Annotated in this window: 96 protein-coding genes (2 of these 96 running past the window's edge); 51 read left to right on the top strand and 45 right to left on the bottom strand. The window is 63.7% G+C overall.

Annotation, left to right across the window (positions count from 1 at the left end; genetic code table 11):
- The 3 genes in view from ACK4HL_RS01380 to ACK4HL_RS01370 are tightly spaced (each overlapping or abutting the next) and all read left to right on the top strand, a layout consistent with a single transcriptional unit that may run on beyond the window.
- A protein-coding gene (locus tag ACK4HL_RS01380; protein WP_409755965.1) for an ABC transporter ATP-binding protein crosses the window boundary here: on the top strand, positions 1-1,102 show its 3' portion. 17 nt of this gene lie to the left of the window's left edge; only the last 1,102 of its 1,119 coding nucleotides appear in the window; its start codon lies beyond the left edge, outside the window; the stop codon is at positions 1,100-1,102.
- A complete protein-coding gene (locus ACK4HL_RS01375) occupies positions 1,089-1,970 on the top strand; it encodes an ABC transporter permease (RefSeq protein ID WP_409755962.1) in 882 nt (293 codons plus the stop codon). Before ACK4HL_RS01380 ends, ACK4HL_RS01375 begins: the two co-directional genes overlap by 14 nt.
- Positions 1,963-2,754, top strand: coding sequence for an ABC transporter permease (locus tag ACK4HL_RS01370; RefSeq protein WP_409755959.1), 792 nt, complete (start codon positions 1,963-1,965; stop codon positions 2,752-2,754). The genes ACK4HL_RS01375 and ACK4HL_RS01370 overlap by 8 nt, the downstream gene beginning before the upstream one ends.
- Before the next feature lie 158 nt (positions 2,755-2,912).
- On the opposite strand, the gene ACK4HL_RS01365 is transcribed toward ACK4HL_RS01370, so the two are convergent.
- Entirely contained in the window at positions 2,913-3,587 is a 675-nt protein-coding gene (locus ACK4HL_RS01365) for a transcriptional regulator (protein WP_409755956.1), read from the bottom strand.
- A 158-nt stretch (positions 3,588-3,745) separates the two neighbouring features.
- Here ACK4HL_RS01365 and ACK4HL_RS01360 point away from each other — a divergent pair, with 158 nt between their 5' ends.
- From ACK4HL_RS01360 to ACK4HL_RS01330, 7 genes are all read left to right on the top strand, one after another.
- The gene (locus tag ACK4HL_RS01360) at positions 3,746-5,263 is read left to right on the top strand and encodes an amidase (protein WP_409755953.1); all 1,518 of its coding nucleotides are present in this window, start codon (positions 3,746-3,748) and stop codon (positions 5,261-5,263) included.
- Positions 5,264-5,293: 30 nt separating this feature from the next.
- On the top strand, positions 5,294-6,259 hold the full coding sequence (locus tag ACK4HL_RS01355) for an acetamidase/formamidase family protein (protein WP_409755950.1): 966 nt from the start codon (positions 5,294-5,296) through the stop codon (positions 6,257-6,259).
- Positions 6,260-6,298: 39 nt separating this feature from the next.
- Entirely contained in the window at positions 6,299-7,729 is a 1,431-nt protein-coding gene (locus ACK4HL_RS01350; RefSeq protein WP_409755947.1) for an ABC transporter substrate-binding protein, read from the top strand.
- 178 nt (positions 7,730-7,907) lie between these two features.
- Positions 7,908-8,759: a carbohydrate ABC transporter permease gene (locus ACK4HL_RS01345; RefSeq protein WP_409755944.1), complete on the top strand. Its 852-nt coding sequence runs from the start codon at positions 7,908-7,910 to the stop codon at positions 8,757-8,759.
- The gene (locus ACK4HL_RS01340) at positions 8,756-9,574 is read left to right on the top strand and encodes a carbohydrate ABC transporter permease (RefSeq protein ID WP_409755941.1); all 819 of its coding nucleotides are present in this window, start codon (positions 8,756-8,758) and stop codon (positions 9,572-9,574) included. The genes ACK4HL_RS01345 and ACK4HL_RS01340 overlap by 4 nt, the downstream gene beginning before the upstream one ends.
- 370 nt (positions 9,575-9,944) lie before the next feature.
- A complete protein-coding gene (locus ACK4HL_RS01335) occupies positions 9,945-11,039 on the top strand; it encodes an ABC transporter ATP-binding protein (RefSeq protein WP_409755938.1) in 1,095 nt (364 codons plus the stop codon).
- Between the two features lie 69 nt (positions 11,040-11,108).
- On the top strand, positions 11,109-13,526 hold the full coding sequence (locus ACK4HL_RS01330; protein ID WP_409755935.1) for an FAD-dependent oxidoreductase: 2,418 nt from the start codon (positions 11,109-11,111) through the stop codon (positions 13,524-13,526).
- 480 nt (positions 13,527-14,006) lie between these two features.
- Here ACK4HL_RS01330 and ACK4HL_RS01325 read toward each other — a convergent pair whose 3' ends face one another.
- The 4 genes from ACK4HL_RS01325 to ACK4HL_RS01310 form a co-directional block, all read right to left on the bottom strand.
- A complete protein-coding gene (locus ACK4HL_RS01325; RefSeq protein ID WP_409755932.1) occupies positions 14,007-14,663 on the bottom strand; it encodes a DUF6064 family protein in 657 nt (218 codons plus the stop codon).
- Positions 14,664-14,704: 41 nt separating this feature from the next.
- On the bottom strand, positions 14,705-15,307 hold the full coding sequence (locus ACK4HL_RS01320) for a TetR/AcrR family transcriptional regulator (RefSeq protein ID WP_409755929.1): 603 nt from the start codon (positions 15,305-15,307) through the stop codon (positions 14,705-14,707).
- Between the two features lie 145 nt (positions 15,308-15,452).
- Positions 15,453-17,033 carry an ABC transporter substrate-binding protein gene (locus ACK4HL_RS01315; protein ID WP_409755926.1) on the bottom strand — a complete coding sequence of 527 codons (1,581 nt, stop codon included), beginning with the start codon at positions 17,031-17,033 and terminating at the stop codon, positions 15,453-15,455.
- 22 nt (positions 17,034-17,055) lie between these two features.
- A complete protein-coding gene (locus ACK4HL_RS01310; protein WP_409755923.1) occupies positions 17,056-17,925 on the bottom strand; it encodes a cupin domain-containing protein in 870 nt (289 codons plus the stop codon).
- A gap of 163 nt (positions 17,926-18,088) precedes the next feature.
- On the opposite strand from ACK4HL_RS01310, the gene ACK4HL_RS01305 reads away from it, so the two are divergent.
- The gene (locus tag ACK4HL_RS01305) at positions 18,089-18,940 is read left to right on the top strand and encodes an SAM-dependent methyltransferase (protein WP_409755920.1); all 852 of its coding nucleotides are present in this window, start codon (positions 18,089-18,091) and stop codon (positions 18,938-18,940) included.
- Between the two features lie 471 nt (positions 18,941-19,411).
- Here ACK4HL_RS01305 and ACK4HL_RS01300 read toward each other — a convergent pair whose 3' ends face one another.
- The 3 genes from ACK4HL_RS01300 to ACK4HL_RS01290 all read right to left on the bottom strand — a co-directional run bounded on the left by ACK4HL_RS01300 (position 19,412) and on the right by ACK4HL_RS01290 (position 22,391).
- Positions 19,412-20,359 (bottom strand): 3-hydroxyacyl-CoA dehydrogenase family protein, encoded by a 948-nt coding sequence (locus tag ACK4HL_RS01300; RefSeq protein ID WP_409755917.1) that lies wholly within the window; start codon positions 20,357-20,359, stop codon positions 19,412-19,414.
- A gap of 169 nt (positions 20,360-20,528) precedes the next feature.
- Complete coding sequence (locus ACK4HL_RS01295) at positions 20,529-21,254, bottom strand: J domain-containing protein (RefSeq protein WP_409755914.1); 726 nt, start codon at positions 21,252-21,254, stop codon at positions 20,529-20,531.
- A gap of 492 nt (positions 21,255-21,746) precedes the next feature.
- On the bottom strand, positions 21,747-22,391 hold the full coding sequence (locus ACK4HL_RS01290) for an NUDIX hydrolase (protein WP_409755911.1): 645 nt from the start codon (positions 22,389-22,391) through the stop codon (positions 21,747-21,749).
- 113 nt (positions 22,392-22,504) lie between these two features.
- Between ACK4HL_RS01290 and ACK4HL_RS01285 the strand changes: the two genes are divergently transcribed.
- Positions 22,505-23,437 carry an ADP-ribosylglycohydrolase family protein gene (locus tag ACK4HL_RS01285; protein WP_409755908.1) on the top strand — a complete coding sequence of 311 codons (933 nt, stop codon included), beginning with the start codon at positions 22,505-22,507 and terminating at the stop codon, positions 23,435-23,437.
- Positions 23,434-24,021 carry a cyclin-dependent kinase inhibitor 3 family protein gene (locus tag ACK4HL_RS01280; protein ID WP_409755905.1) on the top strand — a complete coding sequence of 196 codons (588 nt, stop codon included), beginning with the start codon at positions 23,434-23,436 and terminating at the stop codon, positions 24,019-24,021. The genes ACK4HL_RS01285 and ACK4HL_RS01280 overlap by 4 nt, the downstream gene beginning before the upstream one ends.
- Before the next feature lie 52 nt (positions 24,022-24,073).
- Here ACK4HL_RS01280 and ACK4HL_RS01275 read toward each other — a convergent pair whose 3' ends face one another.
- Positions 24,074-25,534 (bottom strand): DNA modification methylase, encoded by a 1,461-nt coding sequence (locus ACK4HL_RS01275; protein WP_409755902.1) that lies wholly within the window; start codon positions 25,532-25,534, stop codon positions 24,074-24,076.
- A 1-nt stretch (position 25,535) separates the two neighbouring features.
- On the bottom strand, positions 25,536-26,000 hold the full coding sequence (locus tag ACK4HL_RS01270; protein WP_409755899.1) for a DUF5681 domain-containing protein: 465 nt from the start codon (positions 25,998-26,000) through the stop codon (positions 25,536-25,538).
- 831 nt (positions 26,001-26,831) lie between these two features.
- Between ACK4HL_RS01270 and ACK4HL_RS01265 the strand changes: the two genes are divergently transcribed.
- Complete coding sequence (locus tag ACK4HL_RS01265; RefSeq protein WP_409755897.1) at positions 26,832-27,722, top strand: DUF2971 domain-containing protein; 891 nt, start codon at positions 26,832-26,834, stop codon at positions 27,720-27,722.
- Positions 27,723-27,734: 12 nt separating this feature from the next.
- On the opposite strand, the gene ACK4HL_RS01260 is transcribed toward ACK4HL_RS01265, so the two are convergent.
- Positions 27,735-28,367, bottom strand: a complete 633-nt coding sequence (locus ACK4HL_RS01260) for a helix-turn-helix domain-containing protein (protein WP_409755894.1) — start codon at positions 28,365-28,367, stop codon at positions 27,735-27,737.
- Between the two features lie 165 nt (positions 28,368-28,532).
- Here ACK4HL_RS01260 and ACK4HL_RS01255 point away from each other — a divergent pair, with 165 nt between their 5' ends.
- From ACK4HL_RS01255 to ACK4HL_RS01240, 4 genes are all read left to right on the top strand, one after another.
- Positions 28,533-30,044, top strand: a complete 1,512-nt coding sequence (locus ACK4HL_RS01255) for an aldehyde dehydrogenase family protein (protein ID WP_409755891.1) — start codon at positions 28,533-28,535, stop codon at positions 30,042-30,044.
- A 21-nt stretch (positions 30,045-30,065) separates the two neighbouring features.
- Positions 30,066-32,522, top strand: coding sequence for an FAD-dependent oxidoreductase (locus tag ACK4HL_RS01250; protein ID WP_409755888.1), 2,457 nt, complete (start codon positions 30,066-30,068; stop codon positions 32,520-32,522).
- Between the two features lie 64 nt (positions 32,523-32,586).
- A complete protein-coding gene (locus tag ACK4HL_RS01245; protein WP_409755885.1) occupies positions 32,587-32,742 on the top strand; it encodes a hypothetical protein in 156 nt (51 codons plus the stop codon).
- The gene (locus ACK4HL_RS01240) at positions 32,739-34,124 is read left to right on the top strand and encodes a cytosine permease (protein WP_409755882.1); all 1,386 of its coding nucleotides are present in this window, start codon (positions 32,739-32,741) and stop codon (positions 34,122-34,124) included. The genes ACK4HL_RS01245 and ACK4HL_RS01240 overlap by 4 nt, the downstream gene beginning before the upstream one ends.
- Positions 34,125-34,279: 155 nt before the next feature.
- Here the strand turns inward: ACK4HL_RS01240 and ACK4HL_RS01235 are convergent, their stop codons facing one another.
- From ACK4HL_RS01235 to ACK4HL_RS01190, 10 genes are all read right to left on the bottom strand, one after another.
- Positions 34,280-35,053 carry a methyltransferase domain-containing protein gene (locus ACK4HL_RS01235; protein WP_409755879.1) on the bottom strand — a complete coding sequence of 258 codons (774 nt, stop codon included), beginning with the start codon at positions 35,051-35,053 and terminating at the stop codon, positions 34,280-34,282.
- Positions 35,046-35,933 (bottom strand): dimethylsulfonioproprionate lyase family protein, encoded by an 888-nt coding sequence (locus tag ACK4HL_RS01230; RefSeq protein ID WP_409755876.1) that lies wholly within the window; start codon positions 35,931-35,933, stop codon positions 35,046-35,048. Before ACK4HL_RS01230 ends, ACK4HL_RS01235 begins: the two co-directional genes overlap by 8 nt.
- 307 nt (positions 35,934-36,240) lie before the next feature.
- Complete coding sequence (locus ACK4HL_RS01225; protein ID WP_409755873.1) at positions 36,241-38,202, bottom strand: vWA domain-containing protein; 1,962 nt, start codon at positions 38,200-38,202, stop codon at positions 36,241-36,243.
- Positions 38,189-38,731 (bottom strand): RNA polymerase sigma factor, encoded by a 543-nt coding sequence (locus ACK4HL_RS01220; protein WP_409755870.1) that lies wholly within the window; start codon positions 38,729-38,731, stop codon positions 38,189-38,191. The genes ACK4HL_RS01225 and ACK4HL_RS01220 overlap by 14 nt, the downstream gene beginning before the upstream one ends.
- 185 nt (positions 38,732-38,916) lie before the next feature.
- The gene (locus ACK4HL_RS01215) at positions 38,917-39,579 is read right to left on the bottom strand and encodes a hypothetical protein (RefSeq protein ID WP_409755867.1); all 663 of its coding nucleotides are present in this window, start codon (positions 39,577-39,579) and stop codon (positions 38,917-38,919) included.
- Between the two features lie 194 nt (positions 39,580-39,773).
- Entirely contained in the window at positions 39,774-40,343 is a 570-nt protein-coding gene (locus ACK4HL_RS01210) for an NAD(P)H oxidoreductase (protein ID WP_409755864.1), read from the bottom strand.
- A 50-nt stretch (positions 40,344-40,393) separates the two neighbouring features.
- Positions 40,394-41,743: a glutamine synthetase family protein gene (locus ACK4HL_RS01205; RefSeq protein WP_409755861.1), complete on the bottom strand. Its 1,350-nt coding sequence runs from the start codon at positions 41,741-41,743 to the stop codon at positions 40,394-40,396.
- Between the two features lie 76 nt (positions 41,744-41,819).
- Positions 41,820-42,449 (bottom strand): GNAT family N-acetyltransferase, encoded by a 630-nt coding sequence (locus tag ACK4HL_RS01200; RefSeq protein WP_409755858.1) that lies wholly within the window; start codon positions 42,447-42,449, stop codon positions 41,820-41,822.
- 192 nt (positions 42,450-42,641) lie between these two features.
- On the bottom strand, positions 42,642-43,472 hold the full coding sequence (locus ACK4HL_RS01195) for a FecR domain-containing protein (RefSeq protein WP_409755855.1): 831 nt from the start codon (positions 43,470-43,472) through the stop codon (positions 42,642-42,644).
- 104 nt (positions 43,473-43,576) lie between these two features.
- Positions 43,577-45,544, bottom strand: a complete 1,968-nt coding sequence (locus ACK4HL_RS01190; protein ID WP_409755852.1) for a CHASE2 domain-containing protein — start codon at positions 45,542-45,544, stop codon at positions 43,577-43,579.
- A gap of 186 nt (positions 45,545-45,730) precedes the next feature.
- Here ACK4HL_RS01190 and ACK4HL_RS01185 point away from each other — a divergent pair, with 186 nt between their 5' ends.
- The 14 genes from ACK4HL_RS01185 (at position 45,731) to ACK4HL_RS01120 (ending at position 61,810) form a co-directional block, all read left to right on the top strand.
- Positions 45,731-48,457: a LuxR C-terminal-related transcriptional regulator gene (locus ACK4HL_RS01185; protein WP_409755849.1), complete on the top strand. Its 2,727-nt coding sequence runs from the start codon at positions 45,731-45,733 to the stop codon at positions 48,455-48,457.
- A gap of 86 nt (positions 48,458-48,543) precedes the next feature.
- Positions 48,544-49,644, top strand: a complete 1,101-nt coding sequence (locus ACK4HL_RS01180) for a class II histone deacetylase (protein WP_409755846.1) — start codon at positions 48,544-48,546, stop codon at positions 49,642-49,644.
- A gap of 53 nt (positions 49,645-49,697) precedes the next feature.
- Positions 49,698-51,023: an ABC transporter substrate-binding protein gene (locus ACK4HL_RS01175; RefSeq protein WP_409755843.1), complete on the top strand. Its 1,326-nt coding sequence runs from the start codon at positions 49,698-49,700 to the stop codon at positions 51,021-51,023.
- 16 nt (positions 51,024-51,039) lie between these two features.
- Positions 51,040-51,831, top strand: coding sequence for an ABC transporter ATP-binding protein (locus ACK4HL_RS01170; protein WP_409755840.1), 792 nt, complete (start codon positions 51,040-51,042; stop codon positions 51,829-51,831).
- Positions 51,828-52,544 (top strand): ABC transporter ATP-binding protein, encoded by a 717-nt coding sequence (locus ACK4HL_RS01165; RefSeq protein WP_409755837.1) that lies wholly within the window; start codon positions 51,828-51,830, stop codon positions 52,542-52,544. Before ACK4HL_RS01170 ends, ACK4HL_RS01165 begins: the two co-directional genes overlap by 4 nt.
- 4 nt (positions 52,545-52,548) lie before the next feature.
- Positions 52,549-53,427 carry a branched-chain amino acid ABC transporter permease gene (locus ACK4HL_RS01160; RefSeq protein ID WP_409755834.1) on the top strand — a complete coding sequence of 293 codons (879 nt, stop codon included), beginning with the start codon at positions 52,549-52,551 and terminating at the stop codon, positions 53,425-53,427.
- Positions 53,424-54,404 carry a branched-chain amino acid ABC transporter permease gene (locus ACK4HL_RS01155; RefSeq protein WP_409755831.1) on the top strand — a complete coding sequence of 327 codons (981 nt, stop codon included), beginning with the start codon at positions 53,424-53,426 and terminating at the stop codon, positions 54,402-54,404. Before ACK4HL_RS01160 ends, ACK4HL_RS01155 begins: the two co-directional genes overlap by 4 nt.
- Positions 54,405-54,488: 84 nt before the next feature.
- Complete coding sequence (locus tag ACK4HL_RS01150) at positions 54,489-55,265, top strand: SDR family NAD(P)-dependent oxidoreductase (protein WP_409755828.1); 777 nt, start codon at positions 54,489-54,491, stop codon at positions 55,263-55,265.
- A gap of 35 nt (positions 55,266-55,300) precedes the next feature.
- Positions 55,301-56,461, top strand: coding sequence for an ABC transporter ATP-binding protein (locus tag ACK4HL_RS01145; RefSeq protein WP_409755825.1), 1,161 nt, complete (start codon positions 55,301-55,303; stop codon positions 56,459-56,461).
- Between the two features lie 22 nt (positions 56,462-56,483).
- Positions 56,484-57,581 (top strand): PotD/PotF family extracellular solute-binding protein, encoded by a 1,098-nt coding sequence (locus ACK4HL_RS01140; RefSeq protein WP_409755822.1) that lies wholly within the window; start codon positions 56,484-56,486, stop codon positions 57,579-57,581.
- Between the two features lie 82 nt (positions 57,582-57,663).
- Positions 57,664-58,617: an ABC transporter permease gene (locus tag ACK4HL_RS01135; protein ID WP_409755819.1), complete on the top strand. Its 954-nt coding sequence runs from the start codon at positions 57,664-57,666 to the stop codon at positions 58,615-58,617.
- On the top strand, positions 58,614-59,411 hold the full coding sequence (locus ACK4HL_RS01130; RefSeq protein ID WP_409755816.1) for an ABC transporter permease: 798 nt from the start codon (positions 58,614-58,616) through the stop codon (positions 59,409-59,411). Before ACK4HL_RS01135 ends, ACK4HL_RS01130 begins: the two co-directional genes overlap by 4 nt.
- 42 nt (positions 59,412-59,453) lie before the next feature.
- Positions 59,454-60,779, top strand: a complete 1,326-nt coding sequence (hisD, locus tag ACK4HL_RS01125; RefSeq protein ID WP_409755813.1) for a histidinol dehydrogenase — start codon at positions 59,454-59,456, stop codon at positions 60,777-60,779.
- Positions 60,780-60,784: 5 nt separating this feature from the next.
- Complete coding sequence (locus ACK4HL_RS01120) at positions 60,785-61,810, top strand: zinc-dependent alcohol dehydrogenase (RefSeq protein WP_409755810.1); 1,026 nt, start codon at positions 60,785-60,787, stop codon at positions 61,808-61,810.
- A gap of 412 nt (positions 61,811-62,222) precedes the next feature.
- Here ACK4HL_RS01120 and ACK4HL_RS01115 read toward each other — a convergent pair whose 3' ends face one another.
- From ACK4HL_RS01115 to ACK4HL_RS01085, 7 genes are all read right to left on the bottom strand, one after another.
- Entirely contained in the window at positions 62,223-64,736 is a 2,514-nt protein-coding gene (locus tag ACK4HL_RS01115) for a cbb3-type cytochrome c oxidase subunit I (RefSeq protein WP_409755807.1), read from the bottom strand.
- Positions 64,733-65,596 carry a c-type cytochrome gene (locus ACK4HL_RS01110; RefSeq protein WP_409755804.1) on the bottom strand — a complete coding sequence of 288 codons (864 nt, stop codon included), beginning with the start codon at positions 65,594-65,596 and terminating at the stop codon, positions 64,733-64,735. Before ACK4HL_RS01110 ends, ACK4HL_RS01115 begins: the two co-directional genes overlap by 4 nt.
- An 85-nt stretch (positions 65,597-65,681) precedes the next feature.
- Positions 65,682-66,056 carry a c-type cytochrome gene (locus ACK4HL_RS01105; protein WP_409755801.1) on the bottom strand — a complete coding sequence of 125 codons (375 nt, stop codon included), beginning with the start codon at positions 66,054-66,056 and terminating at the stop codon, positions 65,682-65,684.
- Positions 66,053-66,817, bottom strand: a complete 765-nt coding sequence (locus tag ACK4HL_RS01100) for a c-type cytochrome (protein ID WP_409755798.1) — start codon at positions 66,815-66,817, stop codon at positions 66,053-66,055. The genes ACK4HL_RS01105 and ACK4HL_RS01100 overlap by 4 nt, the downstream gene beginning before the upstream one ends.
- Entirely contained in the window at positions 66,814-68,583 is a 1,770-nt protein-coding gene (locus tag ACK4HL_RS01095; protein ID WP_409755795.1) for a GMC family oxidoreductase, read from the bottom strand. The genes ACK4HL_RS01100 and ACK4HL_RS01095 overlap by 4 nt, the downstream gene beginning before the upstream one ends.
- Before the next feature lie 9 nt (positions 68,584-68,592).
- The gene (locus ACK4HL_RS01090) at positions 68,593-69,330 is read right to left on the bottom strand and encodes a gluconate 2-dehydrogenase subunit 3 family protein (protein ID WP_409755792.1); all 738 of its coding nucleotides are present in this window, start codon (positions 69,328-69,330) and stop codon (positions 68,593-68,595) included.
- A gap of 325 nt (positions 69,331-69,655) precedes the next feature.
- Entirely contained in the window at positions 69,656-70,330 is a 675-nt protein-coding gene (locus ACK4HL_RS01085; protein WP_409755789.1) for a c-type cytochrome, read from the bottom strand.
- 311 nt (positions 70,331-70,641) lie between these two features.
- Here ACK4HL_RS01085 and ACK4HL_RS01080 point away from each other — a divergent pair, with 311 nt between their 5' ends.
- From ACK4HL_RS01080 to ACK4HL_RS01045, 8 genes are all read left to right on the top strand, one after another.
- Positions 70,642-71,703, top strand: coding sequence for an ABC transporter ATP-binding protein (locus ACK4HL_RS01080; RefSeq protein WP_409755786.1), 1,062 nt, complete (start codon positions 70,642-70,644; stop codon positions 71,701-71,703).
- 78 nt (positions 71,704-71,781) lie between these two features.
- Positions 71,782-73,095, top strand: a complete 1,314-nt coding sequence (locus ACK4HL_RS01075; protein WP_409756122.1) for an ABC transporter substrate-binding protein — start codon at positions 71,782-71,784, stop codon at positions 73,093-73,095.
- A gap of 155 nt (positions 73,096-73,250) precedes the next feature.
- Complete coding sequence (locus ACK4HL_RS01070; RefSeq protein WP_409756120.1) at positions 73,251-74,102, top strand: carbohydrate ABC transporter permease; 852 nt, start codon at positions 73,251-73,253, stop codon at positions 74,100-74,102.
- Positions 74,103-74,136: 34 nt separating this feature from the next.
- The gene (locus ACK4HL_RS01065) at positions 74,137-75,012 is read left to right on the top strand and encodes a carbohydrate ABC transporter permease (RefSeq protein ID WP_409755783.1); all 876 of its coding nucleotides are present in this window, start codon (positions 74,137-74,139) and stop codon (positions 75,010-75,012) included.
- 145 nt (positions 75,013-75,157) lie between these two features.
- Positions 75,158-76,183 (top strand): putative 2-aminoethylphosphonate ABC transporter substrate-binding protein, encoded by a 1,026-nt coding sequence (locus ACK4HL_RS01060; protein WP_409755780.1) that lies wholly within the window; start codon positions 75,158-75,160, stop codon positions 76,181-76,183.
- 62 nt (positions 76,184-76,245) lie between these two features.
- Positions 76,246-77,379 (top strand): putative 2-aminoethylphosphonate ABC transporter ATP-binding protein, encoded by a 1,134-nt coding sequence (locus ACK4HL_RS01055; RefSeq protein WP_409755777.1) that lies wholly within the window; start codon positions 76,246-76,248, stop codon positions 77,377-77,379.
- A gap of 79 nt (positions 77,380-77,458) precedes the next feature.
- The gene (locus ACK4HL_RS01050) at positions 77,459-79,381 is read left to right on the top strand and encodes a putative 2-aminoethylphosphonate ABC transporter permease subunit (protein WP_409756118.1); all 1,923 of its coding nucleotides are present in this window, start codon (positions 77,459-77,461) and stop codon (positions 79,379-79,381) included.
- A gap of 1 nt (position 79,382) precedes the next feature.
- Positions 79,383-80,744: an aspartate aminotransferase family protein gene (locus ACK4HL_RS01045; RefSeq protein ID WP_409755774.1), complete on the top strand. Its 1,362-nt coding sequence runs from the start codon at positions 79,383-79,385 to the stop codon at positions 80,742-80,744.
- A 17-nt stretch (positions 80,745-80,761) separates the two neighbouring features.
- On the opposite strand, the gene ACK4HL_RS01040 is transcribed toward ACK4HL_RS01045, so the two are convergent.
- The 9 genes from ACK4HL_RS01040 to ACK4HL_RS01000 all read right to left on the bottom strand — a co-directional run bounded on the left by ACK4HL_RS01040 (position 80,762) and on the right by ACK4HL_RS01000 (position 93,195).
- Positions 80,762-81,454: an ABC transporter ATP-binding protein gene (locus tag ACK4HL_RS01040; protein WP_409755771.1), complete on the bottom strand. Its 693-nt coding sequence runs from the start codon at positions 81,452-81,454 to the stop codon at positions 80,762-80,764.
- 1 nt (position 81,455) lies between these two features.
- Positions 81,456-82,589: an ABC transporter permease gene (locus ACK4HL_RS01035; protein ID WP_409755768.1), complete on the bottom strand. Its 1,134-nt coding sequence runs from the start codon at positions 82,587-82,589 to the stop codon at positions 81,456-81,458.
- Complete coding sequence (locus ACK4HL_RS01030) at positions 82,586-83,731, bottom strand: efflux RND transporter periplasmic adaptor subunit (RefSeq protein WP_409755765.1); 1,146 nt, start codon at positions 83,729-83,731, stop codon at positions 82,586-82,588. Before ACK4HL_RS01030 ends, ACK4HL_RS01035 begins: the two co-directional genes overlap by 4 nt.
- 186 nt (positions 83,732-83,917) lie before the next feature.
- Positions 83,918-84,673, bottom strand: coding sequence for a hypothetical protein (locus ACK4HL_RS01025; protein ID WP_409755762.1), 756 nt, complete (start codon positions 84,671-84,673; stop codon positions 83,918-83,920).
- Positions 84,670-85,980, bottom strand: coding sequence for an aspartate aminotransferase family protein (locus ACK4HL_RS01020; RefSeq protein WP_409755759.1), 1,311 nt, complete (start codon positions 85,978-85,980; stop codon positions 84,670-84,672). The genes ACK4HL_RS01025 and ACK4HL_RS01020 overlap by 4 nt, the downstream gene beginning before the upstream one ends.
- 16 nt (positions 85,981-85,996) lie before the next feature.
- Positions 85,997-88,402 carry an FAD-dependent oxidoreductase gene (locus ACK4HL_RS01015; RefSeq protein ID WP_409755756.1) on the bottom strand — a complete coding sequence of 802 codons (2,406 nt, stop codon included), beginning with the start codon at positions 88,400-88,402 and terminating at the stop codon, positions 85,997-85,999.
- Positions 88,399-90,795, bottom strand: a complete 2,397-nt coding sequence (locus tag ACK4HL_RS01010; RefSeq protein ID WP_409755753.1) for an FAD-dependent oxidoreductase — start codon at positions 90,793-90,795, stop codon at positions 88,399-88,401. Before ACK4HL_RS01010 ends, ACK4HL_RS01015 begins: the two co-directional genes overlap by 4 nt.
- Positions 90,795-92,330, bottom strand: coding sequence for a trimethylamine methyltransferase family protein (locus tag ACK4HL_RS01005; protein WP_409755750.1), 1,536 nt, complete (start codon positions 92,328-92,330; stop codon positions 90,795-90,797). Before ACK4HL_RS01005 ends, ACK4HL_RS01010 begins: the two co-directional genes overlap by 1 nt.
- 37 nt (positions 92,331-92,367) lie before the next feature.
- Positions 92,368-93,195 (bottom strand): SDR family NAD(P)-dependent oxidoreductase, encoded by an 828-nt coding sequence (locus ACK4HL_RS01000; protein WP_409755747.1) that lies wholly within the window; start codon positions 93,193-93,195, stop codon positions 92,368-92,370.
- A 178-nt stretch (positions 93,196-93,373) separates the two neighbouring features.
- On the opposite strand from ACK4HL_RS01000, the gene ACK4HL_RS00995 reads away from it, so the two are divergent.
- The 7 genes from ACK4HL_RS00995 (at position 93,374) to ACK4HL_RS00965 (ending at position 101,433) form a co-directional block, all read left to right on the top strand.
- Positions 93,374-94,174, top strand: a complete 801-nt coding sequence (locus ACK4HL_RS00995; RefSeq protein WP_409755744.1) for a helix-turn-helix transcriptional regulator — start codon at positions 93,374-93,376, stop codon at positions 94,172-94,174.
- Between the two features lie 134 nt (positions 94,175-94,308).
- The gene (locus ACK4HL_RS00990) at positions 94,309-95,601 is read left to right on the top strand and encodes an amidohydrolase family protein (RefSeq protein ID WP_409755741.1); all 1,293 of its coding nucleotides are present in this window, start codon (positions 94,309-94,311) and stop codon (positions 95,599-95,601) included.
- A gap of 30 nt (positions 95,602-95,631) precedes the next feature.
- Positions 95,632-96,615 carry a BMP family protein gene (locus tag ACK4HL_RS00985; protein ID WP_409755738.1) on the top strand — a complete coding sequence of 328 codons (984 nt, stop codon included), beginning with the start codon at positions 95,632-95,634 and terminating at the stop codon, positions 96,613-96,615.
- Entirely contained in the window at positions 96,575-97,939 is a 1,365-nt protein-coding gene (locus tag ACK4HL_RS00980; RefSeq protein WP_409755735.1) for an amidase family protein, read from the top strand. The genes ACK4HL_RS00985 and ACK4HL_RS00980 overlap by 41 nt, the downstream gene beginning before the upstream one ends.
- Positions 97,936-99,456, top strand: a complete 1,521-nt coding sequence (locus ACK4HL_RS00975; RefSeq protein WP_409755732.1) for an ABC transporter ATP-binding protein — start codon at positions 97,936-97,938, stop codon at positions 99,454-99,456. The genes ACK4HL_RS00980 and ACK4HL_RS00975 overlap by 4 nt, the downstream gene beginning before the upstream one ends.
- Complete coding sequence (locus ACK4HL_RS00970) at positions 99,446-100,495, top strand: ABC transporter permease (RefSeq protein WP_409755729.1); 1,050 nt, start codon at positions 99,446-99,448, stop codon at positions 100,493-100,495. The genes ACK4HL_RS00975 and ACK4HL_RS00970 overlap by 11 nt, the downstream gene beginning before the upstream one ends.
- On the top strand, positions 100,492-101,433 hold the full coding sequence (locus tag ACK4HL_RS00965; protein ID WP_409755726.1) for an ABC transporter permease: 942 nt from the start codon (positions 100,492-100,494) through the stop codon (positions 101,431-101,433). Before ACK4HL_RS00970 ends, ACK4HL_RS00965 begins: the two co-directional genes overlap by 4 nt.
- A 434-nt stretch (positions 101,434-101,867) precedes the next feature.
- Here the strand turns inward: ACK4HL_RS00965 and ACK4HL_RS00960 are convergent, their stop codons facing one another.
- From ACK4HL_RS00960 to ACK4HL_RS00940, 5 genes are all read right to left on the bottom strand, one after another.
- On the bottom strand, positions 101,868-102,218 hold the full coding sequence (locus tag ACK4HL_RS00960; RefSeq protein ID WP_409755723.1) for a MarR family winged helix-turn-helix transcriptional regulator: 351 nt from the start codon (positions 102,216-102,218) through the stop codon (positions 101,868-101,870).
- Between the two features lie 104 nt (positions 102,219-102,322).
- The gene (locus ACK4HL_RS00955) at positions 102,323-103,732 is read right to left on the bottom strand and encodes a malonyl-CoA decarboxylase (protein WP_409755720.1); all 1,410 of its coding nucleotides are present in this window, start codon (positions 103,730-103,732) and stop codon (positions 102,323-102,325) included.
- A 92-nt stretch (positions 103,733-103,824) separates the two neighbouring features.
- Positions 103,825-105,330 (bottom strand): tripartite tricarboxylate transporter permease, encoded by a 1,506-nt coding sequence (locus tag ACK4HL_RS00950; RefSeq protein ID WP_409755718.1) that lies wholly within the window; start codon positions 105,328-105,330, stop codon positions 103,825-103,827.
- Positions 105,330-105,800, bottom strand: a complete 471-nt coding sequence (locus ACK4HL_RS00945) for a tripartite tricarboxylate transporter TctB family protein (RefSeq protein ID WP_409755715.1) — start codon at positions 105,798-105,800, stop codon at positions 105,330-105,332. The genes ACK4HL_RS00950 and ACK4HL_RS00945 overlap by 1 nt, the downstream gene beginning before the upstream one ends.
- 6 nt (positions 105,801-105,806) lie before the next feature.
- The gene (locus ACK4HL_RS00940) at positions 105,807-106,766 is read right to left on the bottom strand and encodes a tripartite tricarboxylate transporter substrate binding protein (protein WP_409755712.1); all 960 of its coding nucleotides are present in this window, start codon (positions 106,764-106,766) and stop codon (positions 105,807-105,809) included.
- A 178-nt stretch (positions 106,767-106,944) separates the two neighbouring features.
- Between ACK4HL_RS00940 and ACK4HL_RS00935 the strand changes: the two genes are divergently transcribed.
- Positions 106,945-107,820 carry a tyrosine-protein phosphatase gene (locus ACK4HL_RS00935; RefSeq protein WP_409755709.1) on the top strand — a complete coding sequence of 292 codons (876 nt, stop codon included), beginning with the start codon at positions 106,945-106,947 and terminating at the stop codon, positions 107,818-107,820.
- A gap of 10 nt (positions 107,821-107,830) precedes the next feature.
- Here ACK4HL_RS00935 and ACK4HL_RS00930 read toward each other — a convergent pair whose 3' ends face one another.
- Positions 107,831-109,492, bottom strand: coding sequence for an alpha/beta hydrolase (locus tag ACK4HL_RS00930; RefSeq protein WP_409755706.1), 1,662 nt, complete (start codon positions 109,490-109,492; stop codon positions 107,831-107,833).
- 124 nt (positions 109,493-109,616) lie between these two features.
- Between ACK4HL_RS00930 and ACK4HL_RS00925 the strand changes: the two genes are divergently transcribed.
- From ACK4HL_RS00925 to ACK4HL_RS00915, 3 genes are all read left to right on the top strand, one after another.
- Positions 109,617-110,432, top strand: coding sequence for a cyclase family protein (locus ACK4HL_RS00925; protein WP_409755703.1), 816 nt, complete (start codon positions 109,617-109,619; stop codon positions 110,430-110,432).
- 261 nt (positions 110,433-110,693) lie between these two features.
- On the top strand, positions 110,694-112,889 hold the full coding sequence (locus tag ACK4HL_RS00920) for a CAP domain-containing protein (RefSeq protein WP_409755701.1): 2,196 nt from the start codon (positions 110,694-110,696) through the stop codon (positions 112,887-112,889).
- Positions 112,890-112,966: 77 nt separating this feature from the next.
- A complete protein-coding gene (locus tag ACK4HL_RS00915; RefSeq protein WP_409755698.1) occupies positions 112,967-113,338 on the top strand; it encodes a hypothetical protein in 372 nt (123 codons plus the stop codon).
- A gap of 4 nt (positions 113,339-113,342) precedes the next feature.
- On the opposite strand, the gene pepD is transcribed toward ACK4HL_RS00915, so the two are convergent.
- Complete coding sequence (gene pepD / locus ACK4HL_RS00910; protein WP_409755695.1) at positions 113,343-114,869, bottom strand: beta-Ala-His dipeptidase; 1,527 nt, start codon at positions 114,867-114,869, stop codon at positions 113,343-113,345.
- A 79-nt stretch (positions 114,870-114,948) separates the two neighbouring features.
- A protein-coding gene (locus tag ACK4HL_RS00905; protein ID WP_409755692.1) for a c-type cytochrome crosses the window boundary here: on the bottom strand, positions 114,949-115,343 show its 3' portion. The gene runs 46 nt beyond the window's last position; only the last 395 of its 441 coding nucleotides appear in the window; the start codon falls outside the window, past its right edge — the gene reads right to left on this strand; the stop codon is at positions 114,949-114,951.

Raw genomic sequence — 115,343 nt, 5'->3', positions numbered from 1 at the left:
CAGCAGGTCGGACTCCTCCGAGGAGGTGCAGGTTAGACTAGATCGGGTGTCGAAGCACTACGGGAATGCTGCCGCTCTGACCGACTTGTCGCTGGATGTCCGGCGAGGTGAGTTCCTTACCCTGCTCGGCCCCAGCGGATGCGGGAAGACAACGACCCTGCGCCTGATCGGCGGCTTCGAAGTTCCTGACCAAGGTTCGGTCGTCATTGGCGGGAGGGACGTGACGAACGTCCCCCCTTTTCATCGCAACGTGAACACCGTGTTTCAGAACTACGCGCTCTTCCCGCATCTCACTGTGTTCGAGAACGTCGCCTACGCTCTCAGAGTGAAACGGTTGTCTGGCACTCAGTTGAGAGACAAAGTCTCGGCAATGCTCGACCGCATGGGCCTTGCCGAGAAGGCCAGGAAATATCCCAGAGAGCTCAGCGGCGGGCAAATGCAGAGAGTGGCTCTTGGGCGGGCGCTCATAAACGAACCTTCGGTTCTCCTCCTCGACGAACCCCTGAGCGCCCTTGATGCAAAGCTTCGGCGTGCAATGCAGCTGGAGCTCCGCCGCATGCACTCCGAGCTCGGACTCACATTCGTTTGCGTGACGCATGACCAGGAGGAGGCTCTCGTCATGAGCGACCGCATTGCCGTCCTCGACGCGGGACGGCTTGCCCAGATTGGGACACCGCAGGATATCTTCGAACGTCCGAGCAACCAGTTTGTTGCGGACTTTATCGGCGGCTGCAATTTTGTAGATGCATTCTCCTGTGCGAACGGTGATTTCCTTCTGCCCGGCTGTGCCCGAGCGCAGCAGAGCGAGCAGCAAGAAGTGAGGCGGGTCCTGCTCGCGATCAGACCTCAAAGCCTCAGGCTCGGGGCTGCAGAAGCGGGTGCCGTCTTCGACGTCGCCGCTCGAGTGTCGGATATCGTCTACTTAGGGACGGCCGTCCGGTTGGTGCTGTCACTTTCTGATGGTGCCGTGTTGACCGCCGAAACCAGCAAGGACGGGGTCGACAAAGCGGGAGCCATTCCCGGTGCGATGCTGCGGGTCTGGGCGCTGAAAGAGGATGTGATGGTTTTCGATACCGCGCGGAGCGGTCATGGCCCACATTGAAGTGTCTCCGCGAGGGCCGGCAATCGATTGGAGCTGGTACCTGAGACTTGCCGCCTTTTTGGGACCGGCGGCACTCTATTCGGCAGTCTTCATCGTCGTTCCCTATGCCAATCTTCTGATCTACAGCTTCTGGAAAACCGAAAACTACGTCATCGTTCGCGACTTCAATGTCCAGAACTTTGCTCGCGTGGCTGAAAGCCCGGTCTATCTTTCCGTGATAGCAAATTCGCTGCTCGTCGCCAGCATCGTCACAGTGTGTGCTGTGATCTTTGGCTATGCGCTGGCATTTTATGTCGCGTTTTTCACGGCAAGGCGACGGAGATTTCTCTACTTTCTCATGGTCATTCCCCTTTGGACCAGCTTTCTCCTTCGCGCGTTTATCTGGCGCCTCATTCTGGGGCGTGAAGGTGTCATAAACTCGAGCCTTGCCTGGCTGGGCCTCACAGACGAGCCCCTCTCGATTCTCCTGTTCAACCGTTTCAGTGTTTGCGTTGCGCTCACCTATGTCTTTATTCCATTCGTTGCAATTCCGGTCTACGCCGCGCTCGAGAAGATACCTCCTGCGACGCTCGAGGCGAGCATGGATCTCGGTGCCTCACCTTTCTATACGCTGAGACGAATCATTCTTCCGCTCAGCCTTCCTGGCATTATCCCGGGTGCAATCTTCACATTCTGCCTCAGCTTCGGGGACTTTGTCGCACCATCACTCCTGGGCGGTCCCAGCGGGATCATGGTGTCCAGCGTCATCATTAATCAATTCGGCTCGGCATTCGATTGGCCATTCGGTAGTGCCTTGGCCATCGTCGTGATTGCTGTTGTCGGGGTCGCCGTTGCATTGGCGAGATTGCTGGAGCGGCAGTATGAATAATGAACTCGCCCGATGGTCACGCGGCCTGCGACGGTCCAGCCAGTTGCTCGGCGTCGCGATATTCATCTTCCTCTATGCTCCGCTCGCGTTACTTGCGGCCTACTCCTTCAGTGGCAGCCGGTCGCTGACCTTCCCGATCCAGAGTTTCACTCTCTCCTGGTACGTGTCACTGGCAAACAATACGGAACTCCTCAACTCGGTATTCAATAGCATCAGCGTCGCTGCGGGGGTCGTACCACTCACGATCCTTCTCGGCGTGCCTGCCGGCTATGCCCTCAACCGATTTGCGTTCACGGGCAGCGGCATCGTCGATCACGTTTTTACATTGCCCCTCATGATTCCCGGCATCATTACGGGGCTTTCAATCCTTCTTCTTCTCAAAAGCTTTGGGATCGGCCTTTCGCTATGGGCTGTTGTCCTTGGGCATACGGTGGCATGGCTGCCAGTGGTCATCGGGCAGGTCGCAGCGCGCCTCCGCCGCATGGACCGGTATATTGAGGAGGCCAGTCTCGACCTTGGTGCCGGCTATATCGAAACGTTCCTCCGTGTGACGCTTCCGAACCTGAAGGGAGCCATCATCGGAAGCGCCCTCCTAGTGTTCACTTTGAGTTTTGATGAGGTGGCCATCACCTTTCTGCTCACCGGAACGGAAAACACCCTCCCGATGCAGATATGGGCAATGTTGCGCCGAGGTGTCACGCCAGAGATTTGCGCAGTGGCAACCTTGACCGTTGCGATGTCTGGTATTTTGATTGCAGTGGGAGTACGCGCGGGGAAGGACTAGTTTGACGTCACTTTAGTGCAAGCCTTGCGCTCATTACGATTTTTGATGATCAGAGTTGCTGGACGCGGGAGCGGAAACCTGCGCCTGAAAAGACCCGTCAACTCGCAAGCGGGACGTGGGAACTTGTAGGCGCAATGTACGCCGGTACCGCGGGGGCTTCACTTCATCGCGGACAGATAATTGTAAACCGCCGCTCTGCTGATACCGAGCAAACCGGCAACTTCGTCGACTGCCCGCCGCATCTGAAAGATTCCTCGCGCCTTGAGGTGCTTGACGAGGCTCCTCCGCTCCTTGGTGGAGAGGAGCGCGAGGGTCCGTCCCTTCAGGCGCAGATACTCAGTCGCAGTCTGGACGATGACCTGGCGAGGGGACGTGAAGTTTTCAGTGATCGCAAAATCATGCGGCTCCGGTTTGGAGAGCATCGAGAGCGCCTGAACAGCCATCTCGAGGTCGTGGACCAGGAAATTTACTGCAATATAGCCAATCACTTGCCTCCCGTGGCGCACAGGAATGAGGGATACACGGATCTGCCGTCCGTCGGGCATTGTAGACATGTAATTGAAGAGGGCATCCGCGCGCCGCGTATCGTCGTGACCATCGACGAAGATCTGGGTCATGAGGTCACCGATCGCTCGGTTGGTGATGTGGCCATTGCCAATCGCACGGATGGTCGGCGGCGAAGTGGTATTTTGATGCAGCACGACTTCGCACAAGGGTCCCACGGCGCGGGCGAGCAGGGGTACAAGCTCTGCCAGCAGATCCAGCTTCCTCTCGGCCTGAGAGCGTACATGCCTGGTAACGGAGTGCTTCATTCGCTTTGCGGTTTTGGTCATTTGGAACTCTCTCCTGCGAGCACCACGGCGGTTGGTAGCAAGGATCCAGCTAGACAATTACTTCACATGTTGACAACATGTAAAAGGCGATCCAATCTCATAAAGTGGGCTGGCGAAGATCGTCGCCCCTGTTTGCCGGCAGCGTCTGGGAGGAAGAGATGAGTGTCCGTACGCCCAACTCCGATGAGATTCAGGCTCTGGCAAACGATTTCGGGATGACGCTCTCTGAAACCGACGCTGAGTCTTTCGTTGGGCTGATTAAGGGCTTGCTGCCGGCCTATGAGTCGATCGACCGCATGGCCGAGCCCAAGCCGCTTGTCAGATATCCGCGGACGCCGGGCTATCGGCCTGCTCCGTCGGACAATCCATTCAATGCTTGGTACTGGCGTGCCGAAGTGAAGGGAGCAGAGGACGGCAAGCTAAAGGGACGCACTATCGCCCTCAAGGACACGACGTGCCTGGCCGGGGTCCCGATGATGAATGGCACTGCCGTTTTGGAAGGGTTCGTTCCCGATATAGACGCGACGATCGCCGAACGTATTCTCGATTCAGGTGGCACGATTATCGGAAAGGCAGCCTGTGAAAATTTGTGCTTCTCGGGTGGAAGCCACACCAACCAGATCGCTGCAGTGCACAATCCTCATCGCGCAGGGTATTCCGCAGGCGGATCATCGAGCGGCAGTGCCGCGCTTGTCGCTTCCGGGAGCGTCGATATGGCGTTGGGCGGCGATCAGGGCGGCTCGATCCGCATCCCGGCATCATGGTGTGGCGTCTATGGACTGAAACCCACTTACGGCCTGGTGCCTTGCACCGGCGTTTTCCCCATCGAGATGACGCTCGACCATTCCGGTCCGATCTGTGCGTCAACCGCGGATGTGGCGTTGTTGCTTTCCGTAATTGCCGGTCGTGATCCTCTCGATCCGCGGCAATTCGAATGTCATACTCAAGACTACATGGCACATCTCGACGATGGTGTGCGTGATCTAAGGATCGGAATCGTGAAGGAAGGCTTCGGTCGACCGGAGAGCGAGGCTGCCGTGGACGAAAAGGTGCGCGCCGCAGGCGCCCGATTCAAGAAGCTCGGAGCCGCGGTCGAAGACGTATCGATTCCAATGCATATCGATGGAGTGGCCATCTGGACTGCGATCGCCGCGGAGGGCGCGACGGATCTGATGATCAAGGGGAATGGCGCTGGCACGAACTGGCAAGGCTATTACCCCACCAATATGATCGAGGCCTATGCGCGCGGCTGGCGTTCGCGGCCAGACGATCTTCCCGATACGGTCAAGCTGGTTCTTTTCGCCGGTGAATTTATGCAACGCTTCTATCACGGCCGCTACTATGCGAAGGCCCAGAACCTGCGACGGCTGCTCCGCAAGGCCTATGACGACGCCCTGGAGCGTTTCGACATCCTGGTCATGCCGACAACGCCGATGAAGTCCCAGCCCCTCCCCCCAGTCGGGTGCAGCCGCGAGGAGAATCTCGCGCGGGCGCTGGAGATGATCAACAACACCTGCCCCTTCGACGCGTCGGGTCACCCGGCGATGAGCGTGCCTTGCGGAATGATCGATGGTCTCCCCGTGGGCATGATGCTGATCGGCCGCAAGTTCGACGAAGCCACGGTACTTCGCGCCTCGCAGGCTTTCGAGAGGATCGGAGACTGGAAATCGATGTAACTAACGTTCGGCCCACGGAGGAAACGGGACATGGACCAGAAGAAACACGAACATACGCTTGGCTGCAAGCATACCATCCACCAACATCAGCAGAACCTCTGCTGGGACAATTCCATCAAGCCTGCGATGACCGTCGCGCCGGGCGACACGATCGAGTTTCGTGACATCGATGCGACATGCGGTCAGATCACCGCTAAATCCACCGTTGGCGACATCGCGACCTTGGATTTTTCCCGTATTAACCCGATCGCCGGACCGATCTATGTCGATGGCGCAGAGCCTGGCGATGCACTGAAAGTGACGCTCCTCGGGTTCCAGTCATCCGGCTGGGCGTGGACGGCAATCGTTCCTGGGTTCGGGCTTCTCGCCGACGATTTTCCAGAGCCAGCACTGAACATCTGGTCATACGACAAGAGCTTCTCGCAGTCTGCACTTTACGGTCCCGGCGCCAAGGTTCCGCTGAAGCCCTTCTGCGGCACGATTGGCGTCGCACCGGCGGAGTCCGGCAAGCACAGCACGATCCCCCCGCACTCAGCCGGCGGCAATATGGATATCCGCGACCTGACAGTGGGGGTTGAACTCTATCTGCCGGTAAAGGTCAAAGGCGCGCTGTTCTCCATCGGCGACACCCATGCGGCGCAGGGCGATGGAGAAGTCTGCGGCACGGCCATCGAGTCTCCAATGAGCGTTGCGGCCAAGCTTGAACTGGTAAAGGGCGCCAATTTGCGCTTCCCGCGCTTCCGCACGAGCGGGCCGGTGACGCGCCATCTCGACGCCAAGGGTTACGAGGTCACGACCGGTATTGGGCCCGATCTGATGGAGGCTACCAAGAACGCCGTCCGTGGCATGATCGATCTCCTGGGTCAGCAGCACAATATGAATGCCGCGGATGCCTACATGCTCTGCAGCGTCTGTGCAGACATGCGGATCAGCGAGGTCGTCGATCAACCCAACTGGGTGGTGTCCTGCTATTTGCCACGTATTGTTTTCGATTGATCTGCCTTCAACAAGACGTTCAGGGAGGAAAGGCTCAAAATGGTCAACATCAAGCGACTAGTGGCCGAATGTCTGCGAGCGGCAGTGGCACTCGCAGCTTCAGCGGGTTTGATCGCCGGCTCGGCTCAGGCTGAGACATGGTCCCTCGCCGAAGCCGCCAAACCCTATGCGGGGGCGACGCTCCATTGTATGGGCGACGGTTATGCCCCCGCTCTCGCCTATCAGAAACTGTCGGAGGAATTCACCCAGATCACCGGAATAAAGGTGGAATGGGAAACCGCAGATCTGGCGGTGATGAATCAGAAGATGCTTGCCGATGCTATGAACAATACGGGCATCTACGATTGCGACGAGGTGACCTCGGTCGATGTCGGCTTGTGGATCGCGCGCGACTTTGTCAAGCCGGTACAGGACTTCCTCGACGACCCGAAGCTCCGGGATCCGGACTTCGATCCATACAAGCAGTTCATCCCCGAGACGCTCGCCTTTTCCTCCATGGAAAACGGCAAGATCTATGGATTGCCCTACCACTTCATACCCCGCTTCATGGTCGTGCGGAAGGACATCCATGAATGCACCTCGGAGCAGGCCGCCTTCAAGGAGAAGTACAAGTATGACCTCCCCCTGAAGCCTGAGACGTGGGAGCAGTTCCGCGACGTGGCCGAGTTCTTCACACGAAAGGCGGGTGATAATCTCTGCGATAAGGCGTTGACCGAGGATTTCTACGGCACCGCCGTGTCGCTCAAGCGCTACCTTGCCACGCAGTATGACTTCGAGATGTTCCTCAATGCATTCGGCGGCCTGATGTTCAAGGGCGACGGCCGGCTGCCCTCAGCAGAAGGCTTCAAGAGCGGAGAGGATATCGCCTTCGACAGCCCCGAAGGGATCAAAGGGCTTGAATACTGGCTCTCACTCCTAAAGTTCGTGCCGCCGGGCTACCTCGAATACACCTGGGACAATACCTATTCGGATATGTGCAAGGGCAAGCTCTACACCTATCCGACCTGGGGTGACACGACACCCTTCCTGGAGGATTCATCTGACCAGGGCTGCCCGGCAGTGGCAGGCAAGATGGCCTACTATCCGGTGCCGGGGACGCACCAGACCGGGGCCGAGGGACAGACATGGTTCATCCCAGCGTCCTCCAAAAACCCTGAAGCCGCATTTCTCTTCCTTCAGTGGCTTGCGTCAAAAGATGTCGCACTTCGCTGCCAGGGCATGGGTTGCACATCGCCGCAGCGCGATCCGTGGTTCGACAAGGCCTATGACAGTGAAGGGCGCGCTCAGGTGACACGCGAGATCATCGACAAGGGATATCTTATCGCCCGCGCTCATCCGCCTGGACTGAGCAAGATCTCGACCATCCTGATCGACAACCTTCAGGCTGCCGCACGCGGCGAGATGACTGCCGAACAGGCCTTGAAGGACGCTGCCGACAAGGGCCGGAAGCTGATGAGCAGCTCGCAGTAGTCCGGCATGATAAGAATGGGCGCGGCCGGATGCGGCCGCGCTCGTCACTCTCCGAATTGACGTCCGAAGGGACCTGCAGGTGCGTGCATTAACGGGCACAGCTGATATCGCTGACGAGAGGGGCGGGCACGAGGATCTTTCCGCGCGCGAGGCGCGCCGGTTCATGATCATCTGCATTGTGCCCGTCATCGTCTTCCTGGTGTTCTCATCGCTCCTCCCCGCGGTCATCGCCCTTACGGACAGCTTCCGCAACCTGAGCCTGACGGACGTCTTCCAGCACGGCCAGTTCGTCGGCCTCGACAATTACCGCCTCGCGCTCGGGGATGATTCGAATCTCTATCATTCACTCTGGCTCACCTTGATATTCGTCGCGGTCGTAGTGCCCGCCGAGTTCATGCTCGGTCTCGCCCTTGCAAAGATCCTGAACCGGGAGTTCTGGGGGCGCCGGTTCTGGATCACCATCCTGCTCATACCGACCATGATTGCACCAGTCGTGGTTGGGATGATCTGGCGCTTCATGCTGATGCCGAGCTTCGGCTTCTTGACCTACTACCTCAACAAGATGGGCTTTTTCAAAAGCGTGCCTCTGTTTTCCGATCCCACCACGGCCTTCATCGCCCTGATGGTCGTCGATATCTGGGAATGGACCCCGTTCATGATGCTGTTCATGCTGGCGGGGCTCTTCTCGATCCCTCAGGACCCTATCGAGGCTGCCGATATCGATGGCGCCAGCACTTGGCAGATTTTCTGGCACATCGAACTGCCGCTGCTGCGGCCCATGATCATTCTGGCGATCATGTTCCGCACGATCGATGCCTCAAAAACCTTCGATATCGTACATGTGCTCACTGAAGGCGGACCTGGCAACACCACCGAGCTGATGAGCGTTTTCGCCTTCCGCACCAGCTTTGTGTCATGGGACCTGGGCATTGGGGCCGCCGTGTGCCTCCTGATCGCCTTCTTCTCGCTTCTCGTCGCTTCGATCTTTTACAAGGTCGTGTCGCGGGAAACGGTCGAGGCGGCAAAATGAACCGAAAGGCATCCCCGCTCCTTTGGCTGGCGCTGGCGCTTATCGCTACGATCGCATTGTTCCCCTATCTCTGGATCGTTCTGACGAGCTTCAAGGCGCGGACCGACATTCTCACCACGCCTCCGGTTTGGGTGAAGGATCCCAGCTGGTTCAACTATACAAACATGCTGTTCTCGCGCGGCTTCGATTCCTATCTTATGAACAGTGCTATCGTGGGACTGTCCAGCACGGTCATCGCGCTGACGGTAGGAACCCTCGCTGCCTATGCCTTCACTCACTACAAGGTGCCCGCCGGAAACCATCTCTTCTTCTACATTCTCGCGACCCGCCTGGGGCCGCCCGTCGCCTATGCCCTGCCGATGTATTTTCTTTTCTCGAAGCTCGGCCTTCTGCAATCTCAAATCGGCGTCATCGTGGCGCATGCTACCTTCAACCTGGTGCTCGTCGTCTGGATGATGAAGACGTTCTTCGAGGAAATTCCGGCCGAGATCGAGGAGGCCGCCCGCCTCGACGGTTGCACGGAATGGCAATTGTTCTCGAGGATCTGCCTGCCGATCAGCTTGCCCGGTCTCGTCACGGCTGCAATTTTCATCTTCATATTCAGCTGGAATGAATTGCTGTTCGCTCTCATCCTGTCCGCCGGCAAGGCGACGACGCTGCCCGCGATGATCCCAAGTCTCGCAATGCACACCGGCACACTATGGGGCGAGGTCGCAGCGGCGGCAGTCGTTCAGACCATACCCGTCATTATCTTCACCTTCATCGCCCAACGCCACCTGATCCGGGGCCTCACCTTCGGGGCTGTCAAGGGATGAGCTGGAGAAGGTGGATCAGGTTCGACGCGGACGAGGGTGGCATTGCCTGGGCTATCCTGTGCTGCTGGATCGGCGTGCTCGGAAACATCTTGCTGCTCGGAGCCGGAGTTCCGATCTTCGTCGTCGTGCCGTGGAGTCTTTTTGGCGTGCCGCTTCTGGTGACTCTGCTCCTTTGGCTGATTGCACGCCGAGGGACATAATTCGATGCAGCACATCCTTGCTCTTGCGCTTTCTCTTCCCCTCCAGCTAGCGATGCTGCCTCTGAATCGGCGTACGCAGCTGTTCACTCCCGGGGAGTTGCGCTTTTGGGCTGTCGCCGCATTCGTCGTAGTCGAAGTCATTCTTCTTTCTGTCATGTAGGTTGTAACGAATGGCCGGTCTGAAGATCGAGAACATTACCAAGAAGTTTTCGGGCGCCGTGACTGCCGTCGACAATGTTTCGCTCGACATTCCCGACGGCAAGTTCGTCATCCTTGTGGGCCCATCTGGCTGCGGGAAGACTACGCTTCTGAGGCTGATCGCTGGCCTCGAAAGCGCGAGTGCGGGGCGGCTCCTGATTGGCGAGCGGGATGTGACGCGCGCCAGGCCCCGGGACCGGGACATCGCTATGGTGTTCCAGAGCTATGCCTTGTATCCGCACATGTCCGTCCGGCGGAACATGAGCTTTGCCCTGGAACTGAAGGGATTGCCAAAACTCGAGATCGAGAGCCGGATTGACAAGGCCTCGAGCATTCTCGGCATCGGCGGCCTTCTGGATCGTCAACCCAGACAGCTCTCAGGTGGGCAGCGGCAGCGTGTCGCCCTAGGGCGGGCGATCGTGAGAGAGCCATCGGTGTTCCTGTTCGACGAGCCGCTTTCGAATCTTGATGCGAAGCTGCGGACGGCCATGCGGAGCGAACTCATTAAGCTCCACAACAGACTGGGAACGACAATTGTCTATGTCACGCATGATCAGGTCGAGGCCATGACGATGGGACAGCTCGTCGTGGTTATGAAGGATGGCGTGGTCCAGCAGTCAGGTGAGCCTCTCGAAATCTATCGCAACCCGTCGAATCGCTTCGTGGCCGAATTCATCGGCAGCCCCGCGATGAACTTCATTCCTGCGCGCATCGAGTCGCATGCGGGGAGAAGCATTGCCGTCTCGTCCGCATTTTCGCTGGCGCTCGCTGCCGAGCGCACCTCGGTAAGCGATGGGCAGAAGGTGGAAATCGGCATCAGACCCGAGCAATTGAGGTTTGCTGCAAAGGAGGACGAGGCGACCGGCACAGTTCTGATCGATGGCGTGGTGGAGGTCGTTGAGCCCCTGGGTCCGGAGACCATCGTCGAGGTCAGCGCGGCGGGAGTCAATCTCGTGGCCCGCATCGGAGGCGAGTGGCTCCCCCAGATTGGCGCCCGCGTGACGCTGGCGGCCGACGAGCGGCGGTTCTTCCTGTTCGACGGTCAAGCCGGAACGAGGCTTTGCTGAAGTGGATCATAGCTATCATGCCTCGCTGACGCGCCGGACGAGAGGGCAACGCAGGGTAGGGGGAGCATCATGAAACCGCATTACAGGGTGGCCGTCATCGGCGGCGGCGTGGTCGGGGCCTCGGTGCTCTATCATCTGGCAAAGCTCGGCTGGTCGGACACAGTCCTGCTCGAGCGATCGGTACTCACTGCCGGCTCGAGCTGGCACGCGGCGGGCGGTTTCCACGCGCTCAATGCCGATCCAAACATCGCTGCCCTTCAGGCCTATACGATTGACCTCCTCTCCGAGATCGAGAAGGAATCGGGCCAGAGTGTCGGCATGCACATGACGGGTGGCTATTCGGTCGCCTCGGCTCCCGAGCGCTGGGAGTGGCTTCAGGCTTCCTACCGCGTGTTTCAGACGATGGGTATTGAGGACGTGCACCTTGCCGGTCCCGATGAGGTGAAGGCTGCCTGCCCATTGTTCGACACGAGCGACGTGCTGGGTGCGCTCTATGCTGAACGCGAGGGCTACATCGATCCGTCGGGCGTCGTTCACGCCTATGCCAAGGCGGCCCGCATGCGTGGTGCAAGCGTCATTGAGCAAAACCGCGTCCTCGAGCTTCACCCGAAGCCCGACGGCAGCTGGAGCGTCGTCACCGAGAAGGGCACCATCACTGTGGAGCATGTGGTGAACGCTGGCGGCCTCTGGGCCAAGCAGGTGGGCCGCATGGCGGGCATCGAGCTTCCGCTCACGCCCATGGAGCATCACTATTTCATCACGGAATCGATACCCGAGATCCAGGCGATGGCCCGTGAGATCCCAATGATGATTGACCTCGAGGGTTTCACCTATGTACGCCAGGAAGGGAAGGGCGTGCTTGTGGGCATCTACGAGAAGAACTTCAAGCACTGGAACATGGATGGCGCCCCCTGGGATTATGGTTTCGACCTGATCCAGGAGGACATTGACCGCATTTCGGAGGAACTCGCCTTCGTCTACAAGCGCTATCCTGTGATGAACCACACCGGAATCAAGCGGTGGGTGAACGGTGCCTTCACGTTTTCGCCCGACGGTAATCCGTTGGTAGGTCCCGTGCGCGGCCTCAAGAACTACTGGACGGCGTGTGGGGTGATGGCCGGATTCCTGCAGGGTGGCGGAGTGGGCAAGTCACTTGCCGAGTGGATCGTGCAGGGGGAACCCGAACCCGACATCTATGGCATGGACATTGCGCGTTATGGTGAGTTCACCGCCAACCGTGAATATATCCGCCAGACTACTGGACAGTTCTATTCACGCCGTTTCGTGATGTCCTATCCCAACGAGCAGCTCTGGGCGGGCCGTCCGCTCAGGACGCCGGGCGCCTATGCCGACATGACAGCGGCGGGCGCGCGCTGGGGCTGCTCGTGGGGCCTAGAGGTGCCGCTCTATTTCGCGCCGAAAGGCTTCGAGGAGAAACCGACACTCAAGCGCTCCAATGCCTTCGACATCGTACGCAGCGAATGCCGCAAGGTGCGTGAGAGCGTCGGCTTGCTCGATATCTCGGCATTCTCGCGCTATGAGGTGAAAGGCCCCCAGGCGGAGGCCTATCTTGACCGCCTTCTAGCCTGCAAGCTCCCGGCGCCGGGTCGTGCGAAGCTTGCCCCTATGCTCGGCCATGATGGCCGCCTCAAGGGCGACCTCACGGTCTTCAACTGGGGCGATGGCTTGTGGTGGATCATGGGGTCCTACTATCTCCGCCAGTGGCACATGCGTTGGTTCGAAGATCACCTGATTGAAGGTGCAGAGGTCCACGACATCTCGGACGTCGTCACCGGCTTCTCGCTTTCAGGCCCGAGAGCGCATGAGTTGTTGAAGCGACTGACGCAGGATGACGTGTCGAGCGCCGCACTTCCTTTCCTCGGCTGCAAGAGCATGGACATTGGCCTGCTGCATTGTCGCGTGGCACGGCTCTCGGTTGCGGGCGAACTCGGCTACGAAATCAACTGCGCGGGAGTCGAGCATGCCGTGCTGCGCAATACCATTCTCGCTGCCGGCAAAGATCTGGGTCTCGTAGAATACGGATACAACGCGCTGCTCTCGCTCCGACTCGAGAAAAGCTTCGGAATCTGGTCCGCCGAGTTCCGCCAGGGCTACACGCCGGGCATGACCGGCATGGGTCGCTTTATCGACTTCGAGAAGCCGGACTTCATTGGCAAGAAAGCGGCACTGAACGAGCGTGAGGAAGGTGCCACGACCGTGCTGGCCACGATCGAGATCGACGCGACCGACGCCGATGCCTCGGGCTATGAGCCCGTTTGGCAGAACGGCCGGCGCGTGGGCTACGTGACCTCGGGTGGCTATGGCCACACTGTAAAGAAGAGCCTCGCGTTGGCACTCATCGACCGTGCCGCCGCGGCTCCCGGCACCGAACTCACCGTACATGTCGTAGGTCAGGAGCGTAAGGCTCAAGTCATCCCTGCCTCTCCTTATGATCCGGAGAACAAGGCCATGCGCGTGAAGGTCTAAGGGCTCGTCCACCCCACAAGGAATCACTATTGAGATCTTCTAGCAAGTGAGCGAAGCAGCTCTGGGAAGACCTGCCTTCTGCCAACCCAAGTTGTTTGTGTAGCGGCGCCTCCTGACCGTCTCGACCGTCATTCCGAGGCATCGATACCGCGGTGAGCGGTGCAAGTGCCCCCCGTTACGCATATGTTCAGCAGCGGCTGGATCTCGCCACCCCCTTTGCATCCGTGCCATCAACATGTCGAGCAATGAGGTAACTGAACCCCGAGACCAGGTGAGGCGAGCTGCACATTATCTTTCTCCTGGAACTGCTCGCCGTCAACGTTGCGCGGTCTAGAGAGAGGCTAGCCGTGGTGCGGCGAGGGCGTCGCATGGGTCCAATGGGAACCAACGCGGCGGACACGCACCGTTCTGCTGTTTTCCCTCTATAGAAATGACGTGGATCTGCCTCGCCCTTGAACTCGCGAAGTAACTCGAACCGCCTCAATGGTCCTGAGGCAGGGCACTTCGATGCCGGGTGAAGCTCCTTGCCAGCAGGGCAAGACCAGCAAGGCCGGCCAGAACCAGAGCATAATCCTGAGGGACGTTCAGGAGCACCGCTGCCGATCCCCCGATGACCGACCAGATGACAGGCACGATCAAGAGCCAGCGCACTGCTTTCTGCTCTCCCGTGAGCAGAATGCCGATCGTGAAGATCGCCGTCGGGCAGGGCGCCACGCCGAAGACCGGCACGGCGGGATAGCTGTGCCCGGCCATCAGTCCCACGAGCGGGTATCCGGCAAGCGCGAAGAGGGCGAGCGCGAGCCCCACCGCAGCCATCGCGCCGCGCCGCGCAGGCGTAACGATGCCGCGCCAAATGAAGGGTGCCGCGAAAAGCAGGGCGGCCTGAGCGATGAATAGCATGGCAAAGAGCCGCGCTGCCGGATTGATGGCCGAGAAATGCATCAGGTGGTAGGCAATCCCGTTCAGCGCCCACATCGCGGAAAGGAGCAGCATGATCGCCATGTCGCTCCCGCGAGAGGGAAAACGCTGCAATGCCAGGATGGCCAGCCCTATCACGTGGGCAACCACCTGGAGCGGCCAGATGGCGGCATTGTAGTCCGCAAAGACCCTGAAGAATTCCTCAACGCTGAAAGGCATTCCAGCCTCCGCAATCAGAGCCGCGCTGTTCGACGCTGGTCCTAGACCTGTTCGTCGGCCCATGCGAGCAACCGCTGCAGATGGTTCTCTAGCAGCTTCCTGAGCTGGCGCGGCGGATACTGCTCTGCCCTGGTGAGACCCTTCACCGACAGGCCGTCCATGAACATGACGATTGAGGAGACGACCTCGTCCCGGACGGCTGTTGTCCAGGTTCCCGAAGACGGGTGGTTCTGCGCGACACACCGGGCAACGATAGCCCGCCAGTCGGCGTGGGTCTTCTTGGTCATTTCCAGCAATTCGGGGTGCTTCAGAGCCGAGCCCCAGAAGGTCAGCCAGGCCGCGGCCTCCGCCCGCCGCTCGCTTCCGATCGGTAATGTATCGGCGAGCAGCTCCGTCAGGTTACCGTCCTGGCTCGCGATGCGCTTCGCCATGCGGCTTTCGAGCCGGTCATGCATCAGCCTGAGTGCTGCGAGAATGACATCCCATTTGGTATCGAAATAGTGGGCAAGCATGCCCGTCGTGCTTCCCGCCTCGCGGGCAATCTGCGCCAGGGTGACGGTGTCGAGGCCGTGGCGGTTGATGGCCCGGCAGGCCGCGAGCGCTATGTCGTGGCGGCGCTGTTCATGGTCGATGATCTTCGGCATGTCCGATGTTCCAGGAGACAGGATGCAGGGCCTGCCGCCACTTCGCTACCGCAGCATTCAACAGGGATAAAGCTCTTTTCGCGAAAGCCGAGGCGCTGCCACACCGGTGGATGCAGCGGCCCCCAGGCGCAAGACGAGCGCTCTTTTACGTGCTCCACCAGCGCTGCGCGATCTTCATGCCATCGACGTCCCAGCCGGGGATGAGTTCGCCATGGCTGACCCGCTTGCTGTGGGCGGAGACGAACTTCGGGAAGGCGATCACGATCTGACCGCCATCGTCATGCAGGAGCTGTTGTGCTTCGGCGTAGATCGCAGCCCGCTTGGCCTCGTCGAGCTCGGACCGTCCGGCTTCGAGAAGCTCGTTGAACCGCGGGTTCTTCCAGAAGATCTCGTTCTGGTTCGAGTCGGCTGCGTAGGCGTAGGTGAGGAACCAGTCGACCGTCGGCCGGCCGTGCCAGAAGCTGGCAACGAAAGGCTTCTTCAGCCAGACATTGTCCCAGTAACCATCGCTCGACTCGCGAACGACGTTGATCTCGATTCCCGCCTTGGCGGCGCTGGCCTGGAACAGCAACGCCGCGTCGACAGCTTCGGCGAAGGCCGCATCCGAGACCGACAGGTCCACCTTGAGTGACTCGAGCCCCGCCTTCTTCAGGAGGCTCCTGGCCATTTCCGGATCATAGGTGTGAACCGGCTGCGGGTCGACGGCATACTTGATGCTTGCCGCGATCGGATTGTCGTTCCCTGGGGTACCGATTCCGCCAAACAGCTTGTCGATGATCTCCTGCCGGTTGATGGCGTATTTCATGGCGTTCCGCACATCGGGGTTGTCGAAGGGCGCCACGGTGACGTTCATGGGGAAGGTGTAGTGGCCATAGCCGCTGACCTGGTCCACCTCGATGTTCGGATCGGACTGCAGGAACTGCAGGGTCTTGAGATCGACCCGGTCGATGTAATCCGCCTCGCCACTGGTGAGGGCATTGGTCCGTGCCGTGGGGTCCTTGATCGAGAGGACCTCCACCGTGTCGAACCACGTTTCCCCGAAGTAATTGGGATTGCGCTTGAGTGCCGTCCGAACGCCGGGTTGATACTCCACCAGCTGATAGGCGCCGGTGCGGATGCCCGATTCCCAGTCGGCAGACCCATCCGGCTTCGCCGGCATGATGGGCAGATGATAGTCACTGAGGATATAGGGGAAGTCGGCGTTGCCGGCGCGCAGCTGAAAGACGATCTGCTCGCCATCAGCCTTGATGTCGGTGACCTGTTCAAGGAGCGCCTTGACGGGGGACTTCGATCCCTCACCCATGTGGTGGCGGATCGAGGCAATGACGTCTTCAGCTGAGACCGTCCGGCCGTCGTGGAACTCCACGCCTTTCCGGAGCTTGAACGCCCACTTCGCGGCCTTGTCCGAGCCCTCGAAGGACTCCGCGAGATCCGGCTGGACGTTACCTTTCTCATCAAAAACGGTGAGGCCATTTCCAAGTGTGCCCCAGCCAACCGTGCCCATGTAGTAATCAAGGTAAGTGGCCGGATCGAGCGTGTCGGTGCTGGATCCATGCCCCAGTGCGATGCGGAAGTTGCCACCCTTCTTGGGGGCTGCCTGCGCCGCCGATGAGAAGAGGGTGCCGGCTGAGGCCGCGGGGAGCCCAGCAGCCATGCAGGCCTGCATGAACTCCCTCCGGCTGAGCCTTCCCTGGGCCGCAAGCTGTATCACTTTGTCGAGTTTCATTGTTTCCTCCTGGTAGTGTTCTTCAGATGTATTTGGGAACGACCATGAATGCGAACTTGGAGCTCGCACCCGTGTAGTTCCAATAATGGTGGGGGATGTTCGGCGGGAGATAGAGCACGTCCCAGGGGTTGAGCTCGTGCCACTGGTAGAGTTCGGGCAAGTAGACATGCGTCTGCCCTTCGAGCGCGAAGATCACCTTGTCGCCGGGGTGACTGCGGGCGTCGCTCTTGGCCCCCGCCGGCAGCGCGACCGTACCGGCCGTGAGTTCGCTCGAACTGACCAGGATATTCTCAAGGACCGGATTCTCTTCACCGAAGATGAAGCCCAGCGCTTCCCGCTCCGAGACCCGGACAATGCCTCCGGACCCGAGCGAGGCCTGAACCGACGTTAGGTAGTTCTCAGGCCACTTGCCCAGAAGATCGAAACGGCCGGGCTTGGCCGGTTCCGCAGCGGGCTTTGTCTTGGCAAACTCGATTTCCGGGATATGCGGGGCCCGCTCCTGTGGGGCATACCAGTCGAGGACCGCCGTTTCCTCGGAAGTGAAGTTGAACCCGAAGTGCCATTTTGCGCCGCGCCAGTAAATCACCTCGCCGGCGCGAGCCGTCTGGACCTCGCCCGACTGGGGGTCCTGGATCGTCAGCTGCCCTTTGAGGACATAATAGTACCGGTGCTGGTCGAAGTAGGATTTCCATGTATCCGAGGACCGGAAGAGGCCGCCGGGACACAATTTGAAGATGAGCGCGCTGATGCGCGCGTTCCGACCATAGATCAGGTCCGCCACCTGACCCGACTTGGCGTCTCCCCAGAGGAAGCGGGCTGCTTCCTCGCGCCTGACGAGTTGCGGGCCGTCGAAGCTGGCAACCCCCTTGGGCGCATTTACGAGTTCGGTCAAGGCGGTCACCTCGCAAGCTTGTATTATTATTGCCGTCATAATAAAACATGCTGAACTCCATTTGTAAAGCTCCGCAGATAAGAGCACTCTCAAGTCGATGGACCCGCCTGCTGAGGTGCTGTGAACGGCGCCATGCCGCAGCGACCATAGAAAGGTCAGTCCAATGCCGACTCAATCAAACGAAGTTCTTGCCGAGCAGGAGGCATATCGATCCTACTTCAATGCCCAAGTCTCACAACTCATGTCCCGGATGTGGGGCGGTAACCTGCATATGGGACTGTTCGTCGAGCAAGGAGAGGCGCTTGCTACTGCTCAGTATCGGCTCAAAGACCACATCGTTGCAGCCTTGAAACTATCGCCGGGAGACCGAGTCATCGAAGTGGCCTGCGGTGTTGGCACGACGGCCATTCACCTAGCCCGTTCGGCAGAAGTCGAAGTCCTTGCCACCAACATTTCCGAACACCAGCTCGCAGAGGCTCGCGCGCGAGCAGGGGAGGCGGGAATAAACGATCGCGTCACGTTTGACTTTGGTGACTTTCATTTACTGCCCGAGCCAGACAAGAGTTGCGATGCCTGGATCTGTCAGGAGGCGCTGCTGTATGCGCGCGATCGCCAGCAGGTGTTTGCAGAGGCCCGGCGAGTTGTGCGTCCTGGAAGGCGACTGTTGTTCACCGATCTGACCTTGTCGGATGACATGCCGGATGACGACCGTGAAGGGCTCATTCGACATGTTCGAGCGCCCTTCCTCTGGTCAGTGGACACTTACGATCGATTCATCGCGCAAATGGGGTTCATCGTCCACGAAAGGATTGAATCGACACAGAACGCCGAGTGGACGTTCGCGGCAGTGCTACACAACCTGCAGGCACTCGAGAGCAAGTTTCGGCCTCGGTTGGGCGATCAGATGTTCGAGGAAGCACGAACGCGAATAGAGCGTCAGTACGAAGCAGCGCGGGCGGGATATCTCGGCTGGTGCCTGTATTGCCTCGAAGCAACGGTCGGAGAGGTGCGTTAACAACTCGCGAGGCAAAATTCCCGGGAGATCTGTTGCTACCACTGGAGTGGTACTGCCGGGACAATAGCTCAGCGGACGCGGTAACGATTTAGAGCACGCTCATCCAATTCGATCCATTGTCGAGCCGTGCCGACGCGGTATTGAAACAGCGTTGAGAGGTGGTCACAAGCAACTCTGGCGGTTGACTGGGACTTATGCCGTATGGCAAGTCAGCTGTTTGGGGGCAAGTCTTAACCAGTCACGTTGTCGGGACCCCGAACCGGGCTTGAGAAATCTCCATCAAGCGAACTCCGGCGCAGTGCCACGCCCGTGCTCCTCGAAACTCTCCGGGCGCGTCGGTCACCTCCAAACAGGGGTTCTCCATTGAGCGTCGATAAAAGGCCCTGACGTTTTGGCGCCGGCGCCAAAGCCTTCTGCTCAGCTTCAGACTCACGGGTCGACAACGCCGATATGCGCCGCCATTCGCAGGTGTCACGCCTTGCTGTCATCCTCCGCCCGGTGCCGGAACAAGCGGTCGGCACGTGCAGCCAGCAGGGCCTGCCCATCGCGCGCCGCCCAGTCATAGATGCCCCGGCCGCTCTTCAGGCCGAGATGTCCCGCCGCCACCAGATGGCCCACGGCCCGAGGCGGCGCCTTCGCGGTATCCAGATCGGGCAGAAGGAACTCGGCGAACTTGTGCATGATGTCGAGACCTCCGAGTTCTGCGCTCTCGATCGGTCCCGTGACGGAGTAGCGCCGCCCCAGCGACAGCTTGAACGAGGTATCGATGGCCTCGGCCGACGCCACGCCATCGGCCCACATCGACCATGCCTCCCGCAGCAGCGCGAACTGCAGGCGGTTGATGATGAAGCCGTCCACTTCCTTCTGCATCACCGCGGGGGTCTGTCCCACGGACCGCAGCAGTTCGCAGGCCCACTCAACCACTTCCGGCGCCGTTTGGGGTCCACCGCACACCTCGACGATGGGAATGAGCTGGGCGGGATAGATGAAGTGCATGGCCACCGCGCGCTTCGGATGTGTCATGCCGCCGGTCATCAGGCTGATCGGCTGTCCGCTGGTCGAGCCCAGCACCACGTCTGGTGCGCAGGCCGCATCGAGGCGCGCAAAGACCTCGATCTGCGTTTCCCGCACTGCCGGCACGGCCTCGATCGCGTGGTCAGCCGCTGCAGCATCCTCGATCCGCGTCGAGGTCGCGATCCTGGCCAGACTGGCTGCGGCCTCTGCCTCATCCAGCAGTCCCCGTGTCACGAAGGCATCGATATTGCGGCTGATGGCGGAGATGGCCTTCTCGAGGCTGGAGGCACTCCGCCCGATGAGCGTCACCGACTTTCCGGCGCGGGCGAAGACCTGCGAGATTCCCTGTCCCATGAAGCCATTCCCGATGATCGCCACGCGCCTGACCTTGCCTGCTGGCTTCATGTCGGACCCTCCCACCTGTCAGGCGAACGGCTTGAAAGGACATCCATTCGGCCGGCCCAGTTGGGATGAGATTGCAGCGAGGAGCGGTCATTGACAAGCACAGACCGCCTCCGTCCTCACGGTGTTTCGACAGTGATTCGCATCGTCCAGCTGGGAGGTGTTCTGCTGATTACGGCAGACGATCCATGATCTGCTTCTTTGAGGTCGATGCGGACTCCGGCATGTCGCCTTTGCTTTCGAACGGTGAAGGATCGTTGCTGATGTCGTCCAGGGCCGGCAAAGTCTCGCCCGGCCCTGGTAGAATCCTGTCTGTCATCTTCTGCACGGTCTCCTCACCTGCAGCCGAAACTTCGTTGGGATCCACAGGAACCGAGTTCCCCTGGGTCTGCTCTCCCATGCTTCCCTTTGCATCAATGTTACTGAATGGAGCCTTCGAAACTGCGCCGCCATCTGCGTCTTGATCAGCTGATGTAATGGTGAAGTAGTTGTCCTTTCCTGCCTTCACCACAAGAACGGTGGCAGCAATCGCAAGGATGCCCAAACCCAACGTCAATGCCATTTGTCGCCAATGATCCGGATTGCGGGCTGCTGGCGCTTCGCCTGATCGTGTGCTCTCTGCCTGGTGCGGCCGCCGCAGGGATTCATCTGCCGGAGGCATTTCTGTGCCCGCCGCATTCTCCCTGCGCGACCGAGCCTTGTCGTAGGCCTCTCGCCGTTCGGGGTTGCTGAGCACTTCGTACGCTTCCTGCACCCCTACGAAGCGATCTGCAGTGACTTCGCCACCTGCGTCCGGGTGGTATTTCTTCGCAAGCGCCCTGTACGCTGCTGCTATAACCTCGTCTTCCGCTGCTGGATGCACGCCGAGAACAGCGTAGTAATCGGGCAATCCGCTCATGACCCCCTCGCCAGATGCGCACGGCAACTTTCTGGTGAGGTTTCTATGGTTGTCAAGCGCTCACGAAAATCAAGATCTTCTTCTGAATGGCAAACACACTTACGGGGGACACCACAGCCGCCACTTCCAAGCACTCGGCCATCAACACTTTGGATTCTCGGCATCCGGGGGCGCGGTGGCGCTGGTGCGTGCCGTCGCTTCCCGGGACCCGCCGATACTGCCAGCGAGACAGTGTTCCCCTCAGCTATCTGACCTCCGGCACGAACGTCCTCGATGGGCACGAGACAGCCTGCTACAATCTTCCCCTCTGCATTCTCCTCTGCACTGCTCGTCGATGGTTTCGGTCGGAGTCGCCTAACCATGCCCAGCGCCAGTCTCGGAAGCGCATTCGGGTGCTTTCGCCACGCATCCTCTCCAGGAGAGTTCGATCCTTTAGTCGCTCGGGGTCACCGGGTTTCGTGGGTGGCAAGCGGCACGATTGCCTCAGGAGATTCATTTGCTGCGTCGATACAGCATCGCTGGCCTGCGGTTGCCGCGTTCCCACTCACCGGTCTCCTCGATCCAGTCCTTGGAGAGGATCGATCGGCGGAAGTTACGCTTGTCCAGGGGGAGACCTTCGACGGCTTCGTAGACTTTCTGGACCTGGGTTAGCGTGAAGCGGGGTGGGAGCAGCGCAAAGGCGAGGGGCTCCCGGTCGAGTTTCTCCGCAAGCGCCTGCCTGGCGACGCGGACGATGTCCCGATGGTCGAAAGCGAGCGTTGGAAGTCTCGCCATGCTGTACCACTGAGCGTCGTCGGCATCGGAACCTGACTTGATCGCGTGGCGGGCAGCGGGAATGAGCGCAAAGTAGGCAGCGGTGATCACCCGATAGCGGGGATCGCGCCGGGGATCGCTGAAGGTGGCGAAGGGCTCGAGATGGGCGACTTCAACGCCGGTTTCCTCCCTGAGTTCGCGAGCCGCGCATTCATCCAGCGTTTCCTCCTCCTGCAGGAAGCCGCCAGGGAGCGCCCAGAGTCCCTTGAACGGTTCTCCACCCCTGCGGATGAGCAGGATCCGGAGGTAGTCCTCCACCACGGTGAAGAGGCAAATGTCAGCGGTCACCGCGGGCCGGGGATAGTCGTAGCAGTACTGGGTCATGGTAAAAGTGTGTTGACAACACTAAGCTGGTGAATATATAAGTGTAAACATAACACTTTATGCATCCACATCAAGGGGAATCGGGAGCCGCCGGTTCCGGAACAGGAGATTTCATGCCCGAAATGCAGGACCAGGCCTTGCGTGACCGCGCCCGTGGCGCCCTCCTCGGGCTGGCGGTCGGGGATGCGCTGGGCACCACTCTCGAGTTCAGGCCGAAGGACAGCTACGAGCCCCTTACCACGATCGTGGGTGGCGGCCCCTTTCGGCTGAAACCGGGCGAATGGACGGATGACACCACCATGGCGCTGGCGCTCGGCACCTCCCTTGCCGAGAAGGGTGGTCTCGACGAGCGTGACCTGATGGAGCGTTTCTGCCACTGGGCCGAGAAGGGGGAGTATTCCCACAATGGCCGCTGCTTCGACATCGGGAACACGGTCCGCGGGGCGCTGGATCGCTTCAGAAGGAGCGGTGACCCCGTAGCGGGGAGCACCGATCCGCAGTCGGCCGGCAATGGCTCCCTGATGCGGCTCGCACCCGTTGCCATCCTCCATGCCTTCGATCCCGGAGCTCTCCTCGATGTGGCCCGCCGGCAGAGTGCGGTGACCCACGGGGCCGAGGAAGCGATGGCTGCTTGTGCGGCCTACGCCGGACTCGTGGCCGAGGCGATCCGGGGGGTGCGGAAGGCGGAGCTGTTCACGCCGCGGCCGGGCTGGACGCCGGAGAAGGTGGGTCGCGCCATGCGGATGGAGACGGTCGGCTGGAATCGCAAGCAGGTGCGGGGCTCGGGCTATGTCATCCACAACCTTGAAGCGGCGCTCTGGGCCGTCGGCAATGCCAAGGACTTTCCTGAGTCCGTGTTGCTTGCCGCAAACCTCGGCGAGGATGCCGACACGACGGCCGCAATCGCCGGCCAGCTCGCCGGGGCCTTGTGGGGCGTCTCCGGCATACCGGACGAGTGGCTCGACCTCCTCGCCTGGCGTGATCGGATCACCCAACTGGCCGACCGCCTCCACCATCGGTCACTCGAAAGGACGGCCTCTCCATGACGCCCCGCACCAGCATCACCCATCCCCTGCAGATCGCCGAGGTGGGTACACCCTTCGCCAGGGGTGCCATCGGCATCACCTTCTGCCCGGGCAAGAAGCAGCTCGAGGCCCTGTCGGGCGCATGGGACCGCGACCTCGGGCTGGATCTCGAAGCGATCAGGGGCTGGGGTGCATCCAGGATGATCACCCTCATCGAACCGCAGGAGATCGGTGCTCTCGGGGTGATGGAGATCGGTACTCAGGCCGCAGCTCGCGGCATCGAGTGGCTGCACATGCCAATCACCGACTTCTCGGTGCCCGACCACCGCTTCATGGAAGCCTGGCGCCAGCATGGACCGGCGCTGATCGACGGGGTTCGTGCGGGTACCCGGGTGCTCGTGCATTGCAAGGGCGGACTTGGCCGCGCCGGCACGGTTGCGGCTCTCATGCTCGTCGAACTGGGGATGCACGCTCCGGAAGCAGTCGCCATGGTGCGTCGAGTTCGTCCAGGGGCCATTGAAACACGGGAACAGGAGGACTGCGTCTTGCAGTGGACATGGCGGGCCGGTCGGTCAGGCACTTGCACCGACGTGACACGGATCTGAGTGGGATGCGCATGCCCTGGAGACTACGGCTGAGTTACGCCCGATCCTGAACTCATCCCGTTCCTTCCTTGCCCTCAGCGAACTCGACTTCGCATTTCCTGCGCTCACGAAGGGCAGCAAATGTTTCACCTGTTTCCGAGAGAGTCGCCAGCTGTTCGGTGACCTCCTCGAACCGTCGGACGATCACATCAACGTAAAGCGGATCAAGCTCTACACCGTAGCAGATCCGACTGGTGCTATGCGCGGCGATGAGCGTAGATCCGGACCCCAGGAACGGATCGAGCACGAGATCGCCACGATTGGTCAGATCGAGCAAAGCATCCTCGAGCATTGCTGTCGGCTTGACCGTCGGATGATCCTGGAGTCCTCGACGGGCATCTGAGCCGAGTGACGAGGCGCCGGGATAGGTCCAGAGGTTGGACCGGTACCGCCCGCGCTTGCCAAGCTCGACATTGTTGACATGTGGCGCGTTCCCCTTCTTGAACAGAGGCAACAGCTCGTGCTGGGAGCGGTAAAGACTCCCCATGCCACCATTGGTCTTCGCCCAAACGATAAGGTTAAGGGGCACAAGGCCCAGGGCAGTCGCCGCCTTGTGCACGATCGGGCAGCCGCGCCAGTCGATGAAGGTGCCGAACACCCCGCCGTCTGCAAGATAGCCCACAACCTCGGTCATCCATGCTTCGTTGAACTGCAGAAACTCGACATCCGACATTTCGCCCGAAGCCATGGCGAACTCGCGATGCCCCTTACCCGAGACATGCCCTGCGATGGGGACGTTGTAGGGTTCATCCGTGAGCACCAGCCGAGCGAGAGCTCCCGCAGGCGCCATCAAGCCCTCCCACACCATGGGCGACGTTGCATCTCCGCAGGCAACCCGATGAGGGCCAAGGCAGAAGACGTCTCCTGGCCGCGCCACTGCCCTCTGGCCGCGCTCCGGTTCGAGTGACCCGGGCTCAACGCCCGGGATTTCCTCATAATTGAGGAGGACATGGTCGATCTCGTCGAGAGAGAAGCCGATGACCTCAAGCGGCGCATCGAGAATGACCAGCTCCTTGAACTCGCTTCTGAGCGCCTCCAGGTCCCATTCGCCCTTCTCCCCCAGCCGGTTAACGGCGAGCCTCAGGGCCCTCTGTTCCGTTTCCAATAGATGCCCGACTCGAATCGCGGGGACCTTTTCAAGTCCGAGTTGACGGGCTGCCTCAAGTGTCACCTCTCCGTCGATGATCTGGTTTTCTCTGCCAATGAGCAGGGGCACACAGAACCCAAACGTTGAGATGGACCCGACCATTTCGCGCACATGTGCTGGCATGACTTTTCGCGTCCTGTGGGGCATCGACTTCAGATCCGACAGACTTATCTGCTCGAGAGTCAAGTTGGGCAGAATGTCATTGCGGCGGGACCTGGTGATGTCGGGAGCCGATGCCAACGCTGCCATCGTCTCCCGGCGTATCCGGCTCTTGGCGGCAAGACCGCCGGTGAAGTTGGAGCGTGTGAGCTCAACTCTGTTCGTCATTTCACTCTTCCTTCTTCTCAGCCGCAAGCACTTCTTGGAGTTCGCGGTACAGTTCCTCTTGCTCCTCGGTCCACGAGAAAGTCGGGTTCTCCAGTGCCTGCTTCTCCGCCGCAGCGGCTGCAGCATCCATATCGGCACGTTCTGCTTCCGCCTCTTGGAGCAGCTTGAGCAGATGGGGAAGCGCGGGCTTCTTGAGCTCGATTGCTGCTTTCACCATCTGCTTAGCGAGCAGATGTAAGCCGGCGACCGTTGTCGGCTTGCCATTGGCCACCACCTTTATCTGCTTGTGCACCTCCTCGAGAAGTGCTTGCTTCAGGGTCTTTAGCCTCCTTGGCCTCCCTTTTGGATTTCCCGACTTTCCCTTCTGGAACTGGTATTTCTTGGGCGGTTTCTTGTAACCAACGTTGTCGCTTTCTCCGTATTCGACCGCATCGGAGAGACCAGGTTTCTTGAGCTGATTTGCCATGTTTGGCTCCTTTAGTGCCCCGTCATGGCGTGAAGCGCAGGCGGGAGTGTCGGGTTCGCGACCCCTGATGGGCAATGAGCAAACAAAGTGCTTTGGGCAATGCCCACGACAAGTTTGTCATCATCCCCAGTGATCTGCGAGAGCGGCCCGCCTCCTGGCGTAACCGCGAACCACATTGTGGTCCGCGCTCTCGATGTGTGTAGATATACGCTCAGTGAGTTTTGTCGCAAGGCCGTTTTATTGAGGTGGTTCGTCCCACGATCCAATTCGGAACGTCATGCGAACAAGTTGTTACAAAGCAAAGGCACGTTGTAGTCGTAGGTGAGGGAGGAGGGGTGGAGCGAATCGAGCTCCTCAACAGAGACCGTCGCAGTTGGCGCTAGTTTATACATTGGAGATCATTAATTCACTAGCGAGGGGAGTTAGCCTCGCTGATCCTCCCGAATCGATCCCTGTTCCAGTTCCAGGGATTTCTGGATTAATAGGCTGATCTTAAGCGATGAATCGTCCCCCCTTTACTGGGGGATAGAGCCAATTACGCGAGAGATCGCTGTTTTCTTCCCTGTTAGCAGGGATTGTCCACCGGAGACGGGTTCGCGGATGACTGCCTGCACAGCCATGCCGGCCTGTGCTCTTGCTCCATGGAATGTCATCAGCATAACCCTCCATGCGGCCCACGATCCCGCGCATCACTTCTTGACCGCCGTCAATGCGGCCAACGGGTTTCCACTCCAGAATTGATCTTCAATCACGCTTATGCAGGGGCACGTCCGGGAACATACCCGCTCTTGTGAACACCAGACTCAATTTCTGAGCGATCGAGGAGGACTGATGCTCGACCTGGCAGCCATTCTGGAACATCTGCTGAGCAAGGTTCCGGCAGTGAGCAAGAGGCCTGCCGTACCCGACGAGTTGTATCACTATACCAGCACCGCCTGCTTCCACGGCATTCTCCGGTCAAGGAAGCTCTGGCTGACCTACTACGGCCACATGAACGACGGTTCCGAGTTTGACTATGGCCTGAGCGAATTCGAGACCTGCTTCGAAGAGGTGAGACAGTCAGGGGCGCTGGCAGAGATCTCCGGCCGGCTGTCCGACCTTCCACTGTGGGTCCGCCAGCTTGCCAATGCGAGGTCGGAATACCTGTTCTGCTTGTGCGACCGCAAGAACCTGATTTCCCAGTGGCGGGAGTACAGCAAGGACACGACGTCCTATGCGATAGGCCTGGACTTGCGGGACGAAGCGATCAGGCTGCTGTCCCCGAGGCCTGTTCTCATCAAGGTGGAGTACTCGCAGCAGAGTCAGCGCACGAGGATCCATCAGCTTCTTCAGGCCTGCAACTCGTTCATGAAGCACGACGCTCCAGCGGACGTAGCACAGCAGGACATGGACGTGATGAAGACGGCAATGGCCAAGTTGGTGCTCCGCTGCATCATTCACTTCAAGCATCCGGCCTTCGAGCCCGAGAGCGAGTGGAGGCTGGTGCTCGGGGGAATAAAGGAGGAACTCGGTCCGCTTGCGTTTCGAGCGACGAGGATGGGTGTAAGCCCATACATGGAAGTCGCTGTCGATGGAGGCGGTCTTCTTCCCATCCGCTCCGTGATGATCGGGCCCTCGGCTTTCCGGGAGGTGGCGCATGGTACGACCGACACTTTCCTGAAGTCATGCGGGTATGCGGGGATTCCCTTATACACCTCGAATATCCCTATCCGCAGCCTCTGACGTGGGCCCCCGTCAGATCATCGGTGGCGTGCATGCGCAGACGACGACGGCAATCGTGCGGCCTGCGTTCCTCAGGCGATAGGGCTGGGCGCCGATCAGCTGGTAGCCGCCGCCAGCCTCGATTCGGCGCACCTCGCCGCCCGTCTCGACCTCAACCACCCCCTGGACCACCACCGCAGCAGTCTCACCCTGATGCACCACCGGCTCGACTCCGGTGCTCGCGCCCGGCCGATAGCGCTCGATGAACAGCTGCAGCGACTTGTCCCGCCGTTCGCTGCCCAGCACCCGCAAGTCCGCCGCGCCGCGCGTCACCACAGCGAGACTCTCCGGGTCGTAGAAGAGCACGTTCTGCTGCGACGCCGGCAAGGCGAAGAAATCCGCCATGGAGATAGGAATGGCCGCCAGAATCCTGTGAAGGGAGGCGAGCGAGGGCGCATGCGCCTCCTGCTCGATCAGGGAAATCGTGGCATTGGTGACCCCCGCGCGCTTGGCCAGCTCGCGCTGCGAAAGCCCGGCCTTCTCGCGCACTACCTTGAGTCTCGCGCCGACGGCGAGGTCATTCGCCTGGCTGCGCGAGCGCGCCTTGGCTGCGGAGGTCTTCCTGCGACCACCCTGCTGCGCCTTCCGTGACCTCTTTTCCGTCAATCTCCGCTCCCGAATCCCAGTGGCAAACGCCCCTGAATGCTGGCGGCGAGCCAGGAAGTAAAGCGCGCCGCGATGCCGCTTGCCGATAAAAACCATTTATGTCATGAATACAAAAAAATTAAACAGCAAAGTCAGCCCACGGGCTGGGGTATCGGGAGGGTGAAGATGCCGGCAAAACAGGATTTCGCGCGGCTCTCCGGCAAGCTCCATCTCGGCGGAGAGATGGTGACGAGCGCATCCACGGAGCATCTCGACGTAATCGAACCGGCGACGGAAGAACGCCTCGGCCAGATCGCCGACGCCACCGACGCCGAGGTCGATCGCGCCATCGACATCGCCAACAGCGTTCGCGCCGGCTGGAACGACATGGACCCGCGCAGCCGGGCCGTCCTCCTTCATGACATCGCTGCCGTGATCCGCCGCGACAAGGCGCTCTACGCCGAATGCCTGACGCGCGAGGAGGGCAAGCCCTTCAAGGAAGCCGTGGACGAAGTCTCGTGGTGCGCGACCGCCATCGATTACTACGCCGAACTCGCCCGCCATGAAACGGGGCGCATCGCGGGTGCGACTGTGCCCGGACAATTCCATTTCAGCATCAAGGAGCCGCTGGGCACGATCGTGATCGTGCTGCCGTTCAACTATCCGCTCGTGCTCCTCTGCTGGGAGGCGGCGGCGGCACTTGCCGCCGGCAATGCGGTCATCGTCAAGCCGCACGAGCAGACGAGCATCACGACGCTGAAGTTCATGGAGGTGTTCTCGACACTTCCTCCCGGCCTCATCCAGGTCGTCACCGGAGGCGCCCGCGTGGGCCAGCGGCTGATTGCCAGCAACAAGACACATGGCGTGGCCTATACGGGCTCGGTGCCCGTCGGGCAGGCGGTGGCGCGCACCTGCGCGGAGAGCTTCAAGCCTTGCCTGATCGAAGCTTCGGGCAACGATCCGTTCATCGTCATGCCGTCCGCGCCGATGGACATCGCGGCACGCGGGGCGGCCTTCGCAGCCTATCTCAATTGCGGGCAGGTATGCACCTCTGCCGAGCGCTTCTACGTTCATGATGCGATCCACGACGAATTCGTGGAACGCCTCACGGCTGAAGCGAAGAAGCTTCGCGTGGGCAACGGCCTTGAGGACGTCGACATGGGGCCGATGGCGACCAGGCGCCAGCGCGAAAGATTCGAAACGATGATCGCCACTGCCCGCAAGCAGGGTGCCAAGGTCACGACCGGCGGCGGCCGGCCGGCCGAGCTCAACCGCGGCTGGTTCGTGGAGCCGACGGTGCTGACGGACGTGACGCCCGACATGGAAATCCTCAACGAGGAGCCTTTTGGCCCGGTGGCGCCGATCTGCCGGGTGAAGAGCTTCGACGAAGCGATCGAACTCTCCAACCGCTCCCGCTTCGGGCTGGGAGGGAATCTCTATTCGCGCGATGCGGAGGAGATCTTCCGCGCGGTGCGCGAGATCCAGTCCGGCATCCTGTGGATCAACGCGCCGCTCCTCGACAATGACGCGCTGCCCTTCGGCGGGCGCAAGCTCTCAGGCACCGGGCGGCAGCTGGGGCCCGAGGGCCTCGCGCAGTTCCAGAACACCAAGTTCGTCATGATCGATCCCAAGGCGAGCAGCCAGGATTTCTGGTGGTTCCCCTATGCCAAGGAAGAGAGCTTTTCCGGCCCCCGTTGACGGAGAACCTGGACAAACGCCATGGCGCATCAGAGTCCGAGCAGCGCTGACGTCGTGATCGTGGGAGGCGGCATCGCGGGATGCTCCGTCGCCTATCACCTGACGAAGCTCGGCATGAGCGACGTCGTGCTCTGTGAGCGAAAGCAGCTGACCTGCGGCACCACCTGGCATGCGGCGGGCCTCGTCACGCAGCTGCGCGCGACGCGCCGCATGACGGAGCTGGCGAAGTATACGGGCGAGCTCTTCGGCACGCTAGAGCAGGAGACGGGACACGCCACGGGCTTCAAGCGGCGCGGCTCGCTGCGCGTGGCCAATACGGCGGCCCGCTACGAGGAACTGGCGCGCGGCGCTTCGATGGGCCGCAACTTCGGCCTGCCGGTGGAGCCGGTGAGCCCGGGGGAGATCAAGGAGCGCTGGTCTCCCATCAGCACCGAGGGAATCGTCGGCGGCTTCTGGTTTCCCCAGGACGGGCAGGTCAATCCCGCCGACGTGACGATGGCTTATGCCAAGGGCGCGCGCATGGGCGGTGCGCGCATTCTCGAGAATACGCCGGTGACGCAGATCCTGGTCGAGCAGGGCCGTGCCCGCGGCGTGATGACAGGGGACGGGCCTATCCACGCCAGGAACGTCGTGATCTGCGGCGGCATGTGGTCACGCGACCTGGCGGCCGCAGCCGGCGTGACCCTGCCGCTCCATGCTGCCGAGCATTTCTACATCGTGACCGAGCCAGTCGAGGGCCTGCCCCGCGACCTGCCGGTGCTGTTCCTGGGCGATGAATGGACCTACTACAAAGAGGATGCCGGCAAGCTCCTCGTCGGCTTCTTCGAGCCCAACGCCAAGCCCTGGGGGCAGAAGGGCATTGCCGAGGACTTCTCGTTCGGCACCCTGCCGGAGGACATCGACCACATCGCGCCCCACCTCGAGGCGGCGGCACGCCGCGTGCCGGTTTTGCAGAAGACGGGCGTCCAGCTGTTTTTCAATGGACCCGAGAGCTTCACCCCGGACGACCGCTATCTGCTCGGCGAGACGCCCGAGATACGCGGACTGTTCTGTGCGACGGGCTTCAACTCGATCGGCATTCTCTCCTCGGGCGGCGTCGGCAAGGCACTGGCCTCATGGATCCGCGACGGAAGGCCGCCCGTCGAGCTCATGGATGTGGACGTCCGCCGGATGCAGAGTTTCCAGGGCAACCGCAAGTACCTCGAGGACCGTACGACTGAAACGCTCGGACTGCTGTTCGACATGCATTGGCCATATCGCCAGTTCGCGACGGCACGCGGCGTGCGGCGCAGCCCCTTTCACGACCGCCTTCTGGCGCTCGGCGCGTGCATGACGGAAGCTGCGGGCTGGGAGCGGCCTGGCTTCTTCGGCACGCCGGGCACGCGGCCCGAAATCGGCTATTCCTATGGCCGGCAGAGCTGGTTCGAGAATTGCGGCGAGGAATGCCGCAACACGGCCGCCAACGTGACGCTGTTCGATCACAGCTGCTTCATCAAATATCAGGTGGACGGCCGTGACGCGCTCGGCCTGCTCAATCATGTTTGCGCGAATGATGTCGATGTACCCATCGGCAAGGTCGTCTACACCCAGTGGCTGAACGATGCGGGGGGAATCGAGACGGACGTCACCGTGACTCGCCTGTCCGAGACGTCTTTCCTCATCGTCACCATCGCCATCTCGCAGCGGCGCGACCTGGCATGGCTGACGCGCGCGATACCGGACGGCGCTCACGTGCATGTCCGCGATGTCACCTCGGGACTTCCCATGCTGGCGCTCATGGGGCCGAACGCGCGAGGCTTGCTCTCCAGCGTTTCGCCGGCCGATTTCTCCGATGCCGCCTTTGCCTTTGGAACCAGCCGCGAAATCGACCTCGGCTACGCCCGCGTGCGCGCCAGCCGGCTCACCTTCGTCGGCGAGCAGGGCTACGAGATCTACATGCCGGCAGAGTTCGCAGCGCATGTGTTCGACGAGATCGCCGCAGCAGGGCCTGCCTTCGGTTTGCGCATGGGCGGCTATTTCGCGATCAACTCCCTGCGAATGGAGAAGGGCTACCGCCACTGGAGCCACGACATTGGCGAAGAGGACACACCTTACGAGGCGGGCCTCGGCTTCGCGGTGAAGCTCGACAAGCCTGGCGGCTTCATCGGACGGGAGGCGCTGTTGCGCCAGAAGGAGCGGGGGACACCTGCCCGCAGGCTCGTGCAGTTGCGGATCGAGGGGATGCCAGATGCCCCCCTGATGTACCACAACGAGCCGATCCTGCGTGACGGCGCCATCGTCGGGTCCGTCACCAGCGGCGCCTGGGGCCACCGCGTTGGCGCATCGCTCGCCATGGGCTACGTCGGCAGGGAGGGTGGCGTTACGGGCGAGTGGCTGTCAACCGGCTCATGGAGCGTTGAAGTTGCCTGGAAACGCTATCCGGTGCGGGTGCAGTTCCAGCCCTGGTACGACCCAGCGGGCGACCGCCTGAGGGGTTGAGTGTTGCCCGCGCCCGGGGGTTCATGTGCCGGACGGACAAGGAAAAGAGCAACAGGAGGAAGACATGGGGAATTTGCATCCTGAACTGGAGCGGCGAATCGCCACTCTGGAGAATCCAGCAAACCAGGGAGCAAGCTTCGGAACCAGGGATTGGGTCTGGCTGGCGCTGCTTGGCGTGATCGGGCCGATCCTCCTGCTGATCTGGGGGTGGCAACAATGAGCGCGCCCGCGACCGATGAATCCGGCTGGCCGCTGACCAAGGCCGACCGCCAGTGGAATCAATGGCAGCTCTTCGTCGTGCTGCTCGTCACTGCCGCCGCCACTTGGTGCTACATCATTGGCGAATACGTCGGCTACTACCTGAACCTCAGGATGGGCTTTGCGGCCATGACGGCCGGCGCCATGATCGGCATGCTGCTGGTGACCCTTGCCGTGGTGCCAACCGCCACGCGCTTCGGTCTCGATTCCATCGCCGCCGCGAAGCCGCAGTTCGGCGACCGTGGGTGGATCATCACCGTATTCCTGCAATACGCCTCGATCATCGGGTGGAACTGCCTGCTCATGATCTTCTTCGGCAAGTCGGTGTCGCAATTGCTGGTGACGATCGGCCTGACCTCGCCGGAGAGCGGCCCCCTGGTCATCCGGGTGGTGACGATCATCGCCTGCGTAGCGGTGTTCTTCATCCTGCTGCGCGGCGGCACGGGACTGGAGAAGGTGTCCAAGATCCTGTTCCTCTTCATCGTCGGCATCGGCCTCTGGATGACCTTCATGCTGCTGACCGGGCAGTCGGAGGCCATTGCCGCAGCAAAGCCCGCTTATGCGTCGGGCAGCCTGCAATGGGACTACGTCACCGGAATCGAGATCGGCATCGTCAGTCTGCTGAGCTGGTGGCCCTATATCGGCGCCATGGTGCGCGAGGCCCCCGATGCCCACACGGCCACCCTGCCGTCGATGCTGGGCATGGGGCTTCCCGTGCCCATCCTCAGCGTCGTGGGCCTTGCGGCAATCCTTGCCCTGCAGGTGTCGGACCCGTCTGCGTGGCTGGTGCAGCTGGGAGGAGCGCTGTACGGAACGATCGCGCTGGCCTTCGTGATCGCGGCCAATCTCGGCACTACCCTGGCCGGCGTCTACGCCACTGCGGTGGGGCTTCGCCAGGTACCCGCGCTTGCCTCGGCAAGCTGGCGCACGCTGATCCTCATCGGCCTGCTGCCGGTGGCGGCGGTCACGATCCTGGTGCCCGACCTGTTCTTCTCGAACTTCGGCACGTTCCTGGCCTTCATCGGCGTATTCTTCTCGCCGATCTGCGCCATCCAGATCGTCGACTACCTGATCATCCGCAGGCAGAAGATCAGCATCCGCGGCATTTTCTCGAGCGGACCCGGCGCGCCCTACCATTATTGGGGCGGCTTCAATCCCGCGGCGATTCTGGCCATGGCGGCGGGTTTCGTCACCTATCTCTATCTGCTCAACCCGGTGACCTATGCCAGCCGCTCTCCCTATGAGTTCCTGACGGCATCGCTGCCGACCGCAGTCGTGGCGGGCATCGTGTACACGGCTGTAACGCTCCTGATCAACAAGCCCGCGGGAAAGGGCGGCTACTAAAGGAAGAACAGGTCAGGAGACACTCTTTGGGCCATGCCGGCGAATGCCGGCATGGCGATTCATGGCCGCCCGAGCAGGAGTCCCCATTCGCAAGGGCCAGACGGGCTTCGGGCCGATTCCGGCTGCGAAGTTCCGGAAAGGGATGCTGAAGGCCCCTAATGCGGTTTCATGGCCCGCAGATGAGTGGGGCAGTGTTCGCCTGAATCGAGAACCGGAATCATGTTGCTCCAGATGCCGATGTTCTTCTCGACGAAGTCCCACCCCACCGTTTCGGCTGCTGCAGCACCGACCGGCCCCTTGAGCCGTTCCAGCTCGATCCGCGCCTGGTTGCGATACCAAGCGTTGCGTGAAATCGCCTCGCAGTTCCGGAATCCGGCGGATTTCATCGCTGCCAGATAGCGCTGAGCCGTCGCCATGCCGAAATCCAGCCCCTCGGAGTTGATATAGTCCTGCATCTGCGGCGAGGGTGTTTCGGTGCCGATGAGCCAGTCCGATGCGAGGAACCATCCGCCCGGCTTCAATACGCGGAAGACCTCCTGCATGAGCGCGTGCTTGTCCGGAATGTGGACGATCGAGTCCTTCGAGAAGACGACATCGAAGGAAGAAGGTGGGAACGGAAGAAGTCCGGGCGCCACTTTCACGAGTCCGATGCGATCGCTCAAGCCCTGCTGCGCCACCAGCTTGCGCGCATGAAGGAGGACGGGATCTTCCACGTCGATCCCCGTCACATAGCGGGCGCCATGGAGCTTGACGAGCGCGATGTCCGCCCCGCCCGCACCACAACCGATGTCGAGAACCGCCTTTCCCTTGATGTCCTGGCCCTCGAGCACGCGGGCCACCTCGTCCGTTCCGCCGGGTGAGAGAAAGCCTTCGCCCCAGATGGCTTCGAGCATGGCGATCAACCGTTCGGGATAATGATCCTCACTCATGAAGCGGTGCTCCCGTTGCACGATGATCAAGCTTCAGCGCTTCGAGCTCCGCCCAATCCGGTGCGGGCAGAACCTCGGCCGGTTTATCGGTGTCGCGCGTCCAGCAAAAAAGGCACAGGAAGGGCGAGGATCCCACCTTGGTGAGATGCGGCTGAAATGGTTCGTTCCAAACCGGGTCATGTGCATGCTTGAGGATGAGGGGTGTGCCGGGCCTGAAGCGCCAGCCATGCGGTCCGGTGAGCGGAGCGTAGAGTTCGGGCGCCGCATGACGGTGGTCGCGGTAAAGGACATGGGGCGCGATGAGGAATAGGCCGAAGTCGAAATCCGCGCCGCGGATGCTCCCGTTGTCCCCGATGATCGAGCAATAGGCATGCGAAGCTGCGAAACCCTCCCCAATCATTTCAATGTCGTAGAGATCATAGGTGATCCAGTCGAGGTGGGGAGTTGCCGCTGCCAGAAGCCCCGCCAGCGGTGCTTCGGACTTGGCCAGTTCCTGCAGCGCAGTGGGCATGTGCTCCGCGACCACCGCGTTGGCACGCCCGGGTGCCGGAGTGTAGGTGCCGTCCTTGAAGCGCGCGAGGCCCTGCCGCACCTCCGCGATACCTGGGCCTGCGAGGCTCCCGCAATAGGCATCGGCAGCATCGACCAGCGCGCGCACCAGTGTTTCCGGTTCGGTCGTGGCCGTCGCGGGCGCCGTGAGGCCCCGTTCGCGAAGCAGCAGGACAGGGTCCAGTCCGTCATCGGCAGAGGCCACGCGGTAACATTCGAGTTGTTCAGCCGAAATCGTGCCCTCCTGGTGAAGCACCATGGCGGCGCCATAGCGCACGAGGCCCGAGCCCCGCTCCCCAGGTGCTGCGAAAAGACGAATATCCTCAGCCATCGGCCGGCCTGACAACTCGCAAGTCCCGCTCACGCCGGGCTTGGACCCGGTTCATCGGGAACGCAGCCCTGACTATCCCTGCCGTAGCGATCAATAGAAGCGCCGATGGCTCTTTCCGGTCTCGCCGTTCCACTCCAACCTCTTTCCCCGGCTTCTCCCCGCGCCAAAGTACGGAACTCCGTCAAGGCTGTGGGGCTTTTTCTGCCTGCCACGTTCCACCCAGGTGGATTGGATACTGCTTCACATTGCAACTTCGGTAAAGAGTGTTCCCCCTGCCGTGCGGCCACGAGAACTGCCGCCCCAGCCGTCACGGGATCGCGCGCGCCGACATGGCGAGCCGCACGAGCCTGATGAATTCACTGCGGTAGCCGAATTCATCCTGGCCGCGGTTGGCGGCAGCCAGCGCGATCACGTCCTCGTAGCCGAAGGACCCGGTGTATTCCCCGCCCCGCAGGATCTGTCCGAATGCCGCGACGGCTGCTGCGAAGTTCGCCTCTGTGGACCCTGCCGCGCTTGCCGCGGTCACCGGCTCCGTGATGAGGCGGCTCGCCGACTCTCCCGGCAATTTGTAGCGGATCTTCACGAAGGCATATTCGCCGGCGGGAGACTCGTCCACCTCCGGCCTACCGTAGCGCAGGGGGTCCACAAGTCGGCCCATCGAGCCCTTGGGCGTCACCTCGTAAAGGGCAGTCACGGTGTGCCCGGCGCCGATGTCGCCGGCGTCGACGCGATCGTTGTTGAAGTCATCCATGTCCAGGATTCGGGTCTCGTAGCCGATCAGCCGGTATTCGGAGACCGTGGCGGGATTGAACTCGACCTGGATCTTCACGTCGTTCGCGATCGGGAACAGCGTGGAGGTTGCCTCATCGACCAGCACCTTGCGAGCCTCGCTGAGCGTATCGATGTAGGCGGCAGCACCATTGCCGCTCTGAGCGAGCGCCTGCATCAGTTCGTCGTTGTAGTTGCCCCGTCCAAAGCCCAGAACGGAGAGATAGATGCCGCTCTCGCGCTTGCGCTCGACAAAGCCCTCCAGTTCCCTGGGGTCGGAGATGCCGACGTTGAAGTCGCCATCGGTCGCCAGGATCACCCGGTTGATGCCCGCGGCGTCGAAGTTCCGCTCGGCGAGGCTGTAGGCCTGGCGGATGCCTTCCGCCCCCGCCGTCGAACCGCCCGCCGCCAGTCCGTCGAGTGCCGCGAAGATCCTGCCCTTATCGGATGCCGGGGTCGGCTCCAGCACCGTTCCCGCCTGTCCGGCATAGGTGACGATCGCCACACTGTCCTCCGGCGACAGAGTGTCGAGCAACAGCTTGAAGGAGTTTACGAGGAGTGGCAGCTTATCTGGCTCTTCCATCGAGCCCGAGGTGTCGATCAGGAAGACCAGGTTGGAGCGCGGGCGCTGCTGACCCACGAGGGAAAAGCCCCTGATGCCGATCTGCATCAGCCTGGTGTTCCCGTTCCACGGTGTCTGCATCAGGCTCACATTGGCCTTGAAGGGTTCCGCGCGGCTGCTGGGCCCCTCATAGTCATAAGGGAAGTAGTTCACCAACTCCTCGACCCGGACCGCATCCTTTGGGGGAAGCAGGTTTTCCATGAGCGAACGGCGGACGAAGCTGTAGGAGGAGGTGTCGACGTCGATCGAAAAGGTCGATAGCGGTTCTGCCGCGGCCTGGCGCACGGGGTTCGATTCAAGGTCGCTGAAGCGGTCGCGGCCCGCCTCCGCGTAGGCGGGTGCGGGATCGATCTCCTTCCCGGCAGTGGCGATTGCCTTGCGATTGGCTTCGCTCGCCACACCCTCGCTCGCATATGCCGGGGGCGCCGACGCGCCCTTGTCGAGCAGCGCGACGTCGGCCTCTCCGCCTGGCTCCTGCTTCGCCGGCAGCGATTGGCTGTAACCCGCAAGTCGGCCGCTGGCGTCTGCGGCCGGGGATGCCACGAGTTCAGCCGGCCTGGATGCGCGAGACTCCACGGCGACCTCTGTCATGATGCGGTGAAGGGCGGGGCTGCCGGCAAGCAGCAACGTTACGGCAGCAAGGCTCGCCCCGGCCATGAGGGCGTGGCTGAGTTTCAGAGTGCGCATGGACTTTCTCCCGTTCCAGATCGTGGCGATCCGGTGCTTGAGACGCGTGCGGCGCACGGTTTCTTGGGAGGGGACCGAGATTTTCCCGAAATGAGCCATGGCGGCGTCGATGGCTTCGGCCCGCCCGCCCTCGTCCGGGCGGACCGGTTCCTCCTCGCGGAACAGCCTCCTGTAGTCGTCAAGCTCGTTCATCTTCATGTTCCGCCATCGCCCGCAGGCGCTTCTTCACCTCGCTCATCCGCCAGGCCACCGTGCCGGCACTGATCCCGAGGATCGAGGCCGCATCCTCCTGGGTCACCTCCTCGGCCAGGATGAGTAGGGCCGTCTCCTTCAGTTCTGGCTTCAGCCGGTCGAGTGCGAGATAGAGCCATCGCACCTTCCGCTCGCTGTCGGCCCAGTCGGCGGCTGCGTCTGCCTGAAACGTCGCGTAGCCGGCCTGCACCTCGCGCACTCGGCCCTGCCGCCGCCGGTGGTCGCGGCAGGCGTTGAGAACCAGCTGGTAGAGCCAGGTCGAGAACCGGCTGTCACCCCGGAAGGACGCAATGCGCTCCACCAGCCTGATGCAGACCTCCTGCGCCACGTCCTGGGCGTCAGCCCGCGACCCCAGCAGCCGGTAGGAAAACCGGAATGCCGTGTCATGGTGGCGCTCCAGCAGGCGCCGGAGCGCCGGCCTGTCACCATTCCTGGCGCTCGCCGCCAGTGCCTCGTCCAACCCGCTCATGTGATCCGGCACTTAGACGTGCCGCCAAGGCGGAATCTTGGAGGCCGGGGAAGATTTTTTCTCCAAGAGGGCAAACTGCCCGTTAGACCCCTTCCGCTTCAGCAACGTGGCGGCTGCCAACCGCCCTGTGATCTCGCGCCGCTCAAGCCTTGCCGTTGCAGCGCCGGGAGCGGAGGGGACACCGTTCAATCTGCTGCGAAGCAGTAGAAGTAGCCGTTTCCGCCCGTCTTTTTCAGAGCATCGTTGCTGCAGCCCGCCGTTCCATGGGACGAGTTCCACGACGTCATGTGACGGGTGTCCTTCAGGCCCATGCGGTCGTGGTGGCCGACGATGGCCGAGCCTTCGCCGTTGCTCGTCCAGTTCTGACACGTGGTGTCGCCGCCCGCGGTGGAATACATGCCCATGGGATCGGAACCGGTGAGCACGTCGTGTTCATTGGGATCATCGCCCCGGCCCTTGACACTTTCACCCTTCTCGGTGAGGGCCGTCTCCTTGTCGAGGTTGTTCTTGTCCGAGTGAAGTTCCTCCACCGAGTTGGCGATCACCTGGCCCTGGATGTTCTGCCACGGACCCGTGCCGATGCGGTCGCGGGCATTGACGCCCGCTTCGCCCTGCGGAGCGGTGGTGCTGAGATAGGCCTTCCAACTGGTCCTTGGCGATCCTGCTGCCTTGGCGAGCGATGCGCAATGCGCATCTGCTCCTTCGAGTCCGCCCAGATTTGCGCCGTCACCCTTGCCGGAACTCGTCACGAAGAACGACATTGTGGTGGCATCCGCATGGGCCGAGACGCCGGAGGGGGCAAGAAACACGAGCGCGAGAAGGAATGGAACGGTGATCACTTTGATCATGACGAACTCCCATCTGAGACTTGCGCGCGGCAAGTTGGCCTCGCCGTCCTCCAAGCGGAATCTTCCCGATCGTGGCAACTCCCGCAAGAACCTCAGCGTTGCAAGGCCGTGCCGGTGCTTCCGGGAGGTCGTCCACCCCGAGAGACCTCGGTTGCCGAGGTGCGGCATGCAACGCCAGAAGAGCCCAGCGCCGTTCAAGTGAAGTATGTCGCTCCCAGTTCATGCGACCGGGCGAGCAGCGCGGTGCGGGTGGACTCGCCCTCCATCACGTCATACAGGATTTCGAGCTGCGAGCGGGCGATCCCGCAGTAGTTCATCACGCCCACGCAGAGCTGAACCCGCATCGCCTCGTCATAGCCCCGCTTGCGGTAGCTCTCCGCCGTCGCCGACGCCGTGCCGATGAGCAATGCCGATTGGTGCGGGAGCTTGCGTGCGCCATAGGCCCAGCCATTGTTCCAGACCCGGTCGATCCATCCCTTCGTGGTGGCGGGGAAGGACCACCACCACACCGGGAAGACGAATGCCAGCGCTTCGCTGCGGGCAATGCGCGCCTGCTCGGCCAGAACGGTCGTGCTGTAGATCTTGTCGTCGTCATCCCAGTCGGGCTCGTCGGCGAGCGGCAGACGCGGGTCGAAGCCCTCCGCCCGCAGGTCGGCGATCTCCGCCGCGTGGCCCGCCTCTGCGAGGCCCGCCAGGAAGCTGTCGAGAACTGAGCCGCAGAACGACTCTCGCCTGGGGTGATCGAAGACGACGAGAATTTTCATCTTTTCGCTTTGTCCTTCCCATCTGCAACGCCGCGCGCCGCTCCCATTGCTTAGACGATCCCCAGATAGCGCCTGATCTCCCACGGCGAAATCCGATCGAGATAGGCTTCGTAGTCGGCATATTCCTTGGTCCGGATCGCCGCATGGCTGTCGACGAAACTGTCGCCGAACATCTTGCGGGCTTTCCCGCTGGCGGCCAGGCGGCGGGCAGCTTCGCCGAGATCGCGCGGGAGTGCGGCATCCTTGTCATAAGGCCGTGCGTAGGCGTTGCCCTCTATCGGCGGACCTGGATCGATCCGGTTCCTCATCCCGTAAAGCCCCGCGCCCACAAGGAAGGCCAGCGTCGCGTAGGGATTGGCATCGGCTGCCGAAACCCGGAATTCGATCCGCGTGGAGTCGGGAGTATCGTTGATCACGCGCTGAGCACAAGTGCGGTTCTGAATGCCCCAGCCCGGCATTACCGGAGCCCATGTGCCGGGCCTGATCCGCTTGTAGGCGTTCACGGTACCGCCGACCATGGCCATCATCTCCGGCAACAGGAGGTTCACTCCGCCGATGAAATGTCGGCACGCTTCGCTGATGCCGTGAGGATCAGAGCTGTCGGCGAAGACGGGCGCGCCACCCGCATCCCTGATCGAGAGGTGCACATGCCCGGAGTTGCCCGGCAGGTCGAGCGACAGCTTGGCCATGAACCCAGCCAACAAGCCGTGCCGGGCGAAATAGGCGCGCGCGAAGTTCTTGAAGAGCGCGGCATTGTCGGCACTTCGCATGCCTTTGGAGTAGGTGAGGGCGGCCTCGAAGAACCCCGGGCCCAGTTCCGAATGAAGGGCTTCGAGCGGCACGTCGAGGTGGGCCATGGTGCGCTGCAGGCCCTTCAGCAGATCCGAATGGACCGCGAATGTCCGAAGCGAATAGGTGCGGTTCTCGGGCGCGAAGCTGCGCGGTGCGACATAGGCATTTTCCGCAATCTTTTCACGGCTGTCGGTGAACAGGTTGAACTCGAACTCGAATGCGGAGAGGAGGGTCGATCCCTGACTTTCGAGCTCGTCCAGCTGCGCCCGCAGCACGTTGCGGGCGGAACGGGCGCCGAATGGCCCGGTGAAATCGGCGAGGCAAAAGGCCTCGTTGTCGGCAAAAGGGTAGGCGCGGAGCGTGTCGACGTCGAGCGCCGCGGGTTGGTCGGGAAACGCGGTGTCCAGAAAGGGGCTTTCGTCCACCGTCCAGTAATGAAGAACCTCGCAGAACTGGTAGCCCTCGCTCACCAGCTTGACAGCCTTCTGCGCGCTCACGGATTTCGTGCGAAACTCTCCTTCGGCATCCACCATGCCGACATGGACGGTTTCGGCCTGCATCTCCCTGAGCCTGGACGCAAATCGTTGCGCGCTTTCCCCGGCCGCCATTGGTGGTACCCCCTCGCGATCTCAGGATCAGGATAGGACGGCGGCTGCGCGACGACCATATCCCCAACAGGGCAGTTTAAGGCGCGACCCCCGCGGTGCTGGGCCGGGTCAGCAGCACCCAGTCCGAACTCTCGCATGTCCAGCTCTCCTTGACGATGGCGAGACGGGCCGCCTCCGAAAATCCGAGAGAACGATAGAGAGCGATCGCCTGCTGGTTCCGGTCTGCGACGATGATCGACAGACCATTCGGTCCGGCGAACTCCTGCTGAGTCTCCATCAGCTGGCGACCGATGCCCCTCCGGCGGAACTGGGGAAAGCAGGCAAGGACGTTTATGTAGCGCGTCAAGGGCACCCGGTTCTCGAGCGCCTGCAGCGGCCTGAACATTTCCGGAAGATTATCGAGCGGCTGCGGATCAGGTCCGATGTCGTAAGCGATCAGGGTGCCCGCGACCTGACCATCCGCTTCTGCGACCCAGGCATTGCGCCAGCTGAAGGAACCCTCGTCGCGCGCCGCGCGCCTCTCTCCGACGGACCAGACGTCTTCACCCTCTTGGGCCATCTGCGACCAGAGATAGCGGGGGAGACCTTCTCCCGCGAGGTCGACGAGACGGGCAAGGTGGCGCGCGTCATCCCGGCGGGCACGCCGGATGGTTGAGAACGCCGGCAAGGCGCTGACCTCGCCTCGCTCGCGCAAGTGGTCGGTCATCGTGTGTTCCTCTCTTGCGTGGTGCAGGCTCATTGCAGCGTTCCCGCGGAACATGCAACCGCGGTTGCGGTATAGTTCAGCGCCGCGCGGCAAAGGCATTGGGTTCAAGGCGTTGTGCGGATTCCTTGTGGCCAGCGCGCGGCTTCGCGCGCTGGTCAACTGTACCACTTGTGCAGCACCTGCCGGCGAGGACTAGCGCGGCGGCTCGTTCCCGCCGCCGGTGTTCGGGTTGTCGCCGCCGCCCCTCGGGGGCGTAGGCGCCGGATCGGCAATGCCGCGCGGCGGCGCGGGACCGTTCCGGCCGGGACCCGAGACCGATCTGCCGAGGCCGGCGCAGCTCGAACTGGCCTTGAAGCCGCGCGGCAGCCCGGCCTTGCCTGACAGGAAGGGGAAGACGTCGTCACCACGCCTCCCGATGCCGAGATCGCGCACAATACCCCTGGGCGCAGAGATGTCACCGTTCGGGCGCGCGATCAGAACGTCGCAACGCCGCGTGAGGCGCTGGCATCCCCTTGCATTACAGAATTCCGCAGCACCCGTGAGCAGGGTCACGGCCGTCAGTCCGTCCGGGCCGACATAGACGTCGAAGGCGGTGCCGCGCACGCCGAGCGTACCCGCCGGCGTATCGATGCGGTATGCCGAGTGATCCGAGGTGCCGCTGATCCACCTGAGCGTGCCCTTTGTGGCGCCGATCGCGAGCTTGCCCGCCTTGCCGCTCCGATAGACGTATTCATCGATGACGATCGATGAATTCGGCCCCAGCGCCAGCTTCGTGCCATCGGCGAAAACAAAGGCGCCGGTGCCCGAGGCATTGCTCCTGATCTTCTCGTCTCGGTGAATGGCATCGCCCGTGGCGAGCGCGCCTCCTCCGCCGCTGACCTGAACCGATATGCGGACCGCTTCGCCGACCCGTTCGGCGGCGATCGCGCCGGTTGGAATGGCGACGATGACTGCCGCGACGGTACAGGTGAGCATGAACAAGCTGCGCGACGTTCCCAACTTCGCCATGATGTCGTCCCTCATGTGCTGGTGGCCGCCCTTGCGAGATCAAAGCCCGCTTCGAGGCACGTTGCTTGCCGACAAGTGTGCTCACATTATGCCGGACAGTTCAAGGCACGCAAGACGGATCAGGAGGGCCTGCCCTCCAGCGCGTATAGCTTGCAGGGAGCGCTCTTTCCCTTGAGGTGGATGATTCCCGCGAAGCGCGTGCGGAAGCGGGACAATCGGCGGGCCGTCTCCTCGGACAACAGAATCTCGACGCCGAGATCCTTGCTCGCCGCCTCGATCCGCGCCGCGGTGTTCACGGTGTCTCCAACTGCGGAGTAATTCAGGCGGCGCAGCGTCCCCATATTGCCGACGCAGGCGAGGCCGCTGTTGATACCGATGCCGATCTTCACCGGGTGGCCCGGCCCAAGACCGAATGCATCGTTCTCATTGAGCAGGGCAAGCGCCGCGCTCATTTCCATCGCTGCTTCCGCCGCGCGCCCGGCGTGGTCATCGACATCGAGGGGAGCGTTCCAGATGGCCATGAGGGAATCGCCGATATACTTGTCGAGGGTGCCCTCGCGTGCGAGCACGGGTGCGCTCAGCGCACCATGCAGCGTGTTGAGGAATCTCACCGTCTCCTGGGGTGAGAGGCCCTCACTCAAGGCGGTGAAGTTCCTGACGTCCATGAACAGCACGGTGATGTCGCGGTTGACGCCGCCCAGGCGCAAAGCATCCGGGCTCTGCTCGATGCGAGCCAGGACGGCAGGCGAGACATATCGTTCGAAGGCTTCGCGGATGTAGCGGCGCTCGCGCTCGCTGGCGAGATACCAGAACACGGTCGTTGTGAAGACGGTGAGGGAAGCCGCGGCAAGCGGGGCGAGCGGGTCTATCAGCAGCGCGAGGTCAGCGAAGAGAAACCAGCAGCCCGCCAGCACCATGGCGGCAATCGCCAATGCCGCGGCAAGCCCCGGCAGCGGACCGAGGAACCAGGCAAGCGCCACCATCAGCAGCGAAAGGGCCGCAACGGCGAGGAGTTCGACGCCATGAGCCCAGGACGGCCGGTGCAGAAACTGGCCCGTCAAGATCTGCTGCAGCACCTGCGCGTGAATCGCAACGCCCGGCACGGCCTCCCCGAGCGGCGTTACGCGAATGTCCTGGAGCCCCGCGGCCGATACGCCGACCAGCACGATGGTGCCCGCGAGCGCCGCGCGCCGTTCCGCCGGAAGCGCCCCAGAGAGGATTTCGCTTGCGGAGATCGACGGCACGGCGTTCCCGGGCGCTGCATAGAATCGAAACGTTCCCGCTTCGGTCACTGGAATCACGCTGTCGCCCACGCGCACCGACTCCATCGCTCCCGCATGATAGGGATCGCCCTTGACGACGTAGGTTGAACTGCCGAGTGCCAGGCGCAGCGCCTCGAGCGAAAGGGCAGGGTAGAGCTGGCCGCCGCCGCTGAGGAAGAGCGGGATCTCTCTCACGCGCGAGCCCAGCTGACGGGCGTTGATGCTGATGTGGCCGAGACCGGAGGCGGCGGCCTCGAGAAGCGGCAGCGGCAGGACCGCCGCGCCGATTGCCGCGAGCTTGGCCGATACGTCCTCTCCGGTGAGGGCCAGCCCGGCTTTCAGCTCGGGCAGGGCGCCCGCTCCGGCAGCGGCAGCAAAGGCCATCACCGAGGGCTTCCCGGAGAGTGCCTGCGCGAATGCGGCATCCCCGTCGGACAGCTCCGGAAGGGCATCGCGGGCGGCGCCGTCGAGTATCCGGGACAGGAGTTCGGGCGAGAAGCGGTCTGGTTCCGAAAACAGGATGTCGAAAGCCACTGCGGCCGCTCCCGCGTCGAACAGGCGGCGCGACAATTCGGCCATCTCCAGGCGAGGCCACGGCCATTGGCCGATCTCCCGGAGCGAACGGTCATCGATCACCACGGTCACGACCGGAAGTTCCGCCGCTGCGCGGGGCTTCAGCTGCTGATAGATGTCGAGGGTGGCCTCGCGCATGTCCTGGAGGGGGGCGGGATCGAGCCAGCGGAGCAGAACCGCAACCAGCGTCACACCGAGCCCGGCCAGCAATCCGGCCCACCGCCCTCTCCGCCCGATGCCAGCGCCGGCCATGTGACACCTCGTCTCCTGGAGCGAAGGGGTGAGCAGCGCCACCGCTTCCAGTTCTCGGGGAATTATGCCGCATGCTGCCGGAAAATCCACCTCCCCCTCGCCCGGGGCGCGGGGGAGCCGGGCCGCGGTTGCGCCCGCCCGCGTCTCTCCTATAGCCTGTCGCCTGTAATCCGGAGACCCGCATCGGTGCTCATCGAGACCAAGCTTCATCCGCCCGAGCTGCGCTGCAATCTTGTCGACAGGCCGGATTTGCAGTGCCAGCTCGAGCAGGTGATGAAAGCCAAATTGACCATCGTCTCCGCCGCGGCCGGTTTCGGCAAGAGCACGCTCCTGAGCCAATGGGCCGCGCGTCTGCGCCAGAGCGGCGTGAGGTGGGGCTGGCTTTCACTCGATACAGGTGACAATGAGCTCAGTCGCTTCATGGACTATCTGGTGGCGGCGCTGCAGAGGGCCGAAGCGTCGATCGCACAGGACGTTCCGGCGCTGCTCAAGTCCAGCCCGGTACTTCCCACCGACTCCGTGATGACGACGATCATTAACGATCTGTCCCGCTCTTCCCACGACATCGTGCTCGTGCTGGACGACTGCCATTTGCTGACCTCTCCGGAGATCAGACGATTCCTGGACGCGCTCCTCACCTATGCACCTCCGGCGTTTCACCTCGTCCTTGCAACGCGCGGAGAAAGCCCGGTGAAGGCGGCCAGCATGCGGGTGCGGGGGCAGATGGTGTGGATCGACGACACGCGCCTTCGTTTCTCCATCGCGGAGACGAGGGCCTTCCTGACAGACCTGCGGGGGCTCGAACTTTCGGCCTCGGACGTCGCCTCGCTTCAGCACCGCACCGAGGGCTGGATCGCTGCTCTGCAGCTGGCTGCCCTCTCCCTGGAAAACCGCGCCGACAAGGCTGGCTTCATCAGCTCCTTCTCCGGCACCGACCGCGACATCGCCGACTTCCTGGTGCAGGACGTCCTGGGCCGACTTCCGGCGCGCATCATCGACTTTCTCCTCCAGACGTCTGTACTCGACCGCATCAGCGCGCCCCTTGCCGAATCCGTGACCGGAAATTCCGATGCCGCGGCACTTCTCGCAGAAATCGAGCAGTCCAATCTGTTCGTCATCCGCCTGGATCAGAGCCGCACCTGGTACCGCTATCACCACCTTTTCCAAGACTTGCTGCAGTCGCTTCTGAAGCAACGCCAGCCCGCACTCTTGCCCGGGCTTCATCTGAAGGCGGCGCGCTGGCTCACCGACAACGGCCTCACGACGGACGCGGTCCAGCATGCGCTTGCGGCGGGTGACAGTGCACTTGCCGTTTCCCTCGTCGAGGCATGTTGCATGCCGCTCATCCGGGATGGCCATATCATCCGTGTCAGCGCCTGGCTCAACAGTCTTCCCGAAGAGGTGGTGAACGGCCATCCGCGCCTTCAACTGGCGAAGGTCTGGGTCCTGTTCCACATGAGCCGGGCCGTGCCTGCGGCCGCCGTGCTCAAGGCGGCGCGCGACAACATCGCAGGCGCGGAACGGGAAGGCCGTCTCGGCGCGCGCGAGCAGATGGAGCTCCGCTCGGAGCTCAAGGCCTTGACGGCGGGCGTCATCAGCGCCGCAGACCGGTCCCGCACCGCCGCCCGCCTCGCCCAGGAGTGGCTGGCACGTTTTCCGGAAGGCCAGCATTTTTCTCGTGGCACGCTCGGCAACGTGCTTGGGTTCTGCCTCTATTCACTGGGCGAGCTCGATGGCGCGAGGCATGCCTGCCTTCGTGCGCGCGACAGCCATGCCCTGGCGGCCTCGGTTTTCGGCATCGTCTACTCCGACTTGATCCTCGGGCTGGCGGAGCATGCCGCTGGCCGGCTGGTTGCGGCGCATGAGCTGTTTTCCCGCGCCATCCGCCTTGCTCGCGAGGCGCTGGGGCCTGGTTCGTATGCCGAGGCGATGGTGGGTATCTTCGTGGTCGAGCTTCTCTACGAGTGGGACGACATCGCCAACGCCGAACGGCTGCTGCAGGAACATCGGCAGATCATCGAGGAATGCGGGCTGGTGGTTCACGAGATGGCCTGCAAGCTCAATGTCGCCCGGCTCGCCGCCTGCCGCGGCCGGAGCGAGGAGGCGCTGATCGTGCTCGAGAGCGCCGAGCGCCAGGGCTTGGCGACGCGCTACCGGAGGCTGTTCGCGGCGGCCCTGCATGAGCGCGTCCGCCTGCTCCTCGTGCGCGGCGATACCGCCTCTGCGAGGCTCGCCCTCAGGGACCACGGCATTCACGAGAGCTGGCTCGCCTCGCCTCGGGCCGCGCACCCGGCGTGCGAGCCCGAGCACCTGGCACTGGCACGCGTGCTGTGTTCGGAAGGCCGACCCGAAGCGGCGCTTCGCATTCTCGATCCGTTGGCCGAGCGCTTGCGGCGGAACGGCCGCCTGCACCGCTTCGCGCAGGTGCGCGCCGTGACGGCCGTGGCGGCCCACCAAGCGGGCGACGCACTTTCGGCACTTGCGGCCGTTGTCGATGCCGTTTCGCTCTGTGCCCCGCAGAAGGCGGTGCGGACGCTCCTTGACGAGGGTGCGCCCTTTCTCGACGTCGTGGCGTTCGGGCGCGACCGCATTCCGTCCTGGAAAACCGGCGGTGAAGCGGGGCGCTTCGTGGATCTCCTTCTTTCGGGTCGGGTGCGGCTCACCCGCGGCGACGCGGCAGCGCCGGCCCTGTCACAGTTCAGCCAACGCGAGACCGAACTGGCGCGGCTGCTCTCCACCGGGCAGAGCAACCGGGAACTGGCGTCGGAATTGAGGATGGCACCCGATACGGTGAAGTGGCACCTGAAGAACATCTTCGGAAAGCTCGGCGTTGCGAACCGTACCCAGGCGGTCATCCGGCTTCAGGAACTGGGACTCGCCCGCGACCGACGACCACCCGGACGGGTGGTCTGACGGGCCACCCCTTACCCGAGAGAGGCGGGACAAGCTCTTATCGCGCAGATAGCTTTTCCTAGCAGATCGAGAAGGGATGCTCGCCAATGGCCACCGGATTCGTCTTCCACGAGCTTTACATGTGGCACAACACCTGGAATTGGGCCCAGGTCTTCGCCCCCAGTCTCACGGTGCAGCCGGGCGAACATGCCGAGAATCCCGAGACCAAGCGTCGCTTCCGGAATCTTCTCGAAGTGTCGGGCCTGCTCGACTCCCTCGTCACCATCAAGGCGCGCCATGCGAGCGAGGACGAGATCGCCCGCGTCCATTCGCGCGAGCACATCGCCCGAATCAAGGCCATGAGTGCCGAAAACGGAGGCGACGCATCGAGCCTCACGCCCTTCGGGAGGGGCAGTTTCGAGATCGCCCAGCTTGCTGCCGGCGGCACCATGGCCGCCTGCGACGCAGTGATCGAAGGCCGGGTCCAGAACGCCTACGCCCTGGTCCGCCCGCCTGGCCACCACGCGACGGCTGACGTCGGCATGGGATTCTGCCTGTTCGGCAATGTCGCCATCGCCATCGCCCATGCGCGCGCCACCCACGGCATCGGGCGCATTGCCACGGTGGATTGGGACGTGCACCACGGCAACGGCACGCAGTCGATCTTCTATTCGGACCCCTCGACGCTCACGATCTCGCTGCACCAGGACAATCTGTTCCCTGACGCCTCGGGAAGCCTGGGAGAGACGGGGGAGGGGCCAGGCAAGGGCTTCAACCTCAACATCCCGCTTCCCCCCGGCTCGGGCGATGGCGCCTATCTCGCAGCTTTCGAGCAGGTCGTCATTCCGGCGCTCCACCGATTCAGGCCCGAACTGATCATCGTACCCTCGGGTTTCGATGCATCCGGCGTCGATCCGCTCGGCCGGATGATGGTAACCTCGGAGGGCTACCGCGCCATGACGAAGCTTCTCATGACCGCCGCCGACGATCTCTGCGGCGGCCGACTGGTGCTCTCGCACGAAGGCGGTTACTCGCCGGTCTACGTGCCTTATTGTGGCCTCGCCGTGATGGAGGAACTGACGGGCATCAGAACGGCTGTCGAGGACCCGTGGTGCCCGCACATGGCCAAGTGGGGCCAGCAGTCTCTACAGCCGCACCAGCAGGAGGCGATCAGCGCCGCCGCCCGCCTCGTGCAGGCCATTGCATAACACCGCCGTGCATTCTTTGATCAACCACAAGATACGAAACCGGAGGGAAGGACATGACCACGAAACTTGCCGCGCCGAACATCATTCCGGGCCGCCGAAGCTTCCTCAAGGGTGCTGCGGCGCTGGGCGGCAGCGCTGCCATTCTCGCCGCGATCAACGACGGCGCCCGCGCGGCGGGCGAGCCCATTCCCGTCGGCCAGGCGGCACCGCTCACCGACTTCGCCGCCGCTGACGGCGTCGAATTCAAGAACGGGCTGACGCTGGCCTGCGAAGAGATCAATGCCCTGGGCGGCATTCTCGGCCGTCCCCTCGAACCCTATTTCGAGGATACCAAGCAGATGGGGGATGCCACCAACGTCCAGGCCGTTCAGCGATTGATCGACCGCCACGCGGTGCATGCGGTCATCAACGGCTACAACATCGGGTCGGGTGCCGCGATCCAGGACGTGATCGCCGACAGCGGCATCGTCTACATCCACTATGACACGACCATCGGGCACAACAATCTCGTGAAGTCGGACCCCGACCGCTATTTCGGCTCCTTCCAGGGCGACCCGGCGGAGTACTGGTACGGCCCCGGCTTCCTCAAGTTCCTGCAGCAGCTGGAGGAAGCCGGCTCCTACAAGCGCGCCAACAACAAGATGGCGGTGATCCTTTCTGCCGGCGTCTACGCGGCGAACATCGCCAATGCGGTGAAGGAGAAGGCCGGCGAATTCGGCTGGGAGATCAGCCTGTTCGAAACGGTGAACGTGCCGATCTCGGAGTGGGGTCCGACTCTCGCCAAGATCCGCCAGGATCCGCCGGCGGTCATCTGCATCACCCACTTCCTTCCCGCCGACCTCGCGCAGTTCATGGTGCAGTTCGCCCCCAACCCGACGAACTCGCTGATCTACATGCAGTACGGCCCGTCCCTTCCCGCCTTCCGCGAGATCGCCAAGGAGGCATCGAAGGGCGTGCTCTACGCCACCGTCGTCGGCGCGCTTCAGGACGAGATCGGCACGGCCTTCGAGCAGCGCTACAAGGCGAAGTTCGGCGAGAACGCAGGACATAACTCGGGCGCCCAGCCCTATGACGGGTGCTATGTGTGGGCCACGGCGGCGGCCCTCGCGGGCGGCACGGGCGAGCCCGGCAACGATGCGCAGAACCGCAAGGTGGCAGAGCGGATGCGCGCCCTCATCTGGCGCGGCGTAACCGGTGTGACGCGCTTCGTACCGGGCGAGCAGGCAGCCTATACCTTTCCGACCCAGACCAAGGACTCCTCACTCGGAATGCCGCACCAGTTCCTTCAGATCCAGGACCCGGCCAGGAGCGGACTGCTCATCGCTCCGGCACCGTACGACACGGCGCAGTTCATGCTTCCGCCGTGGATGAAGGCCTGATCGCGGACGCCCTCACGTGACCGCCACCGGCAAGCCACTGCTCTCCTGCCTGAGGGTTTCGAAGCATTTCGGCGCGCTGGCGGCGGTCAATGACCTGAGCTTCGACGTGGCCGAGGGGGAAGTCCTCGGCATCGGCGGCCCCAATGGTGCCGGCAAGACAACGTTGTTCGACATGATCTCGGGCCTCAGCCCCGCCACGAGCGGCGAAGTGCTGTTCGACGGGCGCGACATCACGAGGCTTCCACCCGAAGCCATCTGCCATGCCGGGATCGCCCGCACCTTCCAGCTCAACGCCAGCTTCGAATCCCTGAGCGTGCGGGACAACGTGAGGGTTGCCGCCTATTTCGGGCGCGACAACCGGCGATTTGCAGGACTTTCGATCGGCCGCCAAGCCGAAAGCCATGCCGAGGAGGCACTTGCCGCCGTGGGCCTCACGGGGAAGGACGACGCGCCCGCTGCTACCTTGCCAGTGCTCGACCGCAAGCTCCTGATGCTCGCCGGCGCACTGGCGACGAGGCCCAGACTCCTCCTGATGGACGAGCCCGTGGGAGGCCTCAGCCCCAAGGAGACCGACCATTTCATGACCGTGGTGACGAGGATCGCCGCTTCCGGCATCACCATCATCCTGATCGAGCACGTCATGCGGTTCCTCGTGCAGCTTTCGAGCCGCGTGCTGATCATGCACCACGGCGAGCGCATCTACGAGGGCGCACCGCGCGGCCTCATTTCCGACCGGACGGTGATCGACGTCTATCTGGGCGAGGGAGCATCGCAGCGGCTCGGCAAGCTCATGACGGAGGGACGATGACGGCCGAGGCTCTCTCCCTCCAGGACGTGGCATCAGGCTATGGGCAGCACCTCGTCATCCGCAATGCCTCGCTGTCTATTCCGGAGGGCACGCTTTGCGCGCTGATCGGTCCCAACGGGCACGGCAAGACCACTCTCCTGCGCACCATCTCCGGCCTCGTTCCTTGCCGCGGGGGGACAATCAGCCTTTTCGGGACGCGAACTGACAGCCTGCGCCCCGACGAGATCGTCCAGGCCGGCATCGTCCATGTGCCGCAGGGAGATCTCCTCTTTCCCGACATGACCATTCTCGAGAACCTGCGCATGGGCGCCTATCTCCCGGCCGCCGCGAAGTTCGAACGGCAGCGGCTCGAGGAGGTCTTCGCATTGCTGCCGAAGCTCAAGGAGCGCCGCGACCAGACGGCCAGCACGCTTTCGGGTGGAGAACGCCGCATGGTCGGGATTGGAAGGGGGCTGATGTCGGGAGGCAGGCTCCTGATGCTGGACGAGCCTTCGCTGGGTCTTGCCCCCATTGTCATCGACCAGATCTATGCCGTGATCTCGGCACTGCGGGCCTCTGGGCGCACCATCCTCATCGTGGAGGAGAATGCCACGCGCATCGCCGAAATCGCCGACATGCTGCACCTTCTCGACAACGGCCGCTTCGCGTGGGCGGGCACGGGCGCCGACCTGATGTCGAGCCCAGAAATTCTCAGCGCCTATCTGGGAGGCTGACGCGATGGACGTCCTCGTGCAGATTCTTTCCTCCGGGCTGACGCTCGGGGCCATGTACGCGGTCTCGACGATCGGCCTCGCCCTTGTGTATGGCTCGCTCAACATGCTGAACATGTCGCATGGCGCGCTGTTGGCGCTGGGCGGTTATGTCAGCCTCTATGTCATGTCGCGTCTGGGCCTTCCCGCATTTCTCGCGGTGCCGGCAGCGATGGCGGTGTGCGGCATGGCCGGCCTCCTCATCTATCATCTCGCCGCCCGGCCCATGCTGTCCTCACGCAATTTCGAGACTCAGGTCTTCATCGCGACGATCGGAATCGGCGCCGTCCTGGAGAATGTCATCCTCCGCCTTTTCGGACCGCAGCCCGTTGCCCAGCCGCTGAACCTCCAAGGGGCGCTGACGATCGGCGGCGTACACGTCCCCAACCAGAACATCCTCATTCTCCTCGTCTCCGTCGTCATGATGGTTGCCGTTGCGGTTCTCCTCAACAACACGCGCATGGGGCGCGCCATCCGCGCCACGGCGCAGAACCGCGATGCCGCACAGCTCATGGGAATCCGTATCGGACGCGTCTATGCGCAGGTCCTGGCGATATCGGGGGCACTCGCCGCTGTCTCCGGCATCATGATCTCTTCGCTCTCCGGCCTTCTTCCCAACATGGGTGGCGATCCCATGCTGAAGGCCTTCATCATCTGCGTGGTGGCGGGGCTGGGCAACGTCTATGGAGCGGCGGGCGTGGCGATCGCGCTGGGGCTCCTCGAGGCGATTATCCAATATGTCTTCGGGGTGCAATACAGCTTCGCGATCCTGCTGCTGATCGTCATCGCGGTGTTGATCTGGCGGCCTGCGGGACTCTTCGGACGCAGCCAGGTGGTGCGGCTGTGAGCGCCAGAACCCGGGACATCCTGATCGCGCTGGCCTTGGCTGCCCTGCTGGCCTTGGTTCCGCTCTTCGTGGGCACGCGCTACATCATCACCCAGATGACGCTTTTCTTCATCTGGGCGATGGTCGTGTCGCAATGGAACCTGGTGCTCGGAGTGGCCGGCATTTTCTCGCTGGCGCAGATGGCGCTCTTCGCCGTGGGTGCCTACGCAGCGGCAATGCTCGGATACTATTTTGCCGTCCCCATCCTTCTCGCCATGCCGGTCGCGGGCCTGGTGACGATTGCCGTGAGCGCGCTGATCGGCCTTGCCTGCCTCAGGCTCCGCGGCCCCTATGTGGCGCTGCTCACGCTCGCCATCGCCCAGGTGATCTATCTCATGGTGGTCAACGACACCGCCTGCTTCACCAACCCGCCATCGGGCTGCATGCCGCTCTTCGGCGGAGTACGCGGTTTCTCGCGGTTCGGCGATCTCGGCTTCCGCAGCTTACTTGGTCCGAAGTGGTATATTGCCCATTACTATGTGGGACTTTCGCTCGCGGTGCTGGCACTGATCTTCTCGATCGTGATCATTCGCGGGCCGCTGGGTCTTGCCTTCCAGGCGCTGCGCGACAACCCGGGCTATGCCATGTCCCGAGGTGTCAGCAAGTTCAAGTATCAGCTGTGGGTCTTCAGCCTTTCCGCCTTCTTCACGGGGTTGGCGGGCTCATTCTATGCGGCGCAGTTCGGCGTCGTCGGGCCCATCGTCTTCTCGCTGGCCATGCTCCTCTTCCTGCTTTCGATGATCGTCGTCGGGGGGATCGGAACGATCTGGGGGCCGCTTCTGGGGGCCGCGGTTCTCATGCTGGCGGACGAGGGCATGCGCGAATTCGGAGACTGGCGCGATATTGGGCTTGGCCTCGTCCTGGCGGTTTTCGTGATCCTCCTGCCGAGGGGCCTCATGGGTCTGCTGCGCGGGGGGGTCAGGACCCGCAGCGGCTAGCCGCGCCTGCCTCACCTGCGAATTGGAATCTTCGGCAGGAGCGAATATGGTCCGCGGGCGCCACTTGCGACGAGGAATGAGGATATGCGCGAAGTTTCGGCCAATTGGCTGGAGAGTCAGTTCTCCTGCGAGGGCAAACGGGTGCTGGTGACCGGCGCGAGCCGTGGCATCGGACAGGAATTGGCCGTTGCCTTCGCCCACGCCGGCGCCGATCTCGTCATCGCCTCACGCAAGCTGACCTCGCTCGATCAAACGGCCGAGCGCATCCACCAGGCAGGAAGGAAGGCGGAGCGGGTGAGCTATGACCAGAGCCGCGTTGAAGACATCCGCAAGGCATTCTCGCGGTTGGGGCGGATTGACGTTTTGGTCAACAATGCCGGGGTGGAAGAGGTGCGGCCTTCGCTGGATGTCGACGAGTCACTGTGGACGAAGATCGTCGACACAAATCTAAAGGGCGCGTTCTTCGTTGCCCAGAGCATTGCGGGGGGGATGGCCCAAGCAGGAGGAGGTGCCATCATCAACCTCGCATCGCTCACCTCTTTCGTCGGTGTGCCGACCGCAGCTCCCTATGGCGCATCCAAGTCTGGCGTTCTCGGCCTGACACGGGCCCTCGCGACGGAGTGGGGCGCCAGCGGGATCAGGGTCAACGCCATCGCTCCGGGCTATTTCCGCACGGGAATGACGGAGGTCTTCTACGAGAACACAGCGTGGGTGGAGCGGATGACGACAGCAGTGCCGCTGGGGCGACTCGGAGCGCTCGAGGATCTTGCAGGGGCCGCCGTGTTTCTGGCAAGCCCGGCATCGCGATACATCACCGGACAGTGCCTCGTCATCGACGGCGGTTATCTGGCGGCGATATAGGCCGGGCGGTACGAGGCCGCCGAAAGGAAGAATGAATGGAGGTAAGCCTATCACAGTCCACGACGACCAGCCCATCCGCGGGCGTGGGCTTTGCCGTGCGCGTCAAGAATGTCTCGATGGACTTCGGGACCGGCGCTCCTGCGGTGGACGGGGTGAGCTTTGATCTCGAGCCCGGCAAGTTCCTGACTATTCTCGGGCCTTCCGGCTCAGGCAAGACGACCCTCCTCCGCATGATCGCCGGTTTCCAGAAGCCAACCCGCGGAGAGATCACCATCGGCGGCAAACCGGTCGACGCGGCGCCACCGCACCGACGCTCGATCGGCATGGTGTTCCAGAGGTTGGCGCTTTTCCCGCACATGACGGCCGCGGAGAACGTTGCCTTTCCTCTCAAGATGCGCAGGTTCGATCCGGCTTCCGTCCCGGCGCGGGTGAAAGCATTTCTCGATCTCGTCCGGCTCGGCGGCTATGGCGAGCGGCGCATCAACGAGCTTTCGGGTGGCCAGCAGCAGCGCGTCGCCATCGCGCGCGCACTGGTCTTCGAACCGGAACTGCTCCTGCTGGACGAGCCGCTCGCCGCCCTGGACCGCAAGCTCCGCGAGGAGATGCAACTCGAGTTCCGGCGCATCCAGCATGAACTGGGCGTCACCACCATCAACGTCACCCACGACCAGCGGGAAGCTCTGGTGGTCTCGGATGACATCATCGTCATGGACGGCGGCAGGATCCAGCAGCATGCAAAGCCAGTCACCATGTATCGCGAACCCGGGAATCCGTTCGTCGCGGGATTTCTCGGCGTGTCGAGCTTCGTCGAGGGGCACGCGGTGCCGGGCGGCCTGAGCATCGGCGGACGAACGCTGGGCGGGTTGCCAGTGGGCGAGATCACTGAAGGCGAACCGGTGCGCGGCGCAATACGTGCCGAACAGATACGCATCGGTCCCATCGACGCTCCGCTCGCAGACTGCGATACGCGGATTGCCGGCGTGGTGCGGGACGTCATATTCGAGGGCGACCGGCTGCTCTACGTGGTTCGTGGAGAGATCGGGGAGAGCGTGGAGTTCCAAATCTATCATCACGATCCGGCAGCCTTCAGCCTCTTCGAGGCCGGTAGGCCGGTCGCCATTGGCTGGCGCCGCAACGATTTGAAGATATTCAGATCTGCCTCTCCAACAGGCAGGATATCCGGCAAACCCAAGTAACCACCACAGGAGGTAACGACAGATGAAACAGACAATCAACCGCCGGAGCGTGCTGCGCGCCGGCCTCGCGACGAGCGGCGCGGCGCTGCTCGCGTCTTTCCCGCGCGCCGGAGCCTTTGCACAGGAGCCTGAGAAGCCGACGGAGATCATCGTGCGCGCGTGGGGCGGCGAATGGGTGGAGGCGCTGAAGCGTGGCGTTTCCGACCCCTTCACCGCCAAGACCGGCATCAGCGTGCGTCATGACCTGACCGAAGACAACGAGATCCAGCCCAAGGTGTGGGCGGCAGTCGACCAGGGCCGTGTTCCCCCCATCCACATCAACTGGGACACGACGACGAACGCGACCAAGTCGGCGCTGCGCGGTGTGACGGTGGATCTGTCTGACCTGCCCAACCTTGCCGGCACCACCGATCTCGCCAAGCCCGTCGGGCTCGACGGCTATCCGATCGTGAATACATATGGCTATGTGTATGTGCTCGCTTATCGGCCGGAGGCCTTCCCGAACGGCGCGCCAAAATCCTGGAAGGATCTGCTCGACCCGCGCCTAAAGGGCCGCGTCGCCTTCTACAATGACGGCATCGGCTTCCATTTCCCGGCGCAGGTCGCAGGCGGCGGCAAACTCGAGGACATCCCCGGCAACATGCAGCCCGCATGGGATTTCATCGCCAAGATGAAGGAACAGAAGCCGCTCCTGGGTGAAGACCCGGATTTCACCACCTGGTTCCAGAATGGCGAGATTGATGCCGCCTGCACGATCTCGACCAACGCGCTCGCCGCCAAGCGGAACGGCATCAACCTGGCGTGGACGATTCCGGAGGAGGGCTGCAAGTTCGATACGGACGGGCTGTGGATTCCAAAGGGCCTGCCGGAGAATGAGCTCTACTGGGCCAAGGAGTACATCAACTTCGCCATCTCGAAGGAGGCTCAGCAGGTGTGGCTCGACGGGCTGGGCCTTCCTGGCGTGGTGCCCGGTCTCACGCCGCCCGAAGGCCTCGCGGGCGATCCTTCCTATCCGACGAAGGAAGAGGACTTCAAGCACCTGATCCGCATCTCCTCCAAGGTGCAGGTCGAGAACGAAAGCGATTGGTTCGCCAAGTTCAAGGCCATCATGCAGGGCTGATCCCTGCTTGCGGATGCGCCGGCCGAACTCTGGCCGGCGCATCCCGCTTTCCGCTCACAGAAACGCCTTGGAAGACGACACGATGAAGCCACACTCCGGCGGGCACGGTTTCAGCTATCCTCTGCGCTGGCGCATCATGGATGGACTGGAAAAACTCCTGGACGTGCTCTGGCCGCGCCGCCTGAGCCGATTCACGGGCTGGCTTCTGATTCTGCCTTCGCTTCTGCTGGTGGCCCTCCTGGTGCTTGGAATGGCCCGGATCGCCGAAAGCTCTCTGCACGTGCTGGACAGGTCCACCTTCCGGCCCGCCGAAGCCTTCACCCTCGACAACTATCGGACGGTCTTCGGCAGCGCGACCTACGGAAACGTGTTCCTCCGTTCGGTCGGGGCCTCGGTGCTGACCGTGATCTTCACGCTTCTGCTCGCCTTTCCTTTCGCCTATATCCTCGTGCGCACGGCGAGTGCTGCATTGCGCAAGGTTCTGCTCGTCACCCTGTTCCTGCCATTCTTCATTGGGCAGGTGGTGCGCGCCTACGGAATCCTCATCGTCCTCGGAACCTCGGGTGCAGTGAACGACGTGCTCGGGCTCGTGGGTGTCGCTCCACTCAGGCTGCTCTTCAATTTTCCCGCCGTCGTGTTCGGCGAGGTGCAGTTCATGCTGCCTTTCGCCGTTCTCATGCTTGCTCCGGCCTTGACGGCGATACCGCAGGAAACGGAAACCGCCGCCAGCTCGCTCGGCGCCAACTGGTTGCGGACGCTCTGGCACGTGATCCTGCCAATGGCGAAGCCCGGCATCGTGGGCGCTGCGCTTGTGGTGGGGACGCTCACGCTGACCGACTTCGCGATTCCGGCCATGCTCGGCGGCGGATCTCAGGATTTCATCGCGAATGCCATTTACGACCAGTTCTTCCGTACTGCAGACCAGGGCCTCGGCTCGGCCCTCGCTCTCCTGCTCGTGGCGCTAGGTTCGCTGTTCGCCGGTATCGTGATATCCCTGTTCGGTGCCGGCACCCTCGGCCTGGGAGACCGACGGTGATCAGCCAGAGCCAGAGATTCGTATTCTGGGCGCTGGTCGCCTTTTCGGTCGTCATCCTGTCGGTTCCGACGATTATCGTGGTGGGGGCCTCTTTCACCGCGGGCAACATCATTGCCTTTCCGCCTGAGGGTCTCTCTGTGAAATGGTATGAGAAGATTGCCCTGGCGCGGGACCTCCGTCAGGCGTTCTGGCGCTCGCTGCTCGTATCCTTCGTTTGCCTCATCGTATCCGTTCCTGTCGGAACTCTGGCCGGCATCGCGCTCACGCGCTACAGACTGCGCTTCACCAACGCACTGCAAGTCTATCTGCTCCTTCCCTTCACCATTCCCCTGATCGGTTCGGGGATCGGCATGATGCTGGTGTTTGGAAGCTGGGGCCTGCTCGGCAGCGTCTGGCCTGTGGGCGTCGCCTGCGCTGTCATCAATCTGCCCTTCATCATCTGGTCGGTTTCGTCATCCGCGGCGGCGCTCGACAGCGACCTCGAGCTGGCGGCGGCAAACTGCGGTGCTGGCCGGATCGAGACCTTTCTGCATGTCACGTTGCCCGGAGTCATGCCCGGTGTGATCACCGGAGGCCTCCTGATGTTCGTGCTGGCGATGACGGAATTCCTGGTCAGCCTGCTACTGACGGATGCGCGCACGGTGACCCTTCCCGTTCAGATCTACAATAGCATTCGCTCCATCATCACGCCCGATCTCGCAGCCGTCTCGTCGATCTTTGTCGTGCTGGCGCTCTTCGCCGTCTGGCTGCTCGACAGGCTGGTTGGCCTTGAAATCTTCCTAAAATCGAAATGACGATGACTCTGGCCTCGAGAGGCCTGACCCGAAAGGACACCGATGACGACAATCAATGTTCAGAGGCTGAAGGAGCTTTCCGCGGACGAGCGTGCCGCGCTCGGCAGGCGATCGGAATCCGACCTCTCGACCTTCTTCGACAAGGTGCAACCGATCATCGATGCCGTGAGGAGGGACGGCGATGATGCGCTGGTCAGGCTGGGCCACGAACTTGACAGAGCGGAGAGTCTGAGACGGGAGACGCTGCGCGCCTCACCGGAAGAATTCGACGAGGCGTTTCGCAGTGTCGATGCAGAGGTGATCGAGGCGATCCGCTATGGTATCGAAAACATCCGGGCCTTTCACGAGGAGCAGGTGCCCGAACCCATGTGGCTGAAGGAGATCCGCCCGGGCGCATTCGCGGGCGACCGGCACATTCCGATCAACTCGGTGGCGCTCTATGTGCCGCGCGGCAAGGGATCGTTTCCCTCCGTCACCATGATGACATCGGTGCCGGCGGTGGTGGCGGGAGTGCCGAACCTTGCGATCTTCACTCCGCCGGGACCGGACGCAAGAATCGACGCAGCGACTCTCGTGGCCGCCCGGCTCGCCGGGGTCGAGACCGTCTACAAGGTTGGTGGTGCGCAGGCCGTTGCCGCCGCCGCATTCGGCACCGGGACGGTGAAGAAGGCACGCAAGATCGTGGGGCCGGGAAGCCCCTGGGTGGTGGCGGCCAAGCGCCTGCTCGCGGGAGTGATCGACACCGGACTTCCTGCGGGACCCTCCGAATGCATCATCCTGGCTGACGGCACGGTCCATGGCGGGCTCGCCGCGCTCGATCTCCTGATCGAGGCCGAACACGGACCCGACAGTTCGGCCTGGCTGGTAACGGACTCGGAGCGGGTGGTCGATGAAGCGCTCGCCGCGCTGCCGGAGCACTGGGGCAGGATGACGCAATCGCGCATGGACTTCTCGCGTGCGGTGCTTACCGGGAAATACGGCGGTATTATACTTGCGGAATCGATGGCAGATGCATGTGACTTCGTGAATGCTTATGCTCCCGAGCATCTCGAAATTCTTTCACTGAAGCCTTTCGAGTATCTGGGGGAGATCACCGAAGCGGCAGAAATCCTACTCGGCACACACACTCCCGTGTCGATCGCCAATTTTGCGCTCGGCCCCAACGCCGTGCTGCCGACGTCGATGGGAGCGAACACCTATGGCCCTCTCTCCGTCACGGATTTCATCCGCCGAAGCTCCGTGGGATATGTAACTCCGAAGGCCTACCCGGAACTGGCCGCGGCCGCGCACCGACTCGGGAGCTACGAGGGCTTCTCCTCGCATGTGAACGCCGTGAGCGAAATGCGTACCCGCTATCTCGAGGTTTGACTGCGATGCTGGCCGTTCGACTTCATGCAAGGGGTGATCTTCGTGTCGAGAACATCGAACGTCCTGCACAGCCAAGGTCGGGAGAGGTGACCGTGAGGGTGACGGCCGCGGGAATCTGCGGTTCCGACCTTCACAACTTCAAGACGGGGGCCTGGATCAGCCGCTCGCCATCCGTTGCCGGACACGAGTTCACCGGAACCATTTCGGCTGCCGGCGATGATGTTCGCCATGTCAGAGTCGGTGATCGCGTGATCGTGGACAGCCGCTATCTTTGCGGCGCGTGCAATGCCTGCCGCGAGGGACGCGGGCAGGTGTGCGAGAAGCTGGGCTTCATCGGTGAGGCAATCGACGGCGGCTTTGCCGAGGCTGTCACTTTGCCAGCCCGCAATGTGCTGAAGGCCCCCGAACACGTGCCGGACCGCCACCTCGCAATGGCAGAACCGCTGGCGGTTTCCCTTCATGCATTGCGGCGTCTCGGCGCGCCGGCTGGCGCTCCCCTCGTCGTGACGGGGTGCGGCCCCATCGGTGCCCTCGTGGCGCTTCTGGCAAGCCGTTCTGGACATCACGTGACGCTGGTGGACCGGAACGAACGCCGCTCTGCGCGCGTTGCCGGACTGGTGGCAGGACGCGTGCTGAAGATGGACGAGCTTGCTTTCGGCAGCTTCCGGCACGCGGTGGAAACCACCGGCCATGAGCAGGTCATCACGACGCTTGTCGAAAGGATCGCCGGCTGCGGAACAATCGCGCTGATAGGCATCGGCCGCAGCACGCCGGTCATCGATCCGGTTCGGCTCGTCGAGCGGGAGATCACGCTGGCGGGCTGCCATGCCTTCGGACCGGAACTCCAGGAGGCAGGCGAGTTGCTGCGGAGCCTCTCTTCACAGCTCGATGCCTTCATTGCCGAGCAGATTCCCCTTCGCGCGGTGCCCGAGGCCTATGGCCGGCATATCGCAGGAGAGGTTGATGGCTTGAAGACGATCATCCTCTGCCGAGAGCCTTGGCATGGCGGACGCGATTTTCCGGAGGAGTGATATCCCCGCCGCGCACGTGTAGGGCAGGCATCAGGTTCCGAATTCGCTCGGGGGAAGTTTCAGCTGCAGGCGGGCAGGGCGATGACGAGCGACTCCCAGAGAATTGCGAGGGCGGAAAGCAGCGCCACGCCGAGGGCCGATGCATCAATCGCCGTCATGGGCGCTGTCCTGTCAGCCCGCCTCTCTGAACGCTGCCACACAAGTGAAACGACCGCGGCAATTGCGATGAGCGCGAGCGCAGTGCTCGTTACGATGACCCAATCGACTGCGCGAACTCCGAAAAGGGGAGCCTCTGCCCAACCGGACGCGCAAGCCATCGCGGTGACGGCATAGACTACGGAGAATCGCACGGCCCAAACGATGCCTCCCGCCGTGACGAAGAGAAGGTCGGTCGGCCTTGCCTGCTCCGACCTCATCCTCCTGCTCCGAGAAGCGGGGGCATGGCCTGAAGGAACAGGGCAGTGGCAGTGCCCTGGAAGACTACATAATGCGAAAAGCTGGCTGCGACTTCGAACATGAGGCGGCGCTCGCCGCCGAGGTGGTGGGCGGCGATTCTCGCAATGCAAAAAAGACAGAAGACGAGCACTGTAATGGAGAGCACCACCAGGAGCGCGAGCAGGGTGAACACCACAGCGCCATAGGCATGCACGTCGGGCCGCAGCCCCGTGTTCCAGTGAGCATAGGCGAGGGCTCCCGATCCCGCGACGACGGTGGCGCCGGCCAGCAGGAGGAGAGCTGCGGCAAGCACCCGGCTGCGTGCGAGGGTCCGACCGCTCAGCGCCATCGAGACGCTTGTGATGAGCAGCAGAACCGCTGAAAGACCGACCGAGGCCAAGGTGGGGCGATACGCGGCCTCGGGGAGCCAGTCAGTCCTCGCCGTCCACAGGAAGAGATAGGAGAAGACAAGGCCGGCGAAGATATTGAAGAGAACGATGTTGAGGATCACCGTCGCCATCCAGGCATGCGATTGCCGGCCCGTGACATTGACGGGAAGCAGCAAGCCGCCGCCCACGTCCTGGCGCCGGCCCGGCCCCGGATCATTCCCCCAGCACCAGACGAGAATGGCCGCCACGGCGACGAGGCCGCAGATGGTGGCGGCAAGCACGAACTTGCCCGTGAGCAGCAGGAAGAAGGCTGCGGTGAACACGGCGCCAACGACGGGAGACCATCCTGGTCCGGGCAGGGTGAGGATGTATTGCGGCCTCGCTGCGCTCGTACTCGTCACCATGGTTTCCCGCCTTCCGGTGAGCGAACCTGGCATATAGTACTTGCCAGCCTTGACGTCCTCCGCCAGCTGCGGCTCATCCCACAGCGGCTCGCGGCTGCCCACGATGGGAATGCTGCGCGCCTGATATGTACCCGTTGGCAGCCACTCCAGTGTTCCGGCCCCCCAGACATTCCCGGCGTTGCCGCTTGCCAGCGCCGGCCGGAAATTGCGCGCCATGTCAAAGACCACGAACGCCACCCCGGCGGCGATCATGAAAGCGCCGGCGCTCGAAACGAGGTTCAATTCATCCCAACCGATCCCCGCGGGATAGGTGTAGACGCGCCTCGGCATTCCGAGGAGGCCTGTGACATGCATCGGGAAGAATGTCACATTCACACCGACGAGCATGAGCCAAAAGGCCCAGCGGCCAAGCTTCTCCGACAGTGATTTCCTGCTCACGAGCGGCATCCAGTAGTAGAGGCCGGCGAAGAGAGGGAAAACCATGCCTCCGATGAGAACATAGTGCAGATGGGCCACGACGAAATAAGTGTCGTGCGCCTGCCAGTCGAACGGCATCATGGCCACCATCACCCCGGTGAGCCCCCCCATGACGAAGATGAAGAAGAAGCCAAAGATGAAGAGGGTCGGTACCTTGATCTGCGTGCGCCCCGCGGCGAAGGTTGCGATCCACGCGAAGACCTGAATGCCGCTCGGGATTGCAACGGCCATGCTCGCCGCAGAGAAATAGCCGAGCGAGTGTGCGGGAAGTCCCGTCGGAAAGAGATGGTGCACCCATAGGCCGAAGCTGATGAAGCCTGTCCCGATGAGCGCAATGAGGATGAGCGGATAACCGATCAGAGGGCTGCGGGCCATCGCTGGTACGATCATCGAGACCATGCCTGCTGCCGGAAGGAAGATGATGTAGACTTCCGGGTGTCCAAAGAACCAGAACAGGTGCTGCCACAGCAACGGATCGCCGCCGCTCTCCGGCATGAAGAAGGGCCATTGGAAGGCGCGTTCGAGTTCGAGGAGCAAAGTGCAGACGATCACCGCGGGAAAGGCAAAGATGATCATGCCGGCGAAGACGAGCATCGACCAGGCATAGATGGGCATGAGGCCCAGAGTCATGCCGGGTGCACGGGTGCGGAGAATGCCGACGATGATTTCGATCGCACCGGCAATAGCCGATATTTCGATGAAACCGATGCCGAGGAGCCAGAAATCGGCATTGACCTCGGGGGAAAAGCGATAACTCGTCAGGGGTGGATACATGAACCAGCCGCCATCCGGGGCGGCGCCGAAGAAGATGCTGGTGAAGAACACCAGTCCACCCACGAAGTAAGCCCAGAAAGCGTAGGCGGAAAGCCGTGGGAAGGGCAGATCGCGTGCCGCGATCATGTTGGGGAGCAGAAGAACGCCCATGGCTTCCACGGCGGGTACCGCGAAGAGGAACATCATCACGGTGCCATGCATGGTGAAGAGCTGGTTGTAGAGCCCCGGTCCCACGACATCGCTACCGGGAAAGGCGAGTTGCGTGCGCATCAGAAGCGCAAGGAGACCTGCGAAGACAAAGAACAGCAAAGCCGTTCCGACGTAGTATATGCCAATGATGTTGTTGTTGACGGCACTGAGAATCCGGATGCCCTTGGGTGGTTCCCAGATTCGTTCCAGTTCTTCCAGTTCTCCGGCGGGGCGCGGCAGTGCATTGAGCGGTTTCATTCGAGCGCCTTCAAATATGTTGCAAGCGCTCTGAGCTCGGCTCCGCTCAACCTGTCGAAAGACGGCATGCGGTTCCCGGGCTTGAGATGCTGGGCAGACGATATCCAGCCTGCCAGCGTCCCGAGATTGTTGGGAAAGCTGGCGGCGCCGAGAGTGAGCCTGCTACCCACGTGTGTGAGGTCCGGCCCCACTTCTCCCATCGATGGTGTTCCCCGGAGAGCGTGGCAGGCACCGCAGCCGTTGCTGTCGAAAAGCGCCCTTCCCCGCTTTTCCTCCTCTGTCAGCGGGTCACGCGCTGGCATGGACTGCCTGGCGGACCAAGCGCTGAACTGCGCGCGATCGTGGACCACGGCAACGAGGGCCATCAGCGCATGCGAGCCACCGCAATACTCGGCACATTGCCCGCGGTAAACTCCGGTCCTTGTGGGTTCCACCAGCAGTCTGTTCACGCGGCCCGGTATCATGTCCAGCTTCCCGGCGAGGGCAGGCACCCAGAACGAATGGATGACATCCGGGCTCATCAGGGTGATCACCGCGGGCACGCCTGCCGGGAGGTGGAGTTCGTTTGCCGTTTTGAAGAGGACGCCGCCTTGCGGATCGCGATAGGTGATGCGCCACCACCACTGCTCTCCGGAAATCTCCACATGAACGGCGGGCGGGGCCGCCTCGGTCCGCAAGTCGTGAACAATGAAGAAGCCCCAGAGCAGCAGTGCCGTCAGCACGACGATCGGGAATGCCACGCCGCCCCACATTATGGCACTCCAGTTCGCGAGAGACTGCCGAAGTGTGACGGGCCCCGAGACGGCGATCGCAACAAGGACCATCACCGAGATGAAAACGACCGCAGCGCCCGCAAACATGGCCCAACTGATTTCAGCGATCGATTGGGCCTGTGGGCTTGCAGGGGAAAGTGCCGACTGACTGTACGGATCTGACCACATCGGGCTAGCGCAGCGTGTAGAGGAACGCCGCGACGTCCACCGCCTCCTCGTCGCTGAGTGGCATCGCGGGCATTCCAGTGGAAGGCGAGATGGAGGGCGCATCGCGCACCCACCGCACGAGGAGGGCAGGGCGATTCGGTGCAATACCGGCGATCAGGCTTCTCCGGGCAAAACCGTCGAGAGACGGACCGACCGCACCGTGTGCCCCCGGCACGCCAGGAATCACGTGGCAGATGCCACATGACACGTTAAGGATTGCTGCTTTGCCTGCGGAGCTATCGCCCCGCACGAGTTCGCGAGCAGGGGCGATCGACGGTTCTTCGCACCCTGCAAGCACAACCGCGCATACTGGCAACAGAAGTTGTGCAGCGACCCTCATTCTGGGGATCCGTCAGTCGCGGTGGGTGAACCGGAAGGCATTGCGCCGGGCAGACGCTGGGGCTGCGGGGCCGCATCCCTGCGAATGACCGATTGAAAATAGATGCTCACAGCGCGAATGTCTTCCTCCGTCATCTGCAGGGCGATCTGCCGCATGACGTTCATCGGATCCCCCTTGCGCACCCCCCTCTGCCAGCGCCGCAGCTGCTCGGAGAGATAGGCCGCATACTGACCGGCGAGCACGGGATAGACGGGAGCCATGCCGCGTCCTTCCGGTCCGTGGCAATTCTGGCAGGCGGCCACGCCTCGCTCGGGAATTCCCACTGCCGAGATCGCCCCGCCGCGCTGCATCAGTCCAGGATCGCCCCTGGTTTCCGGCGTCTCCCCATTGGAAGCACGCGTCGCGTAATGAAGCGCTACGTTCTGCATCGCGCGATCGTCGAGCTGCAATGCGACTGGCGTCATCACCTCGTGGTATCTGAGCCCGGAGGCGTAGTCGTTGAGACTCTTGTAGAGGTACCAAGGCGATTGGCCATCGAGCCGTGGGAAGGCGCCGCTGAGATCGCCCCGGCCATCCACGCCATGGCACTGCGCGCAGGCGATGCGGACTTCGCCCAACCGCCCTCCTAGCGTAATGAAGCTGCCCTCGACCCGACTGGCACCCGAACCCTCCTTCTGGGGGAGTCCGAGCTGCTGGGCCGCAATTCCGGTGCTTGTCAGAAGGGCAATGCAGGCGACCGCCACGAGCAGGAGTCCTCTCATGCTGGCACCAGGGGAGCAGGAGACTTCAGATAGCGGTTCAGCATGGCGTCGAGGGCCCAGTAGCTGAGCGCGCCCACTGTTCCCGTGGGGTTATAGCCACCATTCTGAGGGAAGCAGCTGGCGCCAACGATCCAGAGATTGTGCAATTCCCATGACTGCAGAAACTTGTTGACGACGCTCGTCTTCGGGTCAGTGCCGACGATCGTCCCGCCGGCATTGTGCGTCGTCTGATAGGGAACGATGGAGTAGTGATCGCTCATCCAGTTGACGGACAGGGACTGGCCCTTCATTGCCTCGCCAATGCGCCATGCCTTCTCCGTCAGGAAGCGCGACATCAGCCGGTCGTTGTGGGGAAAATCGAAGGTCATCATGCCGAGCGGCTGCCCGTAGGCGTCGGCATATGCCGTATCGAGGCCAAGATAGTTGTTCGGGTGGGGCACGGAAGATCCATGCACGGAGATGCTGACCGTGCTGTTGTAGTTCTCCGCCACGGCGCGCTTCCAGTCTGCCCCCCAGCGCGGCGTTCCTGGGGGCACCGGGTGATAGGCGATAGGGCGGCCGCCCGTGGTGTTCGCGGCGATGTAAGCGCCCCCTATGAAACCCAGCGGCCCGTGATCCATGCTTCCGTTGTTGAATTCGTCGATCGCGACGCCCAACGCTCCCGCCCCCATGAATGGATTGATGCGCTTCTGGCCTTCGTAGAAGACGCTCACGCTCGACATGGTCTGGTAGGAATAGTTGCGCCCCACTATTCCTTCCCGCGTGGCGGGATCGTAAGGCGTTCCGATGCCGGAATGGAGCATGAGAATGGCGTTGTGATGCGCGAAGGCGCAGAGGACGACCATCTGCGCAGGTTGGAAGACCTCTGCCCCGCCGGCATCGACATAGGTGACGCCGGTGGCCTGTTTCGATTGCCTGTCCCACTCCACTCTCAGCACGTGTGAACGTGTGCGCAGCTCGAAGTTGCGATTCTTCAGTGCGAAAGGGAGGATGGCGATCTGCGGGCTTGCCTTGGCAAAGTGCTCGCATCCGTAAGTTTCGCAGAAGCCGCAATACATGCACGGCTTCATTTCGGCACCATAAGGGTTGGTGTAGTGGCGCGTCATGTTAGCGGAAGGCACTGGAAAGGGACGGTACCCAAGTGACGCGGCTGCATCCGCGAAGAGCTGACCGGCATACGCACGCTTCATCGGCGGATTCGGAAACTCGGAACTTCGCGGTCCTTCGAATGGATTGCCCCCCTTCTGAATCCTGCCGTTCAGATTGCCCGCCTTGCCGCCGATTCCGGCGATACGCTCAAAAAAATCATAATGCGGCTCGAGCTCCTCATAGGTGACGCCCCAGTCCTGGACGGTCACCTCTTCAGGAAGAAACGCCTTGCCGTAGCGCTCCTGGGCCCAACTCTTCAGCACGAACCATTCCGGCTGGAAGCGCCAGGTCTGACCGTTCCAGTGCACCATCGCCCCCCCGACACCTTCCCCTGGAAGAAAGGAACCCAGCTGACGCATCGGCAGGGCGCGCTGCCCCAAAAAATTTCGGAATGTCAGTGTCTGCACTCCGGGGTTCTGCATGAGAGCATGGCGGATCGAATGCTTCAGCTCGTCGTGCATCGAGGGCGACTGAAAGTCCGGAATGGTCTGGCGCATTTCACCGCGCTCGAGAGCCACGACCTTCAGCCCCGCTTCGGCCAGATGCTTTCCAAGGATCGTCGCACTCATGCCACCGCCCACGAGCGCCACGTCGACGGATTGCATGCGTCGTGCCATAAGCGCCTCCTATTGGCCGTCGGCGGAGAGGTGCATGTTGCGTGCGTGACTGTCAGCGATGCTGATCGGTTCGCGTCCGAACGCGATGCCATGCCGTTCCACGAGGTCGACATACTGCGCGTAAGCACCCGGAAATCCGATCATGCGCCAGCCCACCATCTCGCGGTTTCCACCGTAGGCGGGGTCCGCGAACCAGCCCTCGATCGTGTTGGCCAGAAGCGACTCGAAGAAGACGGGCGAGGGGACAGAAGCGAGCACCAGACTGCCGGTCTCGAGCGCTTTCAAGGTCTCATCCATGAGGAGTGCGTCGAGTTCGTGGAATGCGCGGCCATCGTACAGGCGAGCGACGGCTTCGCCGATCTCGCCTATCGCGACGCGATAGAGTTCTGCCGGAGTAAAGCGCAGCTGGTATCCCTGCTGGCTGGGCGCGTCGGGCACCCATGGGCCCTTCAGATACATTTTTGCGCCGGATCCATAACCGCTGGCAAGCTGCCGGTCGATGTAGGTCAGAACACCCGCATCCGCAGCACCAGGCCAGACTGGGTCCGGCGGGATCAGGCGATCAATGGCTGCCCGCACGAAACTTGCCTCCGCCTCGCTGAAGAAGAAGAGCACGTCCTGCTGTCGGGCTCTTGCCGGCTGTTCGGGAGGGCTCTCATTCTGCGCAAAGGCAGGAGCCGACACCGCAGCGGCGCCCGCAATCCCGGCGGACTTGAAGAGCGTTCTGCGGGAGAGTTCGCTTGTCATTCAGTGTCTCCTGGAGACCCATTCGGGCGCTGGTACATGACGGTCGAAAGGCAAGCAGCCCGCACCTCTCCCTTGTAGCTGGCGCAGAGTTCAGCGGAGGGGAGGGGCGGAAGCGCCCGGTCACCGGGAGGACCGCTCTCTTTCTTCTGCGGCCCGCTGCTTCCAGTCGTTGTACCGTCGGTGGTGTTGGCTCCTGCCTGCGCCGTGCTTGGTTTGGAATCCGTGTTGTTTCCCCCAGCCGTCGTATCGCCGGGAGTCTGGTTCTGCTGGCTCGCGGCGGGCACGGCCCCGAGCCAGAGGACGATGAGGGCGAGAGAAAGGGACCTCATGGCGTCGGCTCCTGATTGAGCGGCTGACCTGCTGCCGAAATGGTGCTGGCCGGGATGGGATCGGGAGCAATCTGCGCGTAGTACTCCGAGACGGCAGCAATCTCGCGCTCGCCCATCCGGCCGGCGAGACGAGCCATGATGTTCGCGGGCGTCGCATCATCCGCCTTGTTCGCCCCGCGCCAGGCGACAAGGCGTGCCGCGATGTAGCTCGCAGGCTGGCCGGACAGATAAGGCGCAGTGGGTGGAAGCCCCTTTCCTGCAGGTCCGTGGCAGTTGATGCAACCTTGTATTCCCAGGGTGGCAGAACCAATCGCTGCAAGGGCCGCGCCGTACTGCAGAAGTTCCGGCTTTTCCAGCGGAGGTCTGATCCATGCAGTATCGCGCCTTGAGGCATAGAAGGCGGTGACATCCTGCCGCTGTCCGCTGCTCAGGGCCTTTGCCACGGGAGTCATGATGTCATGAACACGCCGACCATCGGCATAGTCTTCGAGTGCGCGCAGGAGGTAATCCTGCGATTGTGCTGCGAGCCGCGGAAAGGCCGCTGCAGGGTCGCCCTGCCCGTCGATGCCGTGGCAACTGATGCAGGCCTGCTCCGGGGCGAGTCCAGGCGCGCCGACCACTATTGCCTTGCCCCGTTCGGGGTCACCCCTTGGTGCGCCGCCTGCTGTCATTTGGGCACATGAGACCATTGCGAGAAACGACATTGCTCCCGCGACCGATATCATCCGCAGACCAGTGGCTCCCACTCGGACCTCCCGGCGAACTGGCGCACTTCGACGCACAACGGAGGGCAGCGCGCGGGGTTCCCATGCGAAATGACAAAATCCTCCAAGGGAGGGGCGCCGCGACCTGTCGGGTGGAAGCGCGAGCGTTCTATCGAGATGAGGTCCAATTGTGCTTGACACGTCGGTCGGCTGATCGGACAAGTATTTGAACACAGCCGACTGAAAGACGCACGACAGCGTTTTGTGGGGAACGACGAATGGCGCCAGTGCAATTCGTAAATGTTCGAAAGTCATTCGGCTCCACGCCGATCATCAAGGGCGTGTCTTTCGATATCGCAGATGGCGAGTTCGTGATTTTGGTTGGTCCATCCGGTTGCGGAAAGACTACTTTGCTCCGCATGCTTGCTGGTCTCGAGAACATCACGGCAGGTGAGATCCGGATTGGCGGGCGGGTGGTCAATCGCATGCCACCCAAGGAGCGCGACATCGCCATGGTGTTCCAGAACTATGCGCTCTATCCTCACATGACGGTTGCAGAGAACATGGGCTTCTCACTGCTGATGAACGACGTCCCGCGGGCGGAGATCGAGCAGCGTGTGAAGCCTGCGGCCGAGATCCTCGGTCTTATCGGATTGCTTGACCGTTATCCCCGCCAACTGTCCGGTGGCCAGCGGCAGCGCGTCGCCATGGGCCGGGCAATCGTCAGGAATCCGCAAGTGTTCCTCTTCGACGAACCGCTTTCCAACCTCGACGCCAAGCTGCGCGTTCAGATGCGTGCCGAGATCAAGGAACTGCATCAGCGGCTCAAGACGACGATCGTCTACGTCACCCACGATCAGATCGAGGCCATGACCATGGCTGACCGGATCGTCGTCATGCGCGACGGTATCGTCGAGCAGATCGGACGTCCGCTGGAACTCTATGACCATCCGGCCAATCTTTTCGTGGCGGGCTTCATCGGTTCACCCGCGATGAACATGATCGCGTGCACCGCCGCCGCGAAGGGCGGCAACGTGGCGATGATGGCGGACGGCACCAAACTGCCCTTGCCAGCAGCCATTCCCGTGCCTCCGGGCCGTGCCATCGTCTACGGCGTTAGGCCGGAGAACGTGCGTCTCGATTCGGAAGGCCTTGCAATTCGAGTCGTGGTCACCGAACCCACCGGCTCCGAAACGCAGGTGGTCGCAAGACTCGGAGGACAGGAGGTTACGCTGGTGTTTCACCAACGCCTCGAGGTGCAGCCCGGCGATGAATTGCGGGTCGGCATCAATCCCGCCGACGTTCATGTTTTTGACAGGGAGACGGGACAGCGCATCTAGGAACTTGGCGTGCTGCCGCCGGCTCGGGACGGCAAGGCATGCCAATCAGAGAATCCCGAGCATGCAGAGGAGGACCAGATGACGATGAACAGACGCGATCTACTGATGGCTTCGGCAGGACTGACCGCCGGCATGGCGGGGTTTGGCTTCCAAAATGTCCGGCCGGCCTTCGCGCAGGAGCCAAACTATACGCCCGAACAGGGCGCCAGTCTGCGTCTCTTGCGCTGGACACCCTTCGTCAAGGGCGACGAGGACGCGTGGCTCGCCAACACGAAGAAGTTCTCAGATGCCACTGGTATCGAGGTTCGGGTGGACAAGGAAAGCTGGGAGGACATCCGCCCGAAGGCCGCCGTTGCCGCAAACGTGGGATCCGGACCCGACATGATGCTCGTGTGGTTCGACGATCCCCATCAATACCCCGACAAGCTGCTCGACCTCACCGATCTGGGAACCTACCTCGAAGCCAAGTACGGCGGCTACTATGAGGGAATGAAGGGCTATGCCGTGCGCGACGGGAAGTTCATCGCTCTTCCGGTGGCGACCATCGGCAATGCCGTGTGCTACCGCCAGAGTCACATCGAAGCAGCCGGTTTCAAGGAGTTTCCGAAGGACACTGGGGGCTTCCTGGAACTCTGCAAGGCAATGAAGGCCAAAGGTACTCCCGCTGGTTTTGCGCACGGCAAGGCGGTGGGGGACGGAAACAACTATGTCCACTGGCTGCTGTGGAGCCATGGTGGCAAGATGGTGGACGAGAGCGGCAACGTCGTCATCAACAGCCCTGAGACGATTGCGGCGATCAACTATGCCAAGTCTCTCTATGAGACTTTCATCCCGGGTACCGAAGGGTGGCTTGACATCAACAACAATCGCGCATTTCTGGCCGGTCAGATTTCGCTGACCGCCAACGGCGTATCGCTCTATTATGCCGCGAAGAACGACGAGAAGACCAAGGAACTGGCGGCGGATCTGCGCTCCACCAACTTCCCGATCGGGCCGGTTGGCCAGAGCGTCGAGCTGCATCAGACCACGCAAGCCATCGTGTTCAACCACACGCAATATCCGAATGCCTGCAAGGCCTATCTCAAGTTCATGATGGAGGCCGAACAGATGAACGCCTGGATCGAGGGTTCGAGCGCCTATTGCTGCCAGCCGCTGAAAGCCTTCGCCTCCAACCCGGTGTGGACGTCAGATCCCATCCACGCGCCTTACGCGCGGGCTTCGGAGACGCTCCGCCCAAATGGCTACGCGGGTCCACTTGGCTATGCATCGGCGGCCGTCATGGCCGACTACGTGCTGGTCGACATGTTTGCCTCGGCAGTGACGGGCGGCACGTCTCCTGAAGATGCAACGGCGCAGGCGGAGAAACGGGCGAACCGCTACTATCGGGTTTGACGCCTCGGCAACGGAGAGCCGCCTTCAGGTAGGCGGCTCTCCTTCAGGATTGGTACGGAAGAAGCATGACCTCTGCACCCGAGACCCTCTCGCCTCACTCCGGCGGGTTCCTGTCGTGGCTCGACAATAACCGGGCGGCGCTCGGGTTGTTGTTCATGCTGCCCGCCGCAGTCTTCCTGGTCGGGTTTCTCGCCTATCCGTTGGGGCTCGGCGTCTGGCTCGGCTTCACCGATACCCGCATCGGAAAACCGGGCATCTTCATCGGTATCGAGAACTATGAATTCCTCTTTGATGACAACGTATTCTGGCTGTCGGTGTTCAACACGCTTCTCTACACCTTCGTTGCCTCGGTGTTGAAGTTTGCCCTCGGCCTCTGGCTGGCCCTGCTGCTAAACGAGAATCTGCCATTCAAGTCGTTCTTCCGCGCGATCGTGCTTCTCCCCTGGGTGGTGCCGACCGTGCTCTCGGCTCTGGCGTTCTGGTGGATATATGATGCGCAGTTTTCGATAGTATCCTGGTCACTCATGGAAATGGGACTGCTCGACCAGCCGATCAACTTTCTCGGCGATCCGACAAATGCCCGCCTTTCGGTGATCGCCGCCAATGTCTGGCGCGGCATTCCTTTCGTGGCGATCTCGCTGCTGGCCGGCCTCCAAACCATTCCACCGTCGCTGCAGGAGGCGGCATCGCTTGACGGCGCCACGCCCTGGAAGCGATTCCGCTATGTCACGCTTCCGATGTTGACGCCCATCATCGCCGTGGTGATGACCTTCTCGGTGCTGTTCACCTTTACAGACTTCCAGCTCATTTATGTGCTGACGAAGGGCGGGCCCGTCAATGCCACGCACCTGATGGCCACACTTTCGTTTCAGCGCGGCATTCCCGGAGGGCAACTGGGCGAAGGCGCTGCAATCGCCGTCGCGATGATTCCGTTCCTGCTTGCTGCGATCCTGTTCAGCTTCTTCGGGCTGCAGCGGCGCAAGTGGCAACAGGGTGGACAGGACTGAGGGCTAGCAAGTGAAACAGCCGCCGGCCAGTGCCATGCCAGACCTTCGCGACGATGCCGAGGGAATGAGCTATCTCAACCGGCTCCCGCGGAGGCTCGTCGTCGTTTATCTGCCGCTTGCTATCTTCTTGTTCGTTCTGCTGTTTCCCTTCTACTGGATGGCGATCACCTCGGTGAAGCCAAATTCCCAGTTGACGGATTATGAGAACCACAGTCCCTTCTGGGTTGCCGGCGCCACACTCGAGCATGTCAGCTATCTCTTGTTCGAGACCTCCTATCCGGGCTGGCTTTGGAACACGATGCTGGTCTCGGTTGCGTCAACCATTCTTTCGCTGGTGACGTCGGTGCTTGCCGCCTACGCCATCGAGCGCGTGCGGTTCACCGGGGCGAGGACGGTGGGGCTCCTGATCTTTCTCGCCTACCTGGTGCCGCCCTCCATCCTGTTCATTCCGCTTGCGTTCATTGTCTTCAACATCGGCATCTACGACTCGCGGCTGGCGCTGATCTTCACCTATCCCACCTTCCTCATTCCCTTCTGCACTTGGCTGCTGATGGGGTACTTCCGCTCGATACCCTATGAACTCGAAGAGAGCGCCCTTGTCGATGGGGCATCCCGCTGGCAGATCCTTCGCCGTATCATCCTGCCTCTCGCCGTACCCGGCCTGATCTCGGCCGGCATCTTCGCATTCACGCTGTCGTGGAACGAATTCATCTATGCACTCACCTTCATACAGTCTTCCGAGAACAAGACAGTTCCAGTAGGCGTGCTGACGGAACTTGTGCGGGGTGACGTGTTCGAGTGGGGTGCGCTGATGGCGGGGGCGCTGTTTGGCTCGCTGCCCGTGGTTATTCTTTACTCATTCTTTGTGGATCACTACGTCTCCTCCATGACCGGCGCCGTGAAGGAATAAGCAGACCGCCCCCGACGTGCGCTGCGGCCGCCCCAAGGACATATCCGAACTTGACTCGGCTGAAGCGCCGCGCGCAAACTGCCACCGTCATCGATCCTTCATACAATCCATAAAGAACGATGGCCGTTTAACGAGGGAGAAGACGATGAAGCTAAACCGCAGGTTCTTTCAGGCTGCTGTTCTCGCCACCGCCTTGACCGGCACGGCGGCTTTCGCAGAAACCGAACTAACCGTCTACACCGCCGTCGAGGCAGAGGATCTGCAGCGCTATGCGGAGACCTTCAACAAGGATCACCCGGACATCAAGATCAACTGGGTTCGCGATTCCACCGGCGTGGTCACCGCGAAGTTGCTGGCGGAGAAGAACAATCCGCAGGCAGACGTGGTCTGGGGGCTCGCCGCCACGTCTCTGATGCTCCTCAAGTCTGAAGGCATGCTCGAGCCCTACGCGCCGAAAGGTGTAGAAAATCTCGATCCCAAATTCGTCGACACCGCGAGCCCGCCGCAGTGGACCGGGATGGACGCATGGATCGCGGCAATCTGCTACAATACGGTTGAGGGCGAGAAGGCCGGTGTCAAGCCACCGACCTCGTGGAAGGACCTGCTCAAGCCGGAATACAAGGGAATGATCGTGATGCCCAACCCGAACTCCTCGGGTACAGGCTTCCTCGACGTGTCGAGCTGGCTGCAGCTCTTCGGCGAGGAGGAGGGCTGGAAGTACATGGATGCCCTTCATGAGAACATCGCCAGCTATACCCACTCCGGCTCGAAGCCCTGCAAGATGGCCGGGGCCGGTGAAGCGGTGATGGGCATTTCCTTCGCCTTCCGCGGCGCAAAGGAAAAAGCCGGCGGCGCGCCAATCGAAGTGATCATCCCGAGCGAGGGCGTGGGCTGGGACATGGAGGCCACCGCCATTGTCGCGGGCACATCGAAGCTCGAGGCAGCGAAAACCCTGGTGGACTGGACGATCACCAAGCAGGCCAACGAGATGTACAACGTCGGTTACGCGGTCGTGGCCTATCCGGGCGTTGCCAAAGAGGTTCCCAACTATCCGCCCGAAGCCGTGCAGCGCATGATCAAGAATGACTTCGAATGGGCGGCGAATAACCGGAAGGCCATTCTCGAGGAATGGCAGAAGCGCTACGATTCGAAGTCCGAGCCGAAAGGCTGACCGAGAAACCGCGGGGCTCCGGTGTTCACCGGGGCCCTGTCCTTCTTTCCAGGTACATTCCAGTGATCAGCAGCGAATCCAGTTCCGGACTGACGTCCAGCGCCGGGCATCGAGACGTCTATCTCCGCGTCCACGGCCTCAGCAAGAGCTTTGGCAGCTTCCTCGCGCTCAAGAACATTTCGCTCGACGTCTATGCCGGTGAGTTTGTTTGCTTTCTGGGGCCTTCAGGCTGCGGCAAGACAACGCTCCTGCGCGCCATCGCTGGGCTCGAGATGCAGACCGAGGGCCGCATTGAGCAGGGGGGAAGGGATATCTCGCACCTGCGGCCTTCTCAACGCGATTTCGGCATCGTATTCCAGTCCTATGCTCTGTTTCCGAACCTCACGATCGAGCAGAATGTTGGCTACGGACTGCAGAGCGTCGAGCGCGACAGGGAAAAGATCAGGTTGAGGGTCAAGGAGTTACTGGAACTTGTTGGCCTTCCCGACCAGGGCAAGAAGTATCCTGGCCAGCTCTCCGGAGGCCAGCAGCAGCGCATCGCGCTCGCCCGGGCTCTTGCCATATCGCCGGGACTGCTTCTCCTGGACGAGCCTCTCTCCGCGCTTGATGCCAAGGTCAGGGGGCATCTGCGCCACGAAGTCAAGCAGTTGCAGCGCCGGCTCGCAGTCACGACAATCATGGTCACGCATGATCAGGAAGAGGCCCTGTCGATGGCCGACAGGGTGGTGGTGATGAACCATGGTGTGATCGAGCAGATCGGAACGCCGACTGAGATTTACCGGGAGCCCGCCTCGCTTTTCGTCGCTGACTTCGTGGGGAGCATGAACAAGTTTGAAGTGACTGCCAACGCTCCTGAAAGCGTGAGTTTCGGTGCAGTGAACCTCGTCTGCCACAAACACGGCCTTGCTGCCGGATCTAAGGCCATTCTCACTCTGCGCCCGGAGGATGTAATCCCTTCCGAGCTAGGCCAGGGAGATGGCCGGAACCAATTCAAGGCGCTGGTGCGCGATATGGAGTTCCTAGGCTCGCACTGGCGTGCATGGCTCACGTCCGAGGCTTTCGGCAGTCAGGACCTCGATGCTCATTTTTCGATCAACGCCGTGCGCCGGTTGTCCATCACGCAAGGCGTGATGCTGACCGTTGAGTTGCCGGCCGAGCGGCTCCACGTTTTCACGCCGGAGGGCCGCCGTGGCTGATGCGGCCGGTGCCCTGACTTCCGCAAGACGCTCCTTCTTCGCCGGTGTAGATGGCGACCGCGCACTGCAAGTCGCCTTCATGGCCCTGATCGGCCTTTATCTTATCGCCACCCTGGCGCTGCCTCTTTACGCCATGCTGTCGAAGTCGATGACGACCTTCCGTTTCGACTTGGCGGCTTTCGAAGTTCAGATCAACAGGGGTGACGGCTGGCAGCCTCCACTGAGGGTTTCCGAGCTGGCGGGCCAGCTCCCCGCGGACAAGCAGCCATCACTTGCCACGAACTCGGACGGCAGGCTTGCGGTCGTGGACTTCATTGAAGGCTTCAGTTTCCGCGGACCTGAAATCTACCGCTTCCGTAATGCCGAGGCAGGTGCGGTTCACCTCGCCGGTTCGCTGCGGATTGCCGACATGGAATGGCATGAATATAGTGCCAATGATTTCCGCCGGGTGACGATGCGGCCTGCAGCAAGCCGGGGGCTGGAGAACTACATCACATATTTCTCCACGCCCTCGTTGGTGGACTCGATCTGGAACTCCGTATTCGTCGCATCTTTCGCAACCGTAATCACCGTGGTTCTGGCCTTCGTCTTCGCCTATGCCCTGTTGCTCACCTGCATACCAGGGAAGGGATTCTTCAGGCTGGTGATGATGATCCCGATCCTCGTGCCGTCGTTGTTACCGGGAATCGCGCTCATCTACATGTTCGGCAAGCAAGGCTTCATGACGCCCCTGCTGTTCGGTCACTCGATTTACGGTCCCATCGGGATCATCATTGGTTCCGTGTTCTTCTCCCTTCCGCACGCCTTTATCATCATCGCGACCGCTCTTGCGCTCTCGGATGCGAGGTTGCATGAGGCTGCGATTTCTCTCAGGGCATCTCCATTGCGGCGCTTCCTCACCGTGACTCTTCCGGGCGCGCGGTATGGCCTGATCTCTGCGGCCTTCGTCACTTTCACCCTCGTCATCACCGACTTCGGATTGCCGAAGGTGATCGGCGGCCAGTTCAACGTTCTGGCTGTGGACATCTATAAGCAGGTCATCGGCCAGCAGAATTTTGAGATGGGTGCCGTCGTCTCCGTGGTGCTGCTCATTCCCGCTGTCGCAGCCTTCATCGTCGATCGCATCGTCACGAGGCGGCAGCAATCCGTTCTGTCGGCGAGGTCAGTTCCGTATGCACCGCGTCCAAACCGCAGGCTGGATGGGGCGGCCTTCTTGTACTGCATTGCGGTATCCTGCTTCATCGTCGGTATCCTGCTGGTTTGCCAATTTGCCGCGCTGGTGAAGCTCTGGCCCTATGACCTGAGCCTCGGACTCGCGAACTTCGACTTCAGTCGCACCGATGGCGGCGGCTGGGAGGCCTATTTCAATTCCATCCGCATGGCACTCTACGTCGCCGTCGCTGGAACGGCGATCGTGTTCGTGGGGGCCTATGTTGTCGAGAAGATGCAGGGAATGAAGGCTGCCCGAGGCGCCCTTCACATGCTCGCCATATTGCCGCTCGCCGTTCCGGGGCTGGTGTTGGGACTCTCATACATCTTCTTCTTCAACGATCCTGCCAATCCGCTTCACGTCCTTTATGGCACGATGACGATTCTGGTCGTGAGTTCGATCACTCACTTCTACACGGTATCCCATCTCACGGCACTCACGGCGCTCAAGCAGCTGGACCCTGAATTCGAGAGTGTTTCCGCGTCGCTGAAGCAGCCGGCATGGCGGCTCTTCAGCCGGGTCACCGTTCCGGTGTGCATGCCGCCCATCCTCGACATCTCGATCTACCTCTTCGTAAATGCCATGACGACCGTTTCCGCAGTCGTTTTCCTGTACTCGCCCACCACGAAGCTCGCATCGGTCGCCGTGCTGAACATGGATGATGCGGGTGACATCGCATCGGCGGCGGCCATGGGCATGATGATCTTCTACACCAATGTGATTGCGCGCGGCCTTCACGCGGCGGCCTCGCGCGGGCTGATGCGGCGCACCCAGGCCTGGAGGGCGCGGTGACATGAAGGGCAAGCCCGGCGACCGGTCGAATGCAGAAGGCGACTCCAACATTTCGCCCGGCCGGCGTGAGTGGGCGGAGAACCACATCGGGCCCGTGACGCGGGCTTGGTTAGACGAGGATGAGAAGTACTTCTTTCGCCAGTCGCTGTCGACCCCCTGCCTCAACGCCCTCCAGGCGAGTTCAGGCAGTCACCTCGTGGATGTCGAAGGCCGATACATCCTCGATTTTCATGGAAACTCGGTGCACCAGCTCGGCTACGGCCACCCGAAGGTGGTCACGGCAGTCAAGGCGGCGCTGGACGAACTGCCGTTTTCGCCACGCCGCTACACCAACCGCTTCGCCATCGGCCTGGCGAGCCGCCTCTCAAGCTTGGCACCGATGGATGAAGCCAAGGTGCTTTTTGCGCCCAGCGGTGCAGCGGCGATCTCGATGGCGCTGAAGCTGGCCCGCTATGCCACGGGACGGCACAAGACAGTCAGCATGTGGGATGCGTTCCATGGCGCGAATCTCGACGCCATTGCAGTCGGCGGCGAAGCCATCTTCCGCGCCGATGTCGGCCCGCTTCTGCCAGGTACCGAGCATGTACCGCCGCCCGGCATGGCAGCTCGATTCTTCGGCGCCGATGGCAGGGCGCACGAGCGGCTTGCGGACTATATCGACTATGTTCTCGACGTGCAGGGGGACGTTGCTGCCGTTCTGGCCGAGCCGATGCGCTGGACCACTGTCGAGTCGCCGCCCCCAGGCTTCTGGGAAAGGGTTCGCCGTTCCTGCGATCGGCATGGCACGCTTCTGATTTTCGACGAGATTCCGAGCTGCCTGGCGCGCACCGGAACGATGTTCATGTGCGAACAGGTAGGTGCCGTGCCGGATATCCTGGTGATCGGCAAGGGACTCGGCGGAGGGATCATGCCCATGGCCGCGATGATCGGCCGGGGCAACCTCGATGTCGTGCCGCAGGCGGCGCTTGGACACTACACCCATGAGAAGAGCTCCGTCGGATGTGCGGCCGCACTGGCAACACTCGACGTCATCGCGGAGGAGCGGCTGGTCGATCGGGCTAGACAGATGGGAGAGGCGGGACTCTCCACCCTAAGGTCGGCCCTCGGCGATCATCCTGCCGTTCGGGACGTGCGGGGTGCGGGGCTATATTTCGGGGTAGAGCTCCGGAATTATGGCGGCCAGACGAGCCACTCTCTTGCAGATGGCATCCTCTACTCATGCCTTTCCCGGGGGCTGAGTTTCAAGACCGGAGGCGGAAATGTCCTGACGCTTTGCCCGCCGCTCACCATTTCCGAGGAAGACCTCGGCCAAGCTCTGAATATCGTGATCGAGAGCATCGCAGCACTCGAGCCGGAGACCTGAGCGCCCGGTGCCGGGAGTCAGGCGCCAACGAGACGACCGTCCCGCAGCTGAACCAGGCGGTCGAAGCGGTCGAATATCTTTTCGTCATGTGTGACTGTCACGATGCAGGCTTCCTGCTCGGCTGCGAGCCTGCGCAGAAGATCCATGACGAGCTGCGCGCGGCTGCTGTCGAGCGCAGCTGTCGGTTCGTCCGCGAGAATGATGCGGGGCCGGTTGGCAAGGGCGCGCGCGATCGCGACGCGCTGTGCCTCGCCGCCGGAAAGATGGGCAGGCTTCATCGGTGCCCGGTGACCGACCTGCAGGTAGTCGAGCAGTTCGCGCGCCCTCTTTCGGCCTTCATCGGACGACCAGCCTGCTAGGTCCAGGACGATCGCGACATTCTCTTCTGCCGTGAGGAAAGGCAGCAAGTTGTGGGCCTGAAAGATGAATCCGATCTTCTCCAGCCTCAGTCGCCTGAGGTCGCGCCTGAGCCACTTTCCGTCGAATACCGGTTCGCCATCGAGCACCACTCTGCCGGCGGAGGGATCGATGATGCAGCCGATCACGTTCAGAAGCGTGGTCTTGCCGGAGCCAGAAGGACCAAGGAGTGCAATGACCTCGCCAGCCTTCACCTGGAGGTCGACTGCTCGCAAGGCGTCAACCCGGGTCTCGCCCTCGCCATAGTGCTTGGCCACGCCCGAAACATCGATGAGGATTTCGCCTAGCGCCATGTCAGCTCCCGAGGGCGGTGGCCGGGTCCACCTTCGTGGCCACCCGCACGCCCAGGCCCGACGCGGCGATACAGACGAGGAAGATGATCCCGGCCAGAACGAGCGCGTGGAACGGCTCCAGTACGACGCGGCGCGGAAAATAGTCCTTGACGAGCAAGATGAGGACCAGGCCGGTTCCCCACCCGGCACCGCCGAGAATCAGAGCCTGCTGCAGGATCATGCCCACGATCCGCCGGTTGGGCGCGCCGATCAGCTTCAGCGTGGCGATCTGCTTCAGCTTTTCCATGGTCATGGTGTAGATGATCAGCGCAATCACCACGGCGGAGACCGTGAGCAGAATGCCCAGGAAAAGGCCAATCTGACGCCGCGCCCGGTCGACCACCGAGACGAGGAGGAGCTCCTCCTGTTCAGCCTGCGTCAATGCAGCAAGATGCTTCCACTGCCGAACCGTGGCGGTCAGCAGATCCACGTCGGCACCTGGTGCCACACGGGCAATGACGGCAGCCACGCTTGGGGGTTTCATCGGATCTCCTCCACGCGCCGTCTGCACCCGGGCGGCGGCCGGATCGATTGCCGTCTGCAGCGCCAAAGCATCGGCAAGCGTGACGAACACGGCCGGATCTCCACCGGAATTGAGTGCATCCTCCACGAGCCCCACCACCGTGAATCGGTCGCGCCCCAAGCGTATCGTGTCGCCGATTGAGAGATTTGTCTTGCGGTCAGCCAGGAGTTCGAAGTGACTGGCACCGATACCATGGCCCTTGACGATGCGTTGCGGACCTCCGGGGCGGCCGGGTTCGAATCCGATTACATAAAGCCTGAGCTTGCGCCCTTTGTGGCTGGCTTCCACGGATTGATATGTCACAGCGCCGGCCTCGCTCACGCCCGGCATGCGCGCAACTGCGTCTCGCGTATCTGCGGGGATGCTGGATGCCTCGGCGAAGGGTCCCTTGGTGCCGGCCTCAACGACCCACACATCGGCGCGAGGGCCTTTCACCACCGCCAGCGCGTCGGCCACGAGTCCGTTGTAGATGCCGATCATCGCGAGCACGACGGTCATGAGGAGTCCCAGTCCGAAGCAAGTGAGGACGAAGCGGAACAGACCGTGCCGGATATCCTTCAGAGCCAGGTTCATGGGCCGTCCTCGACGTGCGCCAGCCGACCTTCGTCAACCCCCTTCGGTGGCAGCGCCACGATGAGGGCGCCGTCTGGAACCCCATTCTTCACCTCAACCCTGCCGCGGTCGTCGCGCGCGCCGAACGTCAACGCCGCCTCAGTGAGGCGGCCCTCCCGAACCAACCAGACCTTCCCGCGATGGCCGTCGAAACCTGAAATCGCCACTTCCGGCACCATCAGCGCCGATGCGCGCTTGCCCGTGGTGATGCGCACCTCCGCCTGCTCGCCGAGATACATGGGTCTGGGGCAGTCTGAACAGACGAGCCAGACGCGGCGCTCTTCGTTCACCCGGTCGCTCTCCAGGCCGATGCGGCTGACGGTTCCGTTGAACTGCACGTGTGGCTGCGAGCGCAGGCGGATCGTCCCGGTTTGGCCGAGCTCCAGCTGACCTGCACGTTCCTCGTCGATGTAGGCCTGAATCCAGATTGTGGACGGGTCGATGAGGGTGAAGATCGGCTCACCCGCCTTGACCACAGTTCCCGCCTCGGCATGACGCGCAACGATGACGGCATCGTAGGGGGCAGTCAGCCGATGGTGGCTCAGAAGAGTTTCTTCCAGCATCAATGCGGCCGCTGCGTCGGCAGCCTGCGCCCGGATCACCGCCAGGTCGGCTTCGGCGACGGCGAGGTCGGCGCGGGCGACATCCTCGTCGCGCTGCGCTTCTTCGGCCCGCTGGACGGAGGCCACATCACTCCGGGCGAGACTCTGCTGCCGCTTGTTGGCCGCCTCGCGTTGCGCCAGCATCGCCCGGGCGCGAACCACCGCCGCCTTCGCCTTGGCCATGCTCGCGGTGTTTTCTTCCACGGCAGCTCTGGCGCGAGCCACGCGAGCCTCTTGCTCGGCCGGATTCAATTTGGCCAGTTCCTGACCTTTCTGCACCTGGTCGCCCAAGTCGGCGGAGAGCGTGGCGAGCGCTGCACCAGCCTCGAAACCAATCCGGCTCAGAACGCGCGCCTCGACGGTGCCAAGCCCGTAGATACGCAGCACGACGTCGCTCTCCGGCCTCACTACTGCAACGCTCAGTGGCCGTTCCGTGAAAAGGAGCGCCGCACCGCCAAGTACGAGCACCGCCAGGGCCCCATAGAGCCAACGTTTCCGCATCGGTCCGCCCTCCTTTGCCACCCGGATCCATCAGGTTTCCTACAGGTGCGCCTTCTGTGCCGGCATGATGCCGCTCCCGCAGTTTTTCATGCCAGCAGCATGTATTTGCCACAAGCAGGCGCTTCACGGCAGCTAAGGGTAGGGCGGCATCTCGCCACGCCCGAGAGTGGTGGACCGAATAAACGGCTAGAGCGCGAACTGCAGGAGCTTCAGGTAGAACGGCTTGTGGTGCGCGAAATATTCGCCAAACCGCGGCTCGGTTTCGGTGAGCTTCACGAATTCCTGCTCAATGCGCGCCTGCTGTTCCGGGGTAATGGGGCGGATCGTGCGGCTCGCCATGACGTCCTGGTGCCAGCCCTGCACCTGTTGCCAATCCTCGGGGGCAGGATCCTCCCAGTTGAGCGCTTGCGGCTTGTCGGCAAGTCCCAGCGCTTGCCAATACTTGCGCAACTGGCCTTCGGGGTCCGCCTGGACTGATTCGCTTCTCACCACCACGGGAGGCTTGCCGGTGCGCGCCATCACGATGTCGGCATGACGCGATTGCGCCTCGAGACCGATCTCGTCCAGCAGCATCTGAGGGTCGAGTTTCGCATAGGAGAGGATCGAGGCCTTCGGGCAGCGGATCAGGAAGCTGTGCGTCACCCGCGCGAAGAACGCCTCGTCGTCGAAGATATGCGGCACGACGTAATAGCTCATGTCCTTGAAGAAGACGGGACCATTTTCCGCCTTCCTGAGAATCATGGTGCGGATCTCGTCATAGCGCTTCGGGTGCTCGTCCAGCGCGTTGAAGTGCGGCATCTCCTTGGTTGAGCGATTGATGTAGTAGTCATACATGAACGGCTCGTGGAGGCATTCGAAATCGCCCCGCGCCCGCATGATGCGTTCGAATGCGGTCGACATCGAGCGCGGATGCGACCACAAGGCGATGATGGGATGGCTCATGCGGCAACCTCCCGAAAGGCGCGGTCGATTCCCTCCGCCACATTGTCCACGTCATCGATCGACAGGCACATGGGCGGCACCATGCGCAGCACCGAGCGGTGCGGACCCGACTTGGAGAGGATCAGGCCCTGGGCGCGGCAGTTCTCGAACACGGCGGCGGTGACCTCGGCGTCAGGCTCCTTGGTCTTGCGGTCCTTCACCATTTCGATCGCCAGCATCAGCCCGCGGCCGCGCACGTCGCCGATCGCCTTGTGGCGCTGCTGCAGGTCCTTCAGCCGGGCGAGAAGCGCGCCGCCCACGGTGCGGGCGTTCTCCTGCGTCTTCTCCTCCCGGATCACCTTGAGGACGGCGCGGCCAGCGGCACAGCTCGTCGGGTTGGCGCCATAGGTGTGGAACATGAACTTGCCCGCCATCGCCTCGCCGATGGCCTTCTTCGCCACCACGGCCCCGAGCGGGAAGCCGTTGCCGATTCCCTTCGCCATGACCACGATGTCCGGCACCACGCCGTCGGCCTCGAAGCCCCACATGTGATCGCCGGTGCGGCCGAAGCCAGACTGCACCTCGTCCGCCACGTAGAGCCCGCCGGCGGCGCGCACGCGCTCGGCCGCCCCCGCCATGTAACCCTTCGGCATCTCGACGATGCCGCCATAGCCCTGAACGCTCTCGACGAAGATCCCCGCCACGTGGCCTGGCGTGGCGCTGGCGATGGTGCGCTCGATCTCGTCGAGATAGGGCTCGGCGCCGGGCCCGAAGATGCCGCGATACTGGTTTGGCTCCGGCACGAAGGCGACGTTGCCCGGCATGCCGGGATGGCGGAAACCCGCGATGCCGGTGATCGACTGCGCGGCGGAAGTGGGGCCGTGATAGGCCGTGCGGAGCGCCAGGAGGTCGAGGTTGCCCGTATACGTGCGGGCCATCACCATGGCGAGGTCGATCGCTTCCGAGCCCGAGTTGGTGAAGTGCACCACCCATTCATGCCCCTTCGGCATGGTGGCGGCGAGTTCCTCGGCGAAGTGGGCCGGCACCGGGTGATAGAACATGGTGGTGCAGTGGGTGAGCTCCTGAGCCTGCTCCATCGCCGCCTTGACGACGGTCGGGTGCGAGTGGCCGACCGAGATGCACACGTTCATGCCGAGGAGATCGGTGTACTTCCTGCCCGCGACGTCCCAGAGATACTGCATGGAGCCTTTTCGGAACACCATCGGCTCCTTGAAGGGCACGAACTTGCGTTGGGACGCAGCGTAATAGGTGTCGCGGCGCCGCGCCGTGGCCTCGATCGTCCATTCGATGTCCAGTGCGTCTTTCATGGGGAGCCTCCTCGTGTCAGGCCTTGAGCTTCAGGTTCTGCGGATCATAGGGCGGAGCGTCGAGAATGCGCGCCGGGCGCTCGCGCCCCAGCAGCTTGGCGGTGAGCCCCTCCCGCACCTGCGGCTCGCGCAGGAAGGCGAGCGCCAGGGACTTCCTCACGCGGTGGCCATAGGCGCCGGAGGTGACGACGCCCACCGGGCGCCCTTGCGCGAACACGGCGTGGGAATAGAAGGGCTCAACCTCGCCGTCGGTGTCGATCTCGAGCAGTACCATGTCCCAGTTGGGCGATCGCTTCAGCATGGCCTCGCGGCCGATGAAGCTGCGTCCCTCGGGCTTGACGAGATGTTTGAGGCCGGTTTCGAGCGGCGACCGCTCCGTCGTCAGGTCCATGCCCCATGCGCGGTAGCCCTTCTCGAGCCGCATGGAATTGGCGGCATAGGCGCCGTAGAACCCGATGCCGAAGGGCTTGCCCGCCCCCTCCAGCGCTAGGAACAGCTTTGCCGCATCCCTGCGCGCCACGTGAAGCTCGAAACCCGCCTCGCCCACATAGGACACGCGCAGCACGCGCGCTGAGACTTCGGCAACCTCGATCTCGCGCGCCGAGAGCCACGGGAAGGCCTTGCCGATATCGGCATCCGTGAGGTTGCCCAGCACATCGACGGATTTGGGCCCCATCAGCCCGATCACCGCCAGCTCGTCCGTGCGGTTGCTGATCGTCACGTCGAAGCCCTGCGCTCGTTCCATGAGCAGGTCGAAATCCATCTCCTCGGCCGCCGCGGCGGAGTTGAGATAGGCGCGCTCCGGCGAGAAGACGGTGACGGTGAACTCCGAGGCGACGCCGCCCGCCGGCGTCAGGGCATGCGTGAGGCCGACGCGGCCGGGCTTCGGCGAAACATTGGCGCCGAGAGCATCGAGGAAGCGGAGCGTTTCGGGGCCCGTCACCTCGAACTTGGAGAAGACCGAGAGATCGGCGAGGCCCACGCGGTTCGCCACCGCGTCCACCTCACGCGCCACGGCGTCGAACCAGTTGGTGCGGCGGAAGCTGTCGCGGTTCTCGTCATGAGCCTTGTCCGAGAACCAGTTGGGCCGCTCGGCACCATGGGCGGCCCCCATCACCGCACCCCGCTCGCGCATCAGGTCGTGCAGCGGGGAAAGCCGGAGATTGCGGCCGGCAGGGCGCTCCTCGAAAGGGTAATGCACACCGAACTGCAGCCCGAAGCATTCGACGGCCTTCTCGACGCGGTAGTCCCTGCCGGCCCAGGGGCCGAAGCGGCGGCTGTCGACGGCAAGCGCGTCCATGGGCGGCGCGCCATGCGTCATCCAGTGCGCCAGGAACCTGCCCGATCCGCCGCCTTCCATGATGCCCATCGAGGAGCCGGTGAGGAGCCAGGCGTTCGGCACGCCATGGGCGGGGCCGATCAGCGGATTGGCGTCCGGCGTGAAGGTGATGGGGCCGTTGACAACGGTCTTGACGCCCGCCGTGGCAAGTGCAGGCACCCGCGCGATGGCTGCCTCGATGATGTGCTCGACCCGGTCGAGATCGGGCGGCATCAGCTCGGCGCCGAAGTCCGGCGGCACGCCGTCGACCGACCAGACATGCGCCTGCTTCTCGTATGGCCCGAGGATGAAGCCGTCGCGCTCCTGTCGGCAATACCAGCTCTCCTCAGGGTCGCGGATGATGGGAAGCTCGGGCGCGCCTTCCTTCTGGCGCGCGGCGATGGCCGGCACCGTGTCGGTGACGAGATACTGGTGGAGCACCGGCACGGAGGGCACGTTGACGCCCATCATGCGGCCGATCTCGAAGCCCCAGGTGCCGGCGGCGTTGACGATGTGCAGCGCCCTGAGCGTGCCGGTCTTCGTCTCCACCACCCAGCGGCCGCTTTCGCGGCGGATCGCCAGCACCGGGTTGTAGCGCTGGATCACAGCGCCGTGGCGCTGTGCCACCCTGGCCATGGCGTTGGTGGCGAGCGAAGGGTCCACATGGCCGTCGTCGGGCTCGTAGATGCCGCCCAGAAGCCCGTCCAGCACCGCCAGCGGATGAAGCTCGGCGATGCGCTCCGGACCCACGATCTCCAGCTTGTAGCCGGTGAACTCGGAGAGGCCCGCCACATGGCGGAACTCGTCCATCCGGTCCGGGTTGCGGGTGACGCGCATGGCACCCGAACGGTGGAAGCCGCAGCTCTCGCCCGCCTCCTCCGGCAGGATGTCGCGGTAGAGCCGAACCGAGGTGGCGCGCAGCTCCTGGATCGTCGGGTTGTGGGCGAAATGCGTGCAGAGACCCGCGGCATGCCAGGTCGAGCCATGCGTCAGATCGTTCTTCTCCACCAGCACGATATCGCGCCAGCCCGCCTTGGCGAGGTGATAGAGCAGCGAGCAGCCCATGGCGCCGCCGCCGATGATCACCACGTTCACGTCCGTCATGAGTGGATCCTCTTTCCTGCCGGGTCGTAGGGCGGCCTCAGGAGAACCGCCGCCGGGTGGAGCCGCCCGGCGATATCCACCTCGAACTTGCGCTCCGCCGTCCGGGCCAGGCTCTCGCCGGATGCGACGTTGACCAGCGCCAGCGCCAGGCTGAGCCCGGTGCGCACACCCATGGCGCCGGACGTCGTGAGCCCCACCACCGTGCCGTTCTCCATCACCGGCTCGTCATGGATGATCAGCGGGCCGCCCTCGAGCGACAGGAGCACGAGACGCTGGGTGATGCCCTGCTGCTTCTGGCGTTCGAGTGCTGCCTTGCCGCGGAAGTCCTTCGACCAGTCGATGGTGAAGCCGAGTCCCGCCTCGAGCGGCGTGATCTCGGGGCCGAGGTCGTGTCCCCAGTGGCGGAAACCCTTCTCGATGCGGCAGCCGTTCAGCGCATAATGCCCCATCGGCTTGGCACCCTTGGCGATCAGCGCGTCGAAAACCTTTTCCGCGCCCTGATTGGCGATGGTGAGCTCCCAGCCGAGCTCGCCCACATAGGAGATGCGCGTTGCGAGGCAGGAAACGCCGGCCACCCTCACCTCCCGCGCGGTAGTGAAGGGGAAGTCCTGCCAGTCATCCGGCGAAAGCGCTGCGAGCATGCGGCACGCGGCAGCACCCATCACGCCGATCACGCAGAAGTCTTCCGTGCAATCCGCGATGGTCACGCTCATATCCTGCGCTGCGCGGCGCAGCAGCGCCAGGTCGCGCCGCCGCGTGGCGGCACCCGAGACAATACGGAAGCGATCCTCGGCGAGGCGCGTGATGGTCACGTCCGCCTCGATGCCGCCCCTGTCGTTGAGGAGCGGGGTGTAGACGGCGCGGCCCACGGCAACGCCGATCTGCGCCGCAGCGATATGATTGAGAAGTGACAGCGCATCCGGCCCCGAGACATCGAACTTGCCGAAGGGCGTCAGGTCGAGCAGCGCCGCACCCTCCTGCATCTCGGCCGCCTCGCGTTCGGCGATCTTCTGCCAGGGCTGTTCGCCGCTCACCGAATAGGGGAGGCTTCGTTCCGACTCGTCCGGGGCATACCAGAGGCCGCGTTCCCAGCCCACCGTGAGACCGAAAACGGCGCCTTGCGCCGCCCAGCGCTCGTGCAGCGGCGACTTGCGCAGGCCCCGCCCGGCAGTCGGCTGCTTGAAGGGCCAGTGCACGGCGAAGAGGTCGGAGACCGCCTCGCGCATGCGCTCCTTCATGTGGGCGTGAGAAGCCGCCTTCGGGTCGGCGCGGGCGATGTCCACGCCCCAGAGGTCGCGCGGCTCATGGCCGCTGACGATCCATTCCGCAAGAACGTCGCCGATCCCGGCGGAGCTCATGATCCCCACCGAGTTCATTCCCGCCGCCACATAGAGGCCGTCGATCTCCGGCGTCTCGCCCACATAGGGCCGCGTATCGGCGGTGAAGCTCTCAGGCCCGTTCATGAAGCGCTGGATGCCCGTCTCGGCGAGCTGCGGGATGAGGGCGAGGGCTGCTTCCATGAAGGGGCCGAACTGGTCCCAGTCCTCCGGCAGTTCGAGGAAGGCGCGGTCGCCTTCCGGTCCATAGGCGTCCCATGGCTTGGCATCGGGCTCGAAGCCGCCGATCACGAGGCGGCCGGCATCGCCCTTCACGTAGATGCCGGTGTCGAGGTCGCGCACCACCGGGAATGGGTTGGGAAGCCCGGACATCGGCTCGGTGACGATGTACATGTGCTCGACAGCCTGCAGCGGCAGGGCAACGCCCGCCTCGTCGGCGAGCTTCTTCGACCACGCCCCCGCGCAGAGCACCACATGCGCAGCGGGGAGCGTGCTGCCGTCCGCCAGCGCCACCCCCGTGACGCGTCCGTTCTTCGACAGGATGCGGGAAACGCCCACGCCCTCGCGGATGCTGACGCCATGGGTCTTCGCGGCCCGCGCATAGGCCATGCAGAGATCGACCGGGTTGACGTTGGCATCCTCCGGCACCAACAGCGCGCCGACATGGCCGCCAAGCTCCAGCTGCGGAATGGTCACTTCGTCCGGGGTCACGATCGATGGGGTAAGCCCCATGTGGCGGCCCACGGCGCAGATGCGCCTGAGCTCGTCCATGCGTTCCGGCACGCGGGCGAGCCAGTAGCCGCCGGTGCGGCGGTAGCCGGTGCTCATCCCGGTCTCGGCTTCGAGCCGCGGAAAGAGATCCAGCGCATGCGAGGCGAGCCGCGTCATGCTGGCGGTCGCGCGCAGCGGCCCGACGATCCCCGCCGCATGCCAACTCGTGCCGGAGGTGAGCTGGTTGCGCTCGAGGAGCACGACGTCCTTCGCGCCGCTCCTGCCCAGATGATAGGCCACGCTCAGGCCCACGGCGCCGCCGCCGATGATGACGATCTCCGGCATCAGAAATAGTTCACATCGGGCATGGAGGCCTTCACCTTCGCGATATAGTCCTGGAGCGCCTCGTCGACGGCCGGGTCGAGGCCCGGGTCTTCATAGTGCTCGAGCTGCTTCTTCCACAACGCGTTGGCGCGGGTCGCCGCATCCTTGCCACCCTCCGCCTGCCACTGCTCGAAGGAATTGTTGTCGGGCGTCAGCGGCCGGAACAATGCGGCCATGAAATTGAGCCGCGTGTGTTCGCTGCCGAGGAAGTGCTGCCCGGGTCCCGTCTGGGCGATGGCCGCCATCGCCTGGGCGTTTTCGCTGAGGTCGATGCCATCGAAGAAGCGTGCCACCTTGCCGCAGAGATCGGCGTCGATGATGGTCTTCTCGTAGGAGGTGACGAGCCCGCCCTCGAGCCACCCCGTTGCGTGGTTGATGAGGTTCGCCCCGGCGAACATCGACATCAGCAGGCCCCAGGTGGCCTCCTGCTGGCTCTGCGCGTCCGGGAGCTTCGAGGCGGAGAGCGTTCCCACGGTGTGAAGCGGCACGCCGAGGCGGCGCGCCAGCTGCCCGGCCGCCAGCACCATCAGGCCCGCTTCCGGCGTGCCGAAGGTCGGAGCCCCGGACTGCATAGACATGGTGGAGGCGAAGCTTCCCATCAGGCACGGCGCACCAGGGTTGATGAGTTGGACGAGGGCGAGACAGGCGGTCGCCTCGGCCAGCACCTGCGCCAGTGTCCCGGCCACAGTCGTGGGGCTCATCGCCCCCGTCAGGACCCACGGCGTACAGGCCACCGGCTGGCCGGCGCGGGCATAGGTCTTGAGGGCGCCTGACATGTTGGCATCGAGCACCAGCGGCGCATTGGTGTTGGACACGCAATAGAGCACGGGGTTCTGGGCCACGTAATCCGCGCCGAACAGGATGCGCGCCATGTCGATGGCATGGCCCGCCCGCTCCGCCCCGATGAAGGCGCCCATGAAGGCCCGGTCGGACCAGCGGATGTGGGCGTAGAGCATGTCCAGGTGGCGCTTGTTGGCGGGCAGGTCCACCGGCTCGCAGACGACGCCGCCCGAATGGTGGAGCCAGGGCAGGCTTTGGTGCAGCTTGACGAGCTCCACGAAGTCCGCATAGGCGGCATAGCGGCGGCCGCGGTCGAGATCGTGCACGAAGGGCGGCCCCCAGGAGGGGCAGAGCACGGTGGCGTTGCCGCCGAGCTTCACGCTGTTCGCCGGGTTCCGCGCATGCTGCATGAAGGAGGCGGGCGCCGTCGCCTGGATGGTCCTGCGGCAGAAGCCCGGCTCGAAGCGCACCCGCGTGTCCTGGACGTCGCAACCCGCCTCCCGGAAGATGTCGAGGATTTCGGGATCGCCATGGAACTCCATCCCGGTTTCCTTGAGGATGGTGTCGGCGTTGCGCTCGATCAGTTCGAGGCCTTCGACGCTCATAACGCCGAAAGTGTCGAGCTGGCGGGAGATATAGGGAGCGCGCTGGGCATTCTGCCGGAGTTCCGGGCTTTCGGAGGATCGGCTGCGGCGCCTTGTGCTCGTGCGTGTCATGCGATCTGTCTGGCCTTCTCCTGGCGCCGCGGCCCGTTCACCACAGCGCGCCGCCGGTGATCTGGATGTTCTCTGCGGTGATCCCGCGGGCGTCTTCTCGGCATAGCCATGCGGCAAGCGCGGCGACCTCGCCCGGCTGGATGATGCGGTGCTGCGGGTTCTGTGCGGCGATCTCCGCCATCGCGTCCTCGAGGGTGCGGCCCTTGCCTTCGCGGGCAACGAGTTGCTCGACATTCCGGCGCATCAGCTCTGTTTCGACCCAGGTGGGCGATATCATCACGCAGCTCACGCCATGCGCCGCCCCTTCGAGCGCGACGCAGCGGGTCAAGCCGAGGAGCCCCGCCTTCGAAGCGCAATAGGCGGGATTGTCCTTCCACCCCACCGTGGCCGCCGTCGAACCAATGTTGATGATGCGCCCCCATTGCCGGGCGATCATGCCGGGCAGCACCTCGCGCGTCATGCGGAAGGCACCAGTGAGATTGGTGTCGATGATCTTGTCCCAGAGCGCATCGGGATGGCCCGAGACCGGCTGTTCGGCAGTGGTGCCGGCTGCGTTGACGAGAATGGCAATGGGGCCACAATCCTTTTCGGCGGCCGCGACGAAGCCGCGGATGCTCTCCATGTCGCGCACGTCGAGATGGCCCGCGAAAACGCGCCCACCATGGCTCTCGAGCGCTCGGCGCACCGCCTCGACCTGCTCGCCTTCGGGATAGGCCGCGGCATCGCCGAGCCGCGCGGAGGCTCCCACATAGGAACCTGCTGCGACATTGGCGCCGTCCTTCGCCAAGGCCCTGGCGATGGCGAGCCCCTGCCCGGTCAAGCCACCGGTGACGAGGGCTGCCTTTCCGCCGAGAGGCCCCGTCATGAAAGCCTCCCTGCGCGAGTGCCGCCTTGAACCCGGCTTGATGTCCGGCGAGAATGGTGCCGGTGGCGAGAGTGATCTGGGCCTGTCATGTGCTCGGGTGTCCACCGTGGGTGAGTAAGGGAATGCTAGAGGATGTCCATGGCCCAAGCCATGTGCCTTTGGGTACATGAGGCAGCGCATGCCGGCTGACGGCATTCCCGACATTGCCTTTCTCGGCGCGCTCGCCGCCGCGATCGAGGGCGTAGGCTCCGAGCGCCACGTCGAAAGGCTGGTCGATCTCGTCGGCGCGCTGGTGCCGCACGATCTGGTGACAGTGGTGCGCTATTCGGTGAGCGAACGGCCGGAGTTCGTGTCGCACCGCAACTATTCCGACGAGATGGTGGCGCGCTATCTGGACACCTTCTATCCCTACGACCCGTTCTATGCGCAATGGCGCGAGAAGCAGAAGGCGGGTGTCGTGCGTTTGCTGGCCGCCGCTCCGGTGCGCTACATCGCGGACTTCCTGGCGCAGTCCGTGATCACGGACGAGCTCGGCGTGCTGCTGGAGGATGGCCAGGGCTGGTGCCTCGGCATCTTTCTCGACCGCAGCAAGGGCCGTTTCAGCCCAGCCGACGTGAAGCGACTGGAGGCACAATTTCCGGTCTTCGCCTCGCTTCACGCCCTCGACCTCAAGAGCAGGAGGCCGGCCTTTCGGCGGACCGAACAGCCCGCAGCACCCGGGCAGGATCCGCGTCAGGGTGCGGCACTCGGCGCCGAAGAACGGCTCTGGCCGGAGCTCAGCCCGCGCGAGCGGGAGATCGTCCGGCTGATCCTCGCGGGCCATCCCACGGCAGGTATTGCCCGCAAGCTGGGGCTCGCACCCGGCACGGTCAAGAACCACCGCCGCAACATCTACACGAAGCTCGATATCACCACCGAACGCGAACTCTTCCTGCAATACATCGGCGCGGCGGATCGTCGCTCGAAGGCGGGCCAGTGACTGGCAATTTCCGCTGGTGAAAACCTCCGGAGAGGCCCAAAATTTTTTTGACCGAAGAGTAAAAGCTGGTACTGTTCCGGGCAAAACAGCGCTCACCGCCTGGCGGGCCGAGCGGCATGGGGGTGGGGGCGTGCATGCTCGACTTGCTGGTGAAAGCGGCGAGGCTGCCGGGACGCAGGGAGCCGGCCGACATCGCGGTGAAAGCGGGCCGCATCGCCGAGATATCCCCCCGCATCGATGCGGAGGCGCAGCGCGTCATTGACACCGGGGGCAGGCTCGTTTCGCCTCCCTTCACGGACCCGCATTTCCACATGGACGCCACCTTGAGCCTCGGCCTGCCGCGGCTGAACCGATCCGGCACCCTGCTGGAGGGCATCGCGCTGTGGGGAGAACTGAAGCCGCTCCTCACCCATGAGGCAGTGATGGAGCGGGCGCTCCGCTATTGCGACCTTGCGGTCTCGCAGGGGCTGCTGTCGATCCGCTCGCATGTCGACGTCTGCGACGACAGGCTGACCGCCACCGAAGCGCTGCTCGAGGTGAGGAAGCGCGTCGCCTCCTACATCGACCTGCAGCTCGTGGCCTTCCCGCAGGATGGGCTCTACCGCAGCCCAACCGCCGAGGCCAACCTGCTGCGGGCTCTCGACATGGGGGTGGATGTCGTGGGCGGCATCCCGCATTTCGAGCGCACCATGGAAGACGGCGCACGCTCGGTGCGCCGTCTCTGCGAAATTGCGGCGGAGCGTGGCCTGCCGGTGGACCTGCACTGCGACGAATCGGACGATCCGATGTCGCGCCACATCGAGACGCTCGCCGCGGAAACCGTGCGGTTGGGCCTGCAAGGACGGGTCGTCGGTTCGCATTGCACGTCGATGCATTCCGTCGACAATTACTATGCGTCGAAGTTGATCCCGCTGATCGCCGAGGCGGGCGTTCACATCGTGCCAAATCCGCTGATCAACATCACGCTGCAGGGGCGCTCCGACACCTATCCGCGACGCCGCGGGCTGACGCGCGTGGCCGAACTGCGCGCGGCAGGGGTCAACGTCGCCTTCGGGCAGGACTGCACGATGGACCCGTGGTATTCGCTCGGCTCCGCCGACATGCTAGAGGTGGCGCACATGGGCGTACATGCCGTGCCGATGACCTCGCGCGAGGCGATGGCCTGGGCCTTCGATTCAGTGACGCTCAACGGCGCCAGGGCCATGGGCCTGCCGGACCCCACGCTTCGCGTCGGCGGGCCCGCCAGCATGGTGGTGCTCCAGGCGCGCGACCCAATCGAGGCGGTGCGCATGAAGCCGACCCGCCTTGCCGTCATCCGGAGCGGAAAGATTCTGGCGGAAACGCCGGCGCGGCTGGCGCGGCTGTCCCTGCCCGGACGACCCGAGAGCCTCGATCCCGCTGATTATGCTCCGATTGCCGAAGACTGAACTGAACCAAGCCCAGGAAAGGATACAGCAATGTCCCTGTCGACCACTCGCCGCCACCTGCTTGCGGGCGCGGCGGCCTCATTCGTGCTTCCCGCCATTTTCCGCCGCGCCAATGCGGATGCTCCCATCAAGGTCGCCGGGGTTCACGCCTCGCCGGTCGAGAATGCCTGGAACTCGCGCATCCACACCGCGATGCAGGCCGCCGCCAAGGACGGGCTCATCGAATACAAGTTCTCGGAAGGCGTCTCGGCCACGGACTATCCCCGCGCCATGCGCGAATATGCCGAGAGCGGCGCGCAACTGATCTGGGGCGAAAGCTACGCGGTGGAAAACGAGGCGCGCGCGGTGGCCGCCGACTATCCTGACACAGCCTTCCTGATGGGCTCCTCGGGCGGACCGGCTGGCGACAATTTCGGCGTGTTCGGCACGCGCAACCACGAGGCCGCCTACCTCGCCGGCATGCTGGCCGGAAAGATGTCGAAATCAAACGTTTTCGGCTCTGTGGGCGGCTATCCGATCCCAGAGGTGAACCTGCTCATCAACGCCTATCGCATGGGCGTAAAGGAGGTGAACCCGGATGCCAAGTTCCTGAACGGCTTCATCGGCGCCTGGTTCGACCCGGCCAAGGCCAAGGAGGCGGCAGTGGCGCAGATCGACGCCGGTGCGGACATCCTGTTCGGCGAACGCATCGGCACGGCCGACGGCGCGAAGGAGCGTGGCGTCAAGGCCATCGGCTCGCTCATCGACTATTCGCCGCGTTACCCCGGCACGGTCTTCGCCAATGCGCTGTGGAACTACCGCCCGACGATTGACGCCATCGTGGCGGATATCAAGGCGAAGAAGCCCGTGGGACGCGATTACACCGAGTATTCCTTCATGAAACATGGCGGAAACGAACTGATTTACGTTGCCGCCGAGGTGCCGGCGGACGCGGTGCCCGCCATGGAGGAAAAGAAGGCGGCGATCGCCTCCGGTGCCTTCGAAGTTCCGATCGACGCGACTGAGCCAGCCTGACCGGAACGTGCAGGACGCAACGTCCCTCGCTGCCGCGATCGCTTCCGGCCGGACCACCGCGCCGGAGGCGATGCGGGCGGCGCTCGACGCGGCGGCGGAGCGGGCCGGGCTTGGCGCCATCGCTACGCTCGACCCCGAGTTAGCGCTGGCGGCGGCGGAGAGGGCGCGGCCGGGGCCGTTCAGCGGCGTGCCGTTCCTGGGGAAGGACCTCGGCTCCGGTTCGGCGGCATTTCCGCCGGGGGCCGGCCTCGCGGCGGTGCGGAAGCGGACGATGGCGGAAGAGAGCGTGCTGTTCACGCGCTTTCAGGAGGCGGGGCTGGTGCAGGCGGGGCTCAGCACGGTGCCGCCCTTCGGCCTGGCGCTTACCTCCGACCCCGCGCGCAATCCTTTGAATCCTCAATTTTCGCCGGGTGGATCGTCAGGTGGCGCGGCGGCGGCCGTGGCGGCGGGGATCGTCGCGATCGCGCATGCGACGGACGCGGCGGGCTCGATCCGGGTGCCGGCGGCCGCTTGCGGACTCTACGGCGTGAAGCCCTCGCGCGGCGCGGTTTCCGGCGCGCCGGGCTTCGGCAACCACCTGATGGGGCTTGCTACGGAGCTTGTCCTGGCGCGCTCGCTGCGGGACGTGGCGGCCGCCTTCGAGGCGGTGGCCCATGGCCAGGACACGACGTTCGCGACGACGCCGCGCGTTGCATTATGCATGCCGGAACGTTGCAAAAAGATGCAGAATCTTGTCGCGCGACATGCAGCGGATGTGCTCCGCGCGCGCGGATGCCTTGTCGATGAGCGGCCCGCCCCGGACAGGCTGGGGGAGAGGGCCGCCGGGATCGCCCGGACCATCCTCACGGCCTCGCTGGCGGAATGGGTGGCCGCACTCGCCATCCCCGGGGAGGAGCTGCCGCCGCTCGCCGCCGCGGTGGCGGAGGAGGGACGAGCCATGCCGGCCACCCGGCTCTTCGCCGCGAGCCGCGACATTGCGCGGACCGGCCATGAGCTCTGGCAGGCGTTCGAAGAGTTCGACGTGGTCCTCTCGCCGGTGCTGGCCGACGGACCGCCGGCCTTCGGCGCCTTCGACATGGAGGCCACCGACGCCGCGGCCCACTTTGCGCAAATGGAGGCCACCGCCCCCAACGCCGCTCTTGCCAATGTGGCGGGCGCCCCGGCGCTGGCCATGCCCTTCGGAGAGGATGAGCGGAGGCTTCCCGTCGGCATCCAGCTGATGAGCCGGATGGGCACGGACCGGGCGCTGCTGGATTTTGCGGCATGGCTCGCCTATGCCGCGCCGCCGGTCACATTCCCTTACCCGATCGCGGGCCACCCATGACGAGCCCCGTTCTCGAGATCCGCGGCATCAGCAAGCGCTTCGGGGCGCTCACCGCCAACGACGCCGTGAGCTTCGAGCTGAAGCAGGGCGAGATCCTGGCGCTGCTCGGCGAGAACGGCGCGGGCAAGACGACGCTGATGAACATCATCTTCGGCCATTACACGGCGGACGAAGGCGAGGTGAGGGTGAACGGCGCAGCCCTGCCGCCCGGCAGGCCGCGCGCCGCCATCGCGGCAGGCGTCGGCATGGTGCATCAGCACTTCACGCTGGCCGGGAACCTCACCGTGCTGGAGAACATCATCATCGGCTCCGAGCCGCTGACGAGGGCGGACAGCCGGCGCTCCGAGGCCATCGCCAAGATCAGGCGCATCTCCGAGACGTTCGGCCTTCCCGCCGACCCGGCCGCACGGGTAGGCGACCTCTCCGTCGGCGAGCGCCAGCGCGTCGAGATCCTGAAGGCGCTCTACCGCGACGCCCGCATCCTGATCCTCGACGAGCCGACGGCCGTGCTGGCCAGGCCCGAGGCCGAGCAATTGTTCCGCACGCTGCGGGGAATGACGGCGGGCGACCTCTCGATCATCTTCATCAGCCACAAGCTCCACGAGGTGATGGGCTCCTCCGACCGGGTGATCGTGCTGCGCGGCGGCCGCGTGGCGGCCGAGCGCGTGACGGCGGACACGACGTCCTCGGAACTGGCCGAACTCATGGTGGGGCGGAGCGTGACGCGGCCGAAGCGGGAGGCGCATGCCACCGGGCGCCCCGTGCTCACGGCGCGCGGGCTCCGCGTGAGGCCGGCGCACGGGACGGGGCTCGACGGGGTCGACTTCGAGGTGCGCGAGGGCGAGATCCTCGGCATCGTCGGCGTCTCGGGGAACGGCCAGGCGGCGCTCGGGCGGCTGCTCTCGGGCACGGCACAGGCGGAGGAGGGGAGCCTCACCTTCCAGGGCGAGGACATCGCGAAGGCCACGCCGCGCGCGCTGATCCGCCGCGGCATCGGCCGCATCCCCGAGGACCGCCACGCGGAGGGCGCCATCGGCGATCTCGCGGTGTGGGAGAACGCCGTGCTCGAACGGCTGGACGATCCGGCGTTCTCGCGCGCGGGCTTCGTGCGGCGCGGCGCGGCGCGCGGCTTCGCGGCCGAGCTCATCCGCCGCTTCGACATCCGCGGCGCCACGCCGGACACGCGCACCCGTCAGCTCTCGGGCGGAAACATGCAGAAGCTCATCCTGGGGCGCAACCTCGCCAATGCGCCGAAATTCATCCTCGCCAACCAGCCGACGCGCGGCCTCGACGAGGGCGCCATCGCCGGTGTCCACGCCGAGCTGCTGGCGGCGCGCGCGGCGGGGGCGGCGATCCTCCTGATCTCGGAAGACCTCGACGAGGCGGTGGCGCTTTCCGACCGCATCCAGGCGATCGTCAAGGGGAGGCTTTCGGCACCGGTGACGGCGGAGCAGGCGGATGCGCGCACGCTGGGGCTGATGATGGCGGGCGTGTGGGAGGCGAACCATGCGATTTGAGCGCCGCGCCGACGTCTCGCTCACCGCGCTGGTGATCGCTCCCTTCGCCGCGATCCTCGTGGCGCTGGTGCTCTGCGCCGGGCTGATCGCCGCCGCCGGGGTGAGCCCGCTTGCCGCCTATGGCGAAATGCTGAAGGGCGCACTGGGCTCCCGCCTGTCGATCACCGAAACGCTGACGCGCGCCGTGCCGCTGATGCTGACAGGGCTTGCCGCCGCCGTGGCCTTCCGGGCGCGGGTGTGGAACATCGGCGGCGAGGGGCAATTCTATATCGGCGCCCTCGTCACCGCGGGGCTCGGCCACAGCCTGTTCGCGGGGCTTCCCGCACCCCTGGCGATCAGCCTCCTCATGGCGGTGAGCATCATCGCGGGGGCACTGCTTCTCATGGCGCCGCTGCTCCTCAGGCTGCGCTTCGGGGTGGACGAGGTGGTGGTGACGCTGCTTCTCAATTTCATCGTGCTGCTGCTCGTCGGCCTCATGGTCGAAGGCCCTCTGAAGGACCCGATGGCCTTCGGCTGGCCGCAGTCCGTACCGGTCGACGCCAGCCTCAGGCTGCCGAAGCTCGTGCCGCGCTCGCGTCTCCACATCGGCCTTCTGGTGGCGGTGGCCGCCGCGGCACTGGTCTGGCTCATCCAGGCGCGCACCGTGTTCGGCGCCGAGACGCGGGCGGCGGGCCTTGCGCCCAAGGCCGCGGCCTTTGCGGGCGTCCGCCTGTCGCGCACCCTGATGGCTGTGGCCTTCCTTTCAGGCGGGCTCGCCGCACTCGCGGGTTCCGTCGAGGTGCTGGGGCCGACAGGATACGTGACCACCACCATGTCGCCGGGCTTCGGCTATGCCGGGATCGTGGTCGCCATGCTGGCCGCACTGCACCCGGCGGGGGTGGTGGCCGCGGCGGTCTTCGTCGCCACCGTCTTCGTCGGCGCCGACGCGATGAGCCGGGCCACGGGGGTGCCGAGCTTCATCGCCGACGTCATCATGTCGGTGTCGCTGCTCGCCATGCTGACGGCCCTCCTCTTCACCACCTACAGGATCAGGCGATGAGCACCACCCTCGACATTCTCGCGAGCGCCAGCCTGTGGGCGGCAGTGCTGCGCATCGCGACGCCGCTGATCTTCGGGGTGCTGGGCGCGCTGATCTGCGAGCGGGCGGGGGTGCTCAACCTCGGCATCGAGGGCATCATGACCATGGGCGCGATGGCAGGCTGGCTCACGGTGTTCTGGGGCGGCGGCCTGTGGATGGGTCTCATCGTGGCGGCCCTGTCCGGCGCCGCCTTCGGGCTCTTGCACGGGGTGCTCACGGTGCCGCTCGGCCTTTCCCAGCACGTGACGGGGCTCGGCATCACGCTGTTCGCCGCCTCGCTCTCCTATTTCCTCTACCGCATGTGGGTGGAGGTGGGCGACTTGCCGCCCACCATCGTGCCGTTTCAGCCGATCCGCTTCCCGGTGCTGTCCGACATTCCCTTCCTCGGCGAGGCGCTGTTCAGCCAGACCGCACCCACCTACCTGGCGATCCTTGCCGTGGCGGTCTCCGCCTGGGTGCTGGCGCGCACGCCCCTGGGGCTGGCCGTGCGCATGACGGGCGAGAATCCGCATGCCGTCGAGGCGCAGGGGCTCGACCCCATCCGCATCCGCATCGGCGCGGTGGTGGCAGGCTCGGCGCTCATGGCGGTGGGCGGCGCCTTCCTCACCATGGCGGCCTTCAACAGTTTCTTCCCCACCATGGTGCAGGGCCGGGGATGGATCGCCATCGCGCTCGTCGTCTTCGCCTCCTGGCGTCCTGGCAAGGCACTCCTGGGCGCGCTGCTCTTCGCGCTGTTCGACGCCTTCCAGCTCCGCCTGCAGACGGCGGTGCCGGGCGTTCCCTACCAGCTTTTCCTCATGGCTCCCTATGTGCTCTCGATCCTCGCCCTGGTGCTTGTGGCGAGGCGGGCGCGCGTGCCGGAAGCGCTGATGCAGCCCTACCGCAGGGGCGAGCGCTAGAGCGGAACGATATAGAGCGAAATCACGCTTGTTTCTCTTTTTCCCGTCATCCCGGCGAAGTCCGGAGTCCAGCTCATGTGTCAAACAGCTGAAGCCCAAAGCTGGACCCCGGCCTTCGCCGGGGTGACGGTCTGGAGACGTCGCGGGAGCCGTCGCGATTGCGTCAAAGGTCATTCCACTCCAGGCTCGCCGGAACTGCGTTCACCCGGCCTTCGGCCAGCTTCGGAGGAGGGCCTCAAACGTTTCAGGCGAGAGGAAACCGATTCTCCTCAGGGACTTGCGGGTGATCCTTGCGCCCTGGCAGGAAGCACGGGTGCGAAAGCATTGTTCTCCGGCAGGCGGGCGGCGCGGCGTTCCGAGGACCCGAGAAGAAATGACTTTCACCGGAACAACTTGCTCAAATGAATTGAGCCTTGATCTCGCGGGGCGGCAGGCTAGCCCTTGGCGGCGATGAGCTTTCGCGTGGCGGCCGACATGCGCGAAAAGGCGCGATGGGCCTGGGGCGTCAGCCGGACGTGCTTGGCGCGTCCGTCTTCCGGGTCCGGCACGCAACGGATCCAGCCTGCATGCTCGAGTTCCGCGATCCGCGAATAGACGGTGGGCGGCGTGCCGAATCCGGGGCCTCTCACCACGTCCGACACGTTCAGCAGCTGCTTGCGCGCCTCGGCCTCGCCGACGAAATTCAGGATGGCACGGGCCGATAGGTCCATCGCGTCGAGGCCGCTGCTTTCCTCGATGGCCCGGATGAGGCGGGTGATGCGGAAGATCAGCTGGTCCTTTTCCATCGGCGTGCTCAAGAATTTAGCGCTAAACGTCTCATCTTTCCCGCTCAATACCCGAACAACCGATGCGAGGCGACCTGCAGTTTAGACCGGTCCCGGCAGGCGCTTCAGCGGGCTGCTCCCTTCTTCGCGCCGGCCTTGCTGCCACGGGGCGGCAGCAGCGCCTGGAGCCCGCGGCTGAGCGAGCCCGGCTCCTCGAGCGCGAGCATGCGCCGGACCTGCGCCGAGGCCGTGACGTCGCCGGAATGGGCATAGGCCTCGTGATTGCGCTCGATGGCGGCGGGGTCATAGAGGTAGTTGACCATGACGCCGTGCGACTGGCGGAGGCCCTTCTCCGAGACGTCGCCGCAGAAATCGATGCGCTCGAGGGCGGCACCGTTGTTCAGGTGGAATCGGGCGACCGGGTCTGCCGGCTTGCCGTTCCTGGCCTTGGCCTCGAGGAGGTAGATGGCCGCCGCCCGCTCGAGGAGCGGCTGCACGGCATCGCGCTGCTCCGGCCGCTCGTGCCAGCCAGGTTCGGCCAGGGCCGCGAAGAGTTCCGGCGGCAGGCGCCTCTCGCCATCCTCGCCGCGCTGGCGCTCGAGCCATGCGGCGAAGCCCGGCACGGGCGACAGGGTTACGAAGTGCCTGAGCCCCGGGACCTCGCGCAGCAGTTCCTCCACCACCTGCTTGATGAGGAAGTTGCCGAAGGAGACGCCGCGCAACCCATCCTGGGTGTTGGAGATCGAATAGAAGACGGCGGTGTCGGCTTCCTCCTCGGCGATGGGCTGACGGTCCGCCGCGATCAGGGGAGCGATCTTCGCCGGCATGCCGCGCGTCAGCGCCACCTCGACGAAGACGAGTGGCTCCTCCGGGATCTGCGGATGGAAGAAGGCGAAGCAGCGCCGGTCGGCCGGCTGGAGGCGGCCCTTGAGGTCGGCCCAGCCGTGTATCTCGTGCACGGCCTCGTAACGGATGATCTTTTCCAGGATGTCGGCGGGCGAGGACCAGTCGATGCGCTTCATCACGAGGAAGCCGCGGTTGAACCAGGAAGCGAAGAGGCGCTCGAAATCGGCATCGACGGGCGCCAGTTCCGGCGCGCCGGCGAGCTCGGCCAGCAGCGCGGCCCGCATCCTCACCAGCGTGGCCGTGCCGCCCGGCGCCAGGTTCATGCGGCGGAAGAGCTCCTGCCGGCGCGGCTCGGCGGCGCGGTGGAGGCGGCCGGCATGGGCTGGTGAGGGCTCCGCCACCCAGGCAGCGACGGCGCTCTCCAGTTCATCGCGTTCGGGCCCCAGCTCGCGGGCGAGATGATGAAACCAGGCGCGCCGCTCCTCCTCGCCCATCGCGTTCCAGCGCTGGAGCAGGGCGCGCGCGAGCGCCACCCCCGAGGCTTCGCCGCGCGTCGACAGCAGGGCCTCTGCGAGCGCCTCGGCGGAAAGCTCCTGCTCGCCGCCGAAAGGCAGGCGCAGCAGCTTGCGGCTGCGCTCGGCCACCGCCTGAAGCAGTTCGGACAGGACGTCGCGCTGGCGCTCTGGCATCTCCATTCCTCTCTGCCGGTGGAAGGTGACGGTCTTACGTCATCGGCGGCGCCATCTGCAACCGCCGGGGCGCGGATTTGTTCGGCTGCGGCCTATGAGCCGGGGAACGGTGTGCGCACACGCCGCAGCACGCCGAGAACGAGCGGCACCGCGACCACCGCGAGCGCCGCCAGGAGCAGGGCCAGCGACAGCGGGTGCGTGAGGAAGACCGACGGGTCTCCCTGCGAGATCGTCAGTGCACGGCGGAACTGGGCTTCGGCGAGGGGGCCGAGGATCAGGCCGACGATGGCGGGAGCGACCGGAAAGTCATGGCGGCGCATCAGGAAGCCGATGAGGCCGACGATGAAGAGGAGGACGAGATCGAAGGTCGAGTTGCTGATCGAGTAGACGCCGAGCGTCGAGAAGACGAGGATGCCGCCATAGAGCAGCGGCTGCGGGATCGCCAGCAGGCGCACCCACAATCCGGCGAGGGGCAGGTTCAGCACCAGGAGCATGACGTTGCCGATGTAGAGGCTGGCGATGAGGCCCCACACGAGGCCGCCCGAGGCGGTGAAGAGCTGCGGGCCGGGCTGAAGATTGTATTGCTCGAAGGCGGCGAGCAGGATCGCGGCGGTGGCCGATGTCGGAAGGCCCAGCGCCAGCAGCGGCACGAGCACGCCCGCCACGGCAGCGTTGTTGGCGGCTTCGGGGCCGGCGACGCCCTCAATCGCGCCCTTGCCGAATTCCTCCGGGTTCCGCGACAGCTTCCTTTCGGCATAGTAGGAGAGGAAGGTCGGGATCTCCGTGCCGCCCGCCGGAAGCGCACCGAAGGGAAAGCCGATCGCCGTGCCGCGCAGCCACGGCTTCCATGAGCGGCGCCATTCCTCGCGCGTCATGAAGAGAGAGCCGCGGATCGGCTGGATCACGCCCTCGCGGAGATCCTTGCGCGAGGCCATGAACAGCGCCTCGCCCACCGCGAAGAGCCCGACCGCCACGACGACGGGGTCGATGCCGCGCAGCATGCTGGGCATGCCGAAGACGAGCCGCGGCTGGCCGGTGAGGATGTCGGTTCCGGCAAGCCCGAAGGCGAGGCCTATCAAGAGACTCGTCAGGCCGCGCAGCACGGAGGCGCCGAGCAGCGTCGAGACCGTGGTGAAGGCGAGCACCATGAGTGCGAAATACTCCGCCGGGCCGAACATGATGGCGAGCCGCACGAAGAAGGGCGCGAGGAAGCTGAGGAGAAGCGTGCCGATGGTGCCGGCGATGAAGGAGCCGATGGCGGCGGTGGCGAGCGCCGCCGCACCCCGGCCGCGCCGCGCCATCTGGTTTCCCTCAAGCGCGGTGATGATCGAGCCCGACTCGCCCGGCGTGTTGAGCAGGATCGAGGTGGTGGAGCTGCCGTACATGGCGCCGTAATAAAGGCCGGCGAACATGATGAAGGCGCCCGTGGGATCGAGGTTGCGGGTGACGGGCAGCAGGAGCGCGATGGTGAGCGCGGGGCCGATGCCGGGCAGGATGCCGACCAGCGTGCCGAGCGTGACACCAATGACCGACCACATGAGATTGACGGGCGTCAGCGCCGTGGCGAAGCCGTCGAGGAGGGCAGCAAAGGCCTCCATCACAGGACTCCCTGAAGGAGGCCTGCCGGCAGCTGCAGGCCGAGCAGCCTGGTGAAGGCGAGATAGGCGAGGCCCGCGATCACGACCGCCACGGCGAGATCGCGCAGGGAGCGCCGGCTTCCGAAGGCGAAGGCGACGCTGACGAACAGGATCACCGCGGCGGGCACGAAGCCCAGCGGCTTCAGCAGATTCATGTGGAGGAGGAGGCCCGCCGCGATCACCGCGACGGCGCCCCAGTCGGTCCGCCCCTCCTCGCGGGGGAAGCTGCGGTTCCACGCCTGCCAGGCAATCGCCGCGCCGGCCACTGCCAGGCCCGAAGAAACGAGATAGGGGAAGACGCGCGGGCCCACCTTCGCATGGACGGGCGGCACGCGCATGCCCATCGCATCAGCGCCGATCACGGCGGCGGCGGCAATCAGTCCGAGGCCGATCAGGAGACCGGCCACGGAAAGCCTGTTGGAGCCGTTCAAGCGCGCCTACTGGACGAGGCCGACGCTCTTCAGGATTTCGGTGGTGAGCGCCGTCTCCTGCTCGATCAGCTTGGCGAAGCCGTCGCCGGGAAGATAGAGGTCGGTCCACTTCTTCTCCTCCAGCACCTTCTTCCAGGCGTCGCTCTTCACCGCGGCGTCGACGGCGTCGAGCAGCGCCTTCTTCTGGGCGTCGTCGAGGCCCGGGGGAGCGACGATGGCGCGCCAGTTGGCGAGTTCGACGTCGATCCCCTGCTCCTTGAGGGTGGGGATGTCGATGCCGGCCTGGCGCTCCGGCGCCGAGATGCCGAGCACGCGCAGTTCGCCCGAGGCGATCTGGCCCGCCCATTCGCTGAGCCCGCTGATGCCGGCCGCCACGTGGCCGCCGAGGATCGCGGCGAGCGCCTCGCCGCCGCCCGAGAAGGGCACGTAGTTGAGCTTGGTGACGTCGCCTCCGGCCGCCTTGACGACGAGGCCCGCGAGGATGTGGTCGGTGCCGCCGGCGGAGCCGCCGCCGATCGCCACCGCGCCGGTATCGGCCTTGAGCTTCGCAGCGAGGTCGGCGAGCGTCTTGATCTCGGAGGCGGCGGGAACGACGATCACCTCGTATTCGCCGGTGAGGCGGGCGATCGGCGTCGTCATCGAGAGGTTGACGGGCGACTGGTTGGTGAGGATGGCGCCCAGCATGACGAGGCCGTTCACCATCAGGACGTTGGGCTTGCCCTTCTCCTGGTCGATGAGCTGGGCGAGGCCCACCGTGCCGCCGGCGCCGGGCACGTTTTCGACGGTGACGCCCTTGGCGCCGCCCGCCGTCATGACCTCGGCGAGCTCGCGCGCCGTCTGGTCCCAGCCGCCGCCGGGCTTGGCGGGGGCGATGATGCGGAGATCGTCCACGGCCCGTGCCGTCACGGCGGAGCCCGCCAGCAGCGAGACGGCGAGGAGGGCGGCGGTGAAGGTGCGTCTGATCATTGCTGTTCTCCCAGTTCGTTTGATTGCCACCCGGTTCATCCAGGCATGCAGTTGGCCCGGAGGAGAGAGGTTAGAGCATCGCGGCGCCTCGCGCCAGCGCGCCGGAATTTCCCGACGGGTGGATCACGTCCGTCCGGCACGATATAGGGAATGTTGAATAAATCGAGCGAGAACCGACATGAGGCATGTCCTGCGCCCAGACATCATCCGTGCAATCGCCGCGGCCTTGCTCTTGCTGGCGCTGCCGTCCATGTCGGAGGCGGCGGGGGAAAGCCTCGGCATCGCATCGGTTCCGAACCTGCGCGACCTCGGCGGCCATGCCGCGGCGGAGGGGAGCACGGTGCGCATGCAGCTTCTCTACCGCTCCAACCAGTTGAGCGGCATCAGCCCGGCCGACATGGAGAGGATCGCCGGGCTCGGCCTCAAGGCGGCATACGATCTGCGCACCGAGGAGGAGCGAAGGAAGCGTCCCGACGAATTGCCGCCCGGCGTCGAGCCCGTCTGGCTGAATGTGCTGGCAGATGAGGACCAGGCGGGCCCCGCCGAACTCGGGAAGCTGCTGCGCGACCCGAAGCAGGCGAATGCGGCGCTGGGCGGCGGGCGCGTCGAGGCGATGTTCGCCAAGTCCTACCGGGACTTCGTGACGCTGCCGAGCGCCAGGCGGGAGTACCGCAAGCTGTTCCTCGGCCTCGCCGACCGCAGCCGGCTCCCGGCGCTGTTCCATTGCACCACCGGCAAGGACCGCACGGGCTGGGCGGCCGCAGCGCTGCTGACGCTGCTCGGCGTGGCGCGGGAGGAGGTCTACGCGGACTTCCTGCGCAGCAACGACTACATCCTGCCGCTCTACGGGAAGCCGATCGACCGCTTCGTCGCCGCGGGGGGCGATCCATCGATTCCGCCTGCCGTGCTCGGCGTGAGGCGGGACTATCTCGAAGCCGCCTTCGACGAGATGGAAACGCGATACGGCACGATCGAAAGCTATTTCGCGGAAGGTCTCGGGATCGATGCAGCGCAGCAGCGGGCGCTGCGCGACATCTACCTCGCCCGGCCGTGAGAAAGGCGCGCTAGATCCCGCGCGCGCCGAGCCAGGCGCGGAGCTTCTCGATCTCCGAGGCTTGCCAGCCGGCGGGGTCGGTGAGCGCCACCCAGCCATCGAGGTAGTCCGAGGCGGCATAGACGTGGCCCACGCCCGGGGGCACGGTGGTGGCGGTCATCATGTCGAAGATGAGCTGCAGGAAGGTGACGCCGGGAATCCAGGTGAGAGCGGCGGGCACGTCCGGGCCGCGCGGCGCTTTCATCCACGCGGGCTCCAGCCGCCAGCTCTCCCCCTCGAAGAAGACGATGGGGTCCGAGGCATATTGCAGGTAGAGGATGCGCAGCGGCCCCCAGTCCGGCGCCCGAAGCTGCGCGTGGTCGTCATTCGTCATGAAGCGGAAGAGATTGCCGTTGCGGGCGAGCGGAAGCCATGCGGGGCTTTGCCCGAGGCGGGCCGCCGTGACGCGGCCCCAGGTGCGGCTGGCGAAGGGAGGGCCGACCCAGAAGGCGCCGTGATAGGGATCGCCGACGATATCGAAGGCGTCGCTCGACAGGTCGGAGTTCAGCGAGCCGAGGCTGAGGCCGAAGAGATAGAGCCGCGGGCGCGAGGCAGGCTCCAGCGCGCGCCAGTGGCCATAGACGGCGCGGAACACGGCGCGCGCCGTTTCGTGGCCATATTCCGGCTCCACCAGGAGCGAGAGCCAGCTCGGCAGATAGGAATACTGGACCGAGACCGTGGCGACATCGCCGCGGTGCAGGATCTCGAGCGGCATCATCGCCGCCGGGTCGACCCAGCCCGTGCCGGTGGGCGTGGCGATGACGAGCAGCGCGCGCTCGAAGCCGCCGGCGCGGATCAGCTCCTTCAGCGCAAGTTCCGCGCGCTCATCGGGCGTCCCGGCGGAATTGAGACCGGCATAGACGCGGACCGGCTCCCGCACGGGGCCCCCCGCGAGCTCCGCGATTTCCGCCCCGGAGGGCGCGGCGAGGATGCGGGCGCGGCCTTCCGCACCGAGGCCGCTCCAGGCGATGTGAGAACTCGAGCTTCCCGTCTTCAGCGGATCGGACGGGGCAGGTTCATCGGCCTGCCGCAGCGCATCGATCCTGCGGTAGGTCTCGTCCAGTCCGCGCAGGGCGGAATCGAGAAGGAAGCCATTGCCCACCGCCCAGAAGCTCCAGGCCGCCAGCAGGGCGGCCGCGAGGAAGGAGGCGCGCGGCGGCAGCAGCCGCCGGAAGGGAAGCTCGTAGAGATCCTTGAGGAGCCGGAAGACGCGGCCGAGCAGGATCAGCAGGACCATCACGAGAAGGCCGACCACGGCGATGACGAGCGGGCCCGCGGTATCCGGCGGCGGCAGACGGAGCGCCTGGTGCACCGAGCTCTGCCAGGTCCACGCCATGGAGAGGCCGAAGAACAGGAGCCCGAGGCTCGCCCAGGAGGCGATGCGGCGGAGGAGGCGAATGCGCTCCGCGGGAATTTCGAAGAGGCCGAGCCAGTTCCAGAGGATCGCACCGCCGGCGCCGAGCCCATAGGCCACCGCGAAGGACAGTCCGCAGATCGCCCCCTGCACCGGTGCCGCCCGCGGAATGAGGCTCGGCGTGAGTGCCGCGAGGAATGCCGCTGCACCCAACAGCATGCCAGGCACCGAGAACGGTGCCGCGAGCCGGTTCACGATCAGCACTCCGAGCTTTCCCATGGATTCCCCCGCGCCCGGCGGGACGCCCAGCCCCCGGAGTTGCGGGGGCGGTGCCGCCGAGATTGCCTTTCCATAATTGCTGACCTAGCCTCATGCGTGCGCCACACGCAAGGAGGGAACTAAAATGTGCAACGCATGCATCATCGAAGGTGTCAGGGCATCGGTCCAGTCGCGGCGGTCGTTCCTGGCGAAGTCCGCCGCGGCCGGTGCGGCCGCACTCGCCGCCAGCGTGGCCAGCGCGCGCGTTTCGCTTGCACAGAATTCCGGCAAGGTCGTCGATCTCACCCACGCCTATGATGGCACGTTTCCCACCTTCGACGGCCAGCCCGGCATCACGGCGGAGAAGGTCGTGGATTTCAAGAAGGACGGCTACACCATCTACAAGCTCACGATCTTCGAGCACACGGGAACGCATATCGACGCGCCGCTTCACTTCACGGAGGCGGGGACTTCGGTGGCGGACCTCGAAGCGCAGAACCTCGTCTGCCCGCTCTGCGTGATCGACATCAAGGCCAAGGCGAAGGACGATCCCAACGCCATGGTGATGAAGGCCGACATCGAGGCCTGGGTTTCCGACAACGGCGAGATTCCAAAGGGCGCCTGCGTGGCGATGAATTCCGGCTGGGCCGCCAAGCTCGGCGATCCCTCCTACCGCAACCTGCCGGACGGGAGCTTCGCCTTCCCCGGTTTCGCCAAGGAGGCAACGGACATGCTGGCGGAGATCGGGGCGGCGGCGATCGCGGTCGACACGCTCTCCCTCGATCCCGGCAACTCGAAGGACTTCGCCGTGCACTCCTCATGGCTGCCCGGCGGGCGCTACGGCATCGAGAACGTGAACAACCTCGACATGCTGCCGGCCAAGGGCGCCACTGTGTTCGTGGGGGCGCCGAAGCATCGTGGCGGGACGGGCGGCCCTGCCCGGGTCATGGCGATGATGTGACGGCCTGGGCCAGCGCGCCCTGATTCCTTCGCGTTTCAGACGTTCGCGCCGGGGGCGGGGACGGCTTGAGGCATGGCTGTCAACCAGATCGTAATCCTTGGCGAGACCTAATGGGGTGGAGGCCTGACGGGCCAATCCGCCCCGCCGCCTCGGGGTCCGTCACATGCATAGATTTAGATGCATTTGAGCGAATTGATGCACCAGCCGGTAGTGCGGGCCCGCTAAGCACATGTCCCGGACGAAGAAAGTCGAGGCACCGGAATGGCCGAACTCACCGCACGCGAACAATACATGCTGGAACTCGTCAATCGCGCCCGCATGGACCCGGCGGGGGAAGCAGCGCGCTTCGGCATCAGCCTCAACCAGAATCTCACGGCGGGCACGATCTCGGCGACGCCGAAGCAGGTGCTCGCACCCAACCAGTATCTGGCGGATGCGGCGGACTCGCACAGCTCCTGGATGCTGAGCACCGACACCTTCTCGCACACCGGCATCAACGGATCGAATCCCGGAACGCGCATGACGAATGCCGGCTACCAGTTCACCGGCTCGTGGACGTGGGGGGAGAACATCGCGTGGTCCGGCACGACCGGAACTCTCAACGCCGACGCGGCGATCGCGCAGCACCACAAGAACCTGTTCCTGAGCGCCGGCCACCGCCTCAACCTGCTGAACGACAATTTCCGTGAAGCCGGCATCGGCTCCATCACCGGCACCTTCACGTCCGGCGGCACCAACTACAACGCCCTGATGACGACGCAGAACTTCGCGAAGTCCGGAAGCAACAGCTTCGTGACCGGCGTCATCTACAACGACACCAGCAACGACGATTTCTATTCGATCGGCGAGGGCGTGGGCGGGCGCACGGTGACGCTCCTGCAGAACGGGAGCACGGTCTCTGCCGTCGCCAACCAGCAGGCGGGAGGCTATTCGCTGGGCACGTCGCTTACCGGCACGGTCGAGGTGCGCTTCACCGGCACCGGCCTCGCATCGGCGATGGGTGTCGCGGTGGCGCTCTCCGGCCGCAATGTCAAGATCGACCTCGTGGATGGCAACACGATCCTCGCCAATGTCAGCGCGACGCTGACGCAGTCCTCCGTCAACCTGTCGCTGATCGGGATTGAGAACATCAATGGCACGGGTAACGGGCTCGGCAACACGATTACCGGCAATGCCGGAAACAATGCGCTCTTCGGCGCAGCCGGTAACGACACGCTGCGGGGCGGGGCGGGACTGGACGTCTTCGACGGTGGCGAGGGTGACGATGTCATCCATGCCGAATCGGGCGACAACCTGGCGGGCTCGACGGGCGGCGCCGGCTACGACAAGCTCTATCTCACGGGCAACCTTCCGGCGGGCTTCGATTTCGCTGCGAACGGCTTTGAGGAACTCTGGGTCAACGGCAGCCTGGTGGCGAGCGCCGCTTCGGCCCCTCCCGCAGCAGGAAGCGAAGAACCTCCGCCGCCGGTGATCACGGAAGACCAGACGCTCACCGGCACCGCGGGCGCCGACACGCTGACCGGCGGGACCGGCAATGACACGCTTTCTGGACTCGGCGGAAACGACACGCTGCGGGGAGGCGCCGGCAACGATCAGATCAACGGCGGCACGGGCGCCGATGCGATGTTCGGCGGCAACGGCAGCGACGCCTACTTCGTCGACAACACCGGAGACGTCGTCGACGAGACGGGAACGGACGGCGTCGACACGGTGTTCTCGTCCGTCAGTTTCAGCCTGGCGGATTCGGCGCGGGCGAAGGGCAGCGTCGAGAACCTCACCCTGACGGGAACGGGCTCGGTCAATGCCACGGGCAACAGCCTGAACAACGTCATCATGGGCAATGCCGGCGCGAACAAGCTTTCCGGCGGCTCCGGCATCGACACGGTGTCCTATGAGAAGGCGGGAAGCGGCGTCACCGTCACGCTGGCCTCGACCTCGGCGCAGTCGACCGGCGGCGGGGGCAGCGACACGCTCAGCGGCTTCGAGAACCTCACGGGCTCGATCCATGCCGACAGGCTGACGGGTTCTTCCGGCAACAACGTGCTGCACGGCCTCGGCGGCAACGACACGCTCAGCGGCGGCTACGGCAATGACGTCCTGATCGGCGGCGCCGGAGCCGACCGGCTCATCGGGGGCAGCGGCGGAGACCGCTTCGTCTTCACCTCGCTCGCCGACAGCGGCGACCTCCTCACCGATTTCGTGAGCGGCACGGACAAGCTCGACCTGACGCAGCTGCTCGAGGAGGCGGGATTGGGCGATGCCGCCTACCAGGCGCTCGCCGACGGCGGCAATCTCGTCTTCGAACAGGGCAACTACGCGACCGGCACATCGAGCAACAGTTCCTCGATCCTCGACACGCGCATCTATCTCGACGTGGATGGGGCGGGATCTGGGGCGCGGGTTCTCATCGCGACGCTCGAGGACAGCAAGGTGACGGGCAACGACGTCATCGCCTGAGGCCTGCGAGGGCGCTTGCAGATCGCGCTCGCGTTGTGCAAGGTTGCGGCGCGTCTCGAAATCGAGGGAGAGTTCAGATGATCAGACATATCGCGCTTGCTGCGGCCGTCGTTCTCGCCACGCTGGCGGGCTCCAGCATGACGGCCCCGGCGCAAGCCGACGTGAAGCTCTATTTCGGCGTTCCGTTCTATCCCTATTCGCCGGGCCCCGGCTGGCGCTATTACCGCGGCTATGGCTGGTACGACTACGACCGCTACGGCCCGTTCCAGCCCTATTACCGCGACAGGCTGACCTGCAAGGAGGCGCGGCGGCTCGTCGACAGGAGAGGCTACGACGATGTCGACGCGCGCGACTGCTCCGGCCGCGTGTACAGCTTCCGCGCCACGACAAGGAACGGCAAGCGCGTCACGGTCTATGTGAACGCCTACACACGCGCCATCTGGCGCTGAGCCGTCACTCCGCCTGCAGAACCTCCTGCAGGAGGCTCCAGATCTTGCCGAGCGAGACCACTTCGAGCCTTTCGTGCACGGTGTGGACGTCGAGGAGGTTCGGCCCGATCGAGACGATCTCCATCGCCGGATACCGGTCGGCGATGTAGCCGCATTCGAGGCCCGCGTGGATGACATCCGTGGTCATCACGGAACCGAACAGCCTCTCGTAGGAAGACAGCACAGCCTTGTAGAGGCCGGTGCCCGGCCGGGGCGGCCAGGCGGGAAACCCGCCGCGCTGGCTGCTCGTGGCTCCCAATCCGTGCGCGACGGCGGCAATCTCTGCAGCCATCTTCTCGAGATTTTCCGCGTGGAAACTGCGCGGGAAGGCCGAAACGCTGATGGCGCTGCCCGAGCTTCGCACGATGCCGACGTTGCTGGACGTTTCAGGCAGGTTCGGGAATTCCTCCGACCAGGCGGTGACGCCCTGCGGCAGCGCGGCGATGAGCTTCACCGCCCTTGCGGAGTTTTCGGCCGAGGCAGCTGGCCCTGACCCGTTTTCCTTCGCCGCGAGGGTGATCTCGAGAGCGGTTTCCGCCGGATAGCGGGTGCGCGCCTCGGCAGTGAAGTTGGAGACCCGCTTCTGCAGCGCCGCCACGTCGCCCGGGCTGGCGGCGAGGAGCGCCTCGGCGGAGGTGGCGATGGCGTTGTCCACGCTGCCGCCCGCGATGGCGAGGAGGCGGAACGGCGCCGACCCGGCGAGCAGCTCCGCCAGCAGCAGGTTGGCGCCGGCGCGGTTCTTGCCGATGTCGACTCCCGAGTGTCCGCCGAGCAGGCCCGAGACCTTCAGCGAGAACACTTTCATGTCCGGCGGCAGGGGCGTCATGTCGAGGGGCATGTCGACGTCGATGTGGACGCCTCCGGCCGCACCGAGCGTGACGACGGAATCATTCTCCGAGTCGAGATTGATGTAGCGCGTACCGGTGAGGAGCGCGGGGCTCAGGCCCGCGGCGCCGCTCATGTCCTTCTCCTCATCCGTGGTGAACAGGATCTCGATCCGCGGGTGGCGCGCCGGCAAGTGTTCGGCCACTGTCAGCGCGATCGCCACGCCGATGCCGTTGTCGGCCCCGAGCGTGGTGTCCTTGGCGCGAAGCCAGCCGCCGTCGCGCATGATTTCGATTGGGTCCTTTGCGAAGTCGTGCATGGAGTCCTCGGTCCTGAGGCAGACCATGTCCATGTGCGCCTGCAGGACCACGCCGGGCCGCGCTTCCCAGCCGGGCGCCGCGGCAAGCCTGACCAGCACGTTCGCCTGCGCATCCGTCGAGACCTCCAGCTTGCGCTCGCGCGCCCACGCGACGAGCCAGGCGGAGATCCTGGCCTCGTCCTTCGAGCAGCGGGGCACCTGGCTGATCGCGGCGAAGGTCGAGAGGATCGCCTGGACCGGTGCAGGGTCCGCCTTTGCCGCGCCATTGCCGGCGTGGCCCAGCATGATCATCAGCGAGGCGAGCAGCGGTGCCGCAAATTTCCTTACCCTGCGTGGCGCGCGTTTCATCGGTCGTCTCCCTCGATGAGTCTCGGCGCCGGTGCTTGCAACACCGGCGCCATCATCCCTGTGCCCGGCCGGGCTTCTGCTAGTTCTGGCCCTGCAGCGTTCCGATATAGTAGACGAGCGCCAGGATGTATCTCTCCACCGCCCGTTCGGGCGCATCGATCTGCGCCTCGGTGGCATTCTCGGCAAGCGGCTTCATCGGAAACTGCTCGGCGCGGTAGCTGTCGCCCCAGACCGGCATCTCGCGGGTTCCATGGGCGGCGATCGCCTGGCGGCCGTCGATGATGTCGTAGATCCTCTGGAACGGGAACGTCCCTCCGTTGCGCTCCGCGATGCGGGTGAGATCGGGCGGCGGGACCTTCAGAAGCTGCCCGACCGCCCCATCGCCTTTTCCGCCGGGGCCGTGGCATGCGGCGCAGCGCAGCATGAACTCGGTCTTGCCGATTTCCACTTGCTGGGCCTGAGAGGATGCGGCGA

This window comes from Aestuariivirga sp. (genome assembly GCF_046294715.1).
Classification (GTDB): domain Bacteria; phylum Pseudomonadota; class Alphaproteobacteria; order Rhizobiales; family Aestuariivirgaceae; genus Aestuariivirga.
Note: the sequence above shows the minus strand (reverse complement) of the source record. Positions and strands in the feature narration are given on the sequence as shown.

Bases quoted from the DNA above. Each gene is read 5' to 3' on its own strand.
- ACK4HL_RS01375 (WP_409755962.1), top strand. From the start codon at position 1,089: ATGGCCCACATTGAAGTGTCTCCGCGAGGGCCGGCAATCGATTGGAGC.
- ACK4HL_RS01370 (WP_409755959.1), top strand. From the start codon at position 1,963: ATGAATAATGAACTCGCCCGATGGTCACGCGGCCTGCGACGGTCCAGC.
- ACK4HL_RS01365 (WP_409755956.1), bottom strand. From the start codon at position 3,587: ATGACCAAAACCGCAAAGCGAATGAAGCACTCCGTTACCAGGCATGTA.
- ACK4HL_RS01360 (WP_409755953.1), top strand. From the start codon at position 3,746: ATGAGTGTCCGTACGCCCAACTCCGATGAGATTCAGGCTCTGGCAAAC.
- ACK4HL_RS01355 (WP_409755950.1), top strand. From the start codon at position 5,294: ATGGACCAGAAGAAACACGAACATACGCTTGGCTGCAAGCATACCATC.
- ACK4HL_RS01350 (WP_409755947.1), top strand. From the start codon at position 6,299: ATGGTCAACATCAAGCGACTAGTGGCCGAATGTCTGCGAGCGGCAGTG.
- ACK4HL_RS01340 (WP_409755941.1), top strand. From the start codon at position 8,756: ATGAACCGAAAGGCATCCCCGCTCCTTTGGCTGGCGCTGGCGCTTATC.
- ACK4HL_RS01335 (WP_409755938.1), top strand. From the start codon at position 9,945: ATGGCCGGTCTGAAGATCGAGAACATTACCAAGAAGTTTTCGGGCGCC.
- ACK4HL_RS01330 (WP_409755935.1), top strand. From the start codon at position 11,109: ATGAAACCGCATTACAGGGTGGCCGTCATCGGCGGCGGCGTGGTCGGG.
- ACK4HL_RS01325 (WP_409755932.1), bottom strand. From the start codon at position 14,663: ATGCCTTTCAGCGTTGAGGAATTCTTCAGGGTCTTTGCGGACTACAAT.
- ACK4HL_RS01320 (WP_409755929.1), bottom strand. From the start codon at position 15,307: ATGCCGAAGATCATCGACCATGAACAGCGCCGCCACGACATAGCGCTC.
- ACK4HL_RS01315 (WP_409755926.1), bottom strand. From the start codon at position 17,033: ATGAAACTCGACAAAGTGATACAGCTTGCGGCCCAGGGAAGGCTCAGC.
- ACK4HL_RS01305 (WP_409755920.1), top strand. From the start codon at position 18,089: ATGCCGACTCAATCAAACGAAGTTCTTGCCGAGCAGGAGGCATATCGA.
- ACK4HL_RS01300 (WP_409755917.1), bottom strand. From the start codon at position 20,359: ATGAAGCCAGCAGGCAAGGTCAGGCGCGTGGCGATCATCGGGAATGGC.
- ACK4HL_RS01295 (WP_409755914.1), bottom strand. From the start codon at position 21,254: ATGAGCGGATTGCCCGATTACTACGCTGTTCTCGGCGTGCATCCAGCA.
- ACK4HL_RS01290 (WP_409755911.1), bottom strand. From the start codon at position 22,391: ATGACCCAGTACTGCTACGACTATCCCCGGCCCGCGGTGACCGCTGAC.
- ACK4HL_RS01285 (WP_409755908.1), top strand. From the start codon at position 22,505: ATGCCCGAAATGCAGGACCAGGCCTTGCGTGACCGCGCCCGTGGCGCC.
- ACK4HL_RS01280 (WP_409755905.1), top strand. From the start codon at position 23,434: ATGACGCCCCGCACCAGCATCACCCATCCCCTGCAGATCGCCGAGGTG.
- ACK4HL_RS01275 (WP_409755902.1), bottom strand. From the start codon at position 25,534: ATGACGAACAGAGTTGAGCTCACACGCTCCAACTTCACCGGCGGTCTT.
- ACK4HL_RS01270 (WP_409755899.1), bottom strand. From the start codon at position 26,000: ATGGCAAATCAGCTCAAGAAACCTGGTCTCTCCGATGCGGTCGAATAC.
- ACK4HL_RS01265 (WP_409755897.1), top strand. From the start codon at position 26,832: ATGCTCGACCTGGCAGCCATTCTGGAACATCTGCTGAGCAAGGTTCCG.
- ACK4HL_RS01255 (WP_409755891.1), top strand. From the start codon at position 28,533: ATGCCGGCAAAACAGGATTTCGCGCGGCTCTCCGGCAAGCTCCATCTC.
- ACK4HL_RS01250 (WP_409755888.1), top strand. From the start codon at position 30,066: ATGGCGCATCAGAGTCCGAGCAGCGCTGACGTCGTGATCGTGGGAGGC.
- ACK4HL_RS01245 (WP_409755885.1), top strand. From the start codon at position 32,587: ATGGGGAATTTGCATCCTGAACTGGAGCGGCGAATCGCCACTCTGGAG.
- ACK4HL_RS01240 (WP_409755882.1), top strand. From the start codon at position 32,739: ATGAGCGCGCCCGCGACCGATGAATCCGGCTGGCCGCTGACCAAGGCC.
- ACK4HL_RS01235 (WP_409755879.1), bottom strand. From the start codon at position 35,053: ATGAGTGAGGATCATTATCCCGAACGGTTGATCGCCATGCTCGAAGCC.
- ACK4HL_RS01230 (WP_409755876.1), bottom strand. From the start codon at position 35,933: ATGGCTGAGGATATTCGTCTTTTCGCAGCACCTGGGGAGCGGGGCTCG.
- ACK4HL_RS01225 (WP_409755873.1), bottom strand. From the start codon at position 38,202: ATGAACGAGCTTGACGACTACAGGAGGCTGTTCCGCGAGGAGGAACCG.
- ACK4HL_RS01220 (WP_409755870.1), bottom strand. From the start codon at position 38,731: ATGAGCGGGTTGGACGAGGCACTGGCGGCGAGCGCCAGGAATGGTGAC.
- ACK4HL_RS01215 (WP_409755867.1), bottom strand. From the start codon at position 39,579: ATGATCAAAGTGATCACCGTTCCATTCCTTCTCGCGCTCGTGTTTCTT.
- ACK4HL_RS01210 (WP_409755864.1), bottom strand. From the start codon at position 40,343: ATGAAAATTCTCGTCGTCTTCGATCACCCCAGGCGAGAGTCGTTCTGC.
- ACK4HL_RS01205 (WP_409755861.1), bottom strand. From the start codon at position 41,743: ATGGCGGCCGGGGAAAGCGCGCAACGATTTGCGTCCAGGCTCAGGGAG.
- ACK4HL_RS01200 (WP_409755858.1), bottom strand. From the start codon at position 42,449: ATGACCGACCACTTGCGCGAGCGAGGCGAGGTCAGCGCCTTGCCGGCG.
- ACK4HL_RS01195 (WP_409755855.1), bottom strand. From the start codon at position 43,472: ATGAGGGACGACATCATGGCGAAGTTGGGAACGTCGCGCAGCTTGTTC.
- ACK4HL_RS01190 (WP_409755852.1), bottom strand. From the start codon at position 45,544: ATGGCCGGCGCTGGCATCGGGCGGAGAGGGCGGTGGGCCGGATTGCTG.
- ACK4HL_RS01180 (WP_409755846.1), top strand. From the start codon at position 48,544: ATGGCCACCGGATTCGTCTTCCACGAGCTTTACATGTGGCACAACACC.
- ACK4HL_RS01175 (WP_409755843.1), top strand. From the start codon at position 49,698: ATGACCACGAAACTTGCCGCGCCGAACATCATTCCGGGCCGCCGAAGC.
- ACK4HL_RS01165 (WP_409755837.1), top strand. From the start codon at position 51,828: ATGACGGCCGAGGCTCTCTCCCTCCAGGACGTGGCATCAGGCTATGGG.
- ACK4HL_RS01160 (WP_409755834.1), top strand. From the start codon at position 52,549: ATGGACGTCCTCGTGCAGATTCTTTCCTCCGGGCTGACGCTCGGGGCC.
- ACK4HL_RS01150 (WP_409755828.1), top strand. From the start codon at position 54,489: ATGCGCGAAGTTTCGGCCAATTGGCTGGAGAGTCAGTTCTCCTGCGAG.
- ACK4HL_RS01145 (WP_409755825.1), top strand. From the start codon at position 55,301: ATGGAGGTAAGCCTATCACAGTCCACGACGACCAGCCCATCCGCGGGC.
- ACK4HL_RS01140 (WP_409755822.1), top strand. From the start codon at position 56,484: ATGAAACAGACAATCAACCGCCGGAGCGTGCTGCGCGCCGGCCTCGCG.
- ACK4HL_RS01135 (WP_409755819.1), top strand. From the start codon at position 57,664: ATGAAGCCACACTCCGGCGGGCACGGTTTCAGCTATCCTCTGCGCTGG.
- hisD (WP_409755813.1), top strand. From the start codon at position 59,454: ATGACGACAATCAATGTTCAGAGGCTGAAGGAGCTTTCCGCGGACGAG.
- ACK4HL_RS01120 (WP_409755810.1), top strand. From the start codon at position 60,785: ATGCTGGCCGTTCGACTTCATGCAAGGGGTGATCTTCGTGTCGAGAAC.
- ACK4HL_RS01115 (WP_409755807.1), bottom strand. From the start codon at position 64,736: ATGAAACCGCTCAATGCACTGCCGCGCCCCGCCGGAGAACTGGAAGAA.
- ACK4HL_RS01110 (WP_409755804.1), bottom strand. From the start codon at position 65,596: ATGTTTGCGGGCGCTGCGGTCGTTTTCATCTCGGTGATGGTCCTTGTT.
- ACK4HL_RS01105 (WP_409755801.1), bottom strand. From the start codon at position 66,056: ATGAGGGTCGCTGCACAACTTCTGTTGCCAGTATGCGCGGTTGTGCTT.
- ACK4HL_RS01100 (WP_409755798.1), bottom strand. From the start codon at position 66,817: ATGAGAGGACTCCTGCTCGTGGCGGTCGCCTGCATTGCCCTTCTGACA.
- ACK4HL_RS01095 (WP_409755795.1), bottom strand. From the start codon at position 68,583: ATGGCACGACGCATGCAATCCGTCGACGTGGCGCTCGTGGGCGGTGGC.
- ACK4HL_RS01090 (WP_409755792.1), bottom strand. From the start codon at position 69,330: ATGACAAGCGAACTCTCCCGCAGAACGCTCTTCAAGTCCGCCGGGATT.
- ACK4HL_RS01085 (WP_409755789.1), bottom strand. From the start codon at position 70,330: ATGACAGCAGGCGGCGCACCAAGGGGTGACCCCGAACGGGGCAAGGCA.
- ACK4HL_RS01080 (WP_409755786.1), top strand. From the start codon at position 70,642: ATGGCGCCAGTGCAATTCGTAAATGTTCGAAAGTCATTCGGCTCCACG.
- ACK4HL_RS01075 (WP_409756122.1), top strand. From the start codon at position 71,782: ATGACGATGAACAGACGCGATCTACTGATGGCTTCGGCAGGACTGACC.
- ACK4HL_RS01070 (WP_409756120.1), top strand. From the start codon at position 73,251: ATGCTGCCCGCCGCAGTCTTCCTGGTCGGGTTTCTCGCCTATCCGTTG.
- ACK4HL_RS01065 (WP_409755783.1), top strand. From the start codon at position 74,137: ATGCCAGACCTTCGCGACGATGCCGAGGGAATGAGCTATCTCAACCGG.
- ACK4HL_RS01060 (WP_409755780.1), top strand. From the start codon at position 75,158: ATGAAGCTAAACCGCAGGTTCTTTCAGGCTGCTGTTCTCGCCACCGCC.
- ACK4HL_RS01050 (WP_409756118.1), top strand. From the start codon at position 77,459: ATGGCCCTGATCGGCCTTTATCTTATCGCCACCCTGGCGCTGCCTCTT.
- ACK4HL_RS01045 (WP_409755774.1), top strand. From the start codon at position 79,383: ATGAAGGGCAAGCCCGGCGACCGGTCGAATGCAGAAGGCGACTCCAAC.
- ACK4HL_RS01040 (WP_409755771.1), bottom strand. From the start codon at position 81,454: ATGGCGCTAGGCGAAATCCTCATCGATGTTTCGGGCGTGGCCAAGCAC.
- ACK4HL_RS01035 (WP_409755768.1), bottom strand. From the start codon at position 82,589: ATGAACCTGGCTCTGAAGGATATCCGGCACGGTCTGTTCCGCTTCGTC.
- ACK4HL_RS01030 (WP_409755765.1), bottom strand. From the start codon at position 83,731: ATGCGGAAACGTTGGCTCTATGGGGCCCTGGCGGTGCTCGTACTTGGC.
- ACK4HL_RS01025 (WP_409755762.1), bottom strand. From the start codon at position 84,673: ATGAGCCATCCCATCATCGCCTTGTGGTCGCATCCGCGCTCGATGTCG.
- ACK4HL_RS01020 (WP_409755759.1), bottom strand. From the start codon at position 85,980: ATGAAAGACGCACTGGACATCGAATGGACGATCGAGGCCACGGCGCGG.
- ACK4HL_RS01015 (WP_409755756.1), bottom strand. From the start codon at position 88,402: ATGACGGACGTGAACGTGGTGATCATCGGCGGCGGCGCCATGGGCTGC.
- ACK4HL_RS01010 (WP_409755753.1), bottom strand. From the start codon at position 90,795: ATGCCGGAGATCGTCATCATCGGCGGCGGCGCCGTGGGCCTGAGCGTG.
- ACK4HL_RS01005 (WP_409755750.1), bottom strand. From the start codon at position 92,330: ATGACACGCACGAGCACAAGGCGCCGCAGCCGATCCTCCGAAAGCCCG.
- ACK4HL_RS01000 (WP_409755747.1), bottom strand. From the start codon at position 93,195: ATGACGGGGCCTCTCGGCGGAAAGGCAGCCCTCGTCACCGGTGGCTTG.
- ACK4HL_RS00995 (WP_409755744.1), top strand. From the start codon at position 93,374: ATGCCGGCTGACGGCATTCCCGACATTGCCTTTCTCGGCGCGCTCGCC.
- ACK4HL_RS00990 (WP_409755741.1), top strand. From the start codon at position 94,309: ATGCTCGACTTGCTGGTGAAAGCGGCGAGGCTGCCGGGACGCAGGGAG.
- ACK4HL_RS00985 (WP_409755738.1), top strand. From the start codon at position 95,632: ATGTCCCTGTCGACCACTCGCCGCCACCTGCTTGCGGGCGCGGCGGCC.
- ACK4HL_RS00975 (WP_409755732.1), top strand. From the start codon at position 97,936: ATGACGAGCCCCGTTCTCGAGATCCGCGGCATCAGCAAGCGCTTCGGG.
- ACK4HL_RS00970 (WP_409755729.1), top strand. From the start codon at position 99,446: ATGCGATTTGAGCGCCGCGCCGACGTCTCGCTCACCGCGCTGGTGATC.
- ACK4HL_RS00965 (WP_409755726.1), top strand. From the start codon at position 100,492: ATGAGCACCACCCTCGACATTCTCGCGAGCGCCAGCCTGTGGGCGGCA.
- ACK4HL_RS00960 (WP_409755723.1), bottom strand. From the start codon at position 102,218: ATGGAAAAGGACCAGCTGATCTTCCGCATCACCCGCCTCATCCGGGCC.
- ACK4HL_RS00955 (WP_409755720.1), bottom strand. From the start codon at position 103,732: ATGCCAGAGCGCCAGCGCGACGTCCTGTCCGAACTGCTTCAGGCGGTG.
- ACK4HL_RS00950 (WP_409755718.1), bottom strand. From the start codon at position 105,330: ATGGAGGCCTTTGCTGCCCTCCTCGACGGCTTCGCCACGGCGCTGACG.
- ACK4HL_RS00940 (WP_409755712.1), bottom strand. From the start codon at position 106,766: ATGATCAGACGCACCTTCACCGCCGCCCTCCTCGCCGTCTCGCTGCTG.
- ACK4HL_RS00935 (WP_409755709.1), top strand. From the start codon at position 106,945: ATGAGGCATGTCCTGCGCCCAGACATCATCCGTGCAATCGCCGCGGCC.
- ACK4HL_RS00930 (WP_409755706.1), bottom strand. From the start codon at position 109,492: ATGGGAAAGCTCGGAGTGCTGATCGTGAACCGGCTCGCGGCACCGTTC.
- ACK4HL_RS00925 (WP_409755703.1), top strand. From the start codon at position 109,617: ATGTGCAACGCATGCATCATCGAAGGTGTCAGGGCATCGGTCCAGTCG.
- ACK4HL_RS00920 (WP_409755701.1), top strand. From the start codon at position 110,694: ATGGCCGAACTCACCGCACGCGAACAATACATGCTGGAACTCGTCAAT.
- ACK4HL_RS00915 (WP_409755698.1), top strand. From the start codon at position 112,967: ATGATCAGACATATCGCGCTTGCTGCGGCCGTCGTTCTCGCCACGCTG.
- pepD (WP_409755695.1), bottom strand. From the start codon at position 114,869: ATGAAACGCGCGCCACGCAGGGTAAGGAAATTTGCGGCACCGCTGCTC.